The organism is Nostoc sp., from assembly GCF_036917555.1.
GTDB lineage: Bacteria > Cyanobacteriota > Cyanobacteriia > Cyanobacteriales > Nostocaceae > Nostoc.
In genome coordinates this window covers 57672-173014 of sequence record NZ_JBALDD010000092.1, presented here as the reverse complement: position 1 = coordinate 173014, position 115343 = coordinate 57672, and the positions used below count along the sequence as shown (strand labels likewise).

The window sequence follows — 115343 nt, the reverse complement described above, 5'->3', positions numbered from 1 at the left end:
AACTTCGGTAAAATCTCTTGCATCATAGGGATCTGCAAATCCGGCTTTGACCTGGACTTTTTCTAGAAACGAGCGATGTTCGTCGGCGATCGCAGCTCGATCATCTTCAATTTCTGTTGGGTCAATTTCTGGAACGTTTGTTCTAAAACTTTCATCGGGCATTGTTTTTTCTTGTGCTTATTAGTTTTGAGTTTTTATGCTTACTTTATGTAAAATCGCACAAATCAAAAACCCTTGGGATCTTCCAGAAGTTTGAGATGGCATCTATTCAAAAGTTAGAAATTCATCTGATCTGCTCACAGCAGTGAAGTCATAGTTGAGAGTAAGTGATTTCCCTTTATCAAGCAGAGCAATACTTCTGGTGTTTCCGCTCGTCTTAAATATCGCCCATCTGTGTCGAAAAACAGTCAAAATAGATAAGTTGGTATAAAATTAGCCGAAACAAAGATGCTAGAAACAACAAACATCGAAATCAACACTTGCTATGTCAAAGTACCTAATAATGACTTAGAAATCGATGCTTACTTAGCTCAACCAGCACAAAAGGGAAACTTTGAGGCGGTTATAGTTTTTCCAGAAATTTTTGGAATCAACAGTAATATTAAAGATATCACCGAGCTAATCGCCAAACAAGGTTATGTAGCAATCGCTCCAGCGATGTATCAACGTATTGCTCCCGGTTTTGAGGCAGACTTTAGCCCAGAAGATGTTGGCTACAGTCCAGAAGCCTATCGGTTGGGATTGGAATACTATCAACAAGTAAAATATCAAGAGATATTCAGCGATATTCAAGCTACTATTACTTACCTCAAAACTTTACCCAATGTCAAAAATAATGCAATTGGTGTGATTGGTTTCTGTTTTGGCGGTCATGTTGCTTATATGGCTGCAACTTTACCCGATATCAAAGCAACAGCTTCGTTCTACGGTGGTGGAATTACCACTGCTAGTTATGGTGAAGACACTCCAACCATTAATCGCACCTCAGAAATTAAAGGTATTATTTATGCATTTTTTGGTACAAGAGATGCATTAGTTTCTCAGGAAGAAAACGAGCAAATTGAAGCAGAATTAAAGAAACATCAAATCAATCATCGTGTATTTCGATACGACGCTGGACACGGATTTTTCGCTGGATTCTTTGAAGACCAATACCCATTTTTAGCCCAGCACCCAAGTTATAACCCAGAAGCGGCTCCTGATGCTTGGCAACATGTTTTAGAACTGTTTCAAAATCACTTGTGATCCGGCTTGTCGTAGATATCGCACTCATTGGACAAGAGTGCGATACTGTCGCCTTTAAGCTTTTGAGTTTTTAAGCAATAATTGACAACCACATAAAAACGGGTTTTGACTTTCTATGCGATCGTCTGTAAGCACTTCAATAGGAAGCTTGCTGTTGTAAATCAATTCGTCATAATCCATCAATGCATCCCACTTGATCTTGCCAGTCGGGAAACCTAGCTGTGAAGCTGCATCAGATATCAACTCTTGCCATTTCTGAATCTCTGGATCTTGCGATTTGCAGTAATCGAGAATGGCAATAAATGCACCAGGCTTGGTAACTCGTAGAATTTCCTTAAGAGCAAGAACTGGATCATCAACAACACAGAGAGTAAATCCCGACGCTGCTGCATCAAAGCTATTATCAGGAAAATCAAGTTTGCACATATTCGATACCTGAAAGGTGATGTCTGCGGATACGGGTTTTTTACGTGCTTCATCCATCATCTTCTCAGAAAGATCAACACCGACGACATGCACGGCTTCAGGGTAGGTTGAAAGATTAAGACCTGTTCCTACCGCAGCATCTAGTACGGTTTGTCCTGGCTTCAACTGCAAAGAAGCAATTAGAGGTTCGCGCTCAATGTGCCAGTAACGCTTCATAATTGCGTCATAATTCACTGCACCTTGATCGTAGGTTTCAATCACCTGATTTATCTGCATAGGTTCCTTAACAAATATAACTACTGATTTTTACTCATTATTTGTATGTATAATATAAGGTTCAAAAATAACTGACTACCGTAATAATAGCTAGATAATATAGGAATTCCAAATTAGTATTAAGTTAAACCACTCCATGAACCTTTAGCCGCAGAGGAATCTGAATGATAAACTCGGTTCCTTTTCCAGGGGTTGAAAAGCACTCCAGTTTACCGCCATGTTTTTCTGTGACGATTTGATAGCTGATGGACATACCCATTCCGGTTCCTTTACCAATGGGTTTGGTGGTGAAAAAGGGATCGAATATTCGTTGCTGAAATTCTTTAGAAATACCAACTCCGTTATCAGCGATCGCCACTTCCAACCACGTTGAATTAACTACCGATGTGCGAATCTTAATTCTACTAGGATTGTTCTCAATACCCTGATAGGCAAGCTTAGTATTATTTTCTTCTAACGCATCAATCGCATTTACTAAAATATTCATAAATACCTGATTGAGTTGTCCAGCATAGCATTCTACTAGGGATACAGTGCCGTAGTCTTTAATCACCTCAATTTCAGGTTGTTCTGGTTTAGCTTTGAGGCGGTGCTGCAAAATCATCAAAGTACTATCGATGCCTTCATGAATATCAACACGTTTAAATTCCGCTTCGTCAATGCGAGAGAAATTCCGCAGCGACAGTACAATTTGACGAATGCGATCGGTGCCTACTCTCATAGAAGACAACATTTTTGGCAAGTCTTCTTGCAAAAACTCCAGATCGATGTCTTCGGCAACGGTTTGAATTTCAGCAGCAGGGTAGGGATTATATTGCTGATACAACTGCATAAGTGCTAATAAATCCTGGGTATATTCCTGCACATGGGCGAGATTGCCATGAATAAAATTGACTGGATTATTAATTTCGTGTGCGACTCCAGCCACTAGTTGTCCCAGACTAGACATTTTTTCACTTTGAATAATTTGAGATTGAGTGCGCTGTAATTCCCCTAATGCATTTTTAAGTTCAGTAGTGCGTTCTTCTACCCGTTCTTCTAGTTCTTCTTTGCTTTTCTCTAAAGCAGTAAAAGATTCATGCAATTGCCCTGCCATGTGGTTGAAAGAATTAGATAGGGTATTAAGTTCTCGAATACTGCTAGTTTGTACTGTCTGATTTAAATTGCCAGATGCCATTGCCTCACTTGCCCAATTTAGGCGGAGAATTGGGCGCACAATCCAATGAGAGGTAAACACGCCCATCACTGAGGCAACGACTAATGCACCCAAACAAAGGGCGATCGTGGTGCGCGTGTTGGTGTTAATTTGGGCCATGAATGTGTTTTCTGGCACACTCACTACCATTAGCCAATTCAAACCATATTTGTCACGCCAAGGTACAACATTGACAAAATGTCGTTTTCCTTCCACCTCAAGTTGAAAATTTGTATCTTGGGTGATAGAGCCAAAGCCGGAGATTTGGAGGTGTCTAGCAATGTTCTGTATTATTGGGTCAGAACTGTCGATCGCTTGCAATCGCCGGATCTCTTGATTGACAAATACGAAAGGCTTCTCTGTACCGGAACTGGCAATTAATGTGCCATCCCGCTCCAAAAGGAACACCTGCCCAGACTGACTAATATTCAAACTGCGTAAAAAATCGCTGAGTTTTAGTAGGTGAATGTCTGTTGCAATCATTCCTAATAAGCGATTTTGCGAATCATAAATCGGACGACTAGCAGAGGCGCTGATGTAAGGCCCCGTTGGAAAATTTGCAGTCACAATCTTTGCCCAAATAGGTTTACCAGCAGCGATGGGTTGGGTATACCAAGATTCAGTAAAATTGTTCCAAGTCCATCGAGTATTTATTTGAGTTCGATTACCTTGATTATCTGTGGCATAAGTGGAAGTATTATTGGGAAGCTTGGCAGTCCAATCATCAATGGTAATAGTTTTGCCATCATAACGAGCGGCTCCCAGCCCCTCACCCGTTGTTAGTCCAATACCAATATAAGTCAGGTCATAAGCCTGCATCTGATCCCAGAAATACTTGCCAAGGGTTTGGCGATGCCTACGGCTGGCTTTGCCTACGCCCACATCTAATATTCCCCTGCAGATGGCATCTGCGTTGATCTGATTAAGGGTTTGTGGAATGGAAAGATAAGACTTCAGGTGTTCATCCACTACATCGCTGGTGCGATCTATCAACTGTTCGGCTAGGTCGTTAACTGCTCTTTGTCCATTTTTAAAAGACAAATAACCCACTAAGCTGACCGCTGCAAAAATTTGGATAAGGAAGGGAACAATAAGAACAATCTGTAATGGGAACGCCTTAGCTTTGCTGAGATAGGGAGTCTTCATTGCTGGAAGCTGAAAGTTCTGCTAATTTGATTTGCTTCTATAGTTCCCAAGATGTTCGCATACTCACATTTGTTTAAATTTTTTTGTCAAGTCAAAGGCGGCTTTAGGGTGGAATGGTACTTTCTTAAGCAAAAATTGCTGCCCAGAACCCCAACTTCTACCCTCCGGGTGTCTGCCAGAAGTCGGGGATCTAAATTCAGCGATTTAGTAAGTGACATTTAGACTTAGGGTGCATTGCGGGGGTTCCTTCTCCTGTATTCGCCTTGCTTCCTTCCAGGGAAATTAGGTATTGCCTGCCCAACTGACTAACTCCCTGTTATAGCAGCTGGCACCACACAAAAAAATCAGAGTTTGAGATGTTCTAGATATTAGCTAATAGCATCAGCACAAAATTTTGTTTTCTTAATGTATTTTCATGAGTTCAACTTTTAAACTTGGAGTAATTTATGCAGCAATTTCAAGTAATCTCAGATAGTTTGAATATACGTTCAGCACCGATTGTTGACGAAGCTAATCAAATAGCAACTCTTCCAAAAGGATATATTGTATCTAAAATTAAAAACTCGGATAATGACAAGTGGTGGAAGGTTGCAACTATTCTTGAAGGAAAAACTTTAGAAGGTTTTGTAGCTCAAAAATTCCTGAGTCCAGTCACAAAACTTTCTATCAAGACTGTTCTGAAAATTGGTGAAATTCCCATTCTCCAGGCAAATGGAGAATCTGCATTTTTCTATGAAGCAGGTATGAGCATTAATGCTGATGGTGCGCCTAATGCTTATCACCCCGCAGATACAGGGATTGATTTTTTGGCAAATGCTGGGTATTCAGATAACTGGTGGGCACTAGCTGTAGATAAAAACGGCAATCCATTTATTCAAGGCAGTACCGATCCATATCCTGGATACTATATTTCTACGACTGCATTATTCGACTCTGGATTTGTTAAACAAGATCCACGTCGCTATATTGATTCAACAAAGATTCCGTATATTGTTCTTCCGGGAAATAGTGATTTTAGAAAAGTTACAGGTGTTAAATTAGGTGATTTTGCAGTTGTTTACAACACTAACAATGAAAAAGTCGCTTTTGCAATTTATGCTGATGTTGGACCTAAAAACCAGATTGGAGAGGGTTCAATAGCTTTGTCTCAGGCTGTTGGAAACGATCCATTAGTACGCTCAAGAGTCAGGCGAGGAATTCCCAAGGATATCGTTTATATTGTTTTTCCAGGTTCTGGGAATGGACAGACAAGAACAATTTCAGAGATAGAAGCTGAAACTAAACGGTTTTTTGAAATATGGGGTGGCATAGAACGGATCAAGTCTCTATAAAAGTGTACCTAATGGAAATTTAGTTACAGTAGAGACGTAGCACTGCTACGTCTCTTTTTCGGAGAGCAATGTCTACGATACGCTTTGTGAATGCGTCTATGCAATCATTTTTGCTTGAAAAAATTTTGCGTAGAATAGCACATATTAAGTTGTCGCTGCTGGTTTGTTTCCATTCTTGCTCTCCACAGTAGCAATGAATGACGGTTGCTCATCATTGAGAGTTGGCGACTCCCCTCGCAGTCCCTTACGACGCTGATTTTTAGGAACTCCTCCCGCCATACCGTACTCTACACTGCTTTTGCCATATCGAGTTCCCACTGCCATTAGCATGTGTTCTGTCATATCTCCCAACTCGTCTTCTGTTTCCAGCATTTCACGATACAATTTATCCAAGCTGGAAAGGGCACTGTTATATGCATTTTCTCTAGTTCGCATCGTTTCGATCAGCGTAGAAAAGGCAGGTAAAGTAAGTCCATTGCCTAAATCTAAACTTGGATTGATTGAGTTGATGCTAGCTGCACGACGCACTGCTTTTTCTAGCACTAAAGAAGTTCTTTTTCTCCGAGCCATGATCTACACCTTCTAATAGAGTACGGTTAATATTCTTTACCTTAAAAGGCTTACGTATAGATCAGCCTGAGAGAATTCTGGCAAATCTGCAATGATTTTTGCTACAAGCGCGATATTTGTCATGAATGTGCGAAATACTGAAATGAGAAAGCAAACTGGGGTTTGAGAAAGTAAAAGCTGCTTTTGCTTGCGGAAAACACCAAAATGAGTAAGTAAAAGCTGCTTTTGCTTGCGGAAAACACCAAAATGAGAAAGCAAAAGCTCATTTTGAGAAAGTAAAAGCTTCTTTTGCTTGCGGAAAACACCAAAATGAGTAAGTAAAAGCTCATTTTGAGTAAGTCAAATGCCATTTTGCTAACTAAATTCGACTTTATCTATATTTTTGCGCTGTGATGACTAGTTTTGATCGGTGTGATGGTGGTGCGATCGCAAAAGTCGAGCAAATAAAGTTCTCTGTCGTACTGAGAGTTACAGAAATATACAATTCATACAAACAATCATTAGAAAATTAGGGTTCTGTGAACTGAGTACCGCAGCTACTACATTTGTAACTCTGTTTTCCATGCTGATAGCCATATCTAATAGTTTGTGTGGAATCACATCGGGGGCATTTTATTTTCTGCGTTAATGAAGAGTATAAAATTGAATGTTTTGCTTCCGCTAGTGTTTTAATAACACGATACTTTTGGTTAATTGAATTAATTAGTTCAGTTTGATTATACTTCTTTGCAATACCCCAAAGATCACCTATCAAGTCAAAGCTACCATCTGAATGACGCCCCCAGCCTAAATCATATTCCCCTTCAAGTACAGCAACGATATCTGTACGAACTCGTTGACCATTGTAGCCTCGGACATCAGCTTCAATCTTGACAGTTATGCCCAAATCACGAAGAGTAGTCTTAAGGATTTCACCGTCAGTCATTTTGGTACGTAGTACACTGAAATGTCCCGGTTCTTTGCGTTGAGTAAATGAACTAAGTACATCATCATTTGGTGGAGTGTCTGCCGCTGATGGATTATCCGAAGCTGGTGTATTACCCCGTGATTTATCGAGAAATTGAAGAATTTCTAATGGAATATTTAATCTGATTCCAGCAACTTGTACTCGGTTATCTTGTTCAATAAATCCACGAAGTTGATTTGCTGCTCCTTCAATATCGTCATGAGCGAGTTTTTCTAGACTTTGGGCATAGGTTAGCAAAGTTCGAGATTCCAAAGTTTCGGTTAAAGGTTCCGCTAAAGTCTTCGTAATTGAAGCGATGCGAAACAATTCTGAGGTATCTTGCTTAAATGCTCTTTTAAATGCTATGGCAAGTTCGCTGGTTGCATTATCTGGATAAACGTAAGCTAATGCTGTTAAACGTTGAGCCTGAGCAAAATCTTTTACATCAGGATCATCATTCTGAAGGTTATTTTGTACATAGAGAAGCAAAAAATCATGCAATTCCCTAATCCGTTGTTCACCGAAGTTAGTATTAAATTGAAGTTTTTTGAGTAGTTGAATTCTAACAGCTCTTGGCATTCTGTATAGTTCATGACCAACCTCATCACAGAGATACAGAAGTAAATCTGATACAGCTGTCCAGTGACTTCCTAGCATCCGACCATGAATATCGCACTGAAAACGATGCCAAAGACAGTAGGCAAGATCCGGTACAAGCTCTATCGGAAAGGCGGCATGATACGCTAAATAAAGATGCGGCTCTCCAAACCGCTTTTCAAAAGCTTCAATATATTTATTAGCCTCTTGAGAGTCCATCTCCAACACAGCAAACACAGATATGAGTTCATTTTACTCATCCTATATAACTTTCGTTGTTTTAGAACGCTTGGATAAAAGGCTAACTGCACTTTGTAGCCCACGACGATTGAACTCGAACATCGGTATCATTCGTTCAATCTGATTAGCAGATGTACCACCCCAACGAAACCGAGGCATTGGATTCAGCCATGCAATACTGTGAGTATATCGCCTCAGTTCGTCCAGAAACTGTTTAGTTAGTTGGATACGGTCTCGGTTATAATTGCCGCGAGCAGCACCACCGTCGCTAAAGATTAGTACAGTTGAACGCTCAGATTGTAAATTCGAGAAAACATTCTTGAGCGTTTCAGCTTCCAAAAGATAAGGATCACGATAAATAAAATCAGAAGGACAGTTACGAAAATAATAGATATTGATTTTACCCAAACGTCCTTCTTGAGAAGCTGTTTGAGCTAATCGACGTGACAATTCATGAAACGGAACCATAGAACCGTCACGATCAACTAATAAAAGTAATTCAGCACGGTTAATACGATAAGGTACTAGTACTGGCTCTAAAAACATTCCTTGTAATCCAATCTGGTTAATTGTGGCTTCGATATCTAACTCAGCAGACGTTCCTTGCCTAACAGGTCGTCGAAGATACCGCCAAGTTTGAATCATCTGTCTGCGAGTGACAGGAAAATATTCTATTGATTTTGACAATTGACCATATGGAACTTCTTCATCTCCACCAGTAAAAGAATCCTGAACTAACTTATTTAGTTGTACATCATCAACAACTCTTAACGCAGACCGCATAACAGCTAACTTTTGATTCTCAGTAGCTAATAATAGATTGAGGCGATTTAATTTTTGCATCGCTTCAGTCTCAATTTCAATAATTTGTTGATAGCTAAGATTTAATCTTTTTCCTACTTCGCTTGGAGTTTTCTTACGCCCATCATCTAATCCATTTAACATACTCAAAATATTGCGTTCACGAGAGCTAAGAATTTTTAGATGGTCTTGAACTAAAACATTGTCTTCATATAAAGGTTTTTCCTGAGAGATAACTCTTTGAAGTAATTGTCTAAGTAAAAAAGAGTCCTTCGGTTTAAACTTTATAGTGTCAATCATTTGCTCAAAGTAAGCATTAAAAATCCTTTCCTCAGCTTCTGAACGAATCCACAATGACCGACAAAGTTGTGCAAGAGCATTCAAGTTTGATATACCGAAACCTAGTTGCAAAGCCCGTATCAAAGATAAGTAGTCATCTATACCCAGTGGCAATCCTGCTTCTTCACGTAACCTAATGAAGAGATTTAGAAGTGGTAGGTTATTCACGATTATCACTATGCTTCAAGTAACGGATATGGTCATCCCAGCTTTTTAGCAATACTCCAGCATAAGGAAGCTGCCCATTCAGTCTTGCTAAAACTTCATCTTCAGGATCGCTATTCAAAACACGAAACCAATCGATTAACTCGCTGGTACTTACTTTCTTTCCCGAATCTCGTTTATATTTATCCATCTCTTTGCGTAACTTTATAAAGCGATTTATGGCTGCATTAACTAATTGACGCGATGGATTATTAAAATGAGCATTGATAATTTCTATCAGTCGTTTTTCAGAAGGAAACTCTACATAATGAAATATGCATCTTCTCAGGAAAGCATCAGGCAGTTCTTTTTCATCATTGCTTGTTATAAAAATAATCGGTGGAGCCTTAGCTATAAATTTTTGCCCAGTTTCCTCAATGACAAATCGTAACTCATCAAGCTCTAGCAACAAATCATTTGGGAAATCAATATCAGCTTTATCAATTTCATCAATTAACACCACTGTTCTTTGCTTGTTATTGAAAGCACGACCTAACGGCTGTAGTTTTACATAGGTAGTAGGATCTTGAACACGTTCAACATCTTCCTGCTTTATAATTTGCCTAGAGTTAACCAGTTGAGCATCTCGTAAGCGACTGATTGCGTCATAAATATATAGTCCATCTCGTGCTCGGCTATTTGATTTGACATACCAAGCTTCAAAAGGCAACTGCAACTCATGAGCTACAGCAAGGGCTAGACGTGTTTTACCACAACCAGGCTCTCCTTTAAGTAGCAACGGTCGTTCTAACTGAATTGCTAGATTAACGGCTTCAATCACTTCTGGACTAGTTATATACGGATATAATCGTTGTCCATTTGCATTCACCTCGCCTGGTTTCACCCTTAATTTTTTACCTGCATATCGCAATGGACGATTACTCATGCCCTTAACCATTGATCCTTTACCTCATACCAGTTATAGCCACATCGAGCACAAATTTCTGCTAGCACATACTCTGGAATGCCATATTCGCTATTACCAAGAATCTCTTGTACTATGACATCAACTTCATGAGTAAGCTCAATCGGTAGTTCATTAAACTCTGTATCAATCCAGCCCATCAAATCATCATGAGATAACAGAGTGATTCTAGGAGGCTTAACAGGAACATCAGGCACATTTGAATCTAATTTTTCAGAAAAAATACCCTCTAAATTGCCTACACGACCTTCATAATCCACTAAAAACATAAGAAGTTTGGGATCATTTCTCCTGGAAACTGTATTTCGGGCTTTTTTCGCTAATGGTTGCCAGAAATCTTGAACTATCTGACGAAGATAATCTTCTGGCGTACAATCAACTTCATGGAAGACCAAAAAAACATTTTGCGTGTGCCAACATTGGTAAACTCGTTCGGCAATTTTTTCCGCTCCGGGCTTTCCTCCACCCACTAAACCAACTCGACCACCCAGCTCTCGCCAAAGCGCATCAATGTCTCTCCCGCGAGTACCCCTATCTAAACCAATAGTAACCACTTTGCCTTGTAAACTCCTTGGTACATAGCCTATTAATCGATTTAGCAACCAACGTTGCCCATGTGCTGGAGAACCATGAATAAGAAAAGCTGCAATAGAATGTCTTTCAATTAGTCTACGAAAAGTGCGTACCTGCTCTTGATATCCCAACTTCAGTAAAACTTTATAAAGCTGGTCATTATCCAATACTCGCCAAATTTTATCAAGAGCTTCAATGGAGATAGCTAAACCTGTTCTTCCTCCCTGTTTATGGCTTACAATCCCCAAAACTTTCCCCGTCGCTTCGTCCACTATGGGAGAGCCACTGTATCCAGATTCTAGATTGTAATCGTCTACAACTTGCAGATCCCAAACAGGAATACGCTCACCTGAATTAACTTGCAATCCTTGCTGATTCCCTAAAATACCTCGAAGCGATCTAATCAGATGGCTTTTTGCATACAGTTGAAATCCTGCAATGATTACAGGTCTACCTTTCTGAGCATCACCCTGAGTTTGGAGTGCTGGCTTATTCCATAGAGTTTCAACCCTCAAAATTGCGATATCTAAGCCCAAATCCTTACCAGAATCAACCACTGTTGCATTTTGTCCATCAACCATAACCTGCTCCACCCCACCTACATCGTCGATAACATGAGCACAGGTTAGAATATGAGCTACGCTAATTGTCTGACGAATTACGAACCCTGTCCCAAAATGATTTGTTTTAGGGTCACTACTAGTAACAAGTACAATTGACTTTTGTATCTCTTCTTCTAGTATCATTTTGTTAAAGCATTAGACTGAGAACCAGATTTTAGTATTAATTTAACTGTCAAATTTGCTTCGGCCTTCGACTTCGTAATGTAAAGATTACCCTCCAACTCAAAAGCCAGACCAATTTCAACTTCTACTTGATCGATAGTCATATCTTTATTAATCTCCTCCCACGTCTCTTTAATTGGACGACAGACTTTAACAAGCAACGGTTTAATTTGATCAAAGGTTGAATTAACCCGTTCAGCAAACCCTCCAGAGATTTCCTGTGCTTTCTCTTGGGGAACTTCAACTTCCACAAGAGTGCCATCTTCTAGTTCAATTAATTTAGTTGCCATTGATATTGAATCACCTGAAATTTCTCTTCATGATATGATATCTCGCTATACATAAAATAAATTCGTTCATATTCTTTCAAAAATGGGGAAAGACAAATGTGCCTAAGGCAAATTTAGGTTTGAGATCCCGTAGATAGATTAGTTCAGCTTTTAGTGATAATATTTACTCTCATCCAATGTCTACGATTGGCTAGATCTAACTTTTCCATACACAATCCCTAAATATACAGTAGCTTGTTGATGCAGCGATGTCTACGACGGGCTTCGCCAACGCACCTTACACAGAATTCTTATATATGGATTACGAGATTTAGTGTATTGCTAATAATAGTAATTTTATAGCATTAATAAAGAGAGCGATCGCCTACGACTCAAACTAGGCGATCGCTCCTGTGTTTGTATAAGTTAAATATTTAACGAAAGCTGAACCTCTAACAGGTAAATCTACTACTGGATAAAACGATGAGTGCGTTGTGCTGTGCGACAACACACTAGCTCTTTTATACTCCACAGCTAATTTTTTCATCCCAAGGAGCAGGTTTTCTGACTTGCTCCCACACAGGACTATACACGGCTTCATACAATTCCCGCGCCATTTCCACTAACCCCGCATAACCAGCGTAAGCATGATGACGTTCATGGTTAATATCCAAAAAAGGAATCTGTGCTTTCAGCGCTGTATATTGATTACCAGCCCCAGCAATCAACACATCAGCTTTTGTATTCTTGAGTAACTTTAGTAATGTCGGGGGAGTTCCATCGGCCAAAACAATGCCATCTTCACCAAGCAATTGCTTAATTTTGGCTTTCTCTTCTTCTGTACTCTTTTTGTCAGTAGTAGCAATAACTTCCATTCCCAAGTCTTTGGCCGCTAAAATAAGCGACCAACTTTTGACACCACCACTAGCAAGAATAATCCGTTTACCTTTTAATTGAGAACGGTATGGAGCTAAGGCAATATCTAGGGCTGCGGTTTCTTCTGCAATCAAGCATTCTATACGTTCTTGAAGATATTTGTCGCCTAATCTTGCTGCAACATTTCGCAAGCAATGGTTGAGGTTTTCCACACCATAGAAAGATTCTTCAATATAAGGAATCCCATAATCTTCTTGCATTGAGAGTGCCATTTGCACTGCTACATTTGAGCAAATTACTACATTCAACTTGGCACGATGAGCATAGCAAACTTCTTCATAGCGAGCATCACCTGTAATTTTGGAGAGAACGCGTATACCCAATCTTTTGAACAGTGGTAAAACATTCCACAATTCACCAGCAACGTTGTATTCACCAACAATATTGATATCAAATGGTGTGGTAAATTCTGGTTCAGCCGTTCCGATTACATATTGCAATAAAGTTTCATTGCCGATGCGGTTCCCGAAATTTTTACTACCTAAAAATCCAGGTGCATCTACATATATAACTGGAATACCAACTTTCTTTGCAGCCATCTTACAGACACTATCTACATCATCACCAATCAAAGCAGTGACACAGGTAGCGTAGACAAAAACAGCCGCAGGATTGTAGCGTTCAACAACTTCGATAATAGCTTTGTACAGCTTCTTTTCACCACCAAAAACAACATTATTCTCACCAAAGTTAGTAGTAAAACCAATTTGGTGTAATTGAGAACCTGATGAGAGGCTACCATGAGTTGCCCAAGGGTTATGAGTGCAAGCAACAGGACCATGTACTAAATGAGCCGCATCAGTAATTGCTCCCACAGAAACCATTGCCCCATCAAAAGGACAATTACCTTGAGTTGCACCTGGTTGTGCTGCTTTATTGCAAGACAGTTTTTTGTTGCCATGCAATTTTTTTTGGTTATGTACACAGGGTGTCTCGTTGAGTAGTTCGTTGATTGTTCCTTGGGTATTTTTCATGTCTTTACCTCGCGCTGAAGATTAATGCAAAAGGAGTAAGCACTATAACTACATAATAAAGCTGTTTTATAGAGTGTTTACCCCACATTTGCTACACCAAAAGTTTTCAGGTATGTCAAAAGCTGCCACAAACTCAGTTTAAAATCCCTACTGAATAAAGGTAGTTGACAACATATCTTGTGAGAAAGCTGAGTTGCAAAGCGACACACCACACAAACTTTAACAGGTGTAAATAAATCCCTATATAGACACTTTTACTTTTTGCTATCTTCAAATCGATTACAAAAAATCGTAACTGAAGTATTAGCATTTTCAGGTAAAATAGCCAACTCCTCTCACATATATTGTTTCCGTAGGAAATAAGACCTGTTAACGCTTTTGCTATTCTTAGCTTGTCTAAATGTTAGCCTAACATAACTTTAAAGAAATGATTTGATTTTTGATTTTTTGCTGTAAAAATACTCAATATACTTGGATAATATATAGCGATGGTGAATTTACGGTCTGCAATTCTCACAAATCAACCTTTTAAGTTCCGCTTAAGTATAAAAGATACTGCACAGTTTACAATGGCTTGTATGTGACATAAGCTTTTTGGTATTGATGCGATCAATAGAAGGAGGAGCGATCGCAATTGAAAAATTATTGCATACATCAGGTAATACTGCTTACGCAAAAACAGGGCAACATTTTTGGTAGACATTTCGTAAATTTGCCAGTGATGGGCTAATGGATTTCCTGATGCGATTTATAATTAAGCAAGCTGCATCAAGACGATAGCCCCATAATTATCTCAATGTACCCCACCCCACTTGTGCTTTAAGATATTTTCTCTATAATGCTAAAAAGGTAATTGCAAGACTACTGCTGAGAAACCATGCAACTCCAAGCAATAGAGATTGACGTAGCGATCGCAGCCCAGTTTGTTCAATTGGTGTTGAACTGCATCAACCAAGAGTATCCGCACAATAATATTTTTTGGTTTGAGAGCGATCAGGACATTAAGCCGCCACGCGAATTAATGCCAGCATTTTATGGTTGTTTGGATTGGCATTTTGCCGTACATGGGCATTGGTTACTTGCAAGGCTAGCTCGTTATTTTCCTGATGCTGAATTTCAGCCGACAGCAAGGGAAGCACTAACCCAAACCCTGACTCCAGAGAAAATTCAAGGAGAGATTACCCATTTTAATCGATGTCCCTTCTTTGAATGTCCTTATGGATTTTCATGGCTGTTGCAACTCGCTACGGAATTGCATGAATGGGATGATTCTCAAGGTAAAGAATGGCTAGCGGCGTTAGAACCGTTAGAAACCTTAGTTGCCAACAACTTTTATCGCTGGCTTGAAAAACTCGAACTTCCGAATCGCACTGGAGCACACTTTCAAACCGCGTTTCCACTTGGTTTAGCACTTGATTGGGCACAAAGTAAGAAGAATAGAGACTTTGCCAATCTGATCGAAGATAAAGCCCAAAAATTTTATCGGAGCGATCGCAACTATCCATTGCATTTTGAACCATTGGGTTATGATTTTGTCTCTCCCTGTCTTGCAGAAGCGGATTTAATGCGACGCATTCTTTCACCAACAGATTTTGCAAATTGGCTTAACGATTTTCTTCCACAATTACTCACAGAAGATGCAGTAAACTGGTTGCAACCTGTACAAACAACTAAACCCAACGACTATTTACAATCTCATTTTTGAGGTTTAAATCTCAGTCGAGCTTGGATGCTTGAGGGAATAATCTCTCGATTACCCAATAACGATTCTCGACTCAATACCCTGCGTTCTGTTACTGTTTTACATCGCCAGTGTGGGTTGGTAGATGTTGCAATTGACCATTATTCTAGTAGTCATTGGTTGGGAACGTTTGTAGTTTATCTTGTAACTGCACGTGGATTAGATAGATATAGAAATCCGACCTCGACTAGATTAAATAATTGATTATACCTAAAATTATTAAATGAGCCGGGTAAAATACATAGAACCATCTAGCTGGTGAACCTTGTTGACCATTAAATTGAAAAACAATGAATCCTGCAAGAATTGCCCAACCTTGAAATATATTAAGCATCGATAGGATTACTAAAATAAAAAAGTGAAAAATGCACCAGGAGAGCAACCATACTTTGGGTTTGAGTTTGTCTATTAGGGACATCAAGAAAATTACTCCAATCCCATAAGTTCCATATTCAACGCCCAAGCCCTCGGCAACTACTGCACACAATCCAATAATTATTAATTGCTGCCATAATTGCGGATAACGCTTTACTAAGCGCAACATCACAAGTCCAAGAAGAAGCGTGAACAGAATATTAAGTGATAAGCTCTGGAAGACAATACTATAGATTGGTTGAGATATTATCGCTGTAATTAATAGTCTCCCCCCATAACGGTGTACATTATGGGTATGTTTTTCGCCTTCAGCCAGAAGCCATGCAAAGAGGGGAAAGCTCAATCGCCCCAATAAGTGCAAGATTACCAACTCTGGCATTAGCAAATAGCACACATGATCCATAACCATGAATACTGCTGCTAAGATTTTAATGCTAAAAGCTGAAACTTTAATCACAACGTTACAGTTACCTTGGATTCCTTGATATAGAATCCCGAAAATTTTATTTATTTAATATAAGAGTTATTCAAAATACTAGCAATTTGATAACATTAAAAAAAAGGGCAATGTCTACGATGGGCTATGACCCTCCTGCGTCGCTCTAAGCATACTCCTACGGAGAAGCAAGCTACGCGTAGCGTCTCGTAAAGAAGCTATACCAAAGGCTTTACGTTACGCTATCGGTGACGCCCTCTTCAGCAGAAAATGCAGAAACACTATGGCAAAGCGTAAAAAAAGCAATCTTCAGTGGATTAAAGAAACACTTGAACTAAAACCCGATCATCGTTGGGAATCTCCATCAGGTTACAAAATTTTTGTCGCAGATCGAGGCGCTGTTCGTTTCAATGTTCCCCAGAATTGGGTTTTTGAGCCACAAGAGAAATCCTTCAAGTTCATGGATAAAAAACCGCCCAACGATGATTGCTGTCTGGAAGTATCTTTTAATCGCCTCCCACCCAATGACTGGAGCCAGTTCCCGCTAAAATCCACCTTGAAGAAAGTCCTGGAAGACGACAGTCGCAACGTCATTGAGAGGGGAGAAATTTTTACCGTCAAGCGTCAAACTGCCAGAATTGTCTGGACAGAGATGAAGTTCATTGACACTCAAGAAGAACCACGGGAAGCTTTTTCGCGGACTTGCATTGGTTTGGGGTCGAATGTTCAATGCTTAATTACATTCGATTATTGGACAGATCAAGCAGAACAACTAATACCCGTTTGGGATGAAGCTATGCGTAGTCTCACATTAGGGTTGTATATTCGTGACCCCATGACTGGTTTAGCTTTTCCAGACTGAAGATCAAGAATGATTGCTGATGGGAGTTGCCGAGTAGATTCTGTAGGTGTGAAAGATATTATTTTACCTGGTGAGATTAAGACTATCTTGAGTAAGGTAGTTGAGGCAGAAAAAGCTGCTCAAGCAAACGTAGTCAGACGTAGAGAAGAAACTGCTGCTACTCGCAGTATGCTAAACACCACCAAAGTGATGGAGGATAACCCCGTTGCATTGCGTCTAAAGGAACTGGAAGTATTAGAGCGGATTGCAGAGAAGATTGATCAGATTCAAGTTAACAGTAGCTTGGATACTATCTTAACAGACTTGATTCGGATGAACCCGCAGTGATTTAGTTATTAAAAATTGAGAGTTAGGTTGGATCGCATATTGATGAATTTACAGCTATTTTAGGTAAATAGACCATGCGGTAGGGGCACAAGGCCTTGTGCCCGACAGGTGTGGTTCAAATACATGAAAACTCTGTAATTGTGAAAAAATATTTGCAATCGCGCTTAACCTAATCTGTATAGGAAAGTAAGTTAGCAAAAGGTTGATGTACAAAGGCTTGTATGTTTAACTGTCGTTAGCTTGTTGGTCTTACATCTCTGGTGTAAGAATACTTCCGAAGGTGTAAATATACACTCAGTCTGCATTCAAATATATACTTTATAGATAAACTCTAATTTATGCCAATTCAATGGCATGGAGTCACTGTGATGTCAACTGATGAAATTAAAAACCAGCAAAATAATGATTTAGTTCAAGCCACTGTAATAGAAAACCTAGTAAAGGCAAAAGATAAGAAAAAATCTAAAAAATCCAAACGCATTTTTGATGGTAGCACAGAAGTTTTTGCCAAGAAAATTCCCAAAAAGACTTTTGAAACTGAACTAGAGCAACTCCAGATTGAATTAGTCAAAATGCAATACTGGATTAAGCACGTTGGCTATCGAGTTGTTGTCATATTTGAAGGACGCGATGCAGCCGGCAAAGGAGGAGTAATTAAACGCATTGCCGAGCCACTCAATCCTCGTGGCTGTCGTGTAGTGGCTCTGGGAACCCCCTCTGATCGCGAGAAAACTCAGTGGTATTTTCAGCGCTACGTGCAATATCTTCCGACAGCAGGCGAAATTGTCCTCTTCGACCGCAGTTGGTACAACCGAGCCGGAGTTGAACGAGTGATGGGTTTTTGTACTGAAGCAGAATATCAAGAATTCATGCAATCTTGCCCAGAATTTGAACGAATGCTGGTGCGATCGGGCATTGTTTTAATCAAGTACTGGTTCTCCGTCAGCGATGAAGAACAAGAGAAACGCTTTCTTTCTCGCAGTCACGATCCAGCAAGGCGCTGGAAACTCAGCCCAATGGATTTGGAATCACGCGATCGCTGGGTAGAATATTCTAAAGCAAAAGATACCATGTTTGCTTACACTAATATTCCAGAAGCCCCCTGGTTTACGATTGAAGCGGATAATAAAAGACGTGCGCGGCTCAACTGCATTCATCATTTGTTAAGCAAAGTTCCTTACGAAGATATGACACCTCCTCCTTTAGAGCTTCCGTCTAGACCTGCGGCTGAGGATTATGTTCGCGCCCCCCGCAATGAGCAGTTCTTTGTCCCTCAAGTGTATTAAGCAACATCCTTGGGTTAGAGGCGATCGCTACGATGGTTTACTTCTTGTGCATCTCACACACAATCCTAAAGGCGATCGCAACAACAGTCTACTTCTTTTACTGCGATGTCTACGACGGGCTATTCGGCGTCGCACTATCTCGTAAATTAGTTTTATCAACACGCAATCATCGGGATTTGGGCAAAGTACCCAGATTGTTAATTGAGGATTGGACGGTTTAATGCGATCGCCTAGTTTATTGTCGAGTGAGAGCGATCGCTACAACGGTCTACTTCTTGTGCATTTTCGGCAATGGTTTTTTTATGGAGTTGAGGTAATCATAAAAATAAGTATATGAACAAAAATATTTACAGGCATGATGATTGTGGTTGTCTAATATTTTTTAGGCATTTATGCTAGATAAGAAACGGCGACATTATATATATGATACTAGAGGAGCGCATTGCTGAACTTTACAATGGTCAGCCTAATCCTGAATCTAAATACTATGCTATTACTATCCTTGTGGATTCAGATGGTAACTTGAATAGTTCATGTTACTCTCACTGGGTTGGATGGGCTGATTTAGATAGGCGTATTGAGCTTCGTGAAGCTTCGCTTATACGAGCAGATATAATGGCGAGTTGGTGGTTGGAGATCGGACAAGGCTATATAGTAGTTAACAGCCTTGAGGATATAAGTCTTTTTCTGCTGCTTGGTGGAAACGGACTAGTTGAAAAAGGTGTTGCTAAGTCAGCAATACCAGAAATGATTGAACCGTCTCCTGTGGTTCAGTCTAATGCTGGTGGTTTCGTGCATATTGAGTCCCTTCCTAAGAGTGCATTTAATCGCGCACCAACACCAAAGCTACGTATGCAAGTTATTCAAAGAGATGACTTCCGGTGCCGAATTTGTGGACGACGGCCTGCTGATTATGTTGACGTGGAATTACATATTCACCATATTCGTCCTTGGGGAATAGGAGGATTAACACAGGACGAAAATCTCATTACTCTTTGTCATACTTGTCATAAAGGGTTAGATCCTCACTACAATCCAAGCTTATTTGATCTTATTTCACCAAATGAAAGGGCATCTAACGCAGAAAATTTTGCAAATTATTATTGGGAAGGTGTTCAACGATATCAAGAAACAATGTTAAAAACATTACCGGGAGGTGATTGAAATTAAGTTTATTAGTTATAGTGTTAATTGTCTAAAATTTTTTATTTTGGGCGACATCAACACAATCAGCAAACGGACAAAAGATTCTGGTATGGATGCAAATGTTATCTGCTGCTTAATTTAGCTGCAACGTTATATTTAGTCTAAAAAATCGTCATTTAAAATAGTCTTTCATTTTACAGTTTTTCTTTGAGCAAAATGCAAGCAAAATCTCAAAACCAGACTGAATAAGAGTTATACTGTCTGAAGCATCAAAACAGATTGTTACTACATAACCCTAAAACTTGCATTTAGGCTATAAATAGGCTCTTTTTTCTCCCACCGCGAAAAAATCTTGCATTATATGATGTTGAGGAGCGATCGCTAGGTTCGGAGTAATCCCAAGAGTGCATTTGACGGAAAGGTAGACCCATCTTCTGGAAAACGTACTTCTCTTTCACACCAGAGGCTACGAGGTCGGGCTTGAGGGCTTTGATAAATTCCTCGAATTCGTAAGCGGTAACGTCGTCATAAACGATGGTGCCGTTTTCGATATAGCCAGCGGTACGTTTGTAGTCGTCATTATGAGCAAACTCATAACCTGTACCAATCATCTTCATGCCCAAGTCTTGGAAAGCTGGGACAACGTGACGAGGACGTAGACCACCAACCATGATGGCAACGGTCTTACCATCCAAGCGGGGGCGGTACTTATCAAGAACCGCATCCATTGTGGGCTGATACTTGGCAATGACCTTCTCAGCGTTTGCTTGGATTGTCTCGTCAAACTTAGAAGCAATTTCCCGTAAAGATTCAGCAATCTTGGTGGGGCCGAAAAAGTTGTATTCCAACCAGGGTATACGGTAGCTTAAAGCCTAAAAACCTTATATATCAATAGTTTTGCAAGTCTGCATTTTACATGGCTTGTTTTTGTCTTAAAGCTTGTGATTTAAACACCCAAAACCCCAGTAAAATCATAATTTGATTTGCAAGTTGTAGCTTACTGGAGTAAATTTCGTCAAAACTTGCAACCGGATAACATATGTTGTCCGGCAAATTTTGTCAAAACTTGCAGGTTATCTGTCAAACTTTATACACTTGTTTAAAACACGAGTGTATTGGCATGGAAGTACTGGGAAGGCCGATGAGCCTAAATAATAGGTTGCACTTGATGGATAGTGAAGATTCGCGTGAGCAAACTTGGTTGACTTTGTGCGGTCGTAAGATTCGGGCTACTCACGCTCTACCGTTGCAAAAGTTTGATGCTGGGGAGAACTGCTGTACAGTCTGTGTGAGGATGCAACGCGGTAACTCGCTGCTGCACTCTCGCTTTAAAACGGCATGAGTGCGCGGTAAAAACCCTATTGAGAAGCCGATTATTTCACCATGCAGACGCTAATTCATGGAACAATAATCAGAAGCGTGTGCTTATTGATGCATCTGATTTACAAGTAAATCCTGTCTTCTATGTTCGATGTGTTCAATAACCCGGAAACCCTATAGGGTTTCGGAAAGCTTGAAATGTTTTCTGAAAGTGTTAGACCAGTGAGAATAGAGTATAAAATCAAACTTCACTTTCTCGGAAAAATTGATTGGAAAACGAGCGGCTCTCATGTGTGATAAATGCTGAAGCGGACAAGTTAGCTTTTTGCACGAACTGCGTGATGAGTGAAAACAGCCGACATTCCACGCTTTATTTAAACGGGAGCAAAAACATTGATATTGCGAAGAATTAAACCACGGAGAAGTATACTTGCCGAAAAAATATTAGCGTGGTTTGTTTTTCGGAGATATATTATATTTCCTTTAAGTTTTAGCGTGGTTTGAAATTGTCGTTGTTTTTGATGAGTGATCGCTAACTCTCCCGGTCGGGACTTAACCCTCGACCGAGTTTCACTTAACGACAATTGCGCGACAATTTTGCGATGGCGTAACCGCCACGCGACCAGGTGATCGCTCAACGTTTTTGTACACAATCGGCGGCGGCTGGTTTTGGTGCTGCACGTTGCGGTAACTTCCAACTTCAACTTCCAACTTCATCAGCTAGTTGTGGAAGTCGGAAGTCAAAACCGGAAGTCAAAACCGGAAGTCAAAACCGGAAGTCAAAACCGGAAGTCAAAACCGGAAGTCACATCTACTCAATTGCGATCGCAGTCGAGCGGGCGTGTACGCCATTGCGTTGTCGTTGAGTGAAACTCAGTCAAGGGTTAAGGCTCGACCGGGAGAGTTAGCGTTAACGCTTGGTCAACCCTGTTATTCGTCGATCAACCATTGATTTGATCTACCTCAACCAATCTTCTCGATGTATGACTTGTTGACGGGACTTATTGAAAGCCCGATATTTGATTACAGCTTTGACAAAGTAACCAGATTCCGTTTCGATGCTGGCAATCTTCCCTTTGCGCCATTGTTTATCGGTCTCACAAAAAAATTCAAGCTGATCGCCAACCTCAAAGGTGTTAACCGGGACGACATTTTCGGAATCGTCTACTTTATGAGTTTGATTTTTGTGTGAGAAATTTTTGATTTTTGCTTCACTACAATTTTTAGGTAGCAACACTTCGGCTACATTGTTTGCTGTGTTTGGCTTAGAGGCTGTTGCTACCTCTGCTGTTGCTACCTCACCCTGTTCCTGTTGCAACCTCCATATTTGGGAGACATCGCCATCAACTCTCTTCTTTTCACACTTCACCCACCCAATGCGCTTTAAGCACTCAGCCACCCGCATCTGTGAAACGCGATCGTGTTTGGCAAGTTCGATTTCGAGACAGTTGCTCAAAATTTTGCTGACGGTGGTTTCTGATTGAGACTTCAAGAATGCGTCGATTGCTTCGTCCCAGGTATCACTTACCTCATGGTGTTTGTTTAGCAGGGCGTTACGCTTTTCATCGGTTTTGGTCAAATAGTTGGTCTCACCGTTTCGGTAGGCAATAACAGCTGCTGCCCATAACAAGTCCCGTTCTTCAGCCAGTTTCTCTACAGGGATTTCGTCAACGGTGACGGGGATAATCCAGTACCTTCTGTGTCCTTCTGGGTCAACTAAGAATTGTGCTGGGTTAACACTGCCCACAAAACAGCTAGTCCTGGGGAATGATTCAATCGACCGCCCATAGGGAACCCGCAAGTTGTCAGCTGGGGTAGTGAAAAAAGCCCGTAAACCGGCTATTTCTTTACGTTTAAAAACTGATTCGAGTTCTGCTAGTTCCGAAATCCAAAATCGCCTCAGCTTCAGCCGTTCGTCTTTGTCGTTAGTACCGCTGGTAATCGTGTCGTCGAACCAGTCAGGATTAACAGCTAGCGTCCGCCAAAATTTGGACTTTTGTAAACCTTGAGTCCCTTGCAACACTAAAGCCGTGTCGTGCTGACACCCAGGTTCAAATACCCGCTGCACTTGTCCAATCAAGTGTTTTCTCATGAAAACGTTGTGCAGAGGTTCATTAGTGCCAAAGTAACGAGTCGCAATATCATCTAATATCTTCAAGTCAACAGATGAATACTGCTCGGCTACCTGCTCCAAATACTCTTGCACCGGAGAGTAAGAACGTTTTTTGGCAAGACTAAGCACTATCTGTGCTGCTCTGTCGTGGCTGATGTCGATGTCAAATTCATCAATCAAGTCAATCGCCAAGGTATCCATGTCCAGAGGTTTGCCGTCTAATTCTGGTCTGATGGTCATGGTGTTAAACCGTAGGCGAGACCCCCATTCATCTCTTAGCAAGTTAAGCATTTGCTTGCTTTTACTCCGAGCTGGAAACATCTGCTCCAGGCTTGACTCGACTGTGCTTTGAATTTCTTGCCCCAGGCGCTCGATCTTGTCTTTACCCCGCCGCGAAAGTTCTTTTTTGAATTCTTGCTCAAAATTGACCATTAGCTCCCTCCATTCATATACGCTTTGTTTACACCGCTGTCTGAGTGTCCCTAGCTCAAGGGTTCTCTCCGACCCTCTCAGTAGCTTCATGGCAACTTTAGCAACCTCAGACGCAAGTCTAAATGTCAACGGACGCTCCTCCTCCTTGATTTTCCAATTTTCGTAGGGTTCGGCAACATCAAAAATTTGAAGTGTTAATTCCCTGGCGCTTACAGCCTCGGCTACTAAGTACTCAAGGGGCTGATTTATCCCGTGGAGGTAGCACTTACCTCCAGCGGCTTTAATTCGCCAAACTGCGCTCTTGACCAGTGCCTCAGATGTTTCTGGTTCAAGAAGAATGTAATGTTCACCAGCAGATATCTCTAGTGTGGCTTGAGAGTACTCTATGACCTGAAATAACTGCGCCAAATGTCTTGCTTTTAATGCGTCAGCTACCCAAAGTGTCGGTAGGGCAATCTGGCTAACTCCACTGCCTTCAGTCCACTCTGTTAAATCCTGCGCGGCTACTGGAAACGTGATATTATTTTTCATAAGCGTTGTTTGGGTAAGTGGAGCATTCGCTTTTCTCTGCTTGCCCAGCAATTTCCAAAGCTTTACTCAATCTCTACATTGTTTACATCTTCACCCAGTTGTAGATAACCCCCAAAACTTGATAAATTCAAGCTAGTTAATTGTTGTTCGGTTTTTGGACTTGAGGGGCTGGTTGTAACTACTGCATGGAACTGCACTGCATGGAACTGCATGGACACGGAACCGCGTGGAGATGTATTCATGTGTAGACGACTGGTAACTCTTTTCAATTACCGGACTTTTCTTATGCAAGATTTCTTGTATAAATTTTACATTTATGTAAATACAAAAATCATATTAGGAAAACTCACATTTTTAAGAAAAACTGTATTTAGCATACATCAGTTACAGCCGTGTATCAATTGGCAATATCCTATATAGAATAGAGGTTTTGCACATGCAATCAAGTGACGAAATATTTATTTCGTCACAGAAAGCTTGAACAATAGTCACTGCAAGCGATTGAAATTCTACCCATGTTGTATGGGTATAAGTTTCTTTTTTAGGCAAGGTTTAGGCAAAATCTTGCTACTCAAATGCTACTCAAAATATCTTTGAAACCATTGATAAATCGTTTATGTCAATGGTTCCATGAAACCTTGGTATAAATCTTATAATCCTTGCTGTGACTACTTTTCAGCGAAGTAGTATAATATTCCTTTTAGGAGTTGTTGGGGTAATTGCTTTAGAATTACCACCCAAATCTTGTAACCCTTGCTAGTGTTGGTTTTTCATCAAGTGACACGCGGACTTGAAGTCCTTGTGACCACTAGTTTGTAAAGCTACATCGGCTCTAGTTCTCGGTCATCAACCCATTCCCGTTCGTTATCGTCTACCTCAAACCAAGGATGATCTTCTGGGAGGGAGACATTGTACTGCCAGTCCATGCCAGTCCAGAAAAGACCAAGCACTGTTACCGGGTACAAAATCTCACCCTGCTTCACCTCTATCTTGTGCAGCACGGTTTGACCAATGTAATATTCGGGCTTGTCGAATTCTTTAGTGATCCGCAAACGCCAAAACTTTGACGCTTGATTAAAAATGCCCAAAGTGGGCGCGTCAGACGCTATCATTCTTATTGCCTCTTAATTGTGTGGTCTGTAAGTTGAACGATTGGGGGGAAGTCGTGCCGGTGGGGGAGAGGTTAGAGACTCTCTTGCCGGCGCGCATTTAAGCGCTAACTTCATTTGTCACATCAGGTATCTGAAATTATTGAAGCAGATTTCGCCCAAAAAAGCGATCGCGCTTCTTTTGCTAGATGATCATTTATCTATCATCGGTGGGTAGGAGAGCTAAGGGGCGATACGACGCTACGATTTAATCGCTGTTACCTTGTTTACTTTCGTCTACTCACGTCTACAAAACATTCTAAACTACTACTTCGTTAATTGTCAACTCTGTATACAAGTTGTGGACAAGTTATACTGGTTGACCTAATATGTTGACAGGTTGTGTACAGATACTTTACAGATGCGTAGCAATATAATTTCATTTCGCTTCACAGATGCTGAAGTAGAAGCACTGCAATCGTTCCAAGTTTCAGAGGATAAATCCCCAAGCCAAACAGCTGCAAGATTGCTTAGGGGAATGTTTGCAGGAATTCTAGAACCGTCAACAGGTCTATCTACATCTGTAGATATCAAGGAATTGGTCAAGCAAGAGGTAGAAGCAAGCCTGGGTGAACTGCGATCGCAACTAGAGGCACAACTGGAGGAACTGCGGGGAAAATCGAAAGCCCGGTAGTAGAAGAAAATAGCGCTACCGGGCAGCCAAGCAACGAAGAGTTAATCCTAACCCGCGATCGCACTTTGACTAAGTTAAAAATGGGCAAACAATCCAGCGCTGGTAAAGCGATTGACGCTTTTATTAAGGAGCTAACACGTGGGTGATAAAGGCGGTTATAATGCCATGATCGACGGTGATAAAGGCGCTTCATGTGCCTCGATCCTACCTTGATCATGGATGATAAGTGCCTCGATCCTACCTCGATCATGGATGATAAGTGTCACACCTAACCACCTACACCTTGTCTACAGTTCGTTTATAGTTGGCTGTTGTGGGACTACATGAGCAAGTATCTGGCACAAATGAGTATGATGTCTGCCAGATATGACGCTCACTAACTCATCTCTTCTTTGTCTACACTGTCTACAGAAAAATGACGGTAAATTTTGGGCTGTAGACGGCTAAAACCCGCTCTGGATACCGTTTTTAGCAACTATAGACAAAATTTAAATTCCTTAGAAAATAGCCAATTTTAATCCCAATGACATCGGCAGGTTCTTGCAGGCATGGAGATAGCAACAGAGGTAGCAACAGGGTAGCAACAGGGTAGGTAGCAACAGCCTCTAATCTAAACACAGTAAGTAATGTAATCAAAGTGTTGCTACCTAAAAATTATAATGCCGCTAAAAAATCAAAATTTTTGCACCCAAAAATCAAACCAAGAAGTAGACGAACTCTGCAGTGGGTCAATTAGACAGTACTTCACTAATTTGATGCCGTGCCAGAGCTTGCCTGAGATATTCCACCTCAGCCCTTAGCCGTGCGTTCTCCTCCTTCAACGCATCAATGCCATCTTTTTTATCTACTGCCTGCTTAATTACCTTCTTCCGGTTCTCCAAGCTAAACCACTTCTGATAAATCTCAGTGTGAATCTCAACGGAATGCCCCAAGTTGTCAGCAGCAGCTTTAATTGGAATGCCCATCATGTGCGCTCGAATCGCCCAAGCATGGCGTAAGTCATAAGGTGTAAACGGAATATTTACGCGTCTAAACCATGATGAACAATTAACCCGAATAGTGTTGATATCTGTAAAACTAGTTCTGTCAGTAGTTTGAGCTTTTAACAGTTCCAGACACTCTACGTTTTTTAAATCAAACAAGTAAACCCATTCAGGATGTAGTGGTAAGGCTTCCCTATAACCAGTCTTAGTATCTGGGTGAACCTTCCATGTATTATCTTTATTTTCAGGATTCAACCACCAATCAATTTCAGGGTTTACAAACAGTTCTCTTGGGCGTAGTCCATAGGTAGCAAGCATCCCATATACCCATTCCCACATCTTCCAACTGTCTAAACAATTCTTTTTAATTGTCAAGCTCCTAGTCAATGAATACCGATGAAAAGATTCATGACATTTGATCACATCCTGATCGCTGGGGATATCCCTAGCCTGACTTTTGGGTTGTGTGGCTTTGAAATGTTCAAGAGTGAAGCTAGTTAAATTAAGAGTTGATTTTAAAACTTTCAACGATTTAACGGCGCTGTATCTGGCAGTATCTTTCGTCAACTCTGCAATTTTTTTGTCAATCTCCGATTGAGTCAATAAAGTATCTACCCCAATCAGTCGCCGTAAATAATCCTTGTAATAGAAAAAGGTGTGTTTACTTTTTTCTGTTATTTTGTGTGTTTTGAAATACTCAGTTTCAAACTCTTCTAAAACATCACCAAGTGTTTGGGATCTGTTTGCGTCCCTAGCTGTTTTACCCAGATATTTGTCAGTCCATTCAAACTGTTTACGGGCAAGCAGTTTGCCTAGCTCGTTTGCTTCTTCCTCTGCTGTTCTCAACCCGTCCAGGCTTGCAGGGATATTCAGCGAAATCTTGTACTGCTTAAAACCAGTTCCTTTAGTGTCGCGATCGCCTGGCTTGATGGGTAGGGATGCTTGCAATTGAATTGTGTCCCGTGCCACGACCAAACCCACTTTCACCTTAGCGGCTTTTAGACGGGCCCTAGTGTCTGTCAAACCTTTATCAAATTTGCGTTCCAGATGCTGCCGAGTAGCTTTCATTTGTTTTTGTATTCCTAGATAGCTGCCATCGGTAGATGCTGGCGGAGTGAAATCCTCAAAAACGTCCTGTGCCTTGCTTTTCATTGTGTCTTAAATGTGTCTTAAAATTTAGTCCATTTAGAACAATGTTTAAACTAAGCAAAGTTAGACGTGGACTAAATCCTGGTATCACAATGTATTAAATCATATTTTGTACAGGGTATACCGTAAGCTTCTTCCATGTGACGGCTGATGTAGTTCATCGACCGATAGCAGTGGATGAGGTTCATCTTCACATTGGGGGTCATCAACATTTCGTTGATGGTGCCATCACCTGACCACTGAGCGACTACGCGCAAGCCGAGTTCTTCTAACAGGATGCGGCTAGCCCAAGCATCACCACCGATGTTGTAGTCACCAATGATGGCTACATCATAAGGAGTACCTTCAAACTGAAGTGTACCGTCTTTCTTAGCTTGGTCGGATCTGGTGAACACCCAGTCACGAACCATGTCGTTAGCAATGTGGTGTCCCAAAGATTGGGAAACACCCCGGAAGCCTTCGCAACGCACAGGTACAACTGGCTTGCCAATTTCTTTCGATGTTTTCCGAGCAACAGCTTCGATGTCATCCCCAATTAGACCGATGGGACATTCAGATTGAATGGAAACACCACGGTTGAGGGGAAAAAGTACATCAAGTTCTTGGATGAGCTTGGTAAGTTTCTTGTCACCACCGAAGACGATATCTCGTTCTTGGAAGTCGGAGGTGAAGTGCATGGTACCAAAGGTATCAATACCTGTGGTGCCGATGTAGTAGTTACGACGACCAGACCAAGACCAGTAACCGCAACCTACAGGCCCGTGGCTGATGTGAATCATGTCCTTAATAGGACCCCAGACCACACCTTTAGAACCGGCGTAAGCACAACCACGAGCGGTCATTACACCAGGGAGGGATTTGATGTTAGACTTAACGCCGCAGTCGGACTTACCTTCTTCGTATACGTTTAAGTGCTTTTCCCGCTTTTTCTTAGCTTTATCGGGGTAAGCGTTTAGAACTTCTTTAATTAGTTCTTTTCTTTCTTCGATGATGTTTTGATTTTCTGGAGGTGTCATACTTAGTTAGCCTCTGTGACTCGTAAGGATCGGGGGCATAGGGGGACTAGGAGTCCCCTCTAAAGTTAGGGGGGAGATGCAGGTGAGAGGGTCAAAAGTAAAAGTAAGATATGGAACTCTTGCTTTTTCCTTGTGCTAGAGCATTATTTGTTAGCAGCGAATTATACTACAGGGACTTCAGTAGCAGTCTTGCCAACCAACATTGCAGCATTTTCCTCGCTTTCGAGAATACCGAATTCAATCAACAATTCTTCTAGTTCTTCCATTTCGATAGGTGTAGGAATAGCCAGATTCTTGTTGTCGATGATCTTGGTAGCCAATGTCCGATATTCGTTAGCTTGGTTGCTTTCTGGTGCGTACTCGTTAACAGTCATCCGGCGCAATTCTGCGTGTTGAACGATGTTGTCACGGGGTACGAAGTGAATCATTTGGGTGTTCAACCGTTTTGCCAAGGTTTCGATCAATTCGATTTCTCGGTCTGTGTTACGGCTGTTACAAATCAAACCACCCAAACGCACGCCACCAGTGTGAGCATACTTGAGAACACCACGAGCAATGTTGTTAGCAGCGTACATCGCCATCATTTCACCGGATGTGACGATGTAGATTTCTTGTGCTTTACCTTCACGAATAGGCATAGCGAAACCACCGCACACAACGTCACCTAATACGTCGTAAGATACAAAGTCTAGGTTTTGGTAAGCACCGTTTTCTTCTAAGAAGTTGATGGCGGTGATGATACCGCGACCTGCACAACCTACACCGGGTTCTGGACCACCAGACTCTACGCAACGAACGTCACGGAAACCGGTTAGCATCACTTCTTCGAGTTCTATATCTTCTACTGCACCACGTTCTGCGGCGAGGTGAAGAACGGTTGTTTGAGCTTTGCTGTGTAGCATCAAACGGGTGGAGTCAGCTTTAGGGTCGCAACCGACGATGAGGATGCGTTGACCCATTTCTGCCATAGCTGCCAAGGTGTTTTGGGAGGTGGTAGATTTACCGATACCGCCCTTACCATAGAAAGCTATCTGTCTAATGTTTTCGTCTGTCATTGTTCGTGTTTTCCTGCAATTGGTTGGTTGGTGGGTATGCGCGTTTGTCAGTTGCGTTCACGCCAGTTGAGCGACAGTAGTGAGCGCGTGTAGAGCATCGTTGGTAGCGTTGGCATAAATGCCTGCTGGGGGCGATCGCTCCACAGCTAAAATTATTGAAAGTAAGTACATATATTTCCTGGTTAAATTTCTTTTCTTTTTGTTCTTTGTCCTTAGTCATTAGTCAAATAACTAATGACTAAGAGCTTACGCAATTTACAAATACGTCATAATGTGTTTCAACTGGAAAAACTAAATAGGACTTGATGTTGTTATTTGTCAACAATCAATGCATCAGTCCTATTACTTGTTCAAAATAGCGCTCTTGAAATTTGAGACGCGTTCTAGCGCAGCTTGGGTGTCTTCTGGCGACTCTCCACGCACAGCCATTGATTCACTCAAAAGCTTGGCGATCTCATCAAAGTGCTGTTGCTGTAAATTCATTCCGGCGTGGGTTTTGTCCATTGGACGACCTGCGTATTGCTTTGGCCCCTCAAAAATCTGAGATAAGAAGGCAACTAGATGATTACGTTGCTTGACCATATCTGTACCAGCAAAAATGGGATTGAGGAGGCTGTCTGTCGCAATACGTTTGTGGAGTTCATCTACTATTTGTTCAATAGCTGGTTGTCCGCCAAGTTTGTCGTACAATGTACTCATATCCTGTTCCTTTGAAGCGAGTTGGATGATGAAATTTGCAAGTAGGCACTTAATCTATGAAGCCTATATGCTGTTAGCCGTTATAGCTAAATTAGCTATTGGTTGTCGGTAGGATTGAAGCATTGATGTGGAGACAATTATATGGTTCAAATCCTACTTTCTGTTCCTGGCTGAATGCATATTAGGGCGTATTTGTAGATTACGTTAAGTCCTACAGCAATTCCTAAACTGCTTCGACTACAAGGCTCTTGCTGACACGATCTTGTAATCTGGCTTCGATCGCAATTTTCAGAGTTGCTGTACTACTAGAACAGGAACCGCAAGCACCTTGCAGTACAACTTTAACGCGATCGCCTTCGACATCATATAGTTCTACATCTCCGCCGTCTGCAATAAGTACGGGTCTGACTTCTTCATCAAGAACTTTTTGAATTAGAGCAATCTTTTGCACGTTGGTTAGCGATCGCTCTTTAGACGTAACAATTTCTGTGGCAACTTTTACGCCGTAATCGTTGATAGCAGGTGAGGCGTATTCCTGTTGAACTGATTTAATTATATCATCAATGTTCGCCAAACAGGAACCGCATCCACCACCAGCTTTTACATAATTTGTTACCTCTTCGGCACCAGTGAGATTATTTTCTAGAACGACGCGGCGAATTTTGGACTCGCTGATGCCAAAGCAGCTGCAAACTAACGCGCCTTCATCATCATCATCGTGGGTAGCTAGAGGAATGCCACGATAATTATAGATAGCGGCTTCTAGCGCTTCTTGTCCCATGACAGAGCAATGCATCTTTGCTTCTGGTAAACCACCCAGGTAATCTGCAATGTCTCTGTTGGACACTTTCAGGGCTTCATCTAAGGTTAAACCTTTGACCATTTCGGTTAATGCACTAGAAGATGCGATCGCACTAGTACAACCAAAGGTCTGAAAGCGAGCATCTAAAATCTTATCAGATTCTACTTCTACTTTCAGGTGCAGTCTCAAAGCATCGCCGCAAGCAATGCTACCGATTTCTCCCGTTGCAACCTTAACTCCAGCTTCGCTCGTTTCTTCAATTTCTCCCTGATTTTTGGGATCGTAAAACAATTCTAATACTTTATCAGTGTAGTCCCACATATTATTAAGTTCTGAGTGGTGTTAGCGGTAGCGGGGCGTTTAGCCCGTGCTGTACATGGATAGCGGGGGTTTAGCCCATGCTGAGTGGGGAGTGGAGAATAGTTAATTCTTTATTCCCTATTTGCTATTTTCTATCCCCTACTCCTTAATTAACGATGCGCCAGTGCTTGTTCTTGTCCTTGCAACCAACCTGCGTCATCATTTTTGAAGGGTGAGAGGGCGCGTAAACGTTCTACAATACTGGGCATTACCTCTATGACTTGATCGATTTCGGCTTCTGTGGTGTAGCGACAAAGACTGAAGCGTATAGAACCGTGCAAAGTTGTATAGGGTAAGCCCATTGCCCGCAGGACGTGGGAAGGTTCCAGTGAACCGGAGGTACAAGCAGAACCGGATGATGCACAGATACCGTATTTGTTCAATAACAGTAGGATTGCTTCACCTTCGATGTACTTGAAGCCGATATTGGTTGTGTTAGGCAATCTCTGCGTAACGTCACCATTAACTACACAATCGGGAATTGTCGCAAGTAAAGATTGTTCGAGGCGATCGCGCAGCCTTCTTTCTCTTGTGGCCGCTTCTTCTAAGTGTAACAGTTCTAGTTCCGCAGCTTTGCCCAAGGCGATAATTGCTGGAACATTCTCTGTTCCCGCTCTCCGTCCGCGTTCTTGGTGTCCCCCAAGAATGAAGGGACGGAACCGAACTCCGCGCCGGATATATAAAGCACCAATTCCTTTAGGTCCGTGCAACTTGTGACCAGACAGGGTTAACATATCTACGGTGCTAGTTTTCATATTTAAGGGGATTTTTCCCACTGCTTGCACCGCATCTACATGGAAGATAGCACCATATTCTTTCACGCGCAACCCAATTTGCTCAATCGGGAAAACCGTGCCGGTTTCGTTATTAGCATACATAATTGTCACCAGGGCGGTGTTACCTGTCAAGGAAGCTTCTAGTTCATCTAGATCCAACTGCCCTTGATGGTTTACTGATAGATAGGTAACACTGTAACCTTGGGTTTCTAATTGTTTGCAGACATTGAGTACTGCTGGATGTTCAACTTGGGTGGTGATGATGTGCCGCTTTTCTGGTTGCGTTAACAGTGCGGCTCGAATCGCCGCGTTATCTCCCTCAGTTCCACAACTTGTGTAGACAATTTCTGACTCATCGGCTCCCAGGATGGCTGCAAGTTGTTCTCTTGCTGTTCTCACTGCTTTACCGACTTGCCCACCAAAGGTATGCATACTGGAGGGATTGCCGTAATAATCTGTCAGGTAAGGTAGCATTACCTCTATAACTTCTGAGTCTACCTTAGTGGTGGCATTATTATCGAGATAGATGCAGTTATTTTGCATTGTTGTCTTCAATTACGTTAGCGTAGCGTTAGCGACGTAGGAGCGTCATTACGAATTACGAATTATTTAAGCTTCAGATCTCACTGATTGGGATTGACGCTTTTGCAACTGTTTGGAGTAAGTCTGGGAATAGCTGTTAAACCAACGCTCCCAGTAATCTTGTTTATTTGTTAATTTAGCAACTACGCGGTTGTAATTGGTAAACCAGCCTTCCCAATAATCGCTAGGCTGCTTAACGCAACCGTCGCAGGTGGGGCAACCAGCTTTACACTGAGGCATGGTATGAATGCTACCAATACAATTTGTACAAAGTTCAGGGTCAATCCAGTGCTGTCCGTCAACCACTTTTACTGCATTTGTGGGACATACAGATAGACAGAGATTGCAGGAAATACACTGGCTAGTAAGAATTTTGTAAGCCATGATTTATTCTCCTTTTTTGGGAATGGGGCAGTGGGCAAGTGGGCATTGGGCATCGGGGAGGCTACTGGCGGTATTAGGGATAATTCTTCTTCTATTCCCCATGCCCCATGCCCCATGCCCTATTCCCTAATTCCCTAATTCTTTAACGTATTGCTCGTAAAACTCCAAAGCAACCTTCTCAATCACGTCGTAAGCTTCAACACTCTGTATTCCAGCTTCTTGCAATTTTTCTTGAGGACTGTTACCAATCTTGGAGACTAAAACTGCTTTGCAATCTGCGATCGCTTTCATAATATGCTCAAAAGAAGCTTCCTCGCCGTATCCACTTTGGCAGTATTGGTCAATTTTGCGATGACCGACAAAGCGAACTTCGTTTCCATCCACTTCGTAAATTTGGAATTCTTTGGCATGACCGAAGTGCTGGTTAACCAATCCGCCACCTTTGGTTGCTACTGCAACCAGGACTTTGGGATTGTTGGCAAATTTCTTGCCGACTAGCGCCTTGTCTTTGGCTACTTTCAGTTCTTCTTTAAACTTCTCAATACCGTCGTGAACTTCTTGGCGTTTGTCCATGTCGTATTCTGGAGTCATTTCCAAGAATTTCTCTTTGGAAAATTCTTGGCTGCGGTCTTCTCCCAATAATCCGACTGCATCGGCACGGCACTGGCGACAGTGACGCATCATTTTCATGTTACCAGAGCAGTTGTCTTGAACTTCTTTGAGTTCTTTGGGTGTGGGACCGCGTTGACCAGTTAAACCGAAGTGTGTGCCATGTTCTGGTGCAGAAATCAATGGCATGATGTTGTGCAAAAATGCACCTTTCTCACGAATGACTCGATTCACTTCAACTAAGTGCTGGTCATTAATTCCGGGAATCATTACAGAGTTGACTTTACACAAGATGTCAGCATCTTTCAGGGCTTGCAATCCTTCCATCTGTCTTTCGTGGAGAATTCTTGCGCCTTCAATGCCTTTATAACGCTTGCGGTTGTAGTGAACCCAAGGATAAATCTTAGCACCAATCTCTGGATCTACCATGTTAATGGTGATCGTAACGTGATCTATATTTAATTGTTTAATGCGATCAACGTAGTCAGGCAGCATTAAACCATTGGTTGATAAGCACAGCTTGATATCTGGTGCTTGCTCTGCAATCAACTCAAATGTGCGGAAAGTCTTATCTGCGTTCGCCAATGGGTCGCCAGGGCCAGCAATTCCCACAACTGTCATTTGGGGAATCTTGCCGCCAATGACCAAAGCTTTGTGTGCTGCTTGTTCTGGTGTTAGCAATTCACTAACTACTCCAGGACGGCTTTCGTTAGCGCAATCATATTTCCGGTTGCAATAGTTGCATTGAATGTTGCAGGCTGGAGCAACTGCAACGTGCATCCGGGCGTAGTGGTGATGAGCGTCTTCGCTGTAGCAGGGATGTTTCGCAATGCGTTCTTGGAGCTTTTCGTCCCTTTCCACGGCGGCGCTGCTGGGGCTGTCGCAGCCGCAACCACCTGATTTTGCTTGGGTTGGCGATTCCGTAGCGTTGGAGTTGAGGAGTCGTGTAGACGGTGATGTCATTGAGTTTCGCAAAAGGTCGGTGGACTTGGCTGCCACTGTGGGAGATGCTGTTGCTACTTTTTCATGCCCAGAATTGAAGTCGCGTCTTCCACACTGCCTGCAAACCCTTGGGTTCGGGCAACTTGTTTTCAAGTAAAGCAGGCGATGAATCTTTAGATGTTCGGCTGGTGTGTGTCAACGTTCGGTTCTTGGGTAGAATTTGTGCTTACAGCCGCGACTTCTATTCACTTCAGGCATGGTGCTATGTCATCCCTCCACTCACTCTTCGCTTTGTTTTGTTTCAGAGCGTTAGGTGATTGGCGATATAAGATTTATAGCAGCCATCTCTCAGCCAGATGTTGCGTCTCTCTAGGATAGAATTTATTGGATTTATTACATTTGTACTCAAATACTAAAAACCTTAATTCTTCAAGCATTACAAGAATTAAAAAAGTTTTTTTCAGGTAGGGGTTCTAGTATTTTTTGGTTAGGGTTCTAGTGTTTATAGATGGGGGTTCAGGATTTCTTTGTACTCAGCTAAAACCCAATCCCAGCAATAACTTTAACTAAATTGAAACTAGGTTTGGGTTATTTAAATGTGTACTCAGATTGCCCTCAATTTGCGTCAAAAGCAATAAATGCCAAGGGTTTGAGGGTAAAAAACTGGAGTAATCTATATTGTTTTACTCCAGAAACCTGCGAAATTCAATTCTGTATCTAACATATCATTTTTTTGACAGTAAAAATGCACTTCATATTTTTTTAATTTTTCTTTGACAATGATGTTCAATTGTGGTTCTAAGCCTTATTGGGTAAGCCGTATAAGCTAATGGAAATAGAGGTATTGCTGCATATAATTTTCAAAAAACTTAACTTTTAACTCCTTTTTTTTCATTCCCACAATCAGGAGATGGGTAGGAAACTCTCAGATTTTGTGTTTGAGAGAAACAACAAACTATAATCTAACATGATTGAGCGATCGCAATGAATTTTCTGAATTGCTCATTACAAACCTTAGCAAAAAACCCAACTACCTTCCCGTGCTAGGAAAGGGAAAAGTTTAAGATCTTTCTTCTTTTAGGAGAGATTTTCCAGATACCACTCTTTGTTGCTGATACTATTTAGCTACAATCAAACCAAGCATAAAAAAATCTTAGTTATGATCACTATCCCCCAACAGCCGCCAAAAATGACCGTTGAGGAATATCTTAAATGGGAACCTCAGCAAAACCTTCGCTATGAATATGCCAATGGCGAAGTATTTGCGATGACAGGCGGTACAATTCCCCATAACGACATTGCACTTAACTTGTATACTGCCTTACGCCCCCATTTGCGTTCCAGAGGTTGTCGAGTGAATGTGTTAGACGTGAAAATGCAACTCACTCCCCAGAGCCGCTACTATTATCCTGATGTTATTGTCAGTTGCGACCCTGAAGACCTGAATGCCCGCAAATTTATTCAATATCCCAAGCTGATTGTCGAAGTTCTTTGCCCAGGTACAAGCGCTAAAGATCGGGGTGAAAAATTCACTTATTATCTAACAATCCCCAGTTTGCAAGAGTATATCTTGATTGAGTCAGAAAAAATCTCCGTCGAACGTTACTGTCGGGGTGAGGGTAGGATGTGGCTTTACTATCCCTACACGGCTGGAGATATCGTCACTCTATCGAGCATTGAATTTGAGTCTCCGATTGAACTGCTGTATGAAGGTATTGTATTTACCACTGGAGAATAAACAGAATGTTCCATGTTAACTTTTAAAGAGCGATGTCTACGACGGGCTGCGCCTACGCACCTTAAGCAACTGCATAGCCAGTGTATGGTCTTAACTCCGGTGGACGAAACCCCAGAACAATGTGTTCTTTAGGAATTCCAGCCGTTCTAAATCGGCGGCAATGCCTTCTTCCGTACCATCCCGTTGAATCCAGATTTTGCCATCAATTAGGTCAATATGAACCAGACAGCCGTGAATGCGGCGATCACTATCCCAACCTAGATCCATCCACAAATAGCAATCACGGGTTCGATCAAACACCACTTCTGATTGAATCTTGGCATAGGAATAGGGTAGCGATGCATATTCACTGAGGATAGTTTCAATTACCTGGCGATAGTCGTCTAACTTGGTGTAATCCATTGTTTAATAACCTCCTGTTTTGGATCAAAGGTAATCAGCTTTAAACGATGATTTATCGGTAACAGTTTGCCGATAGGTTGTTCAAATAAATCATTAAAAATACTGTTAGGTACTGCAAGATATAATACTCGTTCTGGCTCTAACTCAATTAATATATCTTGATATAAAATATACTGACCCAACACATTTTCTAAATCATCAACATCCAAACTGTCGGTAAAACTTTTAATCACAACAGCAATTTTGAATTCTGCTTTTTCCGCTGCTAACAGTTGTCTAGCACCTAAATCAACATACAAATCTTTTTTACCAAACTTCAGAGTCAGTGGGTCATGAGTAATTGTCCATTTATCTTTAATCAAAGCATTTTTAACAATCGCTACACTAGATTTATCAGGAAAAACAGGCTGTCTGAGTTAATTCAGCAAAATAGGATAGCAGGAGGAATGCGGTGAAAGCAGTCATTATCCGTCGGTATGGTGCGGCTGAGGTGTTGGAGTACGAAGACGTGGAGCAACCGAAAATTGAGGCAACGCAGTTACTTGTGAAAGTTCGTGCTAGTAGCGTTAATCCCATTGATTGGAAAATTCGTCAGGGGATATTGAGTTTGATTGCTGGCAGCAAATTTCTGAAGATTCTGGGGTTTGATGTGGCAGGAGATGTTGTAGCAGTTGGTTCTGGTGTCAGCCGTTTTAAACCAGGAGATACTATTTATGGCAGTACTAGCTTCCCTGGAGGAGGGTATGCCGAATTTACAGCAGTTCCAGAAAACTTGGTGGCGCTCAAACCAACGAATTTATCTTATGAAGAAGCTGCGGCTGTGCCGTTAGCAGCGCTCACGGCTCTGCAAGCGCTGCGAGATCAGGGAAATATTCAAGCAGGACAAGCTGTATTGATTAATGGGGCTGCAGGAGGTATGGGCAGTTTTGCAGTACAAATTGCTCACGTTTTAAGGGCAGTGGTGACGGGAGTTAGCAGTAGCAAAAATTTGGATTTGGTGAAATCTCTAGGAGCAGACCGCGTGATTGATTATACGCAGTAAGATTTCACCGAAGATATAGCGCAGTATGACATTATCTTTGATGCAGTGGGTGAGCGATCGCTCTCTCAAACCAAAAGAGTCCTCAAACCCAATGGAATTTATATCACCACACTACCCAGCCCCGAAGTCTTCTTAGAGAGCGTCTTAACGGCGTTCCTTCCAGTTCAAAAAGCTAAATTTATCCTGCAAAAACCCAACACACAAGATTTGATTTATCTGAAAGAATTGGTTGAAGGGGGTAAAATTCGTGTGGTGATTGATCGCACGTATCCCTTACAAGAACTAGCGGCGGCTCATGGTTATAGCGAAACTGGGCGTGCAGTGGGAAAAATTGCGTAGGCGCAGCCCGTCGTAGACATCGCAGTTTCTAGTTGACTTTTCAAACAACCTCTCATATCATGTCCGGCTAAAGACTTATCATTTAGACCACAGGGGTCAGGGGGAAAGAGGCATTTCCGACTTTTGCACAGATGCGCTAATCATAAGTGATTAACCGGACTTGATATCAGACCTTTTTAAATTTTGGACTTCGGCGTAAGCGTTCAATAGAACACTTTTACAGCTATTTTCAGGTAACATGTTGGCACACACGTACCGCTGTACCTGATGGTACACTTAATGAACTAATAATGAACTAATAGTGTCATTACCAACAATATTTAAGTCACCTCGCTTGGCTTTGTATACTCCTAGAGTCGTAAGAAAAGACTGGGAAATTCCGCTAAAGTTAGGGTCTCTGTAGACCTTAACCAGTTATGACGGCGTGTAGGAAAGCTTATAGATAGTGCCGCTGTAGTCATCCGAAATTAACAAATTACCTTGTCGGTCTACTACCATATCCACAGGTCGCCCCCAGGTTTCTTGCGTTGCTGGAACTACCCAACCGGTGACTAAATCTATCTCCTGCCCTGGGGTCTTTGTCATACTATTCCAGGGAAAGTAAGCTATTTTGTAGCCCGTTTTCTTCTGCCGATTCCATGAACCATGCAGTCCTGCCACTACCCCATTTGAGTATAGGCTGGGAAAGTTAGTATTTTGTAAGAATGTTAGTCCCAAGGGAGCTGAATGGGCTTGGATACCTTTGCTAATCCTGTCCATTGCATTACAATTAACCTTTCCATTACCATTGAACTGATAGTCCCAGTTAAATGGCATATTGTTGAGGCCGTTTGACGTGTCAGGATTGGGATTGCAGAATGGCCAACCGTAGTTACCGCCATCTCGGACTTTCGTGAACTCTTCTGGTGGGTGGTTGTCTACGTAGGAGGGGATAACCTTACCGTAATTGCCACTGCTATCTTTGAAGGGATAGGCGATGTTATCTCGATTATTAACGACTGCCCAAAGGTCATTTGTGCCAGGTAAGAATGCTAACCCTTCAGCATTACGTAAACCTTGGGCAAAAAGTCGCTGATTGGTTCCATTAGCGTTGTATTGGTAAATTGCACCACGTTTTGGAGTACTGACAGTATCTTCCTTACAGGCATTGCATGTAGAGGCGATCGACACGTACAGTTTATGGTTGGCATCAAGTGCGATATTTTTCAGTTCGTGACCATAAGCGCCTTTGAGTTCTTGTGTGCTTTTGTCTGGTAAGCCAGTTACAACGATTTGACGATTTTTTGCGATTAAGTCTCCAGTGTTGTAGATGAAGCGGTTAATTTGATGAGTCTCAGAGATATAAATGTATGTGGTGTTGTCAATCTTATGAAATACAATGTCGTGTGGTTTGCGTAGACCCGTCACGAAGTCAGAAATAATTGGGTCTTTGCTGCCATTTGGCCGGACAATTAACACTTTACCTGAACTGGGCTGTGATACTAGTAGATCCCCATTGGGAGCAACTGCCATAAAGCGAGCTTTGTTAATGCGAGCATAAACAGAGACGGAGAAATTGGGCGGCACTTTCAAGTAACGGTTAGTATTAAAGGGTGCAGAGGTCATTGTACTAGGCACTTTCAACTTGGTTTCAACAGATGCAGCAGGCGGTTGACCGATTGCTGCGGTGTTAAGAACCTCTAAGGACATTAAACTAATTAGCGATGCAGATAGTATGCGTCCAAGTATCTGTGTTGGTTTTAGAGTAAATGCAACCATTTTGAACTTCCCTCTAGCATGGTAGTGGTGTGTATTACACATAACTCTCGGCTAAGCGATTTGACCGAGAGTCTGAACAAAGCTAACTCACGGATATTATTTTTTTTTAACACTTAAAATATCTTTATATATTGCTATTTTTTCTAACTTATCAAAAAATTCATCAACCGAGAGTTATAAAAAAGGCAGAGCGATCGCACTTCCCAACAAAATATTCCTCAAGCTACTTAGCCTCAAAACTATTATGCAGAGCGTCTTAACAGCCTTCCTTCTCGGTCAAAAAGCCAAGTTTTTGTTTGAAAAACCCAAGGCTGAGGACTTGGTTTTTCTCAAATAGTGGTGATTGATTGCACATATCCCTTGGTATAACTAGCCGTGGCTCATGGTTGTAGCAAGGTAGTTTACGAATCTGGTTTTTACCCCACCCTAACCCTCCCCGGATGTATTGGGGAGGGAACTAGATTCCTGTTTCCCCCCAATGCATCGGGGCGATTAAGGGGGGTAATTCGACTTGTGTGTACACTGTAGCTTGTAAAGGGGAGGGAAGTAGATTTCCAACTTCCCCCCAATGCATTGGGGGGATTGAGGGGGGTAATTTGACTTGTGTGTACACCGTAGCCTAAAAAGAGAGAGGTTCTTCAGATACCTGTGATGTTTCTGCAATAACCCTGAAATCTGTAAACATTACTCAAGCTAGTGGATATACTCGTAATCAAACTCTCAACAGAAGCGAGTATTATGCTGGACTGGTTAGCTATTTGGGGTGTAACTCAGGCCGCCGGGTTTATTTTTAAACCCATTCTGGAAGACTTAGCCAAGGATGCTGCTAAAGATTGGGCTAAAGATTTATTAAAAGGGATTCCTGGCAAGATTTTCCAGAAACTTAAGAAAGAAGACATAGAAATTGCTGCTGGGAAAGCGTTAAAGGAATTTTTGCAACTCATGCAGCAGCAGTTAAAGGTTCGTTGCAAACTTGCTGAAACTGAGATTAAAGAGTACACCAAAGACATCCATAAATTTATCAGTGATAAGTCGGTTACAGAAACTCTTGGTAAGGCTTTTGATATTAATTGTGAATCTCTAGACGCTAAAACCCTAGAAGATAGTTGGAATAGGCTGCAATTAAAACCTCTGCCAGCTAAGTTTAACTGGCAATCACTTACAGAACAGTATTTTACACAAGTCCAAGAACTTCTTTTAGATTCAAAAGATTTACACCATATCCTAGAATTACAAAAGTTATCTGATATTGAAATCAATACCAAAGAAATTGCTGGTGTTATTGTAGATTTTAATTTAACTAAATATCAAGACGGAATCCGCGATCGCTATGGCAATCTCAAGTTAGATAGCTTAGATACTAGCGGCTATGCCTATAACGAACTTAAATTATGGCGGATTTTTATTGCTCAAAATGTCCGGGAAACTCATCAAGTTTTAGCGCAAGTTCACGAACTGCCTAAAGAACATCTTAGACGGCTGCGAGAAAGTGACCAAGTAGAAGCTGTTGAATTAGAAGACTTAGAACGTCACAAACGGGTTTATTTTGAACAGCCGATACGTTCAGTTTTAGATGTTGTCAATAAAAAGCAAGATTATAAATCTATTGTGATTTTGGGCGATCCTGGTTCAGGGAAGTCTACATTGTTGCAATTTCTGGCTTTGAATTGGGCAGAGTCACCACTGGATAATGTTATCTCATTACCAATTCCGTTACTAATTGAATTACGTACTTATATGCGGTGGCGCGAGAATAAAGAGAATCAAAGTTTTCTGGATTTCTTTCATAAAGGTAGTGGTGCTGTTTATCATCTCAATCAGGTTGAACTAGATAAACTATTAAAAGCTGGTAATGCCTTAGTGATGTTTGATGGTTTGGATGAGGTATTTGACCCTGGTAAGCGAGAAGATGTAATTACTGATATTCATCGCTTTACTAATGAGTATCCTGATGTGCAGGTAATTGTCACTTCTCGGATTATTGGCTATAAACCGCAACGATTGCTTAATGCTGAGTTTCGCCACTTTATCTTACAAGATTTAGACTCAGAACAAATTCAGGATTTTATCAAGCGTTGGCATGAGTTAACTTTTACCGATGCAGCAGATAAAGTGAGAAAGCGGGAACGGCTACAAAAAGGAATTGCAGCTTCCAAATCTATTACAGAATTGGCGGGAAATCCTCTGTTGTTGACGATGATGGCAATTCTTAATCGGAATCAAGAGCTACCAAGAGATAGAGCCGAGCTTTATAATCAAGCATCGCGGGTACTGCTACATCAATGGGATGTGGAACGCGCTTTGATAGAAGATCAGAGGTTAGACCCCAAGACGATTGATTATAAAGATAAGCAAGCGATGCTGCGTCAGGTTGCTTATCTTATGCAAACTGGTGAGAAAGGTTTGGCAGGTAATTTGATTAATGAAAATGATTTAGTCAAAGTTCTGACTGATTATCTCAAAATCATAGAATTTGATAAACCCAGAGAAGCGGCACGGGTGATAATTAATCAACTGCGGACTCGCAACTTTATGTTATGTTTCCTGGGTGCGGATTATTATGCTTTTGTGCACCGGACATTTTTAGAATATTTCTGTGCTTGGGAGTTTGTCTGGCAGTTTAAAGAAACGCAAGCGCTGACTATTGAGGAACTTAAGAATGAAGTTTTTGGCAAACACTGGCAAGATGAAAGTTGGCATGAGGTATTGCTGCTAATTGCGGGAATGATTGAGCCAAAATTTGTTGGCGAGATTCTTGAGTATTTAATGGCGCAAGATGGCGAAGAGGAAAAGTTTGTTAATCTCTTTTTAGCGGCTAAGTGTCTTGCAGAGGTGAGAAATCGCTCGGCGATCGCGTCAACGGCTAATAAATTACTTAACGAGCTACAAGACTTAACTAAATATGACCTCTGGTACTATTACGACCCCCGGTTATATGAAGAAAATAAGCTAGTTCAAGAAATTCGCACTCAAGCAGTCACAGCAATAGCAATGACTTGGCAAGAATCTCCTGACACCAAATCCTTCCTCAAACAACGCGCTACCCAGGATGATAACTGGGATGTGCAACGTGCAGCAGTCAAAGAATTAGCGAAGAACTTCAAAGATGACCCCGACACCAAATCCATCCTCAAAGAACGCGCTACCCAGAATGATCACAGCAATGTGGGAGATGCAGCAGTCGAAGAATTAGCGAAGAACTTCAAAGATGATCCTGATACCAAAACCTGGCTCAAAGAACGCGCTACCCAGGATGATTGGTTTGTGCGACGTGCAGCAGTCGAAGTATTAGCAAAGAACTTCAAAGATGACCCCGACACCAAATCCATCCTCAAAGAACGCGCTACCCAGGATGATGACAACAATGTGCGAGGTGCAGCAGTCGAAGTATTAGCGAAGAACTTCAAAGATGACCCCGACACCAAAACCTGGCTCAAAGAACGCGCTACCCAGGATGATGACTATTATGTGCGATATGCAGCAGTCCAAGAATTAGCCAACAACTTCAAAGATGACCCCGACACCAAATCCATCCTTAAACAACGCGTTACCCAGGATGATGACAACAATGTGCGAGGTGCAGCAGTCCGGGCATTAGCCCAGAATTTCAAAGATGACCCTGACACCAAATCCATCCTCAAAGAACGCGCTACCCAGGATGATGACAGGTTTGTCCGATGTGCAGCAGTCCAAGAATTAGCGAAGAACTTCAAAGATGACCCCGACACCAAATCCATCCTCAAAGAACGTGCTACCCAGGATGATGACAACAATGTGCGAAGTGCAGCAGTCCGGGCATTAGCCCAGAATTTCAAAGATGACCCCGACACCAAATCCATCCTCAAAGAACGCGCTACCCAGGATACTCACGAAGATGTGCGAAGTGCAGCAGTCCGGGCATTAGCCCAGAATTTCAAAGATGACCTCGACACCAAATCCATCCTCAAAGAACGCGCTACCCAGGATACTCACGAAGATGTGCGAAGTGCAGCAGTCCGGGCATTAGCCCAGAACTTCAAAGATGACCCCGACACCAAAACCTGGCTCAAAGAACGCGCTACCCAGGATGATCACGAAGATGTGCGAGGTGCAGCAGTCCGAGAATTAGCTCAACACTTTAAATATCAACCTGAGTTGCTTGAAATCTACTATGACTGCGCTGTCGATAATACCTTTAAAGATAGCCATAATCCTCGGCTTAAACCCAATCCTCGGTATATTGCACTGGAGATAATTATCAAACAATTTCCTCAGCATCCCCAGACTTTAACACTGTTGCGCGATCGCGCCGACAATGACCCAGATGAGCAAGTGCGGGAATTTGCTCACAAGAAGTTAAAGCAGTTGGAAGGGTAAATGTAAGCTGATTGACTATTTACAGTAGAAACCGCAAAAGAAAGGCTTACTATTATCCATGTCACAATTGAGGAACAGACGATTTACCCAACATACGCACAAGCTATAGCCTGTCTACGTGTCTGTCAGATGTTATCTAACACCTATGGGAGTATTGAGCTATTTCGCTTTGATGACCTAACCGGAGTTGTATTTATTTTTGTCAATGAAGAACTCCAAATCATTGTACCTGCTAATGGAAACTGGAGGTTTTTAAATGCGACTGAATTTTGAAGCAATGACTAACAAAGAACTAATAGCTTACGCACTTGCACACCGGGAAGATGTAGAGCCTTTGCGTGTTTTGTATGGTCGCCGCACTCCTGATTCAGAAGCAACATGGTACGGCCCAATGGTAGCTGAAGACGGTACGCCAATAGAAGAAAATATTTGCATTGCAGAAGAAGCAATTAGGCAACGTATTGAACAAGCAAATCAAAGCAAGCAAGATTCTCAAAGTTAAGAATAAAAGATTGGCTAAAAATTATGGATAACACAGAAGTTCGTCAGCAAATAAACCAATATCTAGATGTATTATCTTCAGAACGCCTACAACTGGTTGCTGATTTTTTAGCATATCTGGCAGATAAGGAGAGTGAAGATGCTACCCAAGAGTTACTTGATATCCCTGGATTTATTGAATCCTTTGAAAGAGGTAAAAAAGATATTGCTGAAGGTCGAGTAAAAAACTGGAGGTTAATAATTCGTAATTCGTAATTATGTTTCAGAAGAATGAAATATACAATTGTGATTAAATGGTCAGAAGAAGACCAATGTTATGTGGTTTTCTTACCTGAGTTTACGCATATAATGCAGCCTTGCACTCACGGAGAGACTTACGAAGACGCTCTTAAAAATGCTCAAGAAGTTTTAGAAATGTTGATTGAATCATCTTTGGCTGATGGTGAACCTCTACCAGAGCCTAAAACGTTAAGAAAATCTTTGGAAGTTGCATAGATAAGCAAAGAGAGTATTGGTAAATCAGGGGAGTGGAAATGTAAACAGAGGCTATGCCCAAAAAAATCAGAGAACTTAAAAGCTTATTGCTACAAGCAGGGTTTACCTCCCGTAGTGGTAAAGGTAGCCACACTAATTGGTATCATCATCTTTTACCTGGGAGAGTTACTATATCAGGTAAAGACGGAAGTGATGCTAAAGCCTACCAAGAAAAAGACGTTAATAATGCACTTCAAAGGTTAGAAGAAATTAAAAATGCTCAAGAGGAAGAAAAAGAATGAATTCTCGCTACACAATAATTATTCAGTGGTCTGATGAAGATGAGTGTTTTGTTGTCAGTCTTCCTGAATGGGGAGAATTTTGTCACACTCACGGAGAGACTTATGAAGAAGCTTTTAAAAATGCTCAAGAAGTTTTAGAAATGCTGATTGAATCATCTTTGGCAGATGGTCAAACTTTACCAGAACCTAAAACGCTAGGAAAATCTTTGGAAGTTGCATAAAATTTAAGAATTAAAGGGGTAGCTTATGAACATATCTGTAAATACAGCTAAAGTCTACGATGAAATTATAGAGTTTATTGCTGCTGGAACCACCCCCCAAAGCGTTATCGATTTCAAGCTCTCAGATGCAGCGAAAGACCGTTTAGAGGATTTGGTTTATCGTGCAAAAACTGAAAGTCTTACTGGAAGTGATCAGCAAGAGTTAGATTATTTCCTCATGCTAGAGCATATTATGACTTTGGCAAAAGCAAAGGCTCATCAGTACGTTAACCCTCAATAAGTATTCAAAATGTCTCGTCTATATATTAATGCAGAACTGCGGCGTTTAGTTGCCGATCGCGCCGAGCATATTTGCGAGTACTGTCTTGTCTCTGAAGTAGATAGATCATCGGGTTGTCAAGTTGACCATATAATCAGTGTCAAACACGGCGGCGCTACAACAGCAGATAATCTCTGCTGTGCCTGTATTTTCTGTAACCTGCAAAAAAGGACGGATTTAGGGTCAATTAATTGGCAAACTGGCGAACTTGTGCGGTTTTTTAACCCACGCAGAGATTTTTGGGGTGAGCATTTTCAACTAGATGAGGCTGTGATTCAACATCAAACAGAGATTGGAGAAGTCACCGCACGTATCCTAGATTTTAACGGCGATGAAAGAATTCTAGAGCGACAAGCTTTGATTGCATCTGGTCAGTATCCCTCAGCATCGGCGCTAAAACAGATAAATAAATAGGTTATGATGTGCGATCGCTCTTATCAATGGGAATTCTATACTTAGCAACTATTGCTATTTCACCATTAGAACTCCCAAGGTAAATATACAATGTCCTATCAAAATATTGCAGCCACCCTTTCGCCACAAGATATCCAAGAAATTAGAGCTGCGCTACAGATAGTCCAAAAAAAGCTGCCCTTTTTGATTACTCTCAGCACTGAAGAACGACGTAAATTGGTAAAAATGGGCGATAAAAGCCTAGCTTTTGTAAATAATAGCATTACTGCTGCTCAGTCTAACCGCGAAATTCTTCCAGCCACTTTTGACGTTGAGGAACTGGTTCAGGATTATCAATTAGCGGCTGCACTTACCGAACTTTTAATCTCCATGCAGCAACTCACCGAACAGGTCGATGATACCCTAATGGCTGTCGGTAGTGAAGCGATGACTAGCAGTTTGACAGTTTATGATTATGTGAAGACTGCATCAAAAAAGACTCCAGGCTTAAAAACTGTTGCTGAACAGTTGGGCGAACGTTTTAAAGCTATTGGTAAGGGCAAATCTGCTAAAACTCCCGTCTCTTGATAATTTAATACTCATCGGCGAACTGTAGGGGCGTACAAATGTATGCCCCTATTCTGTTTATCCACCTTTTATCTCCGTTAACGAGTATTTGAACCGGATGAATCCACCTTTTATCTCCGTTAACGAGTATTTGAACCGGATGAATCCACCTTTTATCCCCGTTAACGAGTATTTGAACTGGATGAATCCACCTTTTATCTCCGTCGTCGAGTATTTTAACTGGATGAATCCACCTTTGATCTCCGTTGACGAGTATTTTAACTGGATGAATCCACCTTTGAACTCCGTCAACGAGTATTTGAACCGGATGAATCCACTTCTACAGGTTCCGTGGTTAGGGTAGCATAGCTGTGCTAACTTACAGCGATGAGAACATTTACCTATTCTGCTGTTTTAAAATTTTGTGTTGGCTATTCCCACACATCTATATAATAAGAAAACAGTTACGATGAGCGATAACTATATTTTGAAACGTATACATACATACAGACAGCAAATCCTAAAAGAAAATAAAGAAACCTGTCTTTTCTCTAACCCAATAATAAGATACTAATAGTAATAGGATATACAAAATATTGATTTTTAGCCTTATCCAACTCATGTTTGAGTACATCTGAGTACAACTTAATATATTACAAAATATCTTGATTAAATCTTAGCAAAGACTTACAGGTAAAGTTTATTGTAGCGAGAACATAAATTCTTAACCCCCGCCCCAAAAATACTAGTACCCCCATCATTAAATACTAGCGCCCCTACCCCAAGACAAATTTTAAGTTTATCTTGAGTGGGGGTTTTGGCGTTTGAGTACAACCTCAATCAATCCAATAAATCCAATCAGCATTGAGTTTTCTATCGAGTTGGAAGTCACCTGATATAAGCATAAAAATAGCAGATGACTCATTCACCAGATAGACATTACCGATGCAACAGTCTTTAGACAGTATTAGCGATCGCCAAACTACCAAAACGCAGGATTCTGCCCGCACATCCATGCTGAAAAATCTCCTCTCTGGCGTTTTTTTTGAGCCATTATTGAGTGATTTTCGCATTATTTTTGAGCGCGATCCAGCAGCACGTAATTGGCTAGAAGTGGTGTTTTGCTACCCTGGATTGCACGCGCTATGTTTGCATCGTCTTGCTCACTGGTTACATGGACGAGGAGTCGGTTTTATCCCCCGCTTAATTTCTCATTTGGGGCGATTTTTGACCGGAATTGAAATTCACCCAGGTGCAAAGATTGGTCAGGGTGTGTTTATCGACCACGGAATGGGTGTAGTCATTGGTGAAACTGCGATCGTCGGCGACTATACACTGATTTACCAGGACGTCACCCTTGGCGGAACTGGTAAAGAAAGCGGTAAGCGTCATCCCACAGTCGGCAAAAATGCAGTGATTGGGGCGGGTGCAAAAGTTTTAGGTAATTTGCAAATTGGCGATCGCGTCCGTATTGGTGCTGGTTCCATTGTCTTACGGAATATCCCCAACGACTGCACAGTTGTGGGAGTTCCCGGCAGAATTATTTCTCGGAACGAAAGCGCCAGCCTTTCTCCTTTAGAACATGGAAAGCTACCCGATGTAGAAGCAACCGTGATTCGTTCTTTGCTCTCGCGCATTGAGCAACTCGAAAAACAACTGCAAACTTTAGGCGTTAAGAGTCATTAGTCATTGGGCATGGGGAGCCACTGCGTTGGGCGGGCAATGCCCGACTTGTTCGCTTTTAGCGTTCCCCCGCAGGGTAGCAAGTGGCGTCATTGAGCATTAGCAAAGGACAAAGGACAAATGACAAATCACACTTTAGGCGATCAAGTTTTGCAGATTCCTTTGAGCGATCGCTGGCGAATCTATCACCGATTGCAAGAGTTAAAAATTAAGAGCTACTGTCCTCCTGATGGTTCTTTACGAGTGCAAGTGGACAATTTGCTCGAAGTAATTCTAATTCGCAGTACAGTTATGCAATTTCTTGCTTCTCGTCACGAATTATTAGAGTGGCTAGAGCGTTGCTGGCATTACAGTGATGAGTCATGATTATTTCAAAAAGACCTAATTCAGAGACGATTAATCTTGAATTCATGACGCAAATACTGGACTTTATCGTTTTTGTTCATAGATGCACAAAGCTCAAATAGGTTTAGAGTTTGAAGCTACTGTCCGCTAGCAGAATTTGTTGCAGACTGAGATGGATTAGACGGGGTTTAGATTTTATTTCTTCTACTAAATTTGAAATTCCCCTGACATATAGCAACAATTAGAAAGGCGAAATTCCTAAATATAAATTGGAGTTTCTGATTTTTAATCTTTTCTCAAATTAAAAAATTGAAAGTTCAATCAATTATGGCGACTCGGAACAGAGATATAAAACTCCTCAATTTTTTGCACAATGAACTTGAACTTTCAAATGCTGATATTGCTGTAGCTCTGCGACACCGTGAATTAGACAATGGCCCACTACCGATGCTCCTCTGGCAGTATGGTTTCGTTGACTTGGAGCAGCTAGGAAAGATATTTGATTGGCTAGCAGACCACAGTTAGCTAGTTTGTACCCCTTAGCGTTGAGTACCATTACCTGCCTAAATTACACCAAGATGTACTAGAAAAGATGAGGTTACGAAGATGATTACATCCTTAATTGCTGGATTCTGTGTATTACTTTGTTCGGGATTTGCTAATAGTTATATTAGTTCATTGCTACTCGAAGACATTTCAACTGACATCGGTGAAAACGATTAGTAATTTATACATTATTTTAGTTCCCTGCCATACAGATGTGATGCTAATAATGGGGCAATAATTAAGGATCATGTATCCTACATTATGAATTGTGATATTTTTAGCATTTACCATCACGAGGGATTGTAGAGGGAAAGGATATTAAGAATACTTCCAATAGAGGGATATTTGCAATGAATCAAATCATAATTAATGACACTACATTACGTGATGGCGAACAAGCCGCAGGTGTTGCCTTTACTCTACAAGAAAAAGTAGCGATCGCTAAGTTTCTCGATGCCATTGGTATACCGGAATTAGAAGTGGGTATACCGGCAATGGGTGACGAAGAAACGCGGGCGATCGCCGCAATCTCTAACTTAGGTTTACAAGCAAAACTCTTGGGCTGGAACCGTGCTGTCATCTCAGATATCAAGGCTTCCATCGCCTGTGGTTTGAACCGGGTGCATATTGCCATTCCGGTCTCTGGTATCCAAATTGCCACTAAATTTCATGGTCAGTGGCGAGTAAGTTTACAAAAACTCAAAGACTCAATCAACTTCGCTCTCGATCAAGGTCTTTGGGTAGCAGTTGGCGGCGAAGATTCTTCCAGGGCTGATGAAAACTTCCTCTTAGATGTAGCACTTTATGCCCAAGAATGGGGTGCATCCCGCTTCCGCTTCTGCGACACTGTAGGAGTTCTCGACCCCTTCACCACCTACACCAAAGTCCAACAGCTGGTTTCAGCGTTGACGATTCCCCTAGAAATCCACACGCATAATGATTTTGGTATGGCAACTGCCAACGCCCTTGCGGGTATTAAAGCCGGAGCCTCATCAGTGAATACCACTGTCAATGGATTGGGTGAAAGGGCAGGAAATGCCGCATTAGAAGAAGTTGTCATGGCAATCAGACGCATCTACAACGTTGATTTGGGCATTGACACTTCCAGTTTGTTGGAACTGTCTCAACTAGTTGCAGCCGCATCAGGAGCCGATGTACCACCCTGGAAAGCGATCGTTGGCGAAAATACTTTTGCTCACGAATCTGGCATCCATGCTCACGGGGTATTGCAAAACCCCATCACCTACGAACCATTTGCACCCGAAGAAGTAGGTTGGGAACGGCGTTTAGTAGTAGGTAAACATTCTGGACGGCATTTGGTTGCTAACTTACTAGAACAGCATGGAATTTTCTTGAACTCCCAAGAAACCCAATCTGTTTTAGATGCAGTGCGTCATCAATCGGTACAGAAAAAACGCAGTTTGACGACAGAAGAACTATTGAATTTGGTCAGAGAACAGAGGTACTCTCATGCAACGCGATGAATTAGAACTCCACTTGCCACCTGCTTTTGAAATTGGTGAAAAAGTCAGAGTTCGGAAACTGCTCAAAAACGATGGAACCTTTCCTGGTAAAGAAGTTGGGCAAGTTTTAGTGAACAAAGGAGATATCGGCTACATAGCAAGTATAGGGACATATTTGCAGACTTCCTATATTTATGCTGTGCATTTCTTGGAAACAGGATTCGTCGTTGGCTGTATGAAAAAAGAACTAGAATCTGTTGAGGAATCTCATGAAAGTAATGCTACGGATGAATGATGCCGGTACTTTAGTAGTCTACGTTGCTAAAAAAGACCTGGAAGAAGAAGTCGTTAAACAAACCGATGGAAATGATGGCAAGATTCTCACCCTAGCAAATGGTTGGGAATTGGAATTTCGTGATTTGCCAGATGCAGCAAATTTACCTCAAACAGTAGAAGCTAAACGCCTAGCTTAAAAATAGTTAGGAGTTAAGAGTTATGAGTTATAAATTTTAACTCTTAACTCCTCACTCCTAACTCCTCGCTTTTAACTCCCCACTCCTAACTTTTTATCAATCATGGGTAACAAGTATTTGACGTTATCAGAATTGAACCTTGAAGGACAGTTACTAGGCTTTGTTGGTGGTGAACCAGGAAAATATAAATACTTGCAATTGGCAGTTCCATCTGGAAATGTGGAAATAAAACTGCCTAAAGAGTTGCGCCGTTCTCTAAGTTCATCCTTAGTTCTCGGTCAGCGAGTTCGTGTTTGTGGTCATAGTAAGGTAGATTCACGCACAAGTAAAATAAAAATTAAAGCCTATCGAGTGACACCAATTGATGCGTGTCCAAAGCAAGATTTACCACCTCAACCCAAAGCGAGGATTATGGTATGTCAAAAGGGCGGTTGCCTGAAACGTGGTGGTAAAGGTTTATTATCAGAATTAGAAAAAACTTTGAGCGATCGCGGTTTGTTAGATAAAGTTAACATTGAACATACTAGTTGCCAAAAATGCTGTGGCAGCGCTCCCAACTGTGTTTTACAGCTTGGTAACAAGAAATACAAGAATATTCATCCTGATGCGATCGCATCTTTGCTAGAAGGTCACTTAACTTCAGAGCAATAAACTTCTCTAGCTATTCTTAAAATAATACACAACTTTGTAGGGGTAAAATTTTTACCCCTATTTGTTGTAAGTAGCGTCTGTATAGCACTCTTGTCAAACTGCGATCGGCTAAGTTATAACTGCTGCAACACTAGTAATATCTAATACAAACAGAACTTATAAAAATTTTTTTAGCCTTGTTCCAGAAGGACTACAAGCCTAGTTATTGTGTATAACTTTGTTGGAATTACCTTAAATAGCTAAAAATCAATGTCTTTGTTTAGCAATTTACTCAACTTACATTCAGCAAGTAAACCGCGTGAAGATTTTTTTACTGAGATTGTTGCTTATTTTCTCTCCCTAAATAATGATATTTTACTTGGTTGGCTAAAACATCACTCAATCATTAATGATGATAATTATCCCAGCATCAAGATTTCAACTCAACAAGAACACAAAGGACTTAAAAGCCATACAGAGGATAGCAGACTTGATATTGTGGTTGAATTGTCAAATGGTTTTAGCACAGATGTAATATTTATTGAATCAAAACTTGGCGCGAAGGATGGAAATAATTCTTTAAAAAAATATACTGAAATTTTGAGTAATTTACCAAATGTCAGACATCGAATTTTAATTTACATCACCCGTGATTATGAGCCAAAAAAAGAAATTAAAACTCTAGCATTTAATCTAGAGCCAAAAGTAAGTTTTTATCAATTGAGATGGCATCAATTTTATGCCCGCTTACAACAACACGCGGCTGATATCTTAGCCCAAGAAATATTAATTTTCATGAGGAGAAATGGAATGTTTACCACTAATCAATTTTCATCGCTTGACTTATTGACAATGGTGAATTTTAACAAAACTCTCAATCTCATGGAATCAACCCTCAGTGAAGAAGTACAGCACGAATTCCGGTTAGCTTTTGGAGGTGTTATCAGAGGTGCAGCAAGTAGGACTCAATGGAAATGGGACGAGAGATATATTATCTACACCCACTTTTCTCCCTCCACATGGGACTTATGGTGTGGTCTTGGATACTTCGGTTTAAATCCAAGTAATTTAACTGATTATCCATATTTAGGTATATTTTTGCAGGTTTCTCATAAGTTTGGACAACGCTCAAAAATTATTGAATCTATGCAAAAAATAATTAACGATAAACCTAATCTATGGACTCCTAGTAATTTAAAAGTTTTGCCAGCATGGTCAGGTATATTTTATCGAAAAAGCTTACAAGACTTTTTATCTGAAGAAAACCACGTATCTGCTATTAAATTATTTTTCCAAGAGTCAATAAAGGAATTAAAAACGGTTCAAGAACAATATTTTGATTTTCCTTGGAAGGGTGTAAGTATAGAAACAGCTACAGAAACTGATAAAGAAGAAGACTTAGACACTTCACCATCTTCCATCGCAGAAGTTTAATCAGTTACAGCTATATTAAGATAAAAATAACTCTGCATTCTCGTAGTTGTTATGAGTCTTACCACTGCTAAACGCTTTACTATAGCTGAATATCACCGTCTAGCTGAACTCGGCTTCTTTAAGGATAATGAGCGAGTTGAGTTGATTAAGGGTGAAATAATCCAGATGGCAGCAAAAGGTACACTACACTATGTTTGTGAAACACGCCTAGAACGAGAATTATATAAGCTAGTAGGCGATCGCGCAACCCTGCGAGGACAACAACCAATTACTTTATCTAACAACAGTGAGCCTGAACCAGATAGAGTAATTGCAAAAAATAGAGATGATGACTATCTAGCGAATCATCCTAGCCCATCTGATATTTTACTCTTAATTGAAATTGCTGATTCATCCTTAAAATATGACCAAGAAGAAAAGCTACCTATTTATGCAGAAGCAAATATCTCTGATTATTGGATATTTAATTTAGTAGATAATTATCTGGAGTGCTATAGCGAACCTTATCAAGCTTTGCAAGGTAAATTTGGTTATCGTCGCAAATTTATTTATCTGCCAAATGAATCAGTTAATCTGTCCTGCTTTCCTAATTTAGTAGTGGATTTATCTAAGGTGTTTCCAGGTTAGGGTGTAAGGAGTGATGTCTGATAAGAAGCTGTTGCACGCCTTCTAATGAATATAGGTGTTATAAGTGTTATTGAGATTGTTTGGAGAATTACCGAAGTAGTTTTTGTATTTGATAACTATCTGAGAAAAAAAAGCCCTTGCTAGAAAGTAAGGGCATTAAAATTTACCTATTTAGTGTTTAGTGAGTAAATCTATACACTTTGGGATACTTTTCGCTTAAGATTTATCCAAAATTCCATTACTCCAGCAATCATTTTTTCTGAGAGAAAATAGTCTTTCATCTTGTCTATAATCATTGAAGAAAAATCAAGCTGTATTGCGAATGTCCCTACCCAATTGCCACGCTGATTTCTTGCGTAGCTTGCTACCAGCCAAAGCCAGACCGATGATTCCTAAACCAGCGAGACTAGCAGGCTCAGGAGTCGATTGGACAATAGCAGATTTCTTGAATTCAAATGCAATGGTTTGTGTACCGTTGAATTTGTTGGCATCATAGCCAGTGGTTAGCAACTGCTGCGTTACATTACCCTGTGCTAGAAATGAGATTCCATTCAGATAGTTTCCAGAGTCGATGACATTGAGATTAAATGTCTTGTCTTTGCCGTTATTGGTAAAGTAACTACTGGTCAAATCACCATAACCGACAACGCCACCACCTTGTTTTACCTGAGTTTCGTAAGAAATCCATCCATCTCCTGCCAAACCACCATATCCAACAGTGTAGCCTTCTTTAATATTAGTAACTGTTTTTGCTTGAACATTACTATAAACACCTAGTTGTTGTACTCCTGAAGCATTCACTGAGGAGAAATGAATCCCAAACAAATCCCCACTGCTCATCGCATTTCCAAAAGTCTTGCCCACCATGTTGAAGAACAAATCACCATATCCAATTTGACCACCGGTAGCACCCTGTTCAGCCTCTCCTGTTAACTTCATATTGCCGTTGATTGCCACAATCACGCTGGTAGCAGTTTCTTTAATAGCCATACCAGAGATATCGTAGGGATTTACTTTCCCTGCCGCGGCACCAACCCAATAATTCCCGTTCATGCCATCTTTGTTTGAATCAAATGCATACTGCCACCCGTTAGCAGTGGAGTTTTGACCCATCAAAAGACCAGTAGTGTCATTCATACATTCCAAAGAGATGCTAAATGCTGTTCCCTTTAAGTCGGAGGCATACGCTCCTTGACCAGCCACAAAGAAGATTCCAAAAGTAGCAATACCAACCTTCAGTAAATTGAATAAGTTTTGAGTTTTCATTATTTATAACTTGATTGATTTAGAGAATCACAATTTCCTGGACTTCTCTATTTGTAATTTGGATTACAAAAACAGAGAAGCGTAATTCTTCTGAAAATATAATTGGGATAACTTAGCAGTAATTTTATAAAACTCAAATAAAAAACGACATATTTAGTTAGGATTGCCTTTATCTCCCCAATTGTATTAAAGTGAAATAGCAGCAAAAGCAAGTAGTTATAGTAGCCTACGATTGTCTGCACCCATTTACTTAGACAGTTTTGAAAAACTTTTGAGTTTGTGCAAGCTTAATAAACTATATCCAGTGAGCATCTCCGTACAAGATATCTAAACCTGCGATCGCTAGAAGTTTTTTGTTTGCATCGATCTACTTTAGAAAGTAATATCCGATTCGGATGAACACTTGGGCATTTACATAGCACCTTGCTAGTTAAGGGAGTCAGGAGGCAGGGGTCGAAATCAATAAGCCTCTTGACGACTGACAGCTTTATTATGGTTACTAGCAAAAAATGCAACCCTTCTAATCAAATCAAACCTTCCAACGTGTGTTGCAAATCATTCGTAACATCAGCAACAGCTTGTCTAGCACCCAAACGATTTTCCTTATACGTTGGATAACGCTCAGAAATAGATATGGGTTCACCCACAGTAATTTTTACTTTTTGCTTGCCCAATTGCGGACGCTGCACAGTTTTATTGCCTTTGATTTTAGCAATCATTTGCCATAAAATTAAAGTTGTCTCAGCAAACCTTTCTGCTGTTGGATTTTCACGAATATAATTACCAGAAACTGCTACAAAACTTTCTACTAAACGCATGTGCCACATCCGGGCATTCGCTTCTTCTGCAATGCGATCGCCTAAAGCTCTTTCTACAGCAGATACTCCTTTTACATCCTTAAATTCTTCTCTAAATATATAATTCCAACCAGCTTGTTCTACTCGCCGACAACGGTCACTTAAACTACCTTTTGACTGCAAATTAAAATACTGTTCTGAGATTAACAGCGCTGCATTCAATAAAGCTTGTAAACGAACTGCTAAGGCTTCATTTCTATCTGGAATTTGCCCGTTGATAATCTTCGCATCTGGCAGTTTTTGATGATAGAATCGTGTGTAAAATTCTTCCATTAGCAAAAGTAAATGTTCTGCCAAAGTCAACAACCGGGGATAAAGTGACTTCACAGAAGCATTTTCTGGTGCATTCACAGGTAAACCACTAGCCGCTTCTAATTCAGTTAAAAGATTAGCGATCGCCTCCCAAGGAGCATCAACGTAACTATATTTAATCCCAACTGGTACAATTAGAACCTGTTGGTCGCTTCCAGCTTTGTGCAAATCTTCAGCACACCAAAAGCCTAATTGGGCGATACCAGGTTCTAGGGGGCTAATATTCTCCGATAAACCATTGGTAGCACCTTCAGGCGCAGCCGCCATCGGAAATTTTCCATTAGCAAACAAGTCACGTGCCGAACGTAACCCCGTCCAGTCAGCCTTACCTCGCTGAATTGGAGTACCACCTAAATGAGAAGCAATCCAACCAACGTGAGAACCTGCCCAGAGAGGAATGCCGCGATCATAGATAAAATGAGCGTGAATGGGAAGTTGTAGTGTTACACCCTGCGATCGTGCTACCTCTGGCACGAGTTGAGACAGCAAGTAACCCAAACAAAACGGATCGTCTGTTTTCGGATGGCGAAATGCCAGCATAAAACGGATCTTCCCCTCCTGAAACTGGCGATAGAGATCCACCAGAACTTCTACATTGTCTGCTTCAATTTGGGTAATAGATGTTTGCCAGTTTATCCAACTGGGTAGCAACAGATGGACGACTCGTAGAAATAAGGGGTTAAACGCCGGAGGAATAAATTCTAAGGGTGCCTGTGCTTGATAAATTACATCTGCCAAGGTAGTTTTCTCCTAAAGTGATTGGGGACTGGGGATTGGGGACTAGTATTTTTTACTCAGGACTTTTTCAAGTAAATCTCCATGTACTTCTCACATAAAGAAGGATGAAAATCTCTCTTGTTTAGCCCCTAGCCCCTAACCTGTAAGTAAAAATGAAAAAGAAATAACACTGTGTACTTTGTACTTCATCCTTAATACTTCATACTTTAGTTGACATAGAAATTAGTGATTCTGGAAAGGAATTAAACGATGCGACTTTCACAAATGTTATTTGTTACACTGCGTGACGATCCAGCTGATGCTGAGATTCCCAGCCATAAATTATTACTCCGTGCAGGTTACATTCGTCGCATCGGTAGTGGTCTTTATGCTTATTTGCCGTTAATGTGGCGAGTAATGCAAAAAGTTTCCCAGATTGTGCGGGAAGAAATGAACGCTACAGGCGCACAAGAATGTCTCCTACCACAATTACAACCTGCGGACTTATGGAAGGAATCGGGACGTTGGGACACTTACACCAAAGCTGAGGGGATCATGTTTTCCCTAATTGATCGCCGTGAGCAACAATTAGGATTAGGGCCAACTCATGAAGAAGTAATCACAGCGATCGCTCGTGATATGATTCGCTCTTATCGCCAGCTACCACTACATCTCTACCAAATTCAAACCAAATTCCGTGATGAAATTCGTCCTCGCTTTGGTTTAATGCGCGGACGGGAATTTATCATGAAGGATGGCTACTCTTTCCACACCGATGAAGCCAGCCTCAAAGAAACTTACCAGGATATGTATAAAGCCTACAGCAATATCCTGCGGCGTTCTGGTTTAGCTTTTCGGGCAGTGGAAGCTGATTCTGGTGCAATTGGTGGTTCTGGTTCCACAGAATTTATGATTTTGGCAGAAGCTGGCGAAGATGAAGTTCTCTACACTGAGGATGGTAAATACGCTGCTAACGTAGAAAAGGCTGTTTCTTTACCAATTAACGCCGAAACTTCACGGTTTACAACCTATGAAAAACGCGATACACCTGGAACAGAAACCATTGAAAAGGTCTGTCAACTCCTCAACTCTTCTCCCACTCAATTAGTGAAAAATGTCCTTTATCAAACAGTTTATGATAATGGTTTAACGGTGTTGGTTCTGGTAAGCATCCGAGGCGATCAGGAAGTTAATGAAGTCAAGTTGCAAAATGAATTGACCAAACTAGCTTCTGAATATGGCGCTAAAACTATTATTAGTTTGAATGTACCAAATGTAGAAGCCCAGCAAACATGGACAGCTAAATCTCTACCTTTAGGCTACATTGCGCCAGACATCACAGATGAGTATATTACCGCCAACAAGCAGATCCATCCCAAGTTTTTGCGCTTGGTAGATCAAACAGCCGTTGATTTAAAAAACTTTGTCACAGGTGCAAATGAAGCTGGCTATCACGTTGTTGGTGCTAATTGGGGTGAGCAATTTACATTGCCAAGTACAGTAGTAGATATACGTAAGGCAAGATCAGGCGATCGCGCCATTCATAACCCAGAACAAACCTTACAAAGCGCCCGTGGAATTGAAGCAGGTCACATTTTCCAATTAGGCACTAAATACTCTCAAACGATGGGAGCAACTTATACCAATGAACAGGGTGAAGAAAAGCCGCTAGTTATGGGTTGTTTTGGCGTAGGCGTATCACGGTTAGCACAAGCTGCCGTAGAGCAATCTTATGATAAAGATGGGATAATTTGGCCAGTTGCGATCGCACCTTATCACGCGATCGTCACAATCCCCAACATTAAGGATGCTCAACAAATCGAAATCGCCCAAAAACTTTACACAGAACTCAATCAAGCGGGAGTTGAAACTCTACTAGATGACCGCGACGAACGGGCGGGAGTTAAATTTAAAGATGCAGACTTGATTGGCATACCTTATAGAATTGTAACCGGGCGGGCGATCGCTAATGGCAAAGTTGAAGTTGTAGAAAGAGCCACCCGTAAATCTCAAGAAATAGTCATTGATGAAGTGACAACAACACTTCATAAGTGGATTACCGAAGCAATAGAGGGGAGTAGGGATTAGAAAATTTCCCATTTCCAACAAAGACTCACGAAAAACCTAACCCCTTTCCCACGACGGGAAGAGGGAAAATTCAAAGTCTCTCTCCTCGAAGGAGAGAGATTTAGAGAGAGGTTTTCCAGACTTGATGAAAAGTCAGATTTCCCAGAGACGCGATTAATCGCGTCTTTCCAAAATTTACATAATTTGGTAGGTGACGGATTAGAAATAAAAATTCTAAAATTGAATTGGGAACTTACATAATTAAGAGGTATTAAGTCTCCTCTAGATTGTGGGAAACTCTCCACTTATAAGTATCGTCTTTAACCAGGCTGCTCCTCACATAACTACCATATCAGCCCTCAGTTAGGAAGGTTTTGAACATGAAAGACCAACAAGGATCTAATCGTATTTCTTCAGGCGTAATTGCAGCGGTGTCAGCAGCGGTTGTAGCGGTGGGTGGCGGTGTAGCTTGGTTTACCACACAATCTAGTAATACTCCTACACCATCAAACCCTTCTGGCCGCATTGAACAGCCAGTACAGCCATCAACTAGGCAGCCAGGTAAAGAGCAAACCCCCAACGTTTATTGGCTAAGATCAAACAACAAAAATGTTACTTTGGTTCCCCAGCCTGTTAGAGTAGCTTCTATTCGACCCAACCAGCCTTTAGAAGCAGCTTTCCAGAGTTTGTTAGCAGGTCCAACAGAAGGGACAGATACAACAACCATCCCTAAAGGAACCAAGCTATTGGGGTTGAAAGCTGAAAATGATGAGGTTCACGTTAATTTATCTGAAGATTTTACCAGCGGTGGTGGTAGCACCTCAATGATGGGCCGTGTAGGACAAGTTGTTTACACTGCAACAACTTTAAATCCCAAAGCCAAAGTGTATATTGACGTGAACAGCAAACCGTTGGATGTTTTAGGTGGCGAGGGTGTAGAGTTACAACAACCGCTAACTCGTGAAGAGTTTCAGAAAGATTATCCGCTTTAGTCATTGGTCATTAGTCATTAGTAATTAGTTTTGGACAAATGACTAATGACTTAACGTTTGCTATTTAACACACGAAAATTACGGGCTTGCTGCTCTAACCTTGTAGCAAGGCGATCGCAAACCCGATTACACAAATCAAAAATCATTTGATCTTCCACCCGGTAATAGGCGCAAGTTCCTTCACTGCGGCGGCTAAGAATACCTGCTTGCCACATTACCTTCAGGTGTTTTGACACATTTGCCTGAGAAGTCTGTGTTGCCTCTACCAACTCTTGCACGCATTTTTCTTCATCCCGTAATAAGTGTAGCAGCCGTAGGCGCATTGGCTCACTTAACAGGCTGAAGTATTCAGCTACTTGTTGCACCACTTCTGGTGGTAAAGGCAACGTTTGTTTCATCAGGGTTGACCCGCAAGGACTGAAAGTTTTAACAATGACTCACATCATATATACATTAATACTTAATCAGGGTTAATTCGCATCAAAGGTTGACCATATTCTACAGCGTCGCCATTTTCGAGGAGAATTTCCATCACCTGTCCAGAGACTTCAGCTTCGATTTCATTCATCAGCTTCATGGCTTCAATGATACAGACTGTTTGACCCTTGCGGACGCGATCGCCCACTTCCACAAATGCCACTTCCCCAGGTGCAGGAGCGCGATAAAACGTTCCTACCATTGGGGAAGGCACTTCTACTAATCTCTGGTCAATGGTTGAGGGAGGATTTACTGACAACTGCATTTGTGTGCTAGTTCCAGTATTCTCAAATACACGAGATGTGGACACCTCTGTTAGCTGACTTCCGCTTACCTGGTTTCCCCCAGATGAACCCGATGTCAAGCCTGAACCTACCACACCGCCTAAAGTCCCTTGACCTACCGACAACATCTGATTGCTAATGCTCACAGCCTTACGGACTGTTAGCTCAAAATCATCGCTTTTGAGTATGACTTCTGCAATATCTGTTTGTGCGATAGTTGCCAATAGTTGGCGGATTTCATTAAAGTCCAATGGCACAGTTTTTATTACCTCGACCTATCCGTAAATTAGCATTTTAAGTGTGGCAGGGAATTAATCCCTATGTAGGGATTTCAATCGGGAGCAAGCATCCCCGTAGAGATGAAAGTTATTCCCTGCTGATATATTTATCTTCCTGAGTATCAACTTTGATACGTTCTCCTTGGGAAATAAATAAAGGAACCATCACAACTGCACCAGTTTCCAGAGTTGCTGGTTTCGAGCCACCTGTGGCAGTGTCGCCTTTTAAACCTGGATCTGTTTGTACAATTTCCAGAACCACAGACTTAGGTAACTCTACTCCTAGCACCTGTTCGCCCCACCGAATCACTTCGGCTTCCATACCTTCCTTGAGGTACTTGACGCGATCGCCAATTTGTTCACGAGTCAATCTGCCTTCTTCGTAGGTTTCCATATCCATAAAGACAAACTCATCGCCTTCTTTATAGGTATGCTGCATCGTGCTTTTTTCTAGGGTGGCTTGCGGCACTGTTTCCCCTGCGCGGAACGTTTTTTCCATAACGCTCCCACTCTGGACATTTTTTAGCTTAGTTCGTACAAAGGCAGAACCTTTGCCTGGTTTGACGTGCAAGAATTCAAGCACTCGCCATACAGACCCATCCAATACAATTGAAACACCGGGTCGAAAGTCGTTACTGGAGATCATGAAACTTTCAAATTTTGGAAGACAATCGGCATTTATTGTACCCTTCTAGGGTCGTCATTGGGCATTTGTCATTAGTTTAGTGTCATTGTCATTAGTCATTTTTCCTCTGCCCTAGACCTCTGCTCCACTCATCACCTAACGTGGGAAGATTATTTATGGGTTACGTCCAGTCAACAATTCACTGCTGCATTTGAGTTATCCCATGCTTAACTTATTAAAATCCTGGCTGAAGAACAGCCTAATGGCAATACTGCTGATAACAATATTTTTAGGCATAACTACAGCTGGGTGGACTCCCTCCAGTAGCGCCGCACTCCCAGCCGGCAATGCAATTACCGACGGAAAGGCTTTGTTACGGTATGCACTCCCGATAGATAACAAACCTGTGCGGCAACTACAAGGCAGCTTAGAGGACATCTCTGCCCAACTGCGGGCAAATCGACGTTGGGGTGCTATTTCCAAAGACATCAGCCAAGCATCCCGCATTCTCGATAAACCTTCCCAAATCTTAACAAGCGTTCTGACAGAACGCCAACCCCAAGCCGAAGCTTGGATTACCGAGTTAAAATCTGGGGTGGATAAATTGCAAGAATTGGCGAACAGTAAAGATAAAGAACAAATACTGCAAGAGAGAAGTAAACTACTAAATCTCGTTACTGGGCTAGAAGATTCAATGGTGAAACAATTCCCCTTTGAAATACCTGCCCAGTACAGTAACCTGCCGCAACTTAAAGGTCGTGCCACTGTAGAAATTAAAACCAACAAAGGCGATTTAGCCCTTGTAGTAGACGGTTACAGCGCTCCTGTGACTGCTGGTAATTTTGTAGATTTGGTACAGAGGGGTTTTTATAATGGCTTAGAATTTACCCGTTCTGAAGAATCTTACTTTCTCCAAACTGGAGATCCTGCTGGGAAAGACGTAGGTTTCATTGACCCAGAAACGGGCAAATATCGCGCTATTCCCCTAGAAGTCTTAGTTAAAGGCGATAAAGCACCTACTTATGGCATTACTCTAGAAGAAGCTGGTCGTTACGTTGATATGCCAGTTCTACCTTTTTCTGCCTTTGGTGCAGTAGTGATGGCTCGTCCTGAAAGTGAAGTGAATGGTGGTTCATCACAATTTTTCTTCTTTTTGTTTGAACCAGAACTCACCCCCGCAGGACGCAACCTATTAGATGGTCGCTATGCTGTTTTTGGCTATCTCACCGAAGGTAAAGAAGTTTTGGATAAACTGAAGGCGGGTGACAAAATTGAATCGGCAACAGTCGTTCAGGGAATAGAAAATCTGGTTGAGCCGCAAGCCGCATAATATGTTTTAGATTTTGGATTGAATCCAAAATCTAAAACATACTGATATTCTTTTGAAAAATAGAATATAATAACTATTTTTTTAGGCTTCCAAAAATTAGAATTTTGGGTGAAATAAACCATATTGCGTCTGCTGCAACAGATTTGTTAGACTGCTGCAACTTTTCGTTAATTAAAGACCAATATTCGGATGATCAATAATAGGAATTTTTTCAGTTTTCTGTTTGTTTTTATAACAACAGTTGCAGGCGGAATGGGGATTTCACTACTTCCGGCAAACGTACAAAATCTTCAACGAAGTGGTTTAGTCTATCGTTCTATACAAGGACAATCACCAGTATTAGAAATCGTTGCTGTTTGGCGAAGTGATAATGGATCTATAATTTTGAGAAATTTCCTTGAAGTGATTGGGAATTTAGTATGAATTTATCTTTAATATTTTTCAACTTAGCATCGCTGAAGAGTTTTTAATCTAATCACGATTAAAAGACAACTACTATCTATGGTCTACTAGCCCAGAGAACCTGCATTCAACACCTCTTCAACAGCAATATTAAATTCTGAAAAAATCCGTGATACAATTTGCTGATTGGCAGTAAAAACTGTTTCTTCGTAAAATCCATCTTCCAGTATTAACACCGAAATTTTTGCTTTCAGTGGGTTTACAATCCAATATTCAGGAACTTCTAACGCCGCATATTCCGAGCGTTTATAACGATAGTCCCGTTTCACCGACTCTGGACTGACCACCTCGACAATTAGTAACGGAGATGACTCAAATACTGCTGAGGCATTCAACAATTCTCTGGCTTGTTCCAGTGTCACTACACACAGATCGGTCAACCTAGATTTATTTCTACCCGTCCTCACCCCACTTTCCCGAAAACACAACCAAGGTGAACTACAACGTTTGATTTCTGCATCTAGCAATTGCTCAAGAAATTTGGCAATCAGGAAATGTTCAATAGTAGGTGGGTTCATTAGCTCTAGCTTGCCATCCACCAATTCGTAATGGAAACCGTTGCCATCATCATAGGTTAAGTACTCCTCAAATGTGATGCTGGTTACTGGTGTTGTTAGCATTACAACTGACTCCTAGACAATACCTTTATCTTAAACAGTAAAGCAAATCATCAGCTTTCTTCGTAATTTTGCAACACGAAAAACCGATTGTGAACAGTGAGTTATCTTCTGAAAAAGTAAAAGATATTGGTGAACAAAGTCTTTTAGAAAAATTACAGCGCTTCTGTCCTCTAGAAATTATCGGTGATGATGCCGCAGTATTTGAGACTGCACCAGGGCAATCTTTGGTAGTGACTACAGATGTACTGGTTGATGGCGTGCATTTTAGTAATCTCACCACTTCCCCAGAAGATGCTGGTTGGCGAGCTGCGGCTGCCAATTTATCAGATTTAGCAGCAATGGGTGCTTCTCCATTGGGAATCACTGTCGGGTTGGGACTACCTGGTGAACTTAGGGTGAGTTGGGTAGAACGCTTGTACCAGGGAATGACGGAATGCCTGCAAAAATACAATACCCCGATTGTTGGGGGTGATGTCGTGCGATCGCCTGTTACTACTCTGGCAATTACTGCTTTTGGTCAAGTAAACCCTAGTCAAATTATCCGCCGTTCTGCTGCTGTTATTGGGGATGCGATCGTCGTTACAGGCGTTCATGGAGCCTCAAGAGCTGGCTTAGAACTCCTCTTGCATCCCGAATTAGGACAAAACCTCAAAGATGCAGAATGCACGGCTCTAATCCGCGCACACCAACGCCCACAGCCACGATTAGATGTCTTACCAATCCTCTGGAAAATCTTAACTCCTAACTCCCAACTTTCCATTGCTGGTATGGATAGCAGTGATGGTTTAGTAGATGTGATAATCCAAATTTGCCGCGCCAGTGGCGTTGGCGCTGTCTTAGAATACAGACAAATTTCTGTACCAAAAACTTTTAACCATTGGCTGACACCAGACCAAGCGCTAAAATATGCTCTATATGGTGGTGAAGACTTTGAATTAGTACTGTGCTTACCACAAGAATTAGCATCAGCCTTAGTGCAACATCTTGGAGAAGGTGCTGCGGTCGCAGGCAGGATTACAGCCGGATCGACAGTAATATTGCACGACGAACAAAAAAAATTCCCTGACCAAGTTCTGAGTCTTAGCCAGGGATTTCAACATTTTGGTCAATAATCTGTTTGTGATTTTTCTAATGACTAATGACAAATTATTGCCACTTCTCGGCTACTAATTCTGCCAAATCCAACACTCGTTGGCTGTAACCCCACTCGTTGTCATACCACGCCATAACTTTTACTAGGTCATTGCCCATAACCAAAGTCAAGTTTGCATCAACAATCGAAGAAGCATCACTACCTTGATAGTCAGAAGATACTAGTTCTAGTTGGCTGTAGTCCAAAATCCCTTTAAGTGAACCTTCGGCAGCATCTTTGAGAGCTTGGTTAACTTCTTCAGTAATAGTACGCTTCTCAACCTGAACTACGAAATCTACCATTGAGACGTTCGGGGTTGGTACGCGCAAAGCAACGCCATTTAGCTTGCCTTTGAGGTCTGGGATAACCAGCGCCACTGCTTTTGCTGCACCAGTAGAGGTGGGTACAATGTTTATCGCTGCTGCCCTCGCCCGTCGCAAATCCCGGTGAGAAGCGTCTAGCAAGCGCTGATCGCCTGTATAGCTGTGGGTGGTGGTCATCGTACCTTTAATGATGCCAAACTTATCGTTCAACACCTTGGCAATTGGTGCCAAGCAGTTGGTAGTACAGCTAGCATTACTGATAATGTGATGTTTGTTGTGGTCATAGTCATGATGATTCACACCAACCACAAAAGTACCATCCTCGTTTTTACCAGGAGCGGTAATCAGAACTTTCTTGGCTCCAGCATTTACGTGCCTGAGCGCTCCTTCTTTGCTAGTAAATACCCCAGTTGCTTCGATAATTAGGTCAATTCCCCAATCTTTCCAGGGCAAGTTTTCGGGGTTGCGATCGGATACGCACTTAATGGTCTTACCGTTGACGATGATAGAGTTATCGTCAGCACTAATCTCAGCACCTTTGATCTTGCCTAGCATTGAGTCATACTTCAGCAGGTGAGCATTGGTTCTAGGGTCTGAAGTGTCATTAATAGCGACAAGATCGATCTGACTATTCTCTCTACCCACCCAGCAACGTGCAAAGTTACGTCCAATCCGCCCGAAACCGTTGATTGCAACTCTAATCACAGTGTCTTGCCCTCTGTATTTATGCTTATATGTTGATATCGTTGACCCCAATCATATCGCAAAGGGGGGGGGCACTTTTAACCATAAAGTGTTGGATCAATAAAAAAACACATAATTTATTCAGATTTGTAAGAGTAGAGATTGTTGTTAGTGATATATGATCTGACCGATTCCGGGACTAAATAACGAATTGACTGGCGTTCGCGACAAAATTTGCGAATTAGACTTGACGAAACTCCTACTAAAGGTATATTCAAGAGTTGCCAGTGAATGATCACAGACTCCTCCTTGAGTTGTTGCTCCACTTGCTTGCAGATTAATTTGCTTTGAGTTATAGTCTCACCACCTAGCTGTCGGGGTGCGATTAACCAATCACACATTTGTGCTAATTCGTGTCCCCGGTACCAACTGGGTAAGGTTTGGAAAGTATCCAAACCCACAATCCAGTACCAGTGAGTATTTGAGTAACAAGCAGATAAGTCAATCAGGGTGTTAATGGCATAAGAAGTCCCAGAACGATTAGTCTCCACTAGTGAGACAGTAAATGCTGGGTTATCTTTGATGGCTAATTGCAGCATTTGCAGACGATGCTCAAACAAAGCTGCTTCTTTGTGAGGAGGATTTAGGGATGGCACCCAAATTACCTTTTCAAGGGATACTTGATGCAAAGCTGTCTCGGCTACGAGCAGGTGTCCCCAATGAATTGGATCGAATGTGCCACCAAAAATTGCTAGTTGCTGCATCCAGATAAGCCTGGTTTATATGCAATTGAAAAATAGTTTCATTACCAATGTACTATTGTACTCAATTCATGCCTAAACTTAATGCAATTTCAAATTAGTTTCACTAAACAATGTATTATGTAGCCAATTCCAGTAAGGTAGCCAAAAATATGTATTTGACATTACAAGAATTTCTTTCCCGATGCAGCCAAAATTTTCAGAATAATCTTAAGAACAGTTCAGAAATAGCAAAAACCTCCAACCAAGGTAAAATCATTCTCAACCAGGAAAACCAGAGCAGAAACATCATTTGGGCATCAAACATGAACATGATACAGGAGTAGTTACGGTAAAAATCAAATTCCTGTTATGATACGCGTGTCATTTGTGATTATGGTGTGGTGTGGTGTAAGAGGAGCAATAAATGACTAATTCTGTAGATTTTAGTGGTAGACCATTTCATTTTATTGGTATCGGTGGCATAGGTATGTCTGCTCTGGCATACGTTCTTGCAAAGCGTCAATTTCCAGTATCAGGTTCGGATCTTCGTCCAAACCACATTACGCACAAGTTGGAATCTATTGGTGTTCATATTTTTGGTAAACAAGAGGCAAGCAATCTCGAATTCTTTCACCCTCAGGTATTGGCTAATCCAGTAGTATTAAATTCACCAGAACAATTACCTGCTGATAGTAAGTCAAAACTGCCTCAAGTCATTTGTTCAACAGCAATTAACACTAATAATTTAGAATACAAAGCAGCGCTGGAATTAGGTTGTCCAGTTTTACATCGTTCAGATGTACTAGCAGCTTTAATTGCCGATTACTACAGTATTGCAGTGGCAGGAACACACGGCAAAACTACAACTAGTAGTATGATTGGCTATATGCTTCTGGAAGCAGGTCTAGACCCAACGATTTTAGTCGGTGGCGAAGTCAATGCTTGGGAAGGTAATGCTCGATTGGGACAAAGCCAATATTTGGTAGCCGAAGCAGATGAATCAGATGGTTCTCTGGTAAAACACGCTCCCGAAATTGGTATCATCACCAATATTGAACTCGATCACCCTGACCACTACGATACATTAGAAGAAGTCATTGACATCTTCCAGACATTTGCTAAGGGTTGTAAAACGTTAATAGGTAGCATTGACTGTGCTACAGTGCGCGATCGCTTGCAACCCACAATAACCTACAGTTTACACTCAGATACCGACGCTGATTACACCGTCACTAATATTGATTATCGTGCTGATGGTACTACGGCTTTGGTTTGGGAAAGAGGCAAAGCTTTGGGTGTGTTGACGTTGCAGTTGCTCAGTCGGCACAATCTCAGCAATGCCCTAGCTGCAGTAGCTGTTGGTCGCGCTTTGGGCTTAGAATTTGGAGCAATTGCCAAAGGTATCGCCACCTTTGAAGGAGCAAGACGACGCTTTGAGTTCCGAGGTGAAGTCAATGGCATTACCTTCATTGATGACTATGCTCATCACCCTAGCGAGATTCGCGTTACTCTCGCTGCAGCACGTTTACAGGCAAGACCAGGGCAAAGAGTGGTTGCCATCTTCCAACCCCATCGCTATAGTCGTACACTGACCTTTTTAGAAGAATTTGCCTCCTCTTTTACCCATGCTGATTTGGTTGTGCTGACTGATATTTACAGTGCAGGCGAACCTAATTTAGGGCAAATTAGTGGTGAACGTCTAACGGCGGAAATTGCTAAACAGCATTCGCAGGTAGTTTATCAACCAACTTTACCCGCAGTGTGTGAGTACTTGCTACAAACACTACGCCCAGGAGACTTGGCACTGTTTTTAGGGGCTGGAAATTTGAACCAGGTGATTCCTGAAATAATTACGACACTTTGTGAGCCGGCTAAAGCCACATCCTAAGTGGAGACTTTGCGAAGATTAATTTCCGAGCAAAGCGCCCCTATAGCAACGGTTTCATCTGTAAATTCGATTACCGTATCTTTGCGGTAAATTAATGTAAAAATTTTACCAAAACAAAGTAAAGATGACCATTTCCCAGGCAGCTGGAAACGTCTGCACAGTTTCTGCTTTGAATACAAAGAAACAGCAAACAGCTAATTCAGTGGAGAGCGAAGTAATTTACTTACCCAGTACTGATTGTGCGATCAAGTCCCAGGCTTCTTTGTCAGCGTTTACTTCCTATAGAGTTGGGGGAGCCGCTGATTTATACGTTGCCCCCCGAAACTTAGAAGCACTGCAAGCAAGTCTTAAATACGCAAAAGAACGTAATTTAAAGGTGACAACATTGGGAGCAGGTTCTAACTTGCTGGTGAGTGATGGTGGTATATCAGGCTTAGTCATTGCTACTCGTCATCTCCGCTTCAACCACTTTGACCCCCAAACCGGTCAATTAACCGTTGCTGCCGGAGAATCAATTCCTAGCTTGGCATGGGCGGCAGCAGAATTAGGGTGGCAAGGATTGGAGTGGGCCGTTGGTATCCCCGGAACAGCCGGAGGGGCCGTGGTGATGAATGCAGGAGCACATAATAGTTGTATCGCAGATATGTTAGTTAGTGCCCAGGTACTTTCACCTGATGGTACGCTGGAAACTCTTACCCCAGAACAGTTAGGTTATAGCTATCGGACTTCATTATTGCAAGGTGGCGATCGCATAGTCACCCAAGCCACCATACAACTCGCGCCAGGTGCAGACCCAGCAAAAGTTGTGGCAATCACCAAAGAACATAAAAAGCATCGCTTAAGCACTCAACCATACAACTTTCCCAGTTGTGGCAGTGTGTTTCGCAATCCCAAACCTTACAGTGCTGGCTGGTTAATTGAACAGACGGGTCTGAAAGGCTACCAAATTGGTGGAGCACAAGTAGCACTACTCCATGCTAATTTTATCGTTAACCGTGGTGGGGCAAAAGCTAGTGACATATTCTGTCTCATTCGCCACATCCAACATCAAGTACAAGAACGTTGGTCTATTAATTTAGAGCCAGAAGTCAAAATGCTCGGAGAGTTTCAAGGTGCTTGTTGAAACTTTCAATTCCAGGAGTAGGGGGAGCAGAGGAGCAATTGCAGTAAGTTTTTCCCCTCGGCACCTCTGCCTCTTATGCCCAATGCCCAATACAATTCTTGGAGAGGCTGCGCCAACAGCTTCTTTACGAGACGCTAAACGCTCAGTACAAGTGCCTCATGCCCCATTCTATGAAGTATTAATTATTGGTAAAAAAAAAGGCAAATTACTTACCGCATCTATAATTGAATTTGATTTGTTATTCAACGCACACGCGTACAAATAATTATGACAGGAAAAGGACAGGGATTCGGCTTTGGCTTAGGAAAAATGAAAGAATTAGCCGAAGCTTTTAAGAAAGCACAGCAAGTTCAAGAAGGTGCAAAGCGACTCCAAGAAGAATTGGAGCAAATGGAGATTCAAGGAGAATCTGGCGGTGGTCTTGTGAGGGTGATTGTCAGTGGGAACCAAGAACCCAAGCGGGTAGAAATTTCTCCTGATGCTTTAGTAGAAGGTGCAGAAGTACTTTCTGATCTTGTAACAGTGGCAATGAAAGAAGCCTACAACAAGTCCACAGCAACAATGCGGGAACGTATGGAAGAATTAACCAGTGGGTTGGAGTTACCTGGATTTTAATCATTGGTCATTAGTGAGCCAGCGCGGTCTTCTCCTTTCTCTACGAGACGCTCCGCGTTCGTGTAGCGTTCCGAAGGAAAGGCGTTAGCCTCTCCCTTTGGGAGAAGGGGAGACGCTTTAGCACATAGCGCAGCCGTAAAGCCTTCTCTTCGAGAGGCTTGTCTGCGACACGCTACGCGTAGCTTGCTTCCCTGTAAGGGTACGCCAACGGCATGGCTTCGCTTAGAGCGAGTCATCGAGCGTCTGGGAGTTTCCCCCATGAGTGACTGGCGTTAGCGCAGCGTTAGTGACGAAGGAGCGTCACCCGTAAGGGTCATTGGTCATTAGTCACTGGACAAATGACTATTGACTATTGACAAAGTATATCTATGCCTTACAAGTTGCTGTTTGTCTGCTTAGGTAACATCTGCCGATCGCCCTCGGCAGAAAACATCATGAATCATCTAATTGAGCAGGCTGGCTTGAGCGAACACATCCTCTGTGACTCTGCTGGTACATCTAGTTATCACATTGGTAGCCCACCTGACAGACGCATGAGTGCTGCGGCTGCTACTAAGTTGGGAATTAAACTGCGTGGTCGAGCACGCCAGTTCCAAAAGTCAGACTTTCAAGACTTTGATTTGTGCGATTCGTTGGTTAGTAAAACACGGTAATCAGTCCGTAAATAACTAATCCAGCCCGACAGCAGATTACTGTCATCAAAGGCTGAACTCTCGGTCAGATGTAGGTGAAAGCCCTACCATTCAGACTCAGAATTGACTCCTTATCTGCCCACACCGAACAAGCTCGGTTCTTGTAGAGTGAAGCTGGGAACAGGGCGCAATCAGACAGCCGTTACGGGTTGACACTGGCGCTAATAGGGGGTTCCTATGGTGAAACAGAGCCTAAAAAAAGCAACTTAAGTCTAAGCAGGGCGTAACACAAAACCCCTGACTTCACTGGAGATTATTCCCGCCGAACATTAAGTCGTGTATCGGCAAAGAGCCAAGGGAATCCAGTAGTTGAACTGGCTACACCTAACGGTACTATCAATCTCTCCGAGGGAACGAATAAAAACGATTTGTGAGTCCTGGGGCTTTCGTTCCCCAAGTAGGCTAGACGAGAAGCGGAACTCTTACAAGTCGGGTAGGACAGACCGTAATTGGTCTGAGGTGTTCAGAATACACTAACTAGAGAAGAGAAAATGATTAGACACAGTTACAAAACTAGTGAATCTTGGAGAGCTTTACCGTGGAAGAAATTCCGCCGAAATCTTTTCCGCCTTCAAAAGCGTGTGTACAAAGCTGTTCAAGTTGGAGACAAGCGCAAAGCAAGGTCACTCCAAAAGCTCATTCTAAAATCTACCTCGGCTCGATTTCTTGCAATTAGACTTGTATCTCAGCTAAATGCTGGTAAAAAGACGGCTGGTATTGATGGTAAAAAATCTCTCTCATTTGAAGAACGTTTCAACCTTGAAGAACTACTGAAAATGAATAGCGGAAATTGGAAGCATCAAGGCTTACGGGAAATCCCCATCCCCAAGAAGGACGGGACTACCAGAATGTTAAAGATACCAACTATCGCGGATAGAGCTTGGCAATGCCTAGCAAAATATGCACTAGAACCAGCGCACGAAGCCACTTTCCACGCCAGGAGTTATGGGTTTAGAACTGGGCGCTCTGCCCACGATGCACAAAAGTACATCTTTAACAACCTTAACTCTAGCAGCAATGGAATAGAAAAACGAGTTATCGAACTCGATATCGAAAAATGCTTCGACAGGATTAACCACTCAGCAATAATGGACGAACTCATTGCCCCCAAAGGCTTAAAACTCGGAATATTCCGATGCCTCAAGGCTGGAGTCAACCCAGAATTCCCCGAACAGGGTACACCTCAAGGGGGAGTAGTCAGCCCACTATTGGCTAACATTGCACTCAACGGAATCGAAAGTATCCACAGATATAAAGACAAGTGGCACCACCACCGCGAGCCATCAACTCGTTACGCGGATGATATGGTTATTATACTCCGACCCGAAGATAACGCAACAGAGATACTTGAAAGAATCAGCGAGTTCCTCCGCAAACGCGGAATGAATGTAAGCCAAAAGAAAACCAAAGTTACCGCCACGACAGATGGGTTTGATTTCCTCGGCTGGCACTTCAAAGTGCAGAGCAACGGAAAGTTTAGATGTACTCCCTCTGTGGACAACTTTAAAGCGTTCCGTAAGAAAGTAAAACACATCGTCAACAACTCGAATTATGGGGCTACCGCAAAGGCTGAAAAACTAGCCCCGGTAGTTAGAGGATGGAGAAATTACCACAAGTTCTGCAAGATGGACGGGTTAAAGCCCTCACTTTGGTCTTTTAATCACAGAGCATATACGGTATTTAACAAGGAAACAAAGCTTACACGCCACACCAGCAAGGAGTTGATTAAAAAGGCATTCCCAGCAGTTTCCTCCTCCGAAAATAAACACGTCATGGTTCAAGGAATAAAATCCCCCTATGACGGAAATACAGCCTACTGGAGCCAACGTAACAGTAAGCTCTATTTCGGCGAAACCTCTATTGCTCTTAAGAAGCAAAACCATAGATGTGCTTCCTGCGGCTTAAAGTTCATTGATGAAGAAAGGGTTCACCTGCATCACATCGACAAAAATCACGCCAACTGGAAGAAAAATAATCTGGAAGCAATTCATGAGAGTTGCCACGATTACAAACACATGAGCAAAAGCGCAAGCTAAGAACATCGGAAGCTGGGTGCGATGAAAGTCGCACGCCCAGATTTAACCGAGAGGTGCGGGGAATAATATCCCCCATCGACTCAACCGATTTTAGCTATGGATCGAGAAAATTATGAGAACATCCTCACTCTTGATCAAACTAAGCAATATCAGTATAAAGTGCGTTTGATGTGCGAGTTTTGCTCTCGACACACTCTAAAGGAAGTTCCAGATCCCTATTACGGTGGTCAAGAGGGATTTAATCAGGTTATTGATTTACTGATCGATGCTTGTGAAGGTCTGCTCACAAAAGTGAAAAGTGAAGAGTTATGAGTTAGGAGTTAGGAGTTTTAATTCCTCACTCCTGTACAGACGCGATTAATCGCGTCTCTCCTCCTAACTTTTATTCCACTAAGCCATGCTTCATCGCAAAACGGACTAATTCCGCGCGGTTGCTGGTTGAGGTTTTTCTCAATAAACTGCTAACGTACTTTTCCACGGTTCGAGGACTCAGGTGGAGCTGATGACCCATTTCGGCATTAGAAAGACCATGAGTCAATAACTCTAAGACTTCCTGTTCTCTATGAGTTAGGGTTGAGTGCAGATGGGATTTCTGAATTTGAGTGGACAGAGAGTTATGGGCATCCTCCGCTTTTGTCAAGCCGGAAATGCCCAAACTGTCTTTATGAGAAAAACGATATTCTGATTGGATAATTTGCGATCGCTCCAAAAGATTGCGGATTGCTGCTACTAACTCTTCCAGTTCAAAAGGCTTGGGTAAGTATAAATCGCATCCTGATTGGTAGCCCAAAATTCTTTCTTGGGTCTTAATGCGTGCCGTTAATAAAATTACAGGCAATAAACGAAACACTGGTTGTTGGCGCACTCGGCGCACCAGTTCATAGCCATTCATCCGTGGCATAACAATATCCGTGACAATCAAATCAGGATGAGACTCATCCACCATAAACAAAGCCTCTTGACCGTCATTAGCCGTGATCACTGAGTAGCCAGACAGTTCAAGATAGTCGCTAACAGACAGACGAGTGCCTAAATCATCATCCACTACAAGGATTGTCAAGGGCATGGATAATACATCCCTAGCATTTTTTTACTTAGAAATTTGCTTCTATGTACTCCGTTAGTGAACACAGACAATAATAGTGTTCTTATGTTTCATACTATGACAGGATTACCAGCTAATGACTGCTCTCAGGGTTTATTTATAAAGAAAATCTTAAATCATTAGGAAGGTTAACAAAGTGTAACTACCTTAGACTCCCTGTGCTTATCTGGGATAGAGAGCTTTGTAATTTGTAACAACTCATCATTATTAGCGTCATACCAATTCTTTGTCAGGACTTATGCAAAAAGGGAGTGAAAATCTTGATTTTCTGTAGGGGGAATTTATGTAAACGCAAAGAAGCAAGTTACGCCGAGTCTTTCGTAGAGAAGCGGCTTCTTAGAGGGTATTGCCTTTACTTGATGTATAAGTCCTATTTGTGAAACTGTACAAAATCAGGCTTGGTGAGACAAGTTGCTCAAGCAACTTGTTCTATGAAACCTCAGAGGTAATCGGTATCAGCTAACTTAAAATTGCCAGAAAACCTTAATTGTGAACTTAGAAAAGCTAAATTAGTGATATACAGTTCACCATTTATAGCGGTTCTAAGATACACCCTATAATTCACAAGCCAATCCAAATAATTTTTTAGGTACATTTAAAGCACACAAAATTATCAATGAGCGACAAGAACGAAGGTTACAAAGTTATTTGCGACAACCGTCAAGCCCGTTATTTGTATGAAATTCTAGAAACTTACGAAGCTGGAATTGAGTTGACAGGAACAGAGGTGAAGTCAATTCGTGCGGGTAAAGTCAATCTCCAAGATGGCTATGCTTTGCTTCGCAATGGCGAAGCATGGTTGATTAATGTGCATATCTCGCCTTACAACGCTAGTGGACAATATTTTAATCATGAACCACGGCGTACACGCAAGCTTCTATTGCATCGTCAAGAACTCCGTAAGCTAATTGGCAAAGTAGAACAACAGGGATTAACTTTAATCCCTTTGAAAATGTATCTCAAACGAGGCTGGCTAAAAGTGAGTATAGCCCTTGGTAAAGGTAAAAAGCTTCACGATAAACGAGAAGACCTGAAACGACGCCAAGACCAGCGTGATATTCAACGGGCAATGAAAAGCTATTAAGGATCGGTGTTTCTAAACTACTACAGCAAGAGTGAGAAACAGATTGCTGTGAAAATTATGTTGTATGTCTACAGCGTGAGTTCTGAAAATGCCTAGTTTATAGCTGCAGATTGATTTTGTTAAGGTTGAAACTCGATACAGTGGTGAGTAACTTCGGATGGCATCAGGAATTTTCAGATTTATGAAAAGTAATTTCATTACATTTGTTGGGGCTGGCGTTCTCAGTCTGAGTATGGGAATTTTACCCTTAACTCTATCTGCACAAGCTCAGACAACTAATGACTCCGGGGCCACTACTGCTCCAACAACGACCACTAATGAGCGCAACGATTTTAATTGGGGTTGGCTAGGATTGATTGGTTTATTCGGTCTAGCTGGGTTGGCTGGCAAAAAGCGCGATCCTCAACCGACTGCTTATCGCGACCCTAATGCCCCAAGTGGCACTACCTACAGAGATTAGACAATTCAAAATTTAAAAGTTGTCAGTTGTTCAGTAAGACAACAACTGACAAATTATTGATGTTAGTTTATTGCTGGTTCTGAGTTAGTTGAATTTGTCTGGTTTTGAGCTAAAGGTGTCCAGTAACTGGCAATTAAGGCAACGATCAGCCACCAGAGGGTATTGACTTCAGGACGATACCAGACAGTATCTACGGTGCCGTGAGCTAGCATACCCAACAAAATAGCGATCGCTCCTATTAACCAAAATCCCTCTACACTTCTGATTTGTCGCAACCGTCGCACTTGCAAAAGTGCCGTATTAAATGTGACAATTATTAGCCAGAGAAAGCAGGCTAAACCAACAAAGCCAGTTTCTACAGTCACTTCAAACAATATCGAATAGGCGCTCAAAGCAGTGTAACGAGGGCGTTGGTAGAGGGGATAAACTTTATTAAAAGAGTTGTGACCAGGCCCAATGCCGAAAATCGGGCGATCGCGAATCATTTCAAAAACAGCATCCCACACATTGCGGCGAAAATTATTACTGCTATCCTTACGGTCTGCAAAAATACTGAATACTCGCAGCCGCACTGGCTCTACAAATATCACTGCTAGCACCAATACGCCGATCAAACCTCCTAAAACAATCGGTATTGACCAAGTACGCCAAAAACGAGGCATTTCCACGCTTTTCCAATAAACTAGTAATGCCATCACAGCTAAAACTGCCACCACTAGTCCAATCCAACCACCACGACTAAAAGTCAGAATCAGGCAGGAACTATTGACAATTAGCATCGTTAATGCAAGAGCTTTCTTAGGCCAGCTTTGCCAAGCAAAAATTGCCACTAAGCTAAAAATTACTGCTGGTAAGAGGTATCCAGCCAATAAGTTGGGATTGCCTAAATAACTGTAGACTCTTGTAGTCTTAGACATAGGAGATTCTGGATCAACCCAAGTTGCCAGTGCTGTGGCTCCAAAAAACCATTGCCGTAACCCGTATACACTAACAATTAACGATACGTGCAGATAAAGGATGATAATCCAAGAACGCAGACGAGGCGACCTTAATACCCTGGCACAAAGGGTAAATAATAGCAAATACAAGGTCAACGTTCCCAAGTCGTTAAGTGCCGCCTTTTTCACTGGTGATAATGCTGTTGCGACTGCGGCAACTCCCCAGTAGAGCAATACCAGCAAGTGAATCGGAGTGACTGACGAGACATTTGTTGATGTTACTTCATCAGATAAAGTCAACAACAGCCAAAATCCCACACAAGCCACTAGCAAAAAACCCACCAATGTACTTGAAGCAAAAGGTGCTAGAGCATATATTGAGCTGAGTAAAGCCGCTGCGATCGCATCTCCCCACTGGAGTAAGACGCTAGTTTGCCGCCAAGAACTTAGCAACCCCACCAGAGAACGGTGTACATAACTGGTAGCAAGATATTCTTTGAGCGGTAAAGATGATAGAGTAAATCGTTGCCAGACTAAATTCATAAAAAACATTGCGATCAATTAGCCTGCCGACGCAGAACTTGGAATTGATCATAATGCCTATAGCTATAAAAAGGTAATAACAGAAATTGCACATCGTGTGATGGCGCTCTTATTCCTAGCCATCAGCCAATAGGAAGTTAAGATAGTTTTTCATATACTTAGTAAAGCTTGACGTAAAATGGTGGCGAATTGAGGGTTGAAATTTAAAGGCATAGGTAAGCGCAGAAGCACACAGAGAATTTGCTACGAACTAATGAAATCTAGATAGAAAATACGTCTTTCCCAATCTCCATTACCCCTTATCCCCAGAGGGGACCCCATCTTCCCCAATCTCCACGATTAGACATCACTAATTGCTTGTGAGGAAGTCACTAGTTGCAATGGTAAAGAAAGCACATAACGATATCCTGATTCTGGTGAACCTTGAATCAAAATATGTCCACCATGCAATTCTGCCAGTTGACAACTTAGTAATAGACCTAAGCTTTCACGAGAAAGACTTCCATGTGATTTAGCTAAATTTATACCTGAACTAGTAGCAAAGAAATTTAAGTGGGAATTACTCAAGTTTTTGGAATTTTCTACCGCTACTGATGAAGTATCTAGTTGTTCTTGTCTTTCTGTATTAATATTGTAAGTTGATAGCTCACCTGTAAGCTCCAGCAGTGACAAAGAATTGAGACGGAAGTAAGGATCAACCTCTGTTATGCCATCCCCTAACCAGGGATGGGAAACCCAAATAGTAATGTTGAGCGTATCTTCTTTGTAAGAAACATGAATACGAACAATGCTACCTGTAGCCGAAAGTTGAATCACACTGAAAACCAGATGATAAAGCATTTGTCGCACCTTGTCTTTATCTAAAGGCCAAATGCGACTGCGTCCCGGTTCTATAGACAGGCGAATATCTTGTTCGCGGCGATTAGCTACTTCTTCTAGGCTATTGATAGCTTGTTGGCATAGCATTTCGATATCCACGGGAGCTAGATTTAGCACAGTTGAGTTTTCATCCATAGCTCCTAGTTCGGTAATTTCGTTTACTAGGGAAAGTAAGTACCGACCACTGTGTTGGATAATTTCCAAATATTCTCTCTGCTTAGTCGTCAAAGGCCCATAAATCTCACGTCCTAAAACACTAGCCATACCGAGTACAGATGTTAAGGGCGTGCGTAACTCCTGAGTTAGCTGACTCAAAAGTTCTAGCTTCAGTTGCTTAGTAGAAACAGAGTCGCTATCTTGAGTGGATGCAGTGATTTTAATCTCAGTGTTACGTTCCTCATTGAGTGAAAATATCGGAACGTTCTTGGAAGCGTTTGATTCGAGTTTCGCTTGCAGGAGTCGGTTACGTTCAAATTCACTCATGCTCCAACGAGCTATGATTTGTAAAAACTCAATGTCTTGGGGTGTAAAATTGCGCGGCACTAAATCCATCACCGCCAATGCACCCAAACAATGTCCCTCAGCATCAATCAGTGGCGCTCCTAAGTAAGCACGAATACCATAATCTTGCACTAACTTGCTGCTAACAAGTATTGGGTCGGTAAGTTTATGCGTATCATTTATTTTAGTGTATTGCAAACTCTCTACTACCTGAGTGCAAAATGATTCCCGGCGTAGTAGTTGGCGGCTTTGTGCCAAATGATTCATTAGTCCCAGCCTAGATAAGCCTACCGCCGACTTGAACCAATGGCGTTCTTGATCCACAAATCCCAATATGGAAATTGGTGCTTCCAAAAAGCGGGCGGCAGTCTGTGTGGCTTCTTCAAAAACCGGAATCGTTTCTGGTTGCCGCAAACCTAAATCTGACAAAGCTTTGAGGCGTTGCTGTTCTCTTGATTCATGAGAATCCCAACCATCCTTTAGGGCAAATAATTTGTTTTCAGGCTCTATCATTGCCACTGTTACCTTAATAATTTCTCGATTCTGTAATTGATCCAAGTCCTATTTCTAGGTTATCAATTGCTATTTTTAAGCATTCCCTAATTTTGCCTCTGACAAACAAATTTAGGGCAAAAATTTTTTCCCCCTTCCATTAAGCCGAGATGTGGTGTCTGCTAGTTACTAGTTACTGGTGCTGAATATTCTTTATTTAGCACTGGTGTGGTCTTTATTGGTTGAGATTTTGCAATCAGACTGCGTTAGATTTGGATTCAGCCAGGGTAAGCTAATGCTAAGGATACAATACAAAGGGGCTGTCATTCTTTATGTATATAAGGGAAAATTTTTACTGGAACATTCAAAGTAAATTTACTTAAAAAAATAGATGTTAGTGTAATTAAATATAGACATTTTACTGATAACAGCTAGCATCCAGAGATGATAATCCTAGTGCAGGATAACCTAAATAGACCAATCATATCCCTACGGATTAGCAAGCTACGAAATTATTGAAAAGTCTAGTTTCTAAACTTTTTGAATTTTGAGAGAAGTTGGAATGGCGGCTTCAGAAAAGTCTGATGGCAACTTCGGGCGCTCAAATTAAGAGGGCGTGATTTTGAATTTACCATAACCGACTAAATAGTTGGTCTAAGCCTTTATCCAATAGATTAAATCTATTACAATTTCATACCGAAAATTGTATAAGATTTTCTATTTTTTCCATGTGAGGAAACATTTTTTGAGGACGACTGGTAATGAATAAAATGACTATTAGAGTTCCTTTTGTAGACCTAAAGTTACAACATGAACCAATTCAAACGCAATTGCAAGATGCAATCCAATCTGTATTGGAACGGGGAGATTTTATTTTAGGGCAAGCACTTTCAGATTTTGAAGCAGCATTTGCGGCAGTATCTGGTACAGCTTATGGAGTTGGTGTGGCATCAGGAACAGATGCGATCGCTCTGGGATTACAAGCGTGTAATATTGGTGCTGGTGATGAAGTGATTTTACCCGCAAATACTTTTATCGCCACCTTAATTGGGGTGTTACGTGCTGGCGCCAAACCAATTTTGGTAGATTGCGATCGCCAAACTGCTTTAATTGATTTAAGAGAAGCAGCAAAGGCAATTACGCCTCAGACCAAAGCAATCATCCCTGTGCATCTCTATGGTCAGATGGTATCACCACGCGATTTAGTGAACTTTGCCGATACCTACAAACTACTAATTTTTGAAGATGCCGCCCAAGCACATCTCGCCCAAAGAGACGGATATTATGCTGGTTCAGTAGGAATAGCAGCAGCTTTTAGTTTCTATCCCAGCAAAAATTTGGGAGCATTTGGGGATGGGGGAATGTTGCTGACACGAGATTCAGATGTAGCGCAGAAGATGGTGCGCTTGCGAAATTATGGTGCATCGCAAAAGTATTTTCATACTGAACCAGGTACGAATAGCCGCTTGGATACTTTACAAGCAGCAATTTTGCACAAAAAACTCCCATATTTGCCCCAGTGGAATCGCGATCGCCTGACTATTGCCCAGCAGTATGATAATGAGCTAGCACCCTTGGCAACTGCTGGGATTATCCCTATAGAAAATCAAAGTGATACAGGACATGTTTATCATCTTTATGTGATTAAAGTTGATGATTCTTGCCCGATAGAACGTCAGCAACTCCAGGAAAAACTCACAGCGGCGGGAATTCAAACTGGTATTCACTACCCAATTCCTTGTCATCTCCAGCCAGCATTCACCAACTTAGGCTATCAACCGGGAAATTTTCCCCAAGCAGAAAAGTTGTCAAAGCAAATATTATCATTACCGATGTATCCTGGTTTGAGTAGTAGCCAAGTTAAAGAAGTTGTAGGAGCGATCGCCAATGCAGTCTCAACAAGTTATCAGGCAGATAACCTATCTCCTGCTGACCTTGGCAGCGTGGTAGCCTGAAGTTAATTCATACTTAATGTGCATCTAACAATTAGACATTTGTCCTTTGTCCTTTGCAAATGACCAATGACCAATGACCAATGACTAATGACCAATGACCAATGACTAAATACTGAAAATCATGGCACTCCAGCAACAGGTTAAAAATATAAACGCATCAGGCTTGTTAAATCTAGCTATTTTAAGCGTTTTGCTGCTGCTTTATGCTCCGATATTGCTACACTGGTTGGATGGTTGGCTGCACAAAAATATCAGTACAGAACACGAATATTTCAGCCACGGGATTATTGGTCTACCATTTGCAGCTTATCTCGGCTGGATGAACCGGAAAAAATGGAGACGTTTGCCAGATACCATCAATTCTTTGGGCGCTGTTTTATTGCTATTAGGGGCAATTTTTTATCTTAGCGGTGTTACAGAGTGGGTTAACCTTTCCTTGCCCGTGATATTAGTCGGCTTATGCTTGTGGTTTAAGGGAATAGCAGGTTTGCGATTACAAGGATTCCCCCTACTACTAGTATTTTTAGCAACCCCAACAGCATTACCCTATCTCATTGCTCCCTATACCATGCCTCTCCAAAGCTTCATCGCTGGCACAGCAGGCTTCATACTGAATCAATTTGGTATGGAAGTAACCGTAGATGAGATCAATCTTTACGTGGGAGGGCGGATTGTAGAAGTTGCTCCCTATTGTGCAGGGTTGAAAATGTTATTTACGACTCTCTACGTGGGCTTGATGCTGCTTTATTGGACAGATGCTTTGTCTTCACGGCGGACAACTATATCGTTTTTATCTCTTGCTGCGATCGTTAGTATTAGTGCCAATATCATTCGTAATACTTTACTGACTTTCTTTCATGGCACGGGTCAAGAAGCGGCTTTTAAATGGCTGCATGAGGGTTGGGGTGGCGATCTCTACTCTGCTTGTATGCTGGTGTCACTAGTGCCCTTACTGAATTGGATTAATACCTATTTTTCAGCATCTTTAGAAACTGAGCAAGAAGCAGAAAGTTAGAACCATTGGGCATTGGGCATTGGGAAAGAGGAGGCAGAAGTTCTTTAATTTTGAATTTTGAATTGATTTCTCCCTCATCTCCCTAAAAGAGACGCGATTAATTGCGTCTCTTCCAACTCCCTTAATTTTTCATCACTTATACGTAAGTCATAAATATTACTGAACTCATAATGTGATTTTATAAAGTAAAATTTTGCCTAAGTATTGCAAATTTTACTGATGATTTCCTTATCTAAATTTTTCAAGGTAAACCAATTGACTCAGGTAGCAGCACTTTTGTTATTGCTACTGCTGCTAGCAATGGCAGGGGTTCCCGGATATCTGACAGGACACTGGCAATGGAAACAGCCGCCTCCTGTTCCTACCCTCCACGAATTAAAACAGATCCGCAAAACTGGGTTAACCCTTCCTGGTTGGCAAACCATTGAACAAGCAGAACAGCAAATTGGCGAACATAATTGGTCTTTGCAGGTAATTAAAAAAGAAGGTTCCGAATCCCAAGCAATCCTGCTTTTGTTGCCACAAAATGGGCCTATGGATCAACCAGAGGTAGAGTGGACAGACGTTAACGGCTGGGGAAGGTCACGCTGGGGAAAGTGGGATGTAGCTCAATCTCGTTCTGCCAAATTTACTGTGAAACCATCTGCAAAGTTGGCTTCTAATGTCGAAACTAAAGTAGAAGCTAGGTTTTTTCGCGCCTCCACACCACAGCAAACCTTCGCTGTTTTGCAATGGTATGCTATGCCAGACGGCGGCAATCCATCACCTTTTCACTGGTTCTTAGCAGATCAACTGGCACAGTGGCGCAAGCAACGCACTCCTTGGGTTGGCGTGAGCATTTTGATTCCAATGGAACCTTTGGGGCAAGTAGAAACATCTTGGTCTTTAGCTCAGTCTATTGGGGAAACAGTGCAAGCTGCATTAATGGTAGGCCCTTTGTAGAGTCTGTTCATAAATACACTTGTGCAGAGATTCATCAAGAGTATCTCTATAAATTATGTTCAAGCTGAAACTCACCTAAAATGATGTTAACAACATGAAGTTAGAAATTAAATTTAGCAAAATTATTCTCTTTCTCTTGGTAAATACTTGTAGATAAAAGAGACATTGAAGGTATTTTTAGAGTAAAATAACCACTCGGCGCGACTAATTTCTATCTCAATATTTTCTGCACCGATGTTCATAGATCCCAGTTATTATATGCGTGGATTCAGCGCCTTGTGTTTTGTCAGTCTTCAAGTAGGAGTTTTCTTAACAACACCTATCCAACTTGTTGTCGCCCAGCCTTTTCCATCTCAAGGACAATCACCAGGGCTATTCCCCTCGCCTCTGCCAGGTACTGAAGTTGTACCTCCAGGTACAAATGAAGAAATTTCTCCGCAACTCAGTCGCTACCTCTTGGGGCCAGGAGATGCAATTGGTGTTGTGCTTCAGCGTCCTCCCGGCCCATACCGCTTAGGCATAGGAGATGGAATTAGCGTTTCGGTTCAGCGCTTTCCAGATTTGAGCTTTCAAGCTTTAATCAACCCAGAAGGTAATATTGCGGTGCCGTTATTAGGAACAGTTTCTTTACAAGGTTTAACTTTGGAAGAAGCTCAAGAAAAAATTCGCTTGGGTTTAAATCGTTATGTAGTTGATCCTGTAATAGTTTTAGCCTTAGCAACGCAGCGTCAAGACCTCAGTTTTCAAGCTGTAATTAGTCCAGAAGGCAACATTATCGTGCCGCAAGTGGGAACGGTGTCATTAAAAGGTTTAACCTTGGAAGAAGCTCAAGAAAAAATTCGCCTGGGCTTGAGTCGCTTTTTCCCAGATCCAATTGTGGTAGTATCCTTGGCAGGAACGCGACCGGTTCAAGTTACCATTAGTGGGGAAATATTTCGACCAGGAATTTATCCGATTAATTCATCAACACCCCGCGTTGCTGATGCTTTGCTAATATCTGGTGGTTCAACGTTGAATGCAGACCTGCGACAGGTGCAAGTACGCCGAAAGTTAATCGATGGTTCTGTGATTTCACAAACTATTGACTTATATGCAGCACTGCAAAATGGCGGTTCAATCCCGAATTTACGCTTACAAGACGGAGATGCGATACTCGTACCCCGTCGTGAAGTCGGCAATGAGGATGGTTATGACCGCAATTTAGTAGCACGTTCATCCTTGGCCACACCACAGATTAGAGTCCGAGTTTTAAACTACGCTGCGGGAGGTCTTTCCATTCAAGCACTGCCTAACGGCAGTACATTTGTAGATGCTTTGGGAGGAGTAAATCTAGATACTGCTAATCTGAGAGATATCGCTCTGGTTCGCTTTGATTCGGAACGAGGCAGAGCTATTACCCAAAAACTTGATGCTAAAAAAGCTCTAGGCGGTGATGCGTCTCAAAATGTGGCACTTCAAGATAATGATGTTATTGTTGTTGGTCGGAACCTCATTGGTAGAATTACTAATTTCCTGACCACCATTACCCAGCCTTTCTTCAATGTTCAATCCTTTCTCCGGTTTTTTGACAACGTTGGTGGTAGACGAAATTAGTAACATTAAAAGAAGGATGCAAGCTGAAAATAGTTTGGAGCATAGAAAGCCACATCTCTAACTTATCTTTGAATTCATTAAATGGAAAAATATTAAAGATATTAACCGATATATACAATAGGAAGTTGATAGCGTCCTTGTATCAAAGCCACTATTTTTAGTTTGGTGCTTCCTAAATTTTGAATTTTGTATTTTAAATTTTGAATTGGAGCGAAGCGACCATGACCCCACCAATTGTTAAACGCTATCTAATTGCTTTTGAAAAATATAAGTGGATTGGACTAGCTAGTTTTGCTTTAGTTATTGCAGGATCAACTGTGGTGGCTATGCAACCAGAGCCACCTACTAGCTATATAGCATCTGGGGCACTTAGTTATAGTGGCCCACCAGTTTCTTTCTCTACAACTGGTAATGAAATCCAACAGCAAGGAAAGGAACTGAATGAGGATGTTTTACTATCAAACCAGATAATTGCAGGCGTCGCAGAGAAAGTCGGTGTCAAACCGAAACAACTCGGCGCAAGTCTTGCCCTTACTCTACCGAAAAAAAATGTTAAAAGTGGAGAATTAGAATCTCCTTTCTTTGAACTGAAATATGTAGATACTGACGCCAAACGATCTATACAGGTCTTGACAGAATTGATGCAAGCCATGATCAAGGTGAGTAGTGACATCAATACTGGGCGATTACAAGCAATTATTCAAAAGATTAACGATCGCACCCCACAAACTAAACGGGAATTGCAAATTGCTGAAAAGAAGCTGGAACAGTACGATCGCATAGAGCGAACAGCAATATTAGCAGCAGAGAATGGCAGCTTGTTAAGCGCCATTACTGCCAGCCAAAATCTCCAACGGCAAATTCAATTAACTATTTCTGGGGTTGATGGTCAAGTTCGCAGTTTACAAAATAAGTTAGGCTTAACAGTCGGACAAGCTTATGTTTCTTCTGCTTTGAGTGCCGATCCAATTATTGGTAACTTACGAGCGCAAATTTATCAAAGTGAATCGCAAATCGCTGTACTCAGAAAAGATTTGCGGCCAGAACATCCAACGATGGTGCAGTTAATGCGTCAGAAACAAGCTGCTGAGGAATTACTACAACAACGTGCTGCTGAAGTTTTAGGTGGTGATGGAACGGCGGCTCCGCTTCAGGGTAGTGTTGCAGGTATTCGCACTCAAAGCAGCTTAGATCCAACACGCCAGCAATTGGCAAACCAAATGGTGACTTTACAAACCCAAAGGGAAACACTGCAACAACAACTAGCTCAAGAAATCCAACAAGAAGCGCGACTCCGGCGAGAGTACTCTCTGATACCCAATAAGCAATTAGAGCGATCGCGTTTAGAACAGGAGGTTGGACTCAAAAAAGCCATCTATGACCAAATGCAGGCGAAGCTGACCGATGCTAAAACCGCAGAGGCAGAAACGACTAGCAGCCTCAGCATTGCCAGACGCCCCGCAGTCATTCTCGATCCCAAATCTCCGAAGAGTGTGCCTATTACCCTTGCTGTGGGTGCTTTCTTAGGTGTATTGGTTGGTGGCGGGGTGATATTTTTGTTGGGAGCGCTGGAAGGCACTTTCAAAACCAGAGAGGATATCCGCGAGAGCCTCAAGCAACGAGAAGTGGCACTGTTGGGAGAATTGCCTTTAATGCCAGTTGATGATTTGGAGCCAGATGCTGTACCGGTAGTATTCTCCCAAGATTCTCCTTATTTAGAATTTTATGAGAAATTCCGTAGTAATATGCGCCGGATCGGTGGTAAAAATTTAAAGGTAGTATTGATTACTAGCACCAGTAGTCTAGAGGGTAAAACGGCAAGTGCTTATAATTTGGGTGTTGCTTCAGCCCGTGCTGGTAAAAGAACCTTGATTATCGAAACAGATTTGCGATCGCCTTCCCGTTGTGCATCCTTGAAAGTAATTCCTGACCCTGAAGCCACTATTGAACCCTTACGTTATTACGCTAATTTGAGTGAATGTATTCGTTTAGTTCCTGATGTGGCAAATTTATACATTCTTCCCAGTCCTGGACCAGTGCGGCAATCCGCTGCTATTCTTGAATCCAGCGAAATGCGGCGGCTGATAGAAGATGTCCGTGAACGGTTTGATTTAGTGATTTTAGATACTGGGTCGCTCAGTATATCCAATGATCCTTTATTAATTCAACCCTACAGTGATGGGATCGTATTAGTGGCGCGACCAAACTATACGCAAGAGAATATGCTAGCTGAAGCTATCGATCAATTGGTTGAATCTGAACTGGGGTTATTAGGAGCAATTATCAATGGTGCTGATATCATCGTTTCTGTACCTGAAGAAGTTACAAAATCATCAACATTTACATCTGAGGTAGAACAGTCAGAAGAAGTTTCAGCGAGTGCCAACAAAAACTAATAGTTTCAAATGTGGCAATTTTAATGCAGAGTATCCCATTCGCGTTAGCGTTAGCGTTCGCACAGCCTCTCGCAGAGAAGGTTAGTGCAGAGGATATGCAGAGGATTGAAAGGTAGCAATTTTTTGCTACAAGTTTCAGGAAATGCTGTATTTAGTCGCGCCGAAACAAGCCAAATAGGGGAGCGAGAATCAAGCCAAAAGCAAAACCACCGATGTGGGCCCAGTAGGCAACTCCACCAGTTTCCACGCTCATGTTAGCGGCTGTTTGCAGGGTAGCAAGACCAGAAATTACATTTTGCACAATGAAAAGTCCAATTATTACTAGTGCTGGCACTCTGATTGTGGTGATGAAAAACCCCAAAAATATTAAAGTCATGACTTGAGCGTGAGGAAAGCGAATAATGTATGCACCCAAAACCCCAGAAATTGCGCCACTTGCCCCCAAGGAAGGAATCTCAGAATTCGTACCAATAACCCATTGGCACAAGGCAGCTAAAGCACCACACGCCAAATAAAAAATCAGATATTTGGCATGACCTAATCGATCTTCAATATTGTTGCCAAAAACCCAGAGAAACACCATATTTGAGATTAAGTGCCACCAACCACCGTGTAAGAATTGCGACGTAAACAAGGTTATCCACTCTCCATTCAAATTGGTGGTTAACTCTTGAGGCACTACTGCATACTCACTTAAAAACTGACTCAATTGTGCATGTGACAGGCTCACCTCGTGAATAAAAACTAAAATATTCATGCCAATTAACCCGTAGGTGAAATACGGGGTGATTCGCGTCGGATTTTCATCGTAGAGGGGAAACACAGGTGTTTTTCCTAAATTATTGACTAACTGCAATATAGCTTGTAAGGTTAGCAGTTGCGAAGGTTAAACAATTTCACCTATTAAATCAATTAGCATAATTGAGGGTAACACGATATTATAAAAAATTACTTGTACCAAGATTCTTCCTGGGATTTATCGCTAAATAAACCCAACAGTGGACCGAGGATTGCCCCAAAGATAAACCCGCCTGCATGTGCCCAGTAGGCAATACCGCCATTTTCCATACCGATGTTAGTACGTGCTTCGAGGCCGGCAAGTCCATAGAAAGCTTGTTCGAGAAACCAGAATCCTAAAAAGAAATATGCGGGGACACGGAAAGTTGGGAAGAAAAATCCTAAAGGTACGACGCCAAGAACTTCAGCGTTGGGAAAGCGGAGAATGTATGCACCCATGATACCTGCGATCGCACCACTCGCACCCAAAGAAGGAATGCTAGAATCTTGAGCGAAGAACCACTGTGTTAAGGATGCCAAAACACCGCAAGATAAATAAAACAGCAAATATTTGGCATGACCTAACTTATCTTCAACATTATTGCCAAAAATCCAGAGAAACAACATATTGCCAGCTAAATGCAAGAAACCACCGTGCAAAAATTGGGAAGTAATCAAAGTTGCCCATTCTGGAACTGGTTGATGTACAGAGATACCAGCAAAGCTTAAGGTGAGTTCTCGTGGAACTACAGCTCCAAGGTGTAAAAATCCATTTAATGCTTGTGGGGGAAGATTTGCTTCATAAAGAAAAGCGAGGACATTGACAGCAATCAGCCCATAAGTTACATAAGGCGTAATTGTTGTTGGATTATTATCTCTAATGGGAACCACGAGCGTTTTTTCCTGATTTTAAGACAGCAATTTTACAATACTGAATTTTCTAAGTAGTTTCTTCTACCTCGTGGATGGATCTCAGTTTAATATTTGAGATTTATTGTAGGACTTACTTTGAAGCAGTAAGCATCATGCCATAATTTTCCAGTTAGAGAAGAAAGCAGCTTGACCACAGTGCTGATTTTGTTCGTCTAAGATTGCATATTAGATAGGCAAACTCATGTTTTTTTCAAATTCTCTGGAAAATCAACTCCAGCGCTGGAACGAAACCATTCGCAATCAGCCGAAAAATCCCAATGCTTACATTCGCCGAGGCATGGTTAACTTTCAACTGGGCAAGATTAACGAATCTATTCAAGATTTTGACATGGCAGAAGAATTGGATGCCCGTATCAAACCCTACCTCTGGCAACGGGGATTATCGTATTATTATGCAGAAAGATTTGCTGAAGGCGCTCAACAGTTTGAAATAGATTTGACAGTAAATGCTCAAGATGTAGAAGAAACAGTATGGAGATATCTCTGCATAGCTCGTTCGTTAGGTGTTGCAGAGGCGCGTAATTCTTTATTAACTGTAAAAAATGACCCTCGACGTGTTATGTAGCGCATATATGATTTGTATGCAGGAAAATGTACACCAGATGATATTTTAACTGTTGGTCAATCAGAAGGGATAAAGGGAAATTTTTACAGTCATCTTTACTTGGGATTATATTACGAAGCTCAAAATAATCCTGATTTAGCTCAGAAATATATAGTTAAAGCTGCTGATAATTACAAAATTGATGATTATATGTGGTATTTAGCGCAGGTACATAAAAATCTGCGAGGATGGTTTGGATTTGCTCAATAGTAAATAAATTAAGCGCTATAAAAAGAAAAAAGTAGAAAACTTTTAGTGCAAAGGTCTGGAACAGGCAAGCCATCCTCCCCCAACGCGGCGATGTAACCTGCGATCGCCTCTTTGATATTGGAAAGGGCTTCGTGTTTAGTCTTACCCTGGCTAAGGCAACCTTTTAGGCTGGGGCACTCTACAATCCAGTAGCCATCTTCATCTCGATACACAATTACCTGTCTCATATTCCACCTGATAACAAAAAATGTGTATAACTGTTCTTGATCTTATCAAGTAAGCCTCCTAAATCTGCCTTCCACTGTGCATTTTAATCTTCAACTGTATATTCCTCAGCGCGTCTATAAATCCTCATCGTTCATCTATTCCATTTTCTGTGACTTCGGTTTCAAACTGCACTTGGCGGTACAAATTGGCGTAGGCGTAGCCCGTCCTAGACATCGCTATTTCCACATTCACCGATTCCAGTCGCAATATATCGTCCAAATTATACTCCGACAGCACCCATTTCCCCTGTTCGTTGCGCCGAAACACTTCCACACCCGGTTGAGCTATTTATAACTAAGACATATTCTTGCAAGGTTGAAGATTGGCGATATTTGGCAAACTTTTTCCCCCTATCGGCTGCTTCTGTTGAAGGTGATAGCACTTCGATAATTAAGCAGGGAAATTGTATCAATTGTGGATCGCTATCGCGCTTATCGTAAGTCACCACCACATCTGGATAAAAATATTTTTGCCCCGGTTCTACCTGCACCTTCACATCTACAATGTATACTTCACAGGTGCGATCGGCTAGGGCATCATCTAAAAGCTTAAAGAAATTTGCAGAAATCCGATTATGGTTGCGTGTAGCACCACTCATCATCACAACTTCGCCATTCCAATACTCGTAACGTTCTTCTTGAGTGGGTTCCCAAACCAGATATTCTTCTGCACTCATCAAAGTATTGTCAGGTAAAGTAACCATCGGCGCGATCTCTTAATGATTTACTTTTTTAGGATAGCGAAAAAAGGGCGTTATCTTGATTGCTACCTTGACCAAGCACTAACGTGCTAGCATTTTATCCCGCAGATGATTAATGCGATCGCAATGAACAAATAGTTAACCACATTACGGGATGAAGATTCGCCTTGCACCTCGATAACTATCAATATCAAGTACAATTTCAATCATACTTTCAACACACTGACCTCGATATTCAGAGTCGTTTAGCAGTCGATCGGCATTGCCAATCGTAATTACGGGTAACGATGCTAAGGTATTTTCTTCACGTATAACTAACTTGTTCGAGCGAATCTTTCCCTTTCATGCTGCGATTAGCTGTAAGCAAAATCATCTGATTTTCCTGAGCTAATCGCCAAACAACCCTGTCATCACTGTTGATCGATAAATCCATTTCTGCAAATGTGATAAGCTGACTTTTACCCTGAACATCAATTAGAAAAGTTAGGAAAAAATAAAAATGGCAACTATCTACGGCACCACAGGTTCTGACACAAGAAATGGAACTTCGGGAAATGACATATTATATGGATGGGCTAAGGGTGGCAATGCTAATAGCCCGTCTGGTAATGACACCCTGAATGGCAGCTTTGGTGACGATATTTTAAATGGTGGTACTGGTAATGACAGCCTTTTGGGTGGCGCTGGCAATGATAGCCTGATTGGCAATGATGGCAACGACGTACTGACTGGCGGCACCCGTAATGACACCTTAGAAGGTGGGGCAGGTGCTGACAGCCTTTTGGGTGGCGCTGGCAATGATAGCCTGATTGGCAATGATGGCGATGACGTGTTACAAGGTAATGTCAGTGATGACATTCTAGTTGGAGGCTTGGGCAGGGACACACTTGCAGGCGGAGACGGTAATGACGCCCTAGTTGGAGGCTTGGGCAAGGACATACTTACAGGCGGAGACGGTGCCGATAGATTTTACTTTAATTCCCCAGATGAAGGAATTGATACCATCACTGACTTCAATAACGTAACTGATAATGATGAGATTTGGATTTCCGCTGAAGGTTTTGGAATAGATATAGACTCTCTCGATGCGGTTACGACCAACTACAGAACAGGCGCACTGTTCGTTGAAGACACTCAGATTGCGACAGTTTCCTCTATTTTCAGCACATTCTCGATTTTTAGTGGTACCATCAACATTTTCTAGAAACCGTGTGTTAAGTCAACCACAACCGAGAGATTGAACATATTGAGGCAAACTTCGTCGGATTGCCCCGACATACTGTGATGTACGCCTTCTATGAGCATAAGATTCACGTTAACGTCCTAGCATTTTATCCCGCAGATGCTTAATGCGATCGCTTCACCCAGTCCCGCCCTATAGCAATGCAATAAATTCCTCTACACTTAAATCAGCATCTCGAATTATTGCCCGTAACGTACCCTTAGCTAATTCCTGATGATCTGGGACAACAACTTGAGCAAACGGTTCATCTCGTCGTAGAATAATATGGCTACTTTCCCTACGCTTTTCGTAAAAACCCACCTTTTCGAGCGCTTTGACGCAATCTTTTCCAGAAATACTCGGTAGTTTGCTCACACGAGTACCAGAAACGTTTCAAAGTTATCTTCTGGAACAGGTAAACCATCCTCCTGCAACGCGGCGATGTAACCTGCGATTGCCTCTTTGATATTGGAAAGGGCTTCCTCTTTAGTCTTACCCTGGCTAATACAACCTTTTAAGCTTGGGCACTCTACAACCCAGCAGCCATCTTCATCTCGATACACAATTACCTGTCTCATATTCTACTCGATAATAAAAAATGTGTATAACTAACTGTTCTTGATCTTATCAAGTAAGCCTCCTAAATCTGCTTTCTACTGTTCATTTCAACCTCAAACTGTATATTTCTCTGGGCATCTACGCATCTTCATTGCCCATCTATTCAATTTTCGGTTGCTCGGTTTCAAACTGCACTATTTTTATTGCTACCCTAACCAAGCACTAACGTCCTAGCATTTTATCCCGCAGATGTTTAATGCGATCGCGCAATTTCCCCGCCTCTTCAAATTCCAGTTTCTTCGCCGCTTCTTTCATCTGCGCTTCCAATACAGTAATCAATTGGGGAATCTGTTCTAATGGCAGTTCATCTAGATGTTCATCTACTACTTTCAAGTCAGTTGCATTTAACCGCCGAGATACATCTAAAAAAGCCAAAATCGCATTACTAGATTTTTTCACAATTGGTTGTGGTGTAATCCCATGCAGTCGATTATGTGCCGTTTGAATACCACGCCGCCTGTCTGTCTCATCAATGGCTTTAATCATGCTACCTGTTAGGTTGTCGGCATACAAAATCGCTTGTCCCTGGATGTGACGCGCGGCTCTACCAATAGTTTGAATTAAGGAACGCTCGGTTCGCAAGAAACCTTCTTTATCTGCATCCATAATTGCCACTAAGGAAACTTCGGGTAAATCCAAACCTTCCCGCAGCAAATTCACACCAACTAATACATCAAATTTCCCCTCGCGCAAGTTCTGTAAAATTTCAATGCGCTCAATAGAAGTAATCTCGGAATGTAAATACCGTACCCTTATACTGTGGTCTTGCAAATATTCGGTTAAATCTTCTGCCATGCGTTTGGTTAATGTAGTAATTAACACTCGTTCATGGCGGTCGGCTCTATCTTTAATTTCGCCTAATAAATCATCAATTTGTCCTTCTGTGGGACGCACGGAAATTTCTGGATCAACCACCCCAGTTGGTCGAATTACTTGTTCAACTATATGGTCTTCAGAAACTTCTAATTCCCAATTTCCGGGAGTTGCTGAAACAAAAATACACTGATTTACTTTTTGCCAAAATTCCTCGGCTTTCAAAGGCCGATTATCAGCAGCGCTAGGAAGACGAAATCCATGATCGATTAAAACTTTTTTTCTCGCTTGATCACCGTTATACATACCGCGAATTTGGGGTACGGTAACGTGAGATTCATCGATAATTAATAGCCAATCTTTAGGAAAATAATCAATTAAACATTCTGGTGGATCTCCAGCTTGTCTTCCTGCTAGGTGACGGGAATAGTTCTCAACGCCGTTGCAGTAACCGACTTCCCGCAGCATTTCTAGGTCATAGCGTGTACGTTGATCTATACGTTGCGCTTCTAATAGTTTCCCTGCTTGTTCTAAGTCTAGTTTTTGCTGTTTTAATTCAGCTGCAATGTCATGACAAGCTATTTCTAACCGTTCTTCTGGAGTGACAAAGTGACGTGCAGGGTAAACATTTACCGCTTCCAAACTTTTGAGAATTTCCCCTGTCACTGGGTCAATGTAGCGAATTGCGTCAATTTCATCACCAAAGAATTCGACACGAATAATTCGGTCTTCATAAGCTGGGCCAATTTCTAAGACATCACCACGGACGCGAAATTTTCCCCGACCCATTTCTATGTCGTTGCGGCTATATTGAACATTTGCCAAATCCCGTAAAATTTGGCGTTGATTTACTTCCATACCTATCTGAAGGGGGATGGCAGCTTTCAGATATTCTGATGGCATTCCTAAACCGTAGATGCAGCTGATGGAAGCAACGACAATGACATCACGACGTTCAAAAAGCGATCGCGTCGCTGAGTGCCGCAACATATCAATTTCATCATTAATCGCCGCCGTTTTTTCAATATAGGTATCGGTAACGGGAATATACGCTTCTGGCTGATAATAATCGTAGTAGCTGACAAAATACTCGACTGCGTTATTGGGGAAGAAATCCCGCAACTCGTTACAAAGCTGTGCAGCCAGGGTTTTGTTATGTGCCAGAACTAAAGTAGGCTTGCCAATTTTCTCAATAACTGCTGCTACCGAAAATGTCTTACCAGTTCCAGTGGCTCCTAGTAAAGTTTGGTAACGATTGCCTGATTGGATGCTAGCAGAAAGTTTAGCGATCGCTTGTGGTTGATCGCCTGTGGGACTAAAGGGAGCTTGAAGACAAAATTCTGTCATACAGTTTTGCTGTAAATACTCTATCTCATGGTGACGATTCCGCCCTGTATCCATTGTAGCTGGCTGATCAAATTAAATAAATAGTAATAATTGTTTGCGAAAATTAATAATTTAAATTTACTTATGTATCAGTTTTAAAGATTCTTATATCTATATGAGGTTTTTTAAGGTTAGACTCTAAGGTATATGGGAAAAAATTTCATCTTTCCTTAATTATTGTAAAATTCAATTAACAAACCAGAGGTTTTCGTTTATGACTATTAGCAACGCTGGCAAAGCAACCAGTTCTCGGCAAAAGTATGCCAAGTCTCAAGGGGAAACCAGAGAGGAAGTTGAAAATCAACAAGACCAGAGCTTGAATGCTGATAAAGTCGAGGAAGTAAATGAACTGCCAGTTGGAGCTTCTGGAACACTCGCCATTTCTGGAATTCGTCCCATAGGCGCTAGCGACTTAGAAGTTGCTGAACACCTCTCAATTGCTGGGGTGCGTCCTGTTAGCACCAGTAGCTTGGAAGTAGTTGAAACCTATAACTCAATGGGTATTCGTCCAATTGGTGCTAATACATTCCAAGTTGTTGAAAGTATGAATCTCTCTGGGATTCGTCCAATTGGCTCAAGTTTATTGGTAATTGATGAAAGCTATTCAACATTTGGGAACCGTCCGATAGCATCAAATGAGGTTGACAATTCTGAAAGCCTGATGGGTTTTCTAGATTAAACAAAAAACACCCCCATAACTTTATTAACCCATTTTCTATACGAAACTGGGTTTTTTTATTTAAAAAGTAGAAATTACCATCTGTGACATTTGTTCTATGTCTTTTAGCATAGGTAACTAAACTATTCTCACTTTATTTTATATTCAACCAACAGCCAGAACGCTTACTAAAACTAACTTTCTTAATTACAATTACCAATTACGAATTCAGAATTATTGAATCTACCTTGTGGTGGAAGGCTTTAGCAAAAACGTTAAGTTACTATGTAAAGGTCATAACAAAGAGTTTCAAAGTTAGTTTATAGCTTTGAAATTAATTTCTAATTTAATCAGGAGTATCAAAATGAGCATAGAAGATCGCGCAAAGGCTGCTGCTAAAAATGTTGAGGGTAAAGCCCAAGAAGCATTAGGAAATGTTACTGGAGATCCAGAAGATAAAGCCGAAGGTAAAGCAAAGCAAGCTGAGAGTGAAGTACGTCACGGAATTGAAGACGTAAAAGATAATGTCAAGAAAAACATTGACTAGTAATTCATGATTTTTTTGCAGAAACTCTAGGAATAGAAATGGGGTGGATTCCATTTTTGCAAAAAAATGTGGATTGTTTGAGAACCAAGCTAAACTCTTATAATATGTCCTGAGTAAGGGTTAGACAGTAGAGGATCAGCTTGATTGGCAAAATTTTTGTAGAGACGTAATTAATCACGTCTCTACAATTCTCAAGACATTTTAAAATTTAGATATATAGCAATTCATTAGTTCGAGCAGATTTAAAATTATTCTTTTAAAATTTATAATGATAAGCATCTAGACCAATAGTTGGGACTTTCTATACATAACCCCAACTGTATGACTGTTGATGATGTTAGCAAAGTAGCGTAATGTTCAACATAAGCCTAGTTACATTAACTTTGCCCAATCTGAAGATTATTCCAAATATCATGAAATTGTAGTACTATAGCACGGGCATTAACTATCTTCAGCTACATCTGATTATTAGCGCTCTTAAATTTACAATTGATGAGAATATACCGTGAGCCTAACTCTTTACTTCCTTCGTCACGGACAGACAGAATGTAGCCGCAATAATTCCTTTTGTGGTTCCATAGACTCAGAACTTACTCCAGAAGGCTTGGAAATGGCAAAGGCTTTTGCAGATACATATAGTTCTATGGATTGGACAGCAATATTTTGTAGTCCAATGCGGCGAACTGTGGAGACAGCAAAACCTTTATGTATATCCATAGGGATAGAACCACAACTTAGAGGTGGTTTGAAAGAAATTAACTATGGCTTGTGGGAAGGGAAAACCCCAGAAGTAATTAGCCATAAATATCACGATGATTATATTCGCTGGTCAGCAGATCCGGCTTGGAATGCCCCAAATGGTGGAGAAATGGGGGTTACAATTGCTTCTCGCGCTTTGCAGGTAATTGAAGAAATCAAGCAAAATTACAGTAGTGGCAATGTTTTAGTTGTTTCCCACAAGGCAACTATCAGAATTATTCTGTGTAGTTTACTAGGGATTGATGTGGGACGCTTCCGTTTTCGTTTGGGATGCCCTGTTGCTTCGGTCAGTATTGTAGAATTTACCTCACATGGGCCGTTATTAAAAGTTTTGGCAGACCATAGTCATTTGGATGAGCGGTTGCGAAATTTACCGGGGACATGAGGAAGTTGGGAGAGACGCGATTAATCGCGTTTTGAGAGAGACGCGATTAATCGCGTCTGTACAAGAGTTAGGAGTTATTATTTTTCCCTTGCTTTCCTTCACTATCTGGCTCAGTATATTTGCATAAAACATTTATTCCAATTTTCAAAATATATAACACGACAATTGTTGCGATCGCACCATCAATCGGAATTCCATGCACTGCTGCAACGGCAACCAGGGAGCCAATGATACTGTTAAACAAAGAAGAACTACCAGGGTTATTAGTGTATTCTTTGATTTTGCCCCGTAAACCATCATCACCACAGATTTCCGCGCGAATTTCATCGAGGGTGAGTTGCAAAATAGATTTTTTGCCTATACTATAATCTGTTGTGCCGACTTTCTCTTGCCAGAGTGCATCAAAACTAGCTTCTAGATTCCCGTTGTGGTGCTGTAGGGTAGTAAGCGCTTGTTGCGCTGGGGTGTCGTTTGCCAGAAGTTGCTGAAATTCTTGGATTTCGACAGGGGTTAATTGGGCATTCATATATATTTGACTTAATTATTTATGGAATATTTGTTAGTTCCTGAATCAACTCTTCAGGTGTGATAATTCTGGGAGTAGCAACTGGAAAATCTCTAGGATTGCGAGTAATGATAGCATCTAAGTGATTGAGTACTGCACTGCTGTATTGAATAGCGTCTTCAAAATCTCTAAAGTTAGCAGTTAATGCCATATTGATTGTGGTACTGTCTACTGTTGCGACTTGACAGAAGGTTACAATTCTATTTAAAAGGGATAGAGCAGATGCTCGACCTTTATCTTTCCGAATGATGTAGTAGAGGTCACTAAAAGTAGAAGCAGAAAGATAACCTTCTATTTGTTTTTGATAAATAAATGAGAATACTTGTATAGTATTGCTGTAAAAGGGATGGCGTTCAAGAGCAAAATCCAAAATTATATTAGTGTCTAATAAAACTCTCACAAATTATGTTTCTCCCTCAAATATTCCCATTTGGCTTGCTCAGGGTTAAAATCTGAAGGAGTCGGCTCTGTACTTTCCAACCACTCTTTCAAAATGGGTATAGAGCATTCCACTATTCTTTTTTGCTTTTCAGGCTGGGACTGAGTTTGATTTTCTCTAGAACTTTCCAAAGATGGAACTGGTTGCAAAATAATCACTTCTACCATTCCTGGAGCAATATTTAGAGGTTCGTGAATAATTAAATTACCGGATTCATCAATTGTGGCGTTGAGCTTATAGGCTTGCATATTGGTTTTCCTCATCTATATATAATTAAATAATATTTCAGAAAATTTCACAGATTATGTTTCTCCTTTAAAGCTTCCCATCTGGCTTGGTCTGGGTCAAAGTCTGGTGGTGTCGGTGGGGCATTTTCAAATAAACCTTCAAATGCTTTGACTTTAGACTTTCTTCTCGGCTTTTCTGGCTGTGACTCAGTAGGAGTTTCCAAGGATGGAACTGGCTGTAAAATAATCACTTCCACTTTTCCAGGAGCAATATTTAGAGGTTCGTCAATAATTAAATGACCTGATTCATCAATTGTGGCGTTGAGCTTGTAGGCTTGCATATTGCTTTTCCTCATCTATATATAATTAAATAATATTTCAGGCAATTTCACAGATTATGTTTCTCCTTTAAAGCTTTCCATCTGGCTTGATCTGGGTCAAAATCAGAAGGCGTGGGTTGTGTTTTTTCAAACCAGCCTTGCAAAGCTTTGATTTTTGTTTGTCTTTTCGGCTTCTCTGGCTGTGACTCAGTAAAAGTTTCCAAGGATGGAACTGGCTGCAAAATAGTACCTGAATCAACGATCGCAGTTATAAGTGAATGTCCTGTCGTCACCAATATTACAAGATTAAGCCTTAAGGTTACGACATTAAGGCTTAAGGTTACGAGATTAAGGCTTAAGGTTATGACATTAAGGCTTAAGGTTACGAGATTAAGGCTTAAGGTTACGAGATTAAGGCTTAAAGTTACGACATTAAGCCTTAACATTACAACTTTTTGACAAAAGCTTATGCGATCGCTCTTTAGGGTAGTGCGATCTGTGCGATCGCAAGCAATGCTTAAATAAAACTTATGAATGGTTTGACGTTGGCAATAAATTTTGGACTGCACCCTACAACTCTGTTTCTAGCCTACCTTGCGCTGTCCAAATTGCCTCACGCACCTCTCCAGCGCACTCTTCACCCTTCGCTTTGCGCCAAATGGCTTGAAACTGACTTTCGCCTAACTGTTGGAGCATACGGGCTAAATCATTGATATCTGAACCAAGCCACTCTTCATTATGCTCTAGGTCAATGGCTAAAGTACTAATGTAAATTTGCAAAGCCTGAGCATAATTTTCTTGAGCTTCTAAAACCCTTCCCCATTGCCCCAATGTTGCTGAAGCCTTACGCCAATCTTGAAAATTGCTATAAATTTCATAAGCTACTTGATAGCATTCTGCGGCGTTTTGAAAGTCTTGTGTTGCTTGGTATACTTTACCGAGATTGTTATATGAATTGCCAGCCTGATAAGGATTATTCAAACTACTGTAAATTTTGATGGCTTTTTCGTAGTATGCAATTGCGTCGTCAAATTCTTGTTGCAAATATAAAACAATGCCAATTTGGTTGCAAACATCAGCTACACCAGAAAAATCGTTAGCATCCTCTCGAATTTTAAGGGCTTTTTGATAATAAATAATTGCCTCATTAAAATCACCTTGATTAGATGCCACAATACCTAAACTATAATATACGTTAGCAGATTTGTATAAATCACCGAAGTCTAGTCTTATTTTTAGAGCCTGATTTAAATAGTTAGTCGCCTCTTGAAAGTTTCGTTTTACAAGCGCAATCAAACCCAGTTCATAGTAATCACTGGAAGCAGTATACAAATCACCAACATTTTCATATATATAGGACGCTTGTTTATGGTAATTACTAGCATTATCTAAATTTCCTTGTTCTTGAGCTATGATGCCTAAATTGTGATATATGATAGCAATATTTTGTCGATCTTCAGTATTCTCTACTATTTTTAGAGCATGATTGTATAACTCTATTGCTTTTAAAAAATCTCTTTTCTTTTGGGCTATCATAGCAAGTTCGTGATACTGAATAGCAATCTTTCGCTCTACATACGGCTCATTGAAATCTGCTAATTCATCCAGAATTTCTTGTCTAATAGCAGTTGCTCTATCTAGCTCACCACTATCGAATTCTTCATTTGCATCTTGACCCCGCAAATACGTCCAGAATATAAAAGCATCTTCTCCCTTTGCTTTGGCATCTGCCAAGTGAATACCAATATACTTCAGCGCCCGTTGTCGCAGTGACTTAAATTCGGGTTTGCGTCCTATGCGCTCATACACTTGTCCCAAGGCTTGCAGAATCAATTGTGCATAAGCCCATTCCTGCTGCTGTTCAGCAAGGCGTAGATTTTGCAACAGATTTGGTTCTTCCACCCGCAGCACAAAAGTTGCCAGTTCAGCGTTGCTGATAAGTTTCTCATGGTAGTTGTCAGCCAAATAAGCGTAGAAAATCAGCAACTTTTTTTCGAGTTCGTTAATCACCTCCTGGGAAGTAATTGTTTTTAACTGCTGGCGCAAATACCAAGGTAGTGCTGGGTGAATTTTGTAGATACTCTCACCCAAATCTTCCACAATACCTGCGGCTGCGGCTTCATTGAGAATCTGCAACCAATCTGGTTTTTGCAAGTTCTCCCCAAACACCGCCCGATAAGCTTGTCCATCGCTATCATCAGGACTTTCTGAAAAACTATGCAGCCAATCTGCATCAACCCGTTCCGAAAACAACGCCAAAAATGGTAAATGCTGACGCGTTCGTTCCGATAACTTAGCAAAAGAATAATCCAACGACACAGTAAGAGATTTTTCTCTCCTTTCTTCCTCTTGTCCCCTAAAAGTATCCAACCCCCGCCGCAGCGCCTCAATTAATTGCATAGGTGTCTGCATTTTTAAATGCGGCAACACCACCCGCAAAGACAAAGGATGTCCCCCCAACAATTCCAACAATTCCAAATACTCTGCTGGTAGGTTCTTTCTCTCCACGCCCACTGTTTGCAAAATCTTTGCGGCTAACTCTTGGGCATCCGCTTGAGACAACCCCTGCAAATTGATTAAACTATACCCACAATCTAACCAAGGTTCTTCGCGGCGACTGGTAATTAATACCCAAGAATTACCACCCCGCAATTCTTTAAGAAACCGCTTCAGCTTGTTTCTTTCTTCCCCACTCAATAATGGTTCATTCCCCGTAGGGAAACCGTTGACAGGTTCAAAGTTATCCCAAATCAACAAGCAAGGATTAGTTTGCAGATATTGCCGCACTACATCCTCTTGCTTATCTGGCATCATTTGGGAAAATCTCTCACCTCCTAACGCCCTACCAATTTGGTTAATTACCTGACTCAACCCCGCACCCTGTTCAAAGGAGGTGAAGAACATACCGCCTGTACGTCCTTGAGTGTCATTTAACCACCGGGCGAAACCTGCGGCTAACTCAGTTTTACCAACGCCGCCCATTCCCTGCACCAAAACCAGATGATTTTGCCGAAATGCTCTCTCTAAACGCAAAATCTCATAATCTCGCCCAATAAAACCATAGGCGCTTTCATCAGGTAAACCTACAGCTTTGCTGCTTTCTGGGGTGTTGTCTGTTTGCGTCATCAAATCGGCAAAACTGGGTGCTGTCTTTTTAGGAACAAAAGGCGTGTAGGGTTCCTGCTGATACAACACCGGCACAAGCCAATCTTGTAAAGGTAAATTTCCTTTGGCACTGGGGCGCATTTTGTCAATAGACATGGACTTACGCCCTGCTGCAACTGCTGTGGCGATACACTCTCCCCTGACTAATTCCCCATACAACCGCCCAATAAAGTGTTCTGCACCTTTGGCTTTAATCGTGTATGCCATCGCTACCACGCCCTTAGCCCCCAATTTCACCAACTGTCCCGCCACAGAAGAAAAAGCTTCTTCGCCTACTTGTCCAGACTTGCAAGCATTCAGCACAAAAATAGGTACGCGACAATCTGTTAAATATTGGGCAATTTCCCTAGCACTGACAGCTTGCTCATTTCCCTGTTCATCCTCAAAAACTAAAACTCCCTGAGTCTCGCTGTCAAAATTCCCATGTCCATCAAAATGGACGATATGATAAAAACCCTTATTCGCTTGCAGTTCTGCTTCAAATGCTTTCAAGCTAGGGGGACGCAATACCTTAAGATTGACTCGCTGACGTATCGGTTGCAGCGCCGCCAGCAGGGGACGGGCAATGGTTTTAAACCCAACGTCTTGCTGATCGTAAGGACGCGCAATAACTAGTAAAATATTCAGTTGGTCATCGGGCATTGCTGGCAATGGTGCTTTTACGCCCTGACTGCTGAGACTGCGATACATTCCCGCCAGTGAAGGTGCAAGAAATTGATAATCGGGGGAATACAGCAACTCCCAAGGTAAATTCAGCACATTGGCGTTATCAGAAATGATGCCCAGTTCACAGTTATCTAGCCCTTCCCGTGTCGCTTCTTGAAAAAACTCTCTTCCTTTCTCTGTGCTGCGAAATACTAGCTCAAATAGCTGTTGTCCCCAATGCTGTAATTTTTGTTCAATTTTTACAGCGTTATCTGGAAAAATACCGTAAGGAAAGCTCAGATAATCTTCTAAATACCAGCGCAACTCAGCCGCATTTTTTTCATCGAAGGGTTGCTGGAAGACGACTTCTGACGCAAAGCGAGGACTTTCATATCCGCGTTGCCAAGAAAGCTGGATTTTGTCGTCTTGATGCGTAATCCGCAACCAATTCTGCGCCATAGCTACTGCCAACACTAGTTAATGTGATGCTACCTTATCCTAGTCATTCACGCAGAGGTTAGCTGATTACGCAAATGAAATCAGCAAATTTTATTGGACTAGGCTTTTAATTCAGTACAGATACAGCGATAATTTACTCAAATCATTACCGAGTTATTTCATGCTGCCAGTTATTGAAAGCATTGTATTACGTCAAATGGCTTCAGGCGATCGCCTTTACTTACAACTATACAAATTCATCGGCGCTCAACCTGGTAAAAAGGTTTACATTCAATCTAATCTGCACGGTGCTGAAATCGCTGGCAATGCCGTTATTCATCAGCTAATTGAGTTTTTATTAACAATAAATGATACAGATTTAACTGGAGAAATTTGGCTGCTTCCCGTTTGTAATCCAATGGGAACGAATGAACGCGCTCATCATTTTTCTCCTGGACGTTACTGCATTTACGAAGCTAAAGACTGGAATCGCATATTTTGGGACTACGAGAAAGAAGCTGATGATTTAGTAGCTTTTACTAAATCTCAACTTCATAGTGATCTAAAGGTCATTCGACAAAATTATTTAACTATAATTAAGCAACGATTTGCGAAAATTTTAGAAAAAATTAATTCTCCTAGTGCAGTGCCATATACTGAGCTTTTTGGCTATAAACTACAAAATCTGAGTTTAGATGCAGACTACTTAATTGATTTACATAGTTCTACAAATGAAGCTTTAGACTACCTTTATTACTTCCGAAATCGAGAAGACAGTGCGAAAGACTTCGGGTTTGATTTCGGAATTTTACTTGATAAATATGATGGTGATGCTTTTGATGAAGCTTTTATCAAACCTTGGTTAGCACTGGAAGCTTGTTTTAAAGAGTTGGGTAGAGAAGTCAAGTTTGATGTGGAAGCTTGGACACTGGAATTAGGAACAGGAATGCAAATAAACCCTGATTCAGTTGCTAAAGGTGTACGGGGTGTGAAAAGTTATTTAGCACAAAAAGGTGTACTGCAAAGAGCTGATTTATCATCTGACACAAAAAACCATGAGATGACTTTTGCATCTAACAGCAACAGGAAAAAATATTATGCGATCGCAGGTGGCATGATTCAATCCAGAATAGAATTAGGTACTAAAGTAAAAGCTGGAGAAAAACTGTATCAAATTCTCAGTTTTAATAAAGAAGGTCAGCTACCTAGTGTAATTGATGTCTGCGCTCAACATGATGGATTGGTTTATGATGTCGCAACCAATCAAGCTGTAAATGAAGGGGAATTTGTATTGGGAATTGTTAGTTAGGAGTTGAGAGTTGGGAGTTTTGTAACTCCCAACTCTCAACTCGTTACTCAACACTGAATTTAGTCTCCCAAATAAATACTCATACCACGAGCAGTTTTAACTAAAGTACCATTGGGATTGACAGCGCTATATTGAGCGATCGCTTCTGTAATTGGTACACTTAATACTTGGCGATTTTGCCATGTCACCATGCGGTCGTATTTAGCTTCTGCAATTAGATTAACTGCTGCTACGCCAAAGGCTGTTGCAACTAATCTATCCAGTGGTGAAGCAGTTCCACCCCGTTGAATGTGTCCTAAAACTGTGACTCGCGTTTCTACACCAATCTGCTCAATAATTTTATCTGCTAAATATTCACCAATTCCACCGTATCGAGATTGACCTAAGCGATTTGTAATCGTCACATTTTCCCCATCGTGGGTACGAACCGCTTCAGAAACAATAATCAAACAATAGTTTTTGCCTTTATCTTGGCGTTCTTTGATTTTGTGGCAAATATGCTCAACTGTGTAGGGAATTTCGGGAATTAAAATTACATTCGCTCCCCCCGCAATTCCCGCAGCTATTGCTATGTGTCCGGCATCACGCCCCATTACTTCCAAAATCATGACTCGGCTATGACTTGCAGCGGTAAAATGTAATCGGTCTAATGCTTCTGTGGCAATATTTACTGCTGTATCAAAACCAATGGCGTGTTCGGTAACGCCAATATCGTTATCAATGGTTTTGGGAATACCTACTAAATTAATACTACCTTGTTGGGCGAGGCGACGCAAAATTGCCAAGCTACCATCACCGCCGATACCAATCAAAGCGTCTAAACCTAGTTGATGATAACCTGCAATAATTTCTTCGGAGCGATCGCATAAACTTCCATCCGCCATTGGAAAGGCAAAAGGGTCGCCTTTATTGGTTGTCCCCAACATTGTGCCACCCGCAGTTAACAACGAGTCAACTCGATCGACTTCCAGCTTGGTGAATTGTGGCGGACGCGCCATTAATCCTAAAGTCGCTTGACGAATTCCTAAAACCTCCCAGCCGTAAGTATTTACAGCACAATTTACTACAGCCCTAATCACAGCATTTAAGCCAGAACAATCACCTCCACTCGTAAGAATTCCTATGCGTTTGGGTTCTCCCACATCTTTTATTGACATTTTGATCCAAATGTATATATTAAGTAATCGATGAAACTTAAGCCAAAGTTAGGGGCAGATTAAACCTAAGCAAAAGTCCTCCCTGTTAATGCCAAAGTAATTTTATGTTGATTTTGTATCTAAAAACAAAACAAAGTCTAAAAATTTAGCAACTCCTGAAAGGATGTTTGAAAAGTCCTCTTCTCAGTAGCAAAATGTTTAGATCCCCCTAAATTCCCCGATAAATTGGGGGACTTTTACTCCGGTTTCCCTCTTTTTAAGGCAGGGCTGATTCATTCCCCAAAGAGCTTTAAAAATCAAGGGTTCTAGCAATTAAAAATTAGTTATTTTGTTACTGGCGTAACGATGAAACCAACTATTTTACTGATATTTCAGTGCTTAAATGTTCGTCTCTTGGTCATGCTTACTTACAATTTTCTTGCTAACCATCTTGACAAATCCTGTTTTAAATAGAATGAATCAGCCCTACTTTTTAAGGGGGGCTAGGGGGATCAATAAGTGCTTGAAATCAATCACAGCCAACCACTTTTCAAACAACCTCTGAGCCATAAGTCAGAATTTATATGGGTTTGGAGGATGATTTCCGATGAAGTGAGGTAAACTTGGAGTTTAATTTTTTAATATTCTAATTACTGAATTCTGACTCTTGAATTCTACAACTAAGGTTGTCTCAGCTGTAAAATATAAGTGTAGAGCCAGTAGTAGATTAAACCTCGGCAAAAGTAATCCCTAAAAATGCCAGGGTAATTTTATGCTTATTTTGTGTATAATAAAAAACCAAGTTATCCCAGCTGTAAAATACGAGGGTGGAGCCAAAGGTGACTAGTATTGATAATTACAACTTCTCTTTTTCAGGAGAAGTAACAATCCCACAAGCTCCTCCTGAATTTAAATCAGGTTTTATCGGCATTGTTGGTCGTCCGAATGTCGGTAAATCTACTTTGATGAATCAATTAGTAGGACAAAAAATTGCCATTACTTCACCAGTAGCACAGACTACACGTAACCGTTTGCGCGGTATATTAACTACACCAGAAGCGCAGTTAATATTTGTAGATACGCCAGGAATTCATAAGCCTCATCATCAATTGGGCGAAGTATTGGTGCAAAATGCCAAAATTGCCATTGAATCGGTAGATGTAGTGTTATTTGTGGTAGATGGATCTGTGGCTTGTGGAGCAGGCGATCGCTATATTGCCGAATTGCTCAGTCGCAGCAAAACACCAGTAATTCTGGGTGTGAACAAAACCGACCAACAACCAACTGATTCGCAGTTTCTAGATGATAGTTACGCTCAGATGGGCCAGTCTCATGAATGGGAAATCGTGAAATTTTCTGCCAAGACTAGTACAGGATTACCGCAACTTCAAGAATTATTAATTGAACATTTAGAAATTGGGCCATTATATTATCCTCCAGACTTTGTAACTGACCAGCCAGAACGCTTTATTATGGGTGAATTGATCCGAGAACAAATTTTATTGTTGACTCGTGAAGAAGTACCCCATTCAGTTGCGATCGCCATTGACTTAGTAGAAGAAACTCCCAGCATTACCCGTGTACTTGCTACCATCAACGTCGAGCGTGATTCCCAAAAAGGCATACTCATTGGCAAAGGTGGAGCAATGCTCAAAGCAATTGGTAGTGAAGCCCGCGAACAAATCCAAAAATTAATTGCTGGCAAGGTTTATCTAGAATTGTTTGTGAAAGTCCAACCAAAATGGCGACAGTCACGGATTAGTTTAGCAGAGTTAGGGTATCGCGTGGAAGAATAAAATAAGTTGGTCATTGGTCATTGGCAAGCAAAAAAAGCAAAGGACAAAGGACTAATGACAAAGGACAAATGATTCTTAATTAATAAAAATGTCTTTAGATACTTACTATCCCTTAAATTTACCCGTCAATGCTCCGCCATTGCGTGTCTTAATTGTTGAAGACGATCCGATGATGCAACTGGGATTAGAGCAATCGTTAATGGCTCATCCTCAATTGGAGATTGTTGGACAAGCTGAAGATGGTTATTTAGGAGTTCAAGCAGCACTGCAACTGAAACCTGATTTGGTGGTTATGGATATTGGATTGCCGCGATTGGATGGCATTGCCGCAACACAGCAAATTAAGGCGGCGCTGCCAGCAACTCATGTGGTGATGTTGACATCTCATCAAACAGAGACAGAAATTATTGCGGCACTATCTAGCGGTGCAGATGCGTATTGTATAAAAGGTGCAAGTGTGGAACGATTGTTAAGTGCGATCGCAGCCGCAGTTGATGGAGCGGCCTATCTCGATCCTCAAATTGCACGGCGAGTAATTGATAATCTCAAACCGCCTTCACCCACCACCAACACTGCCAACTTATCTGGGCGCGAGTTAGAAGTGTTAAAGCTGATGGTAGACGGCTTGAGTAACCCAGAGATTGCCGAAAAACTCTATCTCAGTCCCAACACCATCAAAACTCACGTCCGGGGAATTATGAATAAATTAGCAGTGGACGATCGCGTGCAAGCAGCAGTCGTTGCATTGCGTTCTGGTTTGGTTTGATTACTTTATCTGGTGATTGCCACACCTTTTGCTTTCAAGTCAGCACGAATATTTAATCCCATTTACAAGTAGAGGCGTACATATATATGTACGCCTCTATGGCTGATTAATTTGTTGCCAAGATGTTTGAAAAATAGTCTACCTCAATGCATTTCAGTTAAAAGAGTTTGAGAATTCATTAGGGTCTACATTAGCAGGAAATAACAAAATTTCCTTGCCTTCTAAATTTGCCTTATGGTGAAGCAAAATTGCCTTTTCCAAAGAACAATATTTAATTGGAACCCATCTGTCGCTATAAAAGTAGACAGTTACTCGGCTCATTGCATACTCTTTCAACAGCAGTGGAAGAGACCAGGACGAGTCCACAGTTTGAACCTTACCTGTTAAATCCATGCTTTGAACCTCAGTGATTAAGTATATTCACTTTCACTGATCACAATGATTTAAAGGAACTATCATAAGTAATAATAATCTGTCTTAACAGTACATCTTTAGATAAAAGTTAAAATAATTAAAACTGCTCTCACGCCCTTGGCACTAAATGCGATCGCTACTTTTTATGTCTGGGCAGCTTGGGTTATATCCACAGCATGACCCCCTGCAATAATTGTTACTGAGATCGCCATTGCAAAAATAAGTAGGGAGCTGATAGAAGAGTGCGATCGCATAACCTAGTTTCTTACAGCTATTGTCAGGTAAATAGCTGTAAGCTCTATGCATCTAACTCTTAACAAATGTCCACTCTAGTACCTTGATAGGGGCTTCTTGTAGTACTTGAGATAATTCGGTGCTGCTCTCAAATTTCACTTGGGAGAGGTTACAAGCTTCGACGTTAACCGTAAATTTATCGTTCTGGAAGGGCCAGGGTTTGACAACAACCAAGTTATCACTGCGCTGCATGATATCATAGCGCTTACCTTCAGGGCCCTTGCTAATTTCTAAAAACCGCTCATCATCAGGTAATTCTTGCTGACAGAGAATAAGCGAAAGGCGATCGCACCATTGCATAAATGCATAGGCTGCATCAACTTCCTCCTTTTTAATGCGCAGTTCTTTACACCAATGTTGCTGGTTTTGAAGTTGCTCATCTAAAAGTTTGTCTAATTTTGAAGACTTACCTCGCCTCGGCTCATTTAAACGGCTGATGTGCATGGAAATTAATAGAGCCACCCATCGTCCACGGTAAAGGGCATTCTTTACCAAATTAGCCAATTTCTCGGCATCAGCATCTACATCGGGATTTGACTCAAGGGTGAAGTCCTTTGGCGCACCTGCTTCAGTCAGAATATCTTCTTCCCACTCTTTTTCTAGGTCATCGTGATGAGAAATTGCAGCTACTGTTTCATATAATCTTACTGGCGCATCTTTACGTTGCCATTGTCTTGCTAGTTGAGCTGCTAATAAAGCATGGGCACGATGATAAATGACTTCCCAACCATTTGGTGTAGCGTTGACAATCACAAGTTAATCTCCTGATGCTGAGTTTTGATTTTGAGTTGAATTAATTTTTGAAGTCAGAAATGTTGGGTTATAAATTGAAGCAGCGATCGCTCTAACTTTTTCAGTGTGGTTGAATATAGCGGTTCTCGCTTAGGTGCAGTACAGTTTTGACCTCTCTCCTAAAAGGAGAGAGGCTTTGAATCTTACTCCCCTTCCCTTGAAGGGAAGGGGTTGGGGGTTAGGTCTGTATTCCATGCAATTGGGAACCGCTATATTTATAGCTATAGCTATTTTCAATTGAATGTAATAGCCAAATACTCAGTAAGAATTCCCGACTTCTTAGAAAAGTCGGGAATTTTTTTGCTTACTAGATGTAGTTAAACAGCCTAAAAATTGCTAAATAAGGTGGGCTGTTTCCTCATAAGATGATTAGAAGTTTTTCAGAATTCCCCAAAACCTCTTTGCTCAAAACCAATCTCTACTCTAACTGCAACCACTTATACAATTAAGAGTGGCTTTCTAACGGATTAGCAACGTATTTGAATGTTGGCTCAGAATTCCAAGGACCACGCTCATCTTTACCATCTCCATTTGTAGATAGATTGTAGTATAGAGCAACAGTTTCATCTGGCTTAACATTACCAAAGAATGGATCTGTCAACTTACCTAGTGAATCTAGAGCTTTCATAAACATCTGAGTATGAGAAATTTCTCGTGTTAACAGATGCACTAAAGTCTCTTGGGTTCCTTTGTCGGTTGCCAACTTGATCAATGATTCGTAAGTTTGACGAGCGCCAGCTTCTGCTGCAACGTTAGCTCTTAAATCACGCACTACATCTCCACCCTCATTCAAGTAATTTGCAGTCCAAGCATTTCCTTGGCTATCAAGAAAATGAGGCCCAATTCCTCGGACTGCAAAAAGAGTACTCTTGTAAGCCTCTGTTTGATCTACATTTTTAGTATGACCTTCGATGAGCTTCCCAACCATTTCTAAATGGCCGAATTCCTCGATCGCAATGTCTTGCAGCATGTCTTTAATGCCAGCATTTTCGACATGGAATGATTGAACCCAATATTGAAGTGCTGCACTAAGTTCTCCAGTAGCTCCGCCAAACTGCTCTAAAAGTAACTGAGCAAAACGAGGGTTCGGTTCACTAATGTTAACTGCATGAATAGGCTCTTTCTTGTGAAAAAACATAGATTTACACTTCCCAAAATTATGATGTTACAGAAAGGATCGGCTATTTTATTTTCTTTTAGTTTTTTCCAGTAAGAGCTAATCTAATCTTTAATAGCTTCTTAAATTGGTGAACTAAAAGACTGATAAAATACAGTGTTTATGTGAGTGCTGATAACTGCCAATCAGCGATTATGCATTCCTGCTTCTTCTGAATTAATCCCCATATATAAATAGCAACAATTGCACATAGCACAGCTACTAAAATACCAGGGATTAAACCAGCGCCAGCCGAAGTAATTTGCGGAGTTCCTGTTCGTAGCAAGGTAAACAGACTTCCACCGACGAAAGCACCAATGATACTGAAAATCATTGTGGAGAGAATTGCACTACCTTGATAGCCAGGATAAATAGCTTTAGCAGTCGCACCTGCCAAAAGTCCTAAAACTATCCAAGCAATAATACTCATAACCGCCTCGACAATCTCACTTATATCTAAGTTATCAACTCTAATTCCAAATTCGTTCTACCAGATGGGGTAAATGCTAAATCCAAAAGTTATACAAAATAATTTACATCCAATTTGGATGAGAATTGGCCTTTTTTCATTGTAATATTAAACGCAATTTTTTGCATATTTATGTTAGGTTTTATTAAAAATATCTAGTCCTAGACATAATTATTGTCTGCAAAACTAAATATTTATTTCTTAATCAATCTATTCTTTTTTATCTCTATCTTAAGATACAAAGTTCGTATCTAACTTTTTGGGGATGTATTAAAATTATTTATTCACAAGAAAAATTTCCAGTTTTTCTTATGATTGCTCATTAATTATCTATATCACTAATTAACCAAGCTTTTTGCACATTTTTTATTTAACAAGTTTATTTAAATTGCCTTTTGACTGCTTATCACGCTTGCACTGTACTTCATGCACCACGCAAATAAGTTCAAAAATAAAATCAGATTGCTATAGTCTTAATAATATCCCCTCAACTTTTATTTGTAAGGTAGATTGAGGGGATAAGATGTGGTAAAGATTTGCAGAAACGATATCAAATAGCGCGGGAGAATTTTGTCTCTCGCGTTCTTGTATAAGTATCAAAGATAACAGCAATATTTCTTACTAATAATCTACCAATGTCTGTAATCTGGATCTGATTTTTTGATAAACTGACTAGACCATCGGCTTCTAGTAGTTTTAACGCCTCTAGTTCCTCAGAGAAATATTCATCAAAACTAATATGATATTTGTTTTCAATATCTTGCTTATAAAGCTGAAAATGAGACATGATACCCATAATAACATCCCGTCTAATGATGTCATTTTGAGTGAGTTTGATACCTTTACTAATAGGTAAAGTACCTGCTGAAAATGTCTGATAATAATCCTTTAACTCCTTGTGGTTTTGAGCATAAGCATCTTCTAACATACTGATGGATGTGGCTCCAAAACCAAATAATTCTGTCTCGGCGTGGGTAGTGTAGCCCTGAAAATTGCGTTTGAGAGTGCCATTACGTTGAGCGATCGCTAATTCGTCATTAGTTTTAGCAAAATGATCCATCCCAATAAATAGATATTGGTTATTCGTCAATTCTTCAATGGTCATTTTCAGAATCTCTAACTTTTCCTCTGCTGGAGGTAGCGCCTCTTGAGGAATATTTTTTTGTGTCGGTTTCAGCCACGGTACATAAGCAAAGTTAAAGACAACAATTCGATCGGGATCTAACTCAATCGTCTTTTTCAGCGTCTCTTGAAATGTCTCACGTGTTTGATAGGGTAAACCATAAATTAGATCTACATTCACACTTTCAAATTTAGCTTCTTTAATCCAACTCATGACATCAAAGAGCATTTCTTCTGGCTGGACACGATTGACAGCTACTTGAACTTGGCGATTAAAATCTTGAATGCCAAAACTAATGCGGTTAAATCCAATCTGTCTCAGAAATAAAATGTAGTTTTTATCTATATAACGGGGATTAATCTCAATTGAGATTTCTGCTTGGGGATCGATGTTGAAATAGCGATTGATGTTTTTCCATAAAAATTCTACTTGGTGACGCTCCAAGTAATTAGGAGTACCACCTCCCCAGTGGATTTGCAGCACTTTTCTATCTTTATCGATTAAAGCTGCGGTGTTTTTAATGTCTTCAACCAAAGACTCCACGTAAGGTTTAGCAATATTCTTGTTGTTGGAAATTACTGTATTACAGCCGCAGAAGTAGCAAGCACTTTGGCAAAAAGGGATATGGAAATATAAACTCATATGGGTTTTGCGTTGATTAGATGCTGCGATCGCGGCCTTAAAATCAGTTTCAGTGAATGTTTCGCTTAACTCTGTAGCGGGCGGGTAACTAGTATATCTAGGTGCGCGAGTGTCGTACTTTTGAATCAGATCGAGATCAAACTTGACACCAGGTAATAGAAAAACCATTGAGTTGCTTTCCAATGAATGAAGGGAGTAGGTAAAGACGCGATTAATCGCGTCTGTGGGGAGATGAGGGGAAAATAACCAATACTTCGACTTACCTCGGCTTCGCTCGGCACAAGTCGCTCAGTACAAGTGCCCAATGACAAATGACAAAATTAATTAGCCGCAGCTATTTCAGTGCTACCTGAATTTTGAGAACGAGTGAGGCTATTAAAGAGAACTTGACCGAGTGCTTTAATTAAACTTCCCTCTAACTCTTGAGCCATCTTTAAATTGAACCCAAAGGCATTATTGGCTTCTGCAACAATCCGTTCTGCTGTTATATCATCAACTGGTAATGCATTTAATGCCTGACGATACTTATCCTTAAATGCCTTTTTGTCAGGAATTTGCTCAAAGTTGTAAAAGGATGTGCCTTCATCGCCAGAAAGCTTCAGAACTGACTGAACAACTTTTTGTAGCATTTGACCCCCAGAAAGATCACCCATGTAGCGAGTGTAGGCATGACCTAGCAATAAGGCTGTTTCACTAGCAGAAATTTCCCGAATGCGGTTAATGTAGCTCTGACCAGCAGGTGAGACTGTAACTTGCTCTCTCCAATTATCCCCATAATAGAACACCATGTCTTTTTCGAGTGAGGATTGGCGATTAAGTTCAGGAAAGTAAACTGCACTAATTACAGGATGCTCTACATGGCTCTCTAATGCCGCTTCTAGTTCGCTGTAGACGTAATACAAGTTGCTTAAGAATTTGGCGAAGCAGTCTCTATCCACAACTCCTTGCAAAAAACATTTCATGAATGCCACATTTTCCGCTGATGTGTGGGCTTGTTGAGTTCCAGAGCGGAGTTTGATGGCTAGATTGCTACTCATTGTTGCTTCCTTCATGTTCAAGCGCAAGGTTTCTCGGCAGTCACCGACTCACGATGCCTGCCACGACCAGCTAAAAAATTGTTATTCTAGGTTTAGAAAGGATCTGCATCACTCTATCCAACAAGTACAACTGCCGATGCAAATCCCAGCTATTTTTATTTATCCTAAGATTATTTAACTATTCATTTATATATAGCTATAAAGAT

General features: G+C 41.4%; 108 protein-coding genes and 11 pseudogenes (1 of these 119 only partly in view). 59 read left to right on the top strand and 60 right to left on the bottom strand.

Annotated features, from left to right (window positions below):
- Nucleotides 1–162: the 5' portion of a DUF2267 domain-containing protein gene (locus V7K60_RS34690; RefSeq protein WP_334932729.1), read on the bottom strand. It extends 378 nt beyond the left edge of the window; 162 of the gene's 540 nt are visible here — the first part of the coding sequence; the start codon lies at nt 160–162; its stop codon lies beyond the left edge, outside the window.
- A gap of 285 nt (nt 163–447) precedes the next feature.
- Here V7K60_RS34690 and V7K60_RS34685 point away from each other — a divergent pair, with 285 nt between their 5' ends.
- Nucleotides 448–1245 carry a dienelactone hydrolase family protein gene (locus V7K60_RS34685; protein ID WP_334932727.1) on the top strand — a complete coding sequence of 266 codons (798 nt, stop codon included), beginning with the start codon at nt 448–450 and terminating at the stop codon, nt 1243–1245.
- A gap of 54 nt (nt 1246–1299) precedes the next feature.
- Here V7K60_RS34685 and V7K60_RS34680 read toward each other — a convergent pair whose 3' ends face one another.
- Both V7K60_RS34680 and V7K60_RS34675 read right to left on the bottom strand, forming a co-directional pair.
- Nucleotides 1300–1947: a class I SAM-dependent methyltransferase gene (locus tag V7K60_RS34680; protein WP_334932725.1), complete on the bottom strand. Its 648-nt coding sequence runs from the start codon at nt 1945–1947 to the stop codon at nt 1300–1302.
- A 124-nt stretch (nt 1948–2071) separates the two neighbouring features.
- Nucleotides 2072–4288 (bottom strand): ATP-binding protein, encoded by a 2217-nt coding sequence (locus tag V7K60_RS34675; RefSeq protein WP_334932723.1) that lies wholly within the window; start codon nt 4286–4288, stop codon nt 2072–2074.
- A gap of 446 nt (nt 4289–4734) precedes the next feature.
- Between V7K60_RS34675 and V7K60_RS34670 the strand changes: the two genes are divergently transcribed.
- The gene (locus tag V7K60_RS34670) at nt 4735–5619 is read left to right on the top strand and encodes a glycoside hydrolase family 75 protein (RefSeq protein WP_334932721.1); all 885 of its coding nucleotides are present in this window, start codon (nt 4735–4737) and stop codon (nt 5617–5619) included.
- A 144-nt stretch (nt 5620–5763) separates the two neighbouring features.
- Here the strand turns inward: V7K60_RS34670 and V7K60_RS34665 are convergent, their stop codons facing one another.
- The 9 genes and pseudogenes from V7K60_RS34665 to nifE form a co-directional block, all read right to left on the bottom strand.
- Complete coding sequence (locus V7K60_RS34665) at nt 5764–6189, bottom strand: hypothetical protein (RefSeq protein ID WP_334932720.1); 426 nt, start codon at nt 6187–6189, stop codon at nt 5764–5766.
- A 508-nt stretch (nt 6190–6697) separates the two neighbouring features.
- Nucleotides 6698–6805, bottom strand: a complete 108-nt coding sequence (locus tag V7K60_RS35520; protein WP_442944514.1) for an IS1/IS1595 family N-terminal zinc-binding domain-containing protein — start codon at nt 6803–6805, stop codon at nt 6698–6700.
- Between the two features lie 33 nt (nt 6806–6838).
- A pseudogene (locus V7K60_RS34660) lies at nt 6839–7114 on the bottom strand (DUF1257 domain-containing protein); the annotation flags it as partial.
- Between the two features lie 879 nt (nt 7115–7993).
- A complete protein-coding gene (locus tag V7K60_RS34655) occupies nt 7994–9280 on the bottom strand; it encodes a sigma factor-like helix-turn-helix DNA-binding protein (protein ID WP_334932718.1) in 1287 nt (428 codons plus the stop codon).
- Nucleotides 9273–10202: an AAA family ATPase gene (locus tag V7K60_RS34650; RefSeq protein WP_334932716.1), complete on the bottom strand. Its 930-nt coding sequence runs from the start codon at nt 10200–10202 to the stop codon at nt 9273–9275. Before V7K60_RS34650 ends, V7K60_RS34655 begins: the two co-directional genes overlap by 8 nt.
- Nucleotides 10199–11560: a trypsin-like peptidase domain-containing protein gene (locus V7K60_RS34645; protein WP_334932714.1), complete on the bottom strand. Its 1362-nt coding sequence runs from the start codon at nt 11558–11560 to the stop codon at nt 10199–10201. The genes V7K60_RS34650 and V7K60_RS34645 overlap by 4 nt, the downstream gene beginning before the upstream one ends.
- Nucleotides 11557–11889, bottom strand: a complete 333-nt coding sequence (locus V7K60_RS34640; RefSeq protein ID WP_334932713.1) for a CU044_2847 family protein — start codon at nt 11887–11889, stop codon at nt 11557–11559. Before V7K60_RS34640 ends, V7K60_RS34645 begins: the two co-directional genes overlap by 4 nt.
- Nucleotides 11890–12265: 376 nt before the next feature.
- Nucleotides 12266–12400, bottom strand: coding sequence for a hypothetical protein (locus tag V7K60_RS34635; RefSeq protein ID WP_334932711.1), 135 nt, complete (start codon nt 12398–12400; stop codon nt 12266–12268).
- Complete coding sequence (gene nifE, locus V7K60_RS34630; RefSeq protein ID WP_334932709.1) at nt 12390–13778, bottom strand: nitrogenase iron-molybdenum cofactor biosynthesis protein NifE; 1389 nt, start codon at nt 13776–13778, stop codon at nt 12390–12392. The genes V7K60_RS34635 and nifE overlap by 11 nt, the downstream gene beginning before the upstream one ends.
- Before the next feature lie 877 nt (nt 13779–14655).
- Here nifE and V7K60_RS34625 point away from each other — a divergent pair.
- Nucleotides 14656–15723, top strand: a pseudogene (locus V7K60_RS34625) (DUF2891 domain-containing protein).
- Here the strand turns inward: V7K60_RS34625 and V7K60_RS34620 are convergent.
- Complete coding sequence (locus V7K60_RS34620) at nt 15707–16351, bottom strand: TraX family protein (RefSeq protein ID WP_334932707.1); 645 nt, start codon at nt 16349–16351, stop codon at nt 15707–15709. The pseudogene V7K60_RS34625 and the gene V7K60_RS34620 overlap by 17 nt on opposite strands.
- A gap of 262 nt (nt 16352–16613) precedes the next feature.
- On the opposite strand from V7K60_RS34620, the gene V7K60_RS34615 reads away from it, so the two are divergent.
- The 5 genes and pseudogenes from V7K60_RS34615 (at nt 16614) to V7K60_RS34595 (ending at nt 19969) form a co-directional block, all read left to right on the top strand.
- Entirely contained in the window at nt 16614–17192 is a 579-nt protein-coding gene (locus V7K60_RS34615) for a hypothetical protein (protein ID WP_334932705.1), read from the top strand.
- Between the two features lie 24 nt (nt 17193–17216).
- Nucleotides 17217–17519 (top strand): annotated as a pseudogene (locus V7K60_RS34610) (slipin family protein); the annotation flags it as partial.
- A gap of 338 nt (nt 17520–17857) precedes the next feature.
- Nucleotides 17858–18805, top strand: coding sequence for a polyphosphate kinase 2 (ppk2, locus tag V7K60_RS34605; protein ID WP_334932703.1), 948 nt, complete (start codon nt 17858–17860; stop codon nt 18803–18805).
- Nucleotides 18786–18950, top strand: a complete 165-nt coding sequence (locus tag V7K60_RS34600) for a hypothetical protein (RefSeq protein ID WP_334932701.1) — start codon at nt 18786–18788, stop codon at nt 18948–18950. Before ppk2 ends, V7K60_RS34600 begins: the two co-directional genes overlap by 20 nt.
- Before the next feature lie 278 nt (nt 18951–19228).
- The gene (locus V7K60_RS34595) at nt 19229–19969 is read left to right on the top strand and encodes an HNH endonuclease (RefSeq protein ID WP_334932699.1); all 741 of its coding nucleotides are present in this window, start codon (nt 19229–19231) and stop codon (nt 19967–19969) included.
- Nucleotides 19970–20259: 290 nt separating this feature from the next.
- Here the strand turns inward: V7K60_RS34595 and V7K60_RS34590 are convergent.
- Nucleotides 20260–20817 (bottom strand): annotated as a pseudogene (locus V7K60_RS34590) (nitrogenase component 1); the annotation flags it as partial.
- 275 nt (nt 20818–21092) lie between these two features.
- On the opposite strand from V7K60_RS34590, the gene V7K60_RS34585 reads away from it, so the two are divergent.
- Nucleotides 21093–21293, top strand: coding sequence for a hypothetical protein (locus V7K60_RS34585; RefSeq protein ID WP_334932697.1), 201 nt, complete (start codon nt 21093–21095; stop codon nt 21291–21293).
- A gap of 604 nt (nt 21294–21897) precedes the next feature.
- The gene (locus tag V7K60_RS34580; protein ID WP_334932695.1) at nt 21898–22137 is read left to right on the top strand and encodes a hypothetical protein; all 240 of its coding nucleotides are present in this window, start codon (nt 21898–21900) and stop codon (nt 22135–22137) included.
- A gap of 92 nt (nt 22138–22229) precedes the next feature.
- Here the strand turns inward: V7K60_RS34580 and V7K60_RS34575 are convergent, their stop codons facing one another.
- The 3 genes from V7K60_RS34575 to V7K60_RS34565 form a co-directional block, all read right to left on the bottom strand.
- The gene (locus V7K60_RS34575; protein WP_334932693.1) at nt 22230–24347 is read right to left on the bottom strand and encodes a virulence-associated E family protein; all 2118 of its coding nucleotides are present in this window, start codon (nt 24345–24347) and stop codon (nt 22230–22232) included.
- A 62-nt stretch (nt 24348–24409) separates the two neighbouring features.
- Nucleotides 24410–24589, bottom strand: coding sequence for a hypothetical protein (locus V7K60_RS34570; protein WP_334932691.1), 180 nt, complete (start codon nt 24587–24589; stop codon nt 24410–24412).
- A 579-nt stretch (nt 24590–25168) separates the two neighbouring features.
- Nucleotides 25169–25459 (bottom strand): hypothetical protein, encoded by a 291-nt coding sequence (locus V7K60_RS34565; protein ID WP_334932689.1) that lies wholly within the window; start codon nt 25457–25459, stop codon nt 25169–25171.
- A 397-nt stretch (nt 25460–25856) separates the two neighbouring features.
- Between V7K60_RS34565 and V7K60_RS34560 the strand changes: the two genes are divergently transcribed.
- Entirely contained in the window at nt 25857–26129 is a 273-nt protein-coding gene (locus V7K60_RS34560; protein ID WP_334932687.1) for a hypothetical protein, read from the top strand.
- A gap of 728 nt (nt 26130–26857) precedes the next feature.
- Here the strand turns inward: V7K60_RS34560 and V7K60_RS34555 are convergent.
- The 8 genes and pseudogenes from V7K60_RS34555 to nifB all read right to left on the bottom strand — a co-directional run bounded on the left by V7K60_RS34555 (nt 26858) and on the right by nifB (nt 35507).
- Complete coding sequence (locus V7K60_RS34555) at nt 26858–28264, bottom strand: site-specific integrase (RefSeq protein ID WP_334932685.1); 1407 nt, start codon at nt 28262–28264, stop codon at nt 26858–26860.
- 98 nt (nt 28265–28362) lie between these two features.
- Nucleotides 28363–29277, bottom strand: a pseudogene (locus V7K60_RS34550) (nitrogenase component 1); the annotation flags it as partial.
- Between the two features lie 161 nt (nt 29278–29438).
- Complete coding sequence (gene nifH, locus V7K60_RS34545; protein WP_334932683.1) at nt 29439–30332, bottom strand: nitrogenase iron protein; 894 nt, start codon at nt 30330–30332, stop codon at nt 29439–29441.
- A gap of 342 nt (nt 30333–30674) precedes the next feature.
- Complete coding sequence (locus V7K60_RS34540; RefSeq protein WP_334932681.1) at nt 30675–31031, bottom strand: globin domain-containing protein; 357 nt, start codon at nt 31029–31031, stop codon at nt 30675–30677.
- A 223-nt stretch (nt 31032–31254) separates the two neighbouring features.
- Nucleotides 31255–32154, bottom strand: coding sequence for a Fe-S cluster assembly protein NifU (nifU, locus tag V7K60_RS34535; RefSeq protein WP_334932679.1), 900 nt, complete (start codon nt 32152–32154; stop codon nt 31255–31257).
- A gap of 149 nt (nt 32155–32303) precedes the next feature.
- Complete coding sequence (nifS, locus tag V7K60_RS34530; RefSeq protein ID WP_334932677.1) at nt 32304–33512, bottom strand: cysteine desulfurase NifS; 1209 nt, start codon at nt 33510–33512, stop codon at nt 32304–32306.
- 66 nt (nt 33513–33578) lie between these two features.
- Nucleotides 33579–33935 (bottom strand): 4Fe-4S dicluster domain-containing protein, encoded by a 357-nt coding sequence (locus tag V7K60_RS34525; RefSeq protein ID WP_334932675.1) that lies wholly within the window; start codon nt 33933–33935, stop codon nt 33579–33581.
- A gap of 126 nt (nt 33936–34061) precedes the next feature.
- Nucleotides 34062–35507, bottom strand: coding sequence for a nitrogenase cofactor biosynthesis protein NifB (gene nifB, locus V7K60_RS34520; RefSeq protein WP_334932673.1), 1446 nt, complete (start codon nt 35505–35507; stop codon nt 34062–34064).
- Between the two features lie 1138 nt (nt 35508–36645).
- On the opposite strand from nifB, the gene V7K60_RS34515 reads away from it, so the two are divergent.
- Nucleotides 36646–37224: a Uma2 family endonuclease gene (locus V7K60_RS34515; protein ID WP_334932671.1), complete on the top strand. Its 579-nt coding sequence runs from the start codon at nt 36646–36648 to the stop codon at nt 37222–37224.
- A gap of 61 nt (nt 37225–37285) precedes the next feature.
- Here the strand turns inward: V7K60_RS34515 and V7K60_RS34510 are convergent.
- Both V7K60_RS34510 and V7K60_RS34505 read right to left on the bottom strand, forming a co-directional pair.
- A pseudogene (locus tag V7K60_RS34510) lies at nt 37286–37626 on the bottom strand (XisI protein).
- On the bottom strand, nt 37608–38003 hold the full coding sequence (locus V7K60_RS34505; RefSeq protein WP_334932740.1) for an element excision factor XisH family protein: 396 nt from the start codon (nt 38001–38003) through the stop codon (nt 37608–37610). The pseudogene V7K60_RS34510 and the gene V7K60_RS34505 overlap by 19 nt, the downstream one beginning before the upstream one ends.
- A gap of 74 nt (nt 38004–38077) precedes the next feature.
- On the opposite strand from V7K60_RS34505, the pseudogene V7K60_RS34500 reads away from it, so the two are divergent.
- Nucleotides 38078–39007 (top strand): annotated as a pseudogene (locus tag V7K60_RS34500) (NAD(P)-dependent alcohol dehydrogenase).
- Nucleotides 39008–39421: 414 nt separating this feature from the next.
- On the opposite strand, the gene V7K60_RS34495 reads toward V7K60_RS34500, so the two are convergent.
- Nucleotides 39422–40765, bottom strand: a complete 1344-nt coding sequence (locus V7K60_RS34495; protein ID WP_334932669.1) for a PQQ-dependent sugar dehydrogenase — start codon at nt 40763–40765, stop codon at nt 39422–39424.
- A 738-nt stretch (nt 40766–41503) separates the two neighbouring features.
- Between V7K60_RS34495 and V7K60_RS34490 the strand changes: the two genes are divergently transcribed.
- From V7K60_RS34490 to V7K60_RS34400, 20 genes are all read left to right on the top strand, one after another.
- Nucleotides 41504–45121, top strand: a complete 3618-nt coding sequence (locus tag V7K60_RS34490) for a HEAT repeat domain-containing protein (RefSeq protein ID WP_334932738.1) — start codon at nt 41504–41506, stop codon at nt 45119–45121.
- Between the two features lie 51 nt (nt 45122–45172).
- Complete coding sequence (locus tag V7K60_RS35515; protein ID WP_442944513.1) at nt 45173–45394, top strand: DUF6888 family protein; 222 nt, start codon at nt 45173–45175, stop codon at nt 45392–45394.
- A complete protein-coding gene (locus V7K60_RS34485) occupies nt 45378–45623 on the top strand; it encodes a DUF6887 family protein (RefSeq protein ID WP_334932667.1) in 246 nt (81 codons plus the stop codon). Before V7K60_RS35515 ends, V7K60_RS34485 begins: the two co-directional genes overlap by 17 nt.
- 23 nt (nt 45624–45646) lie before the next feature.
- On the top strand, nt 45647–45877 hold the full coding sequence (locus tag V7K60_RS34480; RefSeq protein ID WP_334932665.1) for a hypothetical protein: 231 nt from the start codon (nt 45647–45649) through the stop codon (nt 45875–45877).
- A 15-nt stretch (nt 45878–45892) separates the two neighbouring features.
- Complete coding sequence (locus V7K60_RS34475; RefSeq protein WP_334932663.1) at nt 45893–46117, top strand: type II toxin-antitoxin system HicB family antitoxin; 225 nt, start codon at nt 45893–45895, stop codon at nt 46115–46117.
- A gap of 53 nt (nt 46118–46170) precedes the next feature.
- Nucleotides 46171–46398 (top strand): type II toxin-antitoxin system HicA family toxin, encoded by a 228-nt coding sequence (locus V7K60_RS34470; RefSeq protein WP_334932661.1) that lies wholly within the window; start codon nt 46171–46173, stop codon nt 46396–46398.
- Nucleotides 46395–46619 (top strand): type II toxin-antitoxin system HicB family antitoxin, encoded by a 225-nt coding sequence (locus V7K60_RS34465; RefSeq protein WP_334742255.1) that lies wholly within the window; start codon nt 46395–46397, stop codon nt 46617–46619. Before V7K60_RS34470 ends, V7K60_RS34465 begins: the two co-directional genes overlap by 4 nt.
- A gap of 25 nt (nt 46620–46644) precedes the next feature.
- Nucleotides 46645–46899: a hypothetical protein gene (locus V7K60_RS34460; RefSeq protein ID WP_334932659.1), complete on the top strand. Its 255-nt coding sequence runs from the start codon at nt 46645–46647 to the stop codon at nt 46897–46899.
- Between the two features lie 9 nt (nt 46900–46908).
- Entirely contained in the window at nt 46909–47352 is a 444-nt protein-coding gene (locus V7K60_RS34455) for an HNH endonuclease (RefSeq protein WP_334932657.1), read from the top strand.
- A gap of 90 nt (nt 47353–47442) precedes the next feature.
- On the top strand, nt 47443–47919 hold the full coding sequence (locus tag V7K60_RS34450) for a hypothetical protein (RefSeq protein WP_334932656.1): 477 nt from the start codon (nt 47443–47445) through the stop codon (nt 47917–47919).
- A gap of 97 nt (nt 47920–48016) precedes the next feature.
- Nucleotides 48017–48262 carry a hypothetical protein gene (locus V7K60_RS34445; protein ID WP_334932654.1) on the top strand — a complete coding sequence of 82 codons (246 nt, stop codon included), beginning with the start codon at nt 48017–48019 and terminating at the stop codon, nt 48260–48262.
- 581 nt (nt 48263–48843) lie between these two features.
- Nucleotides 48844–49584, top strand: a complete 741-nt coding sequence (cysE, locus tag V7K60_RS34440) for a serine O-acetyltransferase (RefSeq protein WP_334932652.1) — start codon at nt 48844–48846, stop codon at nt 49582–49584.
- A gap of 117 nt (nt 49585–49701) precedes the next feature.
- Nucleotides 49702–49947 (top strand): Asr1405/Asl0597 family protein, encoded by a 246-nt coding sequence (locus V7K60_RS34435; protein ID WP_334932650.1) that lies wholly within the window; start codon nt 49702–49704, stop codon nt 49945–49947.
- A 306-nt stretch (nt 49948–50253) separates the two neighbouring features.
- Nucleotides 50254–50451, top strand: coding sequence for a DUF2949 domain-containing protein (locus V7K60_RS34430; protein WP_292778738.1), 198 nt, complete (start codon nt 50254–50256; stop codon nt 50449–50451).
- 371 nt (nt 50452–50822) lie between these two features.
- The gene (nifV, locus tag V7K60_RS34425; RefSeq protein ID WP_334932648.1) at nt 50823–51956 is read left to right on the top strand and encodes a homocitrate synthase; all 1134 of its coding nucleotides are present in this window, start codon (nt 50823–50825) and stop codon (nt 51954–51956) included.
- Nucleotides 51943–52230: a nitrogen fixation protein NifZ gene (locus V7K60_RS34420; protein WP_334932646.1), complete on the top strand. Its 288-nt coding sequence runs from the start codon at nt 51943–51945 to the stop codon at nt 52228–52230. Before nifV ends, V7K60_RS34420 begins: the two co-directional genes overlap by 14 nt.
- On the top strand, nt 52205–52408 hold the full coding sequence (nifT, locus tag V7K60_RS34415; RefSeq protein WP_094327371.1) for a putative nitrogen fixation protein NifT: 204 nt from the start codon (nt 52205–52207) through the stop codon (nt 52406–52408). Before V7K60_RS34420 ends, nifT begins: the two co-directional genes overlap by 26 nt.
- A gap of 102 nt (nt 52409–52510) precedes the next feature.
- Nucleotides 52511–53059 (top strand): (2Fe-2S) ferredoxin domain-containing protein, encoded by a 549-nt coding sequence (locus V7K60_RS34410; protein WP_334932644.1) that lies wholly within the window; start codon nt 52511–52513, stop codon nt 53057–53059.
- Between the two features lie 249 nt (nt 53060–53308).
- Complete coding sequence (locus tag V7K60_RS34405; protein ID WP_334932642.1) at nt 53309–54472, top strand: PD-(D/E)XK nuclease family protein; 1164 nt, start codon at nt 53309–53311, stop codon at nt 54470–54472.
- A gap of 51 nt (nt 54473–54523) precedes the next feature.
- The gene (locus tag V7K60_RS34400) at nt 54524–55099 is read left to right on the top strand and encodes a Uma2 family endonuclease (protein ID WP_334932640.1); all 576 of its coding nucleotides are present in this window, start codon (nt 54524–54526) and stop codon (nt 55097–55099) included.
- Nucleotides 55100–55405: 306 nt separating this feature from the next.
- On the opposite strand, the gene V7K60_RS34395 is transcribed toward V7K60_RS34400, so the two are convergent.
- Together V7K60_RS34395 and V7K60_RS34390 are read right to left on the bottom strand one after the other, a co-directional pair.
- On the bottom strand, nt 55406–56365 hold the full coding sequence (locus V7K60_RS34395; protein ID WP_334932638.1) for an XDD3 family exosortase-dependent surface protein: 960 nt from the start codon (nt 56363–56365) through the stop codon (nt 55406–55408).
- Between the two features lie 524 nt (nt 56366–56889).
- Complete coding sequence (locus V7K60_RS34390; RefSeq protein WP_334932636.1) at nt 56890–58272, bottom strand: 1-acyl-sn-glycerol-3-phosphate acyltransferase; 1383 nt, start codon at nt 58270–58272, stop codon at nt 56890–56892.
- A 249-nt stretch (nt 58273–58521) separates the two neighbouring features.
- Here V7K60_RS34390 and V7K60_RS34385 point away from each other — a divergent pair, with 249 nt between their 5' ends.
- Together V7K60_RS34385 and V7K60_RS34380 are read left to right on the top strand one after the other, a co-directional pair.
- The gene (locus tag V7K60_RS34385; protein ID WP_334932634.1) at nt 58522–60339 is read left to right on the top strand and encodes a proline--tRNA ligase; all 1818 of its coding nucleotides are present in this window, start codon (nt 58522–58524) and stop codon (nt 60337–60339) included.
- Between the two features lie 359 nt (nt 60340–60698).
- Entirely contained in the window at nt 60699–61310 is a 612-nt protein-coding gene (locus V7K60_RS34380; RefSeq protein WP_334932632.1) for a GerMN domain-containing protein, read from the top strand.
- Nucleotides 61311–61360: 50 nt separating this feature from the next.
- Here V7K60_RS34380 and V7K60_RS34375 read toward each other — a convergent pair whose 3' ends face one another.
- The 3 genes from V7K60_RS34375 to efp form a co-directional block, all read right to left on the bottom strand.
- Nucleotides 61361–61708, bottom strand: a complete 348-nt coding sequence (locus V7K60_RS34375) for an ArsR/SmtB family transcription factor (protein WP_104909018.1) — start codon at nt 61706–61708, stop codon at nt 61361–61363.
- Between the two features lie 62 nt (nt 61709–61770).
- Nucleotides 61771–62328 carry an acetyl-CoA carboxylase biotin carboxyl carrier protein gene (gene accB / locus V7K60_RS34370; protein WP_334824821.1) on the bottom strand — a complete coding sequence of 186 codons (558 nt, stop codon included), beginning with the start codon at nt 62326–62328 and terminating at the stop codon, nt 61771–61773.
- 109 nt (nt 62329–62437) lie between these two features.
- Nucleotides 62438–62995 (bottom strand): elongation factor P, encoded by a 558-nt coding sequence (gene efp / locus V7K60_RS34365; protein WP_094349903.1) that lies wholly within the window; start codon nt 62993–62995, stop codon nt 62438–62440.
- Between the two features lie 202 nt (nt 62996–63197).
- On the opposite strand from efp, the gene V7K60_RS34360 reads away from it, so the two are divergent.
- Complete coding sequence (locus V7K60_RS34360) at nt 63198–64304, top strand: peptidylprolyl isomerase (protein WP_334932630.1); 1107 nt, start codon at nt 63198–63200, stop codon at nt 64302–64304.
- Nucleotides 64305–64493: 189 nt separating this feature from the next.
- Nucleotides 64494–64727: a LysR substrate-binding domain-containing protein gene (locus V7K60_RS34355; RefSeq protein ID WP_334932628.1), complete on the top strand. Its 234-nt coding sequence runs from the start codon at nt 64494–64496 to the stop codon at nt 64725–64727.
- An 86-nt stretch (nt 64728–64813) separates the two neighbouring features.
- Here V7K60_RS34355 and V7K60_RS34350 read toward each other — a convergent pair whose 3' ends face one another.
- On the bottom strand, nt 64814–65386 hold the full coding sequence (locus V7K60_RS34350; protein WP_334932626.1) for a Uma2 family endonuclease: 573 nt from the start codon (nt 65384–65386) through the stop codon (nt 64814–64816).
- Between the two features lie 89 nt (nt 65387–65475).
- Here V7K60_RS34350 and thiL point away from each other — a divergent pair, with 89 nt between their 5' ends.
- Entirely contained in the window at nt 65476–66498 is a 1023-nt protein-coding gene (thiL, locus tag V7K60_RS34345) for a thiamine-phosphate kinase (protein WP_334932624.1), read from the top strand.
- 34 nt (nt 66499–66532) lie between these two features.
- On the opposite strand, the gene V7K60_RS34340 is transcribed toward thiL, so the two are convergent.
- Together V7K60_RS34340 and nadD are read right to left on the bottom strand one after the other, a co-directional pair.
- Complete coding sequence (locus tag V7K60_RS34340) at nt 66533–67546, bottom strand: type I glyceraldehyde-3-phosphate dehydrogenase (RefSeq protein WP_334932622.1); 1014 nt, start codon at nt 67544–67546, stop codon at nt 66533–66535.
- Nucleotides 67547–67662: 116 nt separating this feature from the next.
- Nucleotides 67663–68289 carry a nicotinate (nicotinamide) nucleotide adenylyltransferase gene (gene nadD / locus V7K60_RS34335; RefSeq protein WP_334932620.1) on the bottom strand — a complete coding sequence of 209 codons (627 nt, stop codon included), beginning with the start codon at nt 68287–68289 and terminating at the stop codon, nt 67663–67665.
- A gap of 403 nt (nt 68290–68692) precedes the next feature.
- On the opposite strand from nadD, the gene murC reads away from it, so the two are divergent.
- The 3 genes from murC (at nt 68693) to V7K60_RS34320 (ending at nt 71894) form a co-directional block, all read left to right on the top strand.
- The gene (gene murC, locus V7K60_RS34330) at nt 68693–70156 is read left to right on the top strand and encodes a UDP-N-acetylmuramate--L-alanine ligase (protein ID WP_334932618.1); all 1464 of its coding nucleotides are present in this window, start codon (nt 68693–68695) and stop codon (nt 70154–70156) included.
- Between the two features lie 124 nt (nt 70157–70280).
- Nucleotides 70281–71279, top strand: a complete 999-nt coding sequence (gene murB, locus V7K60_RS34325) for a UDP-N-acetylmuramate dehydrogenase (protein ID WP_334932616.1) — start codon at nt 70281–70283, stop codon at nt 71277–71279.
- A 267-nt stretch (nt 71280–71546) separates the two neighbouring features.
- Nucleotides 71547–71894 carry a YbaB/EbfC family nucleoid-associated protein gene (locus V7K60_RS34320; protein ID WP_334824837.1) on the top strand — a complete coding sequence of 116 codons (348 nt, stop codon included), beginning with the start codon at nt 71547–71549 and terminating at the stop codon, nt 71892–71894.
- On the opposite strand, the gene V7K60_RS34315 is transcribed toward V7K60_RS34320, so the two are convergent.
- Nucleotides 71891–72130, bottom strand: a complete 240-nt coding sequence (locus tag V7K60_RS34315) for a hypothetical protein (RefSeq protein WP_334932614.1) — start codon at nt 72128–72130, stop codon at nt 71891–71893. The genes V7K60_RS34320 and V7K60_RS34315 overlap by 4 nt on opposite strands.
- Nucleotides 72131–72262: 132 nt before the next feature.
- On the opposite strand from V7K60_RS34315, the pseudogene V7K60_RS34310 reads away from it, so the two are divergent.
- From V7K60_RS34310 to V7K60_RS34300, 3 genes and pseudogenes are all read left to right on the top strand, one after another.
- Nucleotides 72263–72517 (top strand): annotated as a pseudogene (locus V7K60_RS34310) (arsenate reductase/protein-tyrosine-phosphatase family protein); the annotation flags it as partial.
- Between the two features lie 560 nt (nt 72518–73077).
- On the top strand, nt 73078–74622 hold the full coding sequence (locus tag V7K60_RS34305; RefSeq protein ID WP_334932612.1) for a group II intron reverse transcriptase/maturase: 1545 nt from the start codon (nt 73078–73080) through the stop codon (nt 74620–74622).
- Nucleotides 74623–74709: 87 nt separating this feature from the next.
- Nucleotides 74710–74934: pseudogene (locus V7K60_RS34300) on the top strand (arsenate reductase/protein-tyrosine-phosphatase family protein); the annotation flags it as partial.
- A 70-nt stretch (nt 74935–75004) separates the two neighbouring features.
- Here V7K60_RS34300 and V7K60_RS34295 read toward each other — a convergent pair.
- The gene (locus tag V7K60_RS34295) at nt 75005–75688 is read right to left on the bottom strand and encodes a response regulator transcription factor (RefSeq protein ID WP_334932610.1); all 684 of its coding nucleotides are present in this window, start codon (nt 75686–75688) and stop codon (nt 75005–75007) included.
- Between the two features lie 655 nt (nt 75689–76343).
- Between V7K60_RS34295 and smpB the strand changes: the two genes are divergently transcribed.
- A complete protein-coding gene (gene smpB / locus V7K60_RS34290; RefSeq protein ID WP_094349892.1) occupies nt 76344–76811 on the top strand; it encodes an SsrA-binding protein SmpB in 468 nt (155 codons plus the stop codon).
- A 181-nt stretch (nt 76812–76992) separates the two neighbouring features.
- Nucleotides 76993–77271: a WGxxGxxG family protein gene (locus V7K60_RS34285; protein ID WP_104910055.1), complete on the top strand. Its 279-nt coding sequence runs from the start codon at nt 76993–76995 to the stop codon at nt 77269–77271.
- 62 nt (nt 77272–77333) lie between these two features.
- On the opposite strand, the gene V7K60_RS34280 is transcribed toward V7K60_RS34285, so the two are convergent.
- Together V7K60_RS34280 and V7K60_RS34275 are read right to left on the bottom strand one after the other, a co-directional pair.
- Complete coding sequence (locus V7K60_RS34280) at nt 77334–78752, bottom strand: IctB family putative bicarbonate transporter (RefSeq protein ID WP_334932608.1); 1419 nt, start codon at nt 78750–78752, stop codon at nt 77334–77336.
- Between the two features lie 339 nt (nt 78753–79091).
- Entirely contained in the window at nt 79092–80645 is a 1554-nt protein-coding gene (locus tag V7K60_RS34275; protein ID WP_334932736.1) for a GAF domain-containing sensor histidine kinase, read from the bottom strand.
- A 740-nt stretch (nt 80646–81385) separates the two neighbouring features.
- Between V7K60_RS34275 and V7K60_RS34270 the strand changes: the two genes are divergently transcribed.
- The 5 genes from V7K60_RS34270 to V7K60_RS34250 all read left to right on the top strand — a co-directional run bounded on the left by V7K60_RS34270 (nt 81386) and on the right by V7K60_RS34250 (nt 88525).
- Nucleotides 81386–82579, top strand: coding sequence for a DegT/DnrJ/EryC1/StrS family aminotransferase (locus V7K60_RS34270; protein WP_334932606.1), 1194 nt, complete (start codon nt 81386–81388; stop codon nt 82577–82579).
- A gap of 121 nt (nt 82580–82700) precedes the next feature.
- On the top strand, nt 82701–83594 hold the full coding sequence (gene crtB / locus V7K60_RS34265) for a cyanoexosortase B (protein ID WP_334932604.1): 894 nt from the start codon (nt 82701–82703) through the stop codon (nt 83592–83594).
- Between the two features lie 219 nt (nt 83595–83813).
- The gene (locus V7K60_RS34260; protein WP_334932602.1) at nt 83814–84536 is read left to right on the top strand and encodes a cyanoexosortase B system-associated protein; all 723 of its coding nucleotides are present in this window, start codon (nt 83814–83816) and stop codon (nt 84534–84536) included.
- Between the two features lie 234 nt (nt 84537–84770).
- A complete protein-coding gene (locus V7K60_RS34255; RefSeq protein WP_334932600.1) occupies nt 84771–86129 on the top strand; it encodes a polysaccharide biosynthesis/export family protein in 1359 nt (452 codons plus the stop codon).
- A 221-nt stretch (nt 86130–86350) separates the two neighbouring features.
- Nucleotides 86351–88525, top strand: coding sequence for a GumC family protein (locus V7K60_RS34250; RefSeq protein ID WP_334932598.1), 2175 nt, complete (start codon nt 86351–86353; stop codon nt 88523–88525).
- Nucleotides 88526–88676: 151 nt separating this feature from the next.
- Here V7K60_RS34250 and V7K60_RS34245 read toward each other — a convergent pair whose 3' ends face one another.
- Together V7K60_RS34245 and V7K60_RS34240 are read right to left on the bottom strand one after the other, a co-directional pair.
- The gene (locus V7K60_RS34245; RefSeq protein ID WP_334932596.1) at nt 88677–89348 is read right to left on the bottom strand and encodes a rhomboid family intramembrane serine protease; all 672 of its coding nucleotides are present in this window, start codon (nt 89346–89348) and stop codon (nt 88677–88679) included.
- A 125-nt stretch (nt 89349–89473) separates the two neighbouring features.
- On the bottom strand, nt 89474–90193 hold the full coding sequence (locus V7K60_RS34240; protein ID WP_334932594.1) for a rhomboid family intramembrane serine protease: 720 nt from the start codon (nt 90191–90193) through the stop codon (nt 89474–89476).
- 223 nt (nt 90194–90416) lie between these two features.
- Between V7K60_RS34240 and V7K60_RS34235 the strand changes: the two are divergent.
- Nucleotides 90417–91049, top strand: a pseudogene (locus V7K60_RS34235) (tetratricopeptide repeat protein).
- Between the two features lie 8 nt (nt 91050–91057).
- Here the strand turns inward: V7K60_RS34235 and V7K60_RS34230 are convergent.
- The 3 genes and pseudogenes from V7K60_RS34230 to V7K60_RS34220 form a co-directional block, all read right to left on the bottom strand.
- The gene (locus V7K60_RS34230; protein WP_334932592.1) at nt 91058–91276 is read right to left on the bottom strand and encodes a type II toxin-antitoxin system HicB family antitoxin; all 219 of its coding nucleotides are present in this window, start codon (nt 91274–91276) and stop codon (nt 91058–91060) included.
- A 124-nt stretch (nt 91277–91400) separates the two neighbouring features.
- Nucleotides 91401–92019, bottom strand: a pseudogene (locus V7K60_RS34225) (Uma2 family endonuclease).
- Nucleotides 92020–92320: 301 nt separating this feature from the next.
- On the bottom strand, nt 92321–92449 hold the full coding sequence (locus V7K60_RS34220; RefSeq protein WP_334932590.1) for a hypothetical protein: 129 nt from the start codon (nt 92447–92449) through the stop codon (nt 92321–92323).
- A 66-nt stretch (nt 92450–92515) separates the two neighbouring features.
- Between V7K60_RS34220 and V7K60_RS34215 the strand changes: the two genes are divergently transcribed.
- A complete protein-coding gene (locus tag V7K60_RS34215) occupies nt 92516–93220 on the top strand; it encodes a calcium-binding protein (RefSeq protein ID WP_334932588.1) in 705 nt (234 codons plus the stop codon).
- 171 nt (nt 93221–93391) lie between these two features.
- On the opposite strand, the gene V7K60_RS34210 is transcribed toward V7K60_RS34215, so the two are convergent.
- The 3 genes from V7K60_RS34210 to uvrB form a co-directional block, all read right to left on the bottom strand.
- Nucleotides 93392–93613: a type II toxin-antitoxin system HicA family toxin gene (locus V7K60_RS34210; protein WP_334932587.1), complete on the bottom strand. Its 222-nt coding sequence runs from the start codon at nt 93611–93613 to the stop codon at nt 93392–93394.
- Entirely contained in the window at nt 93610–93816 is a 207-nt protein-coding gene (locus V7K60_RS34205; protein WP_118164153.1) for a type II toxin-antitoxin system HicB family antitoxin, read from the bottom strand. Before V7K60_RS34205 ends, V7K60_RS34210 begins: the two co-directional genes overlap by 4 nt.
- A 202-nt stretch (nt 93817–94018) precedes the next feature.
- Entirely contained in the window at nt 94019–96016 is a 1998-nt protein-coding gene (gene uvrB, locus V7K60_RS34200; protein WP_334932734.1) for an excinuclease ABC subunit UvrB, read from the bottom strand.
- A gap of 253 nt (nt 96017–96269) precedes the next feature.
- Between uvrB and V7K60_RS34195 the strand changes: the two genes are divergently transcribed.
- From V7K60_RS34195 to V7K60_RS34185, 3 genes are all read left to right on the top strand, one after another.
- Nucleotides 96270–96734 carry a hypothetical protein gene (locus tag V7K60_RS34195; RefSeq protein ID WP_334932583.1) on the top strand — a complete coding sequence of 155 codons (465 nt, stop codon included), beginning with the start codon at nt 96270–96272 and terminating at the stop codon, nt 96732–96734.
- Nucleotides 96735–97077: 343 nt separating this feature from the next.
- Entirely contained in the window at nt 97078–97260 is a 183-nt protein-coding gene (locus V7K60_RS34190; protein WP_100900626.1) for a CsbD family protein, read from the top strand.
- A 505-nt stretch (nt 97261–97765) separates the two neighbouring features.
- Nucleotides 97766–98404 carry a histidine phosphatase family protein gene (locus V7K60_RS34185; protein ID WP_334932581.1) on the top strand — a complete coding sequence of 213 codons (639 nt, stop codon included), beginning with the start codon at nt 97766–97768 and terminating at the stop codon, nt 98402–98404.
- Nucleotides 98405–98471: 67 nt separating this feature from the next.
- Here V7K60_RS34185 and V7K60_RS34180 read toward each other — a convergent pair whose 3' ends face one another.
- Genes V7K60_RS34180 through V7K60_RS34155 form a run of 6 tightly spaced genes read right to left on the bottom strand, consistent with a single transcriptional unit; the run spans nt 98472 to nt 104224 of the window.
- Nucleotides 98472–98930 (bottom strand): hypothetical protein, encoded by a 459-nt coding sequence (locus V7K60_RS34180; protein ID WP_334932579.1) that lies wholly within the window; start codon nt 98928–98930, stop codon nt 98472–98474.
- 19 nt (nt 98931–98949) lie between these two features.
- The gene (locus tag V7K60_RS34175) at nt 98950–99369 is read right to left on the bottom strand and encodes a type II toxin-antitoxin system VapC family toxin (RefSeq protein ID WP_334932577.1); all 420 of its coding nucleotides are present in this window, start codon (nt 99367–99369) and stop codon (nt 98950–98952) included.
- Complete coding sequence (locus V7K60_RS34170; protein WP_334932575.1) at nt 99366–99656, bottom strand: hypothetical protein; 291 nt, start codon at nt 99654–99656, stop codon at nt 99366–99368. Before V7K60_RS34170 ends, V7K60_RS34175 begins: the two co-directional genes overlap by 4 nt.
- 47 nt (nt 99657–99703) lie before the next feature.
- Nucleotides 99704–99976 carry a hypothetical protein gene (locus tag V7K60_RS34165; RefSeq protein ID WP_323233453.1) on the bottom strand — a complete coding sequence of 91 codons (273 nt, stop codon included), beginning with the start codon at nt 99974–99976 and terminating at the stop codon, nt 99704–99706.
- A 47-nt stretch (nt 99977–100023) separates the two neighbouring features.
- The gene (locus tag V7K60_RS34160; RefSeq protein ID WP_334932568.1) at nt 100024–100524 is read right to left on the bottom strand and encodes a hypothetical protein; all 501 of its coding nucleotides are present in this window, start codon (nt 100522–100524) and stop codon (nt 100024–100026) included.
- Nucleotide 100525: 1 nt separating this feature from the next.
- The gene (locus V7K60_RS34155) at nt 100526–104224 is read right to left on the bottom strand and encodes a tetratricopeptide repeat protein (protein WP_334932566.1); all 3699 of its coding nucleotides are present in this window, start codon (nt 104222–104224) and stop codon (nt 100526–100528) included.
- A 160-nt stretch (nt 104225–104384) separates the two neighbouring features.
- Between V7K60_RS34155 and V7K60_RS34150 the strand changes: the two genes are divergently transcribed.
- On the top strand, nt 104385–105512 hold the full coding sequence (locus tag V7K60_RS34150; protein ID WP_334932564.1) for a succinylglutamate desuccinylase/aspartoacylase family protein: 1128 nt from the start codon (nt 104385–104387) through the stop codon (nt 105510–105512).
- Nucleotides 105513–105571: 59 nt separating this feature from the next.
- Here the strand turns inward: V7K60_RS34150 and V7K60_RS34145 are convergent, their stop codons facing one another.
- Nucleotides 105572–106654, bottom strand: a complete 1083-nt coding sequence (locus V7K60_RS34145) for an ATP-dependent 6-phosphofructokinase (RefSeq protein WP_334932732.1) — start codon at nt 106652–106654, stop codon at nt 105572–105574.
- Nucleotides 106655–107487: 833 nt separating this feature from the next.
- On the opposite strand from V7K60_RS34145, the gene era reads away from it, so the two are divergent.
- Nucleotides 107488–108444, top strand: a complete 957-nt coding sequence (era, locus tag V7K60_RS34140) for a GTPase Era (RefSeq protein ID WP_334932562.1) — start codon at nt 107488–107490, stop codon at nt 108442–108444.
- 88 nt (nt 108445–108532) lie between these two features.
- On the top strand, nt 108533–109210 hold the full coding sequence (locus V7K60_RS34135; RefSeq protein WP_334932560.1) for a response regulator transcription factor: 678 nt from the start codon (nt 108533–108535) through the stop codon (nt 109208–109210).
- A 720-nt stretch (nt 109211–109930) separates the two neighbouring features.
- Here the strand turns inward: V7K60_RS34135 and V7K60_RS34130 are convergent.
- The 5 genes from V7K60_RS34130 to V7K60_RS34110 all read right to left on the bottom strand — a co-directional run bounded on the left by V7K60_RS34130 (nt 109931) and on the right by V7K60_RS34110 (nt 115137).
- Nucleotides 109931–110671, bottom strand: a complete 741-nt coding sequence (locus V7K60_RS34130; RefSeq protein WP_334932558.1) for a DUF3891 family protein — start codon at nt 110669–110671, stop codon at nt 109931–109933.
- Nucleotides 110672–111155: 484 nt separating this feature from the next.
- The gene (locus V7K60_RS34125) at nt 111156–111848 is read right to left on the bottom strand and encodes a manganese catalase family protein (protein ID WP_334932556.1); all 693 of its coding nucleotides are present in this window, start codon (nt 111846–111848) and stop codon (nt 111156–111158) included.
- A 139-nt stretch (nt 111849–111987) separates the two neighbouring features.
- Complete coding sequence (locus V7K60_RS34120) at nt 111988–112296, bottom strand: GlsB/YeaQ/YmgE family stress response membrane protein (RefSeq protein WP_334932554.1); 309 nt, start codon at nt 112294–112296, stop codon at nt 111988–111990.
- Nucleotides 112297–112885: 589 nt separating this feature from the next.
- Complete coding sequence (hemN, locus tag V7K60_RS34115; RefSeq protein WP_334932552.1) at nt 112886–114268, bottom strand: oxygen-independent coproporphyrinogen III oxidase; 1383 nt, start codon at nt 114266–114268, stop codon at nt 112886–112888.
- A gap of 152 nt (nt 114269–114420) precedes the next feature.
- On the bottom strand, nt 114421–115137 hold the full coding sequence (locus V7K60_RS34110) for a biliverdin-producing heme oxygenase (protein WP_334932550.1): 717 nt from the start codon (nt 115135–115137) through the stop codon (nt 114421–114423).
- Nucleotides 115138–115343 lie beyond the last annotated feature (206 nt).

What these genes read in the sequence shown, in the direction of transcription:
- V7K60_RS34320 (WP_334824837.1), top strand. Translation starts at nt 71,547, where the DNA reads ATGACAGGAAAAGGACAGGGATTCGGCTTTGGCTTAGGAAAAATGAAA.
- nadD (WP_334932620.1), bottom strand. Translation starts at nt 68,289, where the DNA reads ATGCAGCAACTAGCAATTTTTGGTGGCACATTCGATCCAATTCATTGG.
- V7K60_RS34280 (WP_334932608.1), bottom strand. Translation starts at nt 78,752, where the DNA reads ATGAATTTAGTCTGGCAACGATTTACTCTATCATCTTTACCGCTCAAA.
- V7K60_RS34410 (WP_334932644.1), top strand. Translation starts at nt 52,511, where the DNA reads ATGGGTAACAAGTATTTGACGTTATCAGAATTGAACCTTGAAGGACAG.
- V7K60_RS34230 (WP_334932592.1), bottom strand. Translation starts at nt 91,276, where the DNA reads ATGAGACAGGTAATTGTGTATCGAGATGAAGATGGCTACTGGATTGTA.
- uvrB (WP_334932734.1), bottom strand. Translation starts at nt 96,016, where the DNA reads ATGACAGAATTTTGTCTTCAAGCTCCCTTTAGTCCCACAGGCGATCAA.
- murB (WP_334932616.1), top strand. Translation starts at nt 70,281, where the DNA reads ATGACCATTTCCCAGGCAGCTGGAAACGTCTGCACAGTTTCTGCTTTG.
- V7K60_RS34540 (WP_334932681.1), bottom strand. Translation starts at nt 31,031, where the DNA reads ATGAGTACATTGTACGACAAACTTGGCGGACAACCAGCTATTGAACAA.
- V7K60_RS34685 (WP_334932727.1), top strand. Translation starts at nt 448, where the DNA reads ATGCTAGAAACAACAAACATCGAAATCAACACTTGCTATGTCAAAGTA.
- nifE (WP_334932709.1), bottom strand. Translation starts at nt 13,778, where the DNA reads ATGAAAAATACCCAAGGAACAATCAACGAACTACTCAACGAGACACCC.
- V7K60_RS34650 (WP_334932716.1), bottom strand. Translation starts at nt 10,202, where the DNA reads ATGAGTAATCGTCCATTGCGATATGCAGGTAAAAAATTAAGGGTGAAA.
- V7K60_RS34450 (WP_334932656.1), top strand. Translation starts at nt 47,443, where the DNA reads ATGTCCTATCAAAATATTGCAGCCACCCTTTCGCCACAAGATATCCAA.
- V7K60_RS34110 (WP_334932550.1), bottom strand. Translation starts at nt 115,137, where the DNA reads ATGAGTAGCAATCTAGCCATCAAACTCCGCTCTGGAACTCAACAAGCC.
- V7K60_RS34435 (WP_334932650.1), top strand. Translation starts at nt 49,702, where the DNA reads ATGACAAATCACACTTTAGGCGATCAAGTTTTGCAGATTCCTTTGAGC.
- V7K60_RS34485 (WP_334932667.1), top strand. Translation starts at nt 45,378, where the DNA reads ATGCGACTGAATTTTGAAGCAATGACTAACAAAGAACTAATAGCTTAC.
- V7K60_RS34670 (WP_334932721.1), top strand. Translation starts at nt 4,735, where the DNA reads ATGCAGCAATTTCAAGTAATCTCAGATAGTTTGAATATACGTTCAGCA.
- V7K60_RS34400 (WP_334932640.1), top strand. Translation starts at nt 54,524, where the DNA reads ATGAGTCTTACCACTGCTAAACGCTTTACTATAGCTGAATATCACCGT.
- V7K60_RS34315 (WP_334932614.1), bottom strand. Translation starts at nt 72,130, where the DNA reads ATGACTCGCTCTAAGCGAAGCCATGCCGTTGGCGTACCCTTACAGGGA.
- cysE (WP_334932652.1), top strand. Translation starts at nt 48,844, where the DNA reads ATGCAACAGTCTTTAGACAGTATTAGCGATCGCCAAACTACCAAAACG.
- V7K60_RS34285 (WP_104910055.1), top strand. Translation starts at nt 76,993, where the DNA reads ATGAAAAGTAATTTCATTACATTTGTTGGGGCTGGCGTTCTCAGTCTG.
- V7K60_RS34295 (WP_334932610.1), bottom strand. Translation starts at nt 75,688, where the DNA reads ATGCCCTTGACAATCCTTGTAGTGGATGATGATTTAGGCACTCGTCTG.
- nifU (WP_334932679.1), bottom strand. Translation starts at nt 32,154, where the DNA reads ATGTGGGACTACACTGATAAAGTATTAGAATTGTTTTACGATCCCAAA.
- V7K60_RS34645 (WP_334932714.1), bottom strand. Translation starts at nt 11,560, where the DNA reads ATGATACTAGAAGAAGAGATACAAAAGTCAATTGTACTTGTTACTAGT.
- V7K60_RS34125 (WP_334932556.1), bottom strand. Translation starts at nt 111,848, where the DNA reads ATGTTTTTTCACAAGAAAGAGCCTATTCATGCAGTTAACATTAGTGAA.
- V7K60_RS34270 (WP_334932606.1), top strand. Translation starts at nt 81,386, where the DNA reads ATGAATAAAATGACTATTAGAGTTCCTTTTGTAGACCTAAAGTTACAA.
- V7K60_RS34555 (WP_334932685.1), bottom strand. Translation starts at nt 28,264, where the DNA reads ATGAAAAGCAAGGCACAGGACGTTTTTGAGGATTTCACTCCGCCAGCA.
- V7K60_RS34135 (WP_334932560.1), top strand. Translation starts at nt 108,533, where the DNA reads ATGTCTTTAGATACTTACTATCCCTTAAATTTACCCGTCAATGCTCCG.
- murC (WP_334932618.1), top strand. Translation starts at nt 68,693, where the DNA reads ATGACTAATTCTGTAGATTTTAGTGGTAGACCATTTCATTTTATTGGT.
- ppk2 (WP_334932703.1), top strand. Translation starts at nt 17,858, where the DNA reads ATGCCAATTCAATGGCATGGAGTCACTGTGATGTCAACTGATGAAATT.
- V7K60_RS34170 (WP_334932575.1), bottom strand. Translation starts at nt 99,656, where the DNA reads ATGCAAGCCTATAAGCTCAACGCCACAATTGATGAATCCGGTAATTTA.
- V7K60_RS34260 (WP_334932602.1), top strand. Translation starts at nt 83,814, where the DNA reads ATGATTTCCTTATCTAAATTTTTCAAGGTAAACCAATTGACTCAGGTA.
- V7K60_RS34165 (WP_323233453.1), bottom strand. Translation starts at nt 99,976, where the DNA reads ATGCAAGCCTACAAGCTCAACGCCACAATTGATGAATCAGGTCATTTA.
- V7K60_RS34350 (WP_334932626.1), bottom strand. Translation starts at nt 65,386, where the DNA reads ATGCTAACAACACCAGTAACCAGCATCACATTTGAGGAGTACTTAACC.
- hemN (WP_334932552.1), bottom strand. Translation starts at nt 114,268, where the DNA reads ATGGTTTTTCTATTACCTGGTGTCAAGTTTGATCTCGATCTGATTCAA.
- smpB (WP_094349892.1), top strand. Translation starts at nt 76,344, where the DNA reads ATGAGCGACAAGAACGAAGGTTACAAAGTTATTTGCGACAACCGTCAA.
- V7K60_RS34570 (WP_334932691.1), bottom strand. Translation starts at nt 24,589, where the DNA reads ATGAATACATCTCCACGCGGTTCCGTGTCCATGCAGTTCCATGCAGTG.
- nifH (WP_334932683.1), bottom strand. Translation starts at nt 30,332, where the DNA reads ATGACAGACGAAAACATTAGACAGATAGCTTTCTATGGTAAGGGCGGT.
- V7K60_RS34275 (WP_334932736.1), bottom strand. Translation starts at nt 80,645, where the DNA reads ATGATAGAGCCTGAAAACAAATTATTTGCCCTAAAGGATGGTTGGGAT.
- V7K60_RS34470 (WP_334932661.1), top strand. Translation starts at nt 46,171, where the DNA reads ATGCCCAAAAAAATCAGAGAACTTAAAAGCTTATTGCTACAAGCAGGG.
- V7K60_RS34155 (WP_334932566.1), bottom strand. Translation starts at nt 104,224, where the DNA reads ATGGCGCAGAATTGGTTGCGGATTACGCATCAAGACGACAAAATCCAG.
- V7K60_RS34180 (WP_334932579.1), bottom strand. Translation starts at nt 98,930, where the DNA reads ATGAATGCCCAATTAACCCCTGTCGAAATCCAAGAATTTCAGCAACTT.
- V7K60_RS34150 (WP_334932564.1), top strand. Translation starts at nt 104,385, where the DNA reads ATGCTGCCAGTTATTGAAAGCATTGTATTACGTCAAATGGCTTCAGGC.
- V7K60_RS34220 (WP_334932590.1), bottom strand. Translation starts at nt 92,449, where the DNA reads ATGGATTTATCGATCAACAGTGATGACAGGGTTGTTTGGCGATTAGCT.
- V7K60_RS34515 (WP_334932671.1), top strand. Translation starts at nt 36,646, where the DNA reads ATGATCACTATCCCCCAACAGCCGCCAAAAATGACCGTTGAGGAATAT.
- V7K60_RS34120 (WP_334932554.1), bottom strand. Translation starts at nt 112,296, where the DNA reads ATGAGTATTATTGCTTGGATAGTTTTAGGACTTTTGGCAGGTGCGACT.
- V7K60_RS34195 (WP_334932583.1), top strand. Translation starts at nt 96,270, where the DNA reads ATGACTATTAGCAACGCTGGCAAAGCAACCAGTTCTCGGCAAAAGTAT.
- V7K60_RS34490 (WP_334932738.1), top strand. Translation starts at nt 41,504, where the DNA reads ATGCTGGACTGGTTAGCTATTTGGGGTGTAACTCAGGCCGCCGGGTTT.
- V7K60_RS34640 (WP_334932713.1), bottom strand. Translation starts at nt 11,889, where the DNA reads ATGGCAACTAAATTAATTGAACTAGAAGATGGCACTCTTGTGGAAGTT.
- V7K60_RS34380 (WP_334932632.1), top strand. Translation starts at nt 60,699, where the DNA reads ATGAAAGACCAACAAGGATCTAATCGTATTTCTTCAGGCGTAATTGCA.
- V7K60_RS34215 (WP_334932588.1), top strand. Translation starts at nt 92,516, where the DNA reads ATGGCAACTATCTACGGCACCACAGGTTCTGACACAAGAAATGGAACT.
- V7K60_RS34430 (WP_292778738.1), top strand. Translation starts at nt 50,254, where the DNA reads ATGGCGACTCGGAACAGAGATATAAAACTCCTCAATTTTTTGCACAAT.
- V7K60_RS34420 (WP_334932646.1), top strand. Translation starts at nt 51,943, where the DNA reads ATGCAACGCGATGAATTAGAACTCCACTTGCCACCTGCTTTTGAAATT.
- V7K60_RS34305 (WP_334932612.1), top strand. Translation starts at nt 73,078, where the DNA reads ATGATTAGACACAGTTACAAAACTAGTGAATCTTGGAGAGCTTTACCG.
- V7K60_RS34615 (WP_334932705.1), top strand. Translation starts at nt 16,614, where the DNA reads ATGGCAAAGCGTAAAAAAAGCAATCTTCAGTGGATTAAAGAAACACTT.
- nifB (WP_334932673.1), bottom strand. Translation starts at nt 35,507, where the DNA reads ATGACATCACCGTCTACACGACTCCTCAACTCCAACGCTACGGAATCG.
- V7K60_RS34395 (WP_334932638.1), bottom strand. Translation starts at nt 56,365, where the DNA reads ATGAAAACTCAAAACTTATTCAATTTACTGAAGGTTGGTATTGCTACT.
- V7K60_RS34675 (WP_334932723.1), bottom strand. Translation starts at nt 4,288, where the DNA reads ATGAAGACTCCCTATCTCAGCAAAGCTAAGGCGTTCCCATTACAGATT.
- V7K60_RS34595 (WP_334932699.1), top strand. Translation starts at nt 19,229, where the DNA reads ATGATACTAGAGGAGCGCATTGCTGAACTTTACAATGGTCAGCCTAAT.
- V7K60_RS34355 (WP_334932628.1), top strand. Translation starts at nt 64,494, where the DNA reads ATGATCAATAATAGGAATTTTTTCAGTTTTCTGTTTGTTTTTATAACA.
- nifT (WP_094327371.1), top strand. Translation starts at nt 52,205, where the DNA reads ATGAAAGTAATGCTACGGATGAATGATGCCGGTACTTTAGTAGTCTAC.
- V7K60_RS34255 (WP_334932600.1), top strand. Translation starts at nt 84,771, where the DNA reads ATGTTCATAGATCCCAGTTATTATATGCGTGGATTCAGCGCCTTGTGT.
- V7K60_RS34375 (WP_104909018.1), bottom strand. Translation starts at nt 61,708, where the DNA reads ATGAAACAAACGTTGCCTTTACCACCAGAAGTGGTGCAACAAGTAGCT.
- V7K60_RS34360 (WP_334932630.1), top strand. Translation starts at nt 63,198, where the DNA reads ATGCTTAACTTATTAAAATCCTGGCTGAAGAACAGCCTAATGGCAATA.
- V7K60_RS34680 (WP_334932725.1), bottom strand. Translation starts at nt 1,947, where the DNA reads ATGCAGATAAATCAGGTGATTGAAACCTACGATCAAGGTGCAGTGAAT.
- V7K60_RS34575 (WP_334932693.1), bottom strand. Translation starts at nt 24,347, where the DNA reads ATGAAAAATAATATCACGTTTCCAGTAGCCGCGCAGGATTTAACAGAG.
- nifV (WP_334932648.1), top strand. Translation starts at nt 50,823, where the DNA reads ATGAATCAAATCATAATTAATGACACTACATTACGTGATGGCGAACAA.
- V7K60_RS34190 (WP_100900626.1), top strand. Translation starts at nt 97,078, where the DNA reads ATGAGCATAGAAGATCGCGCAAAGGCTGCTGCTAAAAATGTTGAGGGT.
- V7K60_RS34475 (WP_334932663.1), top strand. Translation starts at nt 45,893, where the DNA reads ATGAAATATACAATTGTGATTAAATGGTCAGAAGAAGACCAATGTTAT.
- V7K60_RS34565 (WP_334932689.1), bottom strand. Translation starts at nt 25,459, where the DNA reads ATGATAGCGTCTGACGCGCCCACTTTGGGCATTTTTAATCAAGCGTCA.
- V7K60_RS34205 (WP_118164153.1), bottom strand. Translation starts at nt 93,816, where the DNA reads ATGAGACAGGTAATTGTGTATCGAGATGAAGATGGCTGCTGGGTTGTA.
- V7K60_RS34525 (WP_334932675.1), bottom strand. Translation starts at nt 33,935, where the DNA reads ATGGCTTACAAAATTCTTACTAGCCAGTGTATTTCCTGCAATCTCTGT.
- crtB (WP_334932604.1), top strand. Translation starts at nt 82,701, where the DNA reads ATGGCACTCCAGCAACAGGTTAAAAATATAAACGCATCAGGCTTGTTA.
- V7K60_RS34665 (WP_334932720.1), bottom strand. Translation starts at nt 6,189, where the DNA reads ATGGCTCGGAGAAAAAGAACTTCTTTAGTGCTAGAAAAAGCAGTGCGT.
- V7K60_RS34250 (WP_334932598.1), top strand. Translation starts at nt 86,351, where the DNA reads ATGACCCCACCAATTGTTAAACGCTATCTAATTGCTTTTGAAAAATAT.
- efp (WP_094349903.1), bottom strand. Translation starts at nt 62,995, where the DNA reads ATGATCTCCAGTAACGACTTTCGACCCGGTGTTTCAATTGTATTGGAT.
- V7K60_RS34445 (WP_334932654.1), top strand. Translation starts at nt 48,017, where the DNA reads ATGAATCCACCTTTTATCTCCGTTAACGAGTATTTGAACCGGATGAAT.
- V7K60_RS34385 (WP_334932634.1), top strand. Translation starts at nt 58,522, where the DNA reads ATGCGACTTTCACAAATGTTATTTGTTACACTGCGTGACGATCCAGCT.
- V7K60_RS34460 (WP_334932659.1), top strand. Translation starts at nt 46,645, where the DNA reads ATGAACATATCTGTAAATACAGCTAAAGTCTACGATGAAATTATAGAG.
- nifS (WP_334932677.1), bottom strand. Translation starts at nt 33,512, where the DNA reads ATGCAAAATAACTGCATCTATCTCGATAATAATGCCACCACTAAGGTA.
- V7K60_RS34560 (WP_334932687.1), top strand. Translation starts at nt 25,857, where the DNA reads ATGCGTAGCAATATAATTTCATTTCGCTTCACAGATGCTGAAGTAGAA.
- V7K60_RS34465 (WP_334742255.1), top strand. Translation starts at nt 46,395, where the DNA reads ATGAATTCTCGCTACACAATAATTATTCAGTGGTCTGATGAAGATGAG.
- V7K60_RS34455 (WP_334932657.1), top strand. Translation starts at nt 46,909, where the DNA reads ATGTCTCGTCTATATATTAATGCAGAACTGCGGCGTTTAGTTGCCGAT.
- V7K60_RS34480 (WP_334932665.1), top strand. Translation starts at nt 45,647, where the DNA reads ATGGATAACACAGAAGTTCGTCAGCAAATAAACCAATATCTAGATGTA.
- V7K60_RS34585 (WP_334932697.1), top strand. Translation starts at nt 21,093, where the DNA reads ATGAGCCTAAATAATAGGTTGCACTTGATGGATAGTGAAGATTCGCGT.
- V7K60_RS34495 (WP_334932669.1), bottom strand. Translation starts at nt 40,765, where the DNA reads ATGGTTGCATTTACTCTAAAACCAACACAGATACTTGGACGCATACTA.
- V7K60_RS34405 (WP_334932642.1), top strand. Translation starts at nt 53,309, where the DNA reads ATGTCTTTGTTTAGCAATTTACTCAACTTACATTCAGCAAGTAAACCG.